Source organism: Micromonospora sp. NBC_01699, assembly GCF_036250065.1.
Classification (GTDB): Bacteria; Actinomycetota; Actinomycetes; order Mycobacteriales; family Micromonosporaceae; genus Micromonospora_G.
The window spans coordinates 3621405-3734262 of the sequence record NZ_CP109199.1 but is presented as its reverse complement, the minus strand read 5'-3'; the positions used below and the strand labels follow the sequence as shown (position 1 = coordinate 3734262).

The following is a 112858-nucleotide window of genomic DNA, read 5'->3' as shown; positions in this document are numbered from 1 at the left end:
CTCCGCCGCCTCCACCTTCGGCTCCACCCGCCGACCCGTCGCCCCACGCGGCGGAATACTCAGATCAGTGGGGGAGAACGGCAACTCGTCACGACCGAACCGCACCACCACCCACTCGTCCGACGTCGCCGGGTCGGTCAACTCCACCACCTGACCGATCTGCCCGGCGATCTGCCCCGCCGCCTCGGTGAACATCACCTTCGGCTTACGACCACCGGCCAACGTGTCCCGGATGCTCTGCAACTCCTCGGTGGACAACCCTCGGACAGCGGTATGCGCGGCAGCCATCAGATCCTTCTTCCGTACACCTGTTTGATTTCCTGCCTTCCTACCAGCCCGATCCGACAACGTCGAACCGACCCCACCCCCGAACCCCTCACCGGTCCACCACCGACGCCAACACCCGCAGCGCCCGATCCGCGTGCCCGGTCATGTCCAACTCACCCCGGATCACCTCGACCACCCGGCGATCCGCACCGATCACAAACGTCAACCGCCGCGTCGCCAACGCCGCCGGCGCCAACCGCCGACGCACCCCGAACCGCTCCGCCACCAACCCGTCGACATCCGACAACAACGGAAAATCGAACCCGTTGACCTGCACGAACTCCCGCTGCCGGGCCACCACGTCGCGACTGATCCCCACCCGATGCGCGCCCAGCCGCCCGAACTCCGCAGCCAGATCACGGAAATGACAACCCTGCGCCGTGCAACCCCGACTCAACGCCGCCGGATAGAAGAACAACACCACCGGACCCGTGGCCAGGAAATCCGTCAACCGCCGAGGCACACCGACCTCGTCCGGCAACACGAAATCCTCCACCAGGTCACCCACCCGCAGACCCCCGGCCACCCGCCCACCTCCCGACAGCACCACACCGCCCGACAGTGCGCGAAGCGTACGCCGTGCCCCACCTCACCCCGATCACCGCCGCACCGACACACCCACCACCGGTAACCTCACCCGCGAACAAGCAGGGGAGGGGGGCCGATGAGCCCGGTAACCGTGGTCACCGGCGGCAGCCGCGGCATCGGCGCCGCCACCGTACGACAACTCGCCCGCGCCGGTCACCACATCGCGCTCTGCTACCGCACCGACGCCGACGCCGCGGCCACCGTCCTGCGCGACCTCCACCAAACCGGCGTACGCGCCATCGCCGTCCAGGCCGACACCACCGAACCCGAACAGGTCACCCACCTCTTCGACGCCGCCGCCGAACTCGGCCAACTCACCGGCCTGGTCAACAACGCCGGAGTCACCAGCCCGGTCGGCCCGTTCACCGACCTCACCCTGCCCGACCTGCGCCGGGTCGTCGACGTCAACCTGATCGGCTACATCCTCTGCGCCCAGCAGGCCGCCCGCCGGATGACCGCCGGCGCCGCGATCGTCAACGTCTCCTCCGCTGCGGCCACCCTCGGCAGCCCCGGCGAATACATCCACTACGCCGCGGTGAAAGCCGCCACCGACACCCTCACCATCGGACTGGCCAAGGAACTCGGGCCCCGCCAGATCCGGGTCAACACCGTCTCACCCGGCACCATCTGGACCGACCTGCACACCATCTCCGGCGTACCCGACCGACCCGCCCGGGTAGCCGAACGGGTTCCCCTCGGCCGCGCCGGCCAAGCCGACGAGATCGCCGCCGCCATCGTCTGGCTGCTCAGCGACGCCGCCTCCTACACCACCGGCGCCAACCTCAGGGTCGCCGGCGGCCTCTGAACCACCACCATGATCGCCACCACCCTGTGGATGGCCCGCCGGTAGCCTCGGCTGAGCTGCCCGGACGGCAGGTAGCATGTGTCGATGCTTCACCGGCCTGTGGGCGATCCCCGAAGCTCCCGAGCTGTCTATCCCGGAACGTTCGACCCCTTCACTGACGGTCATCGAGATCTCGTCGATCGGGCGCGGCGCCTGTTCGAACACGTAACGGTGCTGGTCGCGGTCAACGATGAGAAGCGGCCCACCAAGTCCGGTGCGGAACGCGCGCTGGACCTACGTGGCGCACTCCCGGCGGACTGGGAGAACGTGACAGTCGCGGCCTGGAGCGGGCTGACCGTGGCCTACTGTCAGCAACACGGAGCCGGAGTGATCATCCGTGGGTTGCGAAACGCCGTCGACGCGGTGCGCGAGAATCAGCTGGCAGCGATGAACGAGACGCTGGGTATCGCGACCCTGTTCATGCCGGCTCGACCCGAACTTGCCACGATTTCCTCGACCGTGGTCCGCGCCGCCGCGACCTGGCCGCACTGACCGTCAGCGGCGGCCGGCGCAGCGCGGATGGCTCACCTTCACTGAGAAGGACAGCTTCACGTCGGCAACGGGCCCGGATCTCGAAGTTCGATAATGTACATTATGTCAACCCGCACTGGTCCGGGCGATGTTCGGAGCGGAAGTGGGCTGCGATCTCGGACGCTGCGATGGGCACGGCACCCCGGCCGGCATGATGTATCGATGGCGACCGACGATCTGACAAACCTGCGCGAGAAACTCGTCGAACAGCTGCGCGCGAACCCGAGCGCTGTCGTCGCAGCCGGCAGTGATGGCGTTGATGCCCGACCAGCTCGGGCTGACGCCGGGCCAGCGGGTGCTGGAGATAGGCGCGGGAACCGGATACAACGCCGCATTGATCTCCCACCTGGTATCGCCCGGCGGCGAAGTGGTGAGCATCGACATCGACATCCCTGACGGTGGGGTCCTGAATCCTGACGCTGTGCTGACAGCTCTGGACGCGCCACCCACGGTGCGATCGACCCACGCTGTCATCAGTCCCAAACAGGTAGTTACCGATCTCGGCCTGTGGCTGGCGCTCCACGAACCGGTCAACCGGGCTGCACGTCGGAACAGCAGATGGTGGTGCATGGCCACGGCCCGGCGGCCGCAGGGCTTGCCGACCAGTTCGCGGCGCACGTGGCTGCCTGGGATCACGCGGGAAGATCCGGTGAGGGCCTGCGTATCCACGCATATGCGGGGCGCAGCTCGGCCAGTGAGGCGACCACGGGCGGCGTCGTGGTGCAGAAGGAGCACCATCGGTTCCATCTGTGGTGGCCGACAATCACCCCAGGACCTTCACATAGAAAAGTCGCCACGCCCGGCGTAACGAGGCCCTGGGGCGCTCACCAGAATGGCAAGACGGCCCATTTTGATGAGGCCGTCGAACGCGTACGACGCACCGGGGCTTCCCCGGCCCGTACCGACGGTGTCCGAGGTGGACATTTCAAGATCGGTGGCTCGTACCCCTTTCCGGCGTACCGGCGAAACCTGCATAATATTCCTTATGCAGGACAAAGGTGACATACCGCTACTTGAGTTGGTCGAGGAGTTCCTGACCGCACGGGGCACCCGCAAGCCGTCCCCGCACACCCTCCAGGCATACCGGCGGGACCTGCTCGCCATCGGTCGGCTGATCGCCGACAACAGCACCCCTCCCCTCCCCCTGGCCGAGCTGCCGTTGTCCGCGCTCACCGCCCGCACCCTCCGGGCGGCGTTCGCCCGGTTCGCCGCTCCCCGGGCCGTCGCCTCCATCTACCGCGCCTGGTCGACCTGGAACAGTTTCTTCACCTTCCTCGTCACCGACCAGGTGGTGGCCGGCAACCCGATGCCGGCGGTCGACAAACCCGCGGCACCACTCCCCCTGCCCAAGCCCCTGCGCGGCGAGGACACCCCGGAGCAGTTGCTGCGGGCGGTGGCGTGGGAGGACCAGCGGCAGCGTCACCCGTGGCCGGAGCGGGACCTGGTCGTGCTCGCCCTGGCGCTCTGCGCGGGGCTGCGTCTGTCCGAGCTGCTCGCGTTGCGGGTCGGTTCGATGGCCGGGCGGCCCGGTGAGCGGCGGGTCGAGGTGAGTGGCAAGGGTGGCCGGCCCCGGGTGGTTCCGATCGAGCCGGAGCTCGACGCGGTGGTGGCGGGCTATCTGGACAGCCGGCGGCGGCGGTTCGGGACCCGTACGGTGCGGCGGGAGTCGGTGCTGCTGGTGGATCGGCACGGTGAGCCGTTGCGTCGGGGTGGGTTGCAGTACCTGGTCGAGTCGTGTTACCGGCGTGCGGGCATCACCGATCGGGTGCCCCGTGGCGCGCAGTTGCACGCGTTGCGGCACACGTTCGCGACCCGGTTGGCCGAGGACGGTGCCACCGCCTCGGAGATCATGTGGTTGTTGGGGCACGCGAGTTTGACGACGAGTCAGAACTACATCGACGTGACGGCGGGTCAGCAGCGGGCGGCGGTGCGGGCCAACCGTACGAATCGGGCGTTGACCGGGTTGGCGGGTGAGCGTACGTCAGAGCCTTCGGGGGGTGTGGGTCACTTGGCTGGTTGAGCGAGGTCGGTGATCTTGAAGGTGAGGGCGCGTCGGTCGGCGGTGAGGACGGCGACGAGGTCCTTGTGGATGGTCACGTGTTCGGGTGGTTCGGGGCCGACGTCGGCGCCGCTGGTGGTGCGCCCGCTGGTGATCTCCTGGACGGCGACCTGCCACTGTTCGGTGGTGCCGTTGTAGCTCTGGAGCACCATGTTGGTGCCGTCGGTGGCGGTGACGTTGGTGAACTGCGGGAGCTGGCGGAGTTGTTTGCCGTCGTTCTGGCCGAGCACGCGGGCTTCGGAGATGCGGTCGAAGGTGCCGTCGCCGCAGACGAGCATGGTGGCGGTGGTGTACCAGTTCTCGTCGCCGGCTGATTCGGTCGGCGTGGACCAGGTTTGTTTGCCGGTACGGGTGTCCAGGGCGATGACGCGGTTGTTGCGGGTTTCGTTGATGGCGGCGCAGATGAGTTGCGGGCCGCAGGGTTTGACGTTTTCGATGTCGACGCCGGCGGGGAGTTCGAGTTTCCATTTCTGTTTGAGGTCGGCGACGTTGTACGCGGCGAGTACGTCGCGGGCGGGTGAGGCCTCGTCGCTGAGTTTGCCGATGACGAGGTTGTCGTAGGCGACCCAGCGGTCCTCGTCGAGCGGTAGGTTTCCGCTGCTCTTGAGTTTGCCGGTGGTGGCGTCGAGGGCGAAGCCCTTGCCGGTGCTGGTGTTGAGTTCGATCACGGTCGGGCTGGTGGTGATGGTGTCGCGCAGTGCGCCCTTCACGGCGGGCAGGGTGCCGGCGGTGGGGTCGACGGTGGCGGCGGGCCATTGGCGCAGGGCTTCGATGCGGTGGCTGTCGATGATGAGCAGGTCGGAGTTGCCGGGCCGGTTCCAGCGTTGTTTGCCGGTGCGTAGGTCGATGCTGGTCACGGCGTTGCCGTCAATGGAGCCGCGGGTTTCGATGATGGCGTTGGTGCCGTAGTGGGCGACGTCGTAGCGGTTGGTCCAGGTGGCTTTCCAGAGGAGTTTGCCGCTGGTGGCGTTGAGGACGGCGCGTACGGGTTTGCCGGCGTCGGTGGCGGAGTCTTTTCCGTCGACGATGACGAGGTCGTCGCCGGGTGCGGGGGTGTCGATGGTGGTGAGGGTGAGGTCGGCGGGTTCGATCGGTATCGCGACGGTCCAGGTTGCGGCTCCCCCGTTGCCGGGTAGGGCGCTGACCTCGGTTTTGCCGGCGGTGACGGTGGCGGAGATGACGGCGGTGTCGGCGGTGTCGGCGATGGTGACGGCGGCGGCGCCGGTGGCTGCCGGCCGGGTTTGGCCGGGTTTGAGGTTGCCGTCGGTGGGTGGTTGGTTGTTCGTTATGCCGGGGATGCGGTTGGCCTGGTTGAGGGCGCCGCTGATGCGGTCGGCGAGCCAGGTGCCGCTGGTGATGGTGGTGCCGACGCAGGCGGCGACGGCCACGAGTGCGGTTGTGGTGATGACGGCGCGTCGGGTGCGGCGGCGTGCGGGGGGTGTGGTCGGGGTGGGTGGTTGGGGGCGGGGTGGTGGTACGGGTCCGGGGTGGGCTGCCGGCGGTCGCGGTGGTGGTGGGGGTTGGGTGGGGCGGTGGTGGAGGGCGCCGTAGGCGACGGGGAGTTCGGGTTGTTCGGGTACGGCGGGGGCGATGCCGAGGCGGGCGTGCAGGCGGCTGGCGACCAGGGGCATGCGGCTGGATCCGCCGACGAGCAGGAGTGCGGCGAGGGTGGTGGGTTCGGTGCCGGCGCGTTGGAGGACGCGGCGGGTTTCGTCGACGGCTCGGGCGACGAGTGGGGCGGCGATGCGGTCGAGTTCTTCGCGGGTGAGGTGCAGGGGTTCGGTGCGGCCGGGGACGGTGACGGGTGCGGTGGCGGTGCGGGAGAGCATTTCCTTGGCGGCGCGTACCTCGGTCCAGAGGGTTTGGCGGTCGCGGCGGTCGACTGCGGTGGTGGGGTGGTGGAGTCGTCGCCAGAGGTCGGGGTCGCGTAGGGCGATGAGTTGGCCGAGGTGGGCGACGAGGGCGTCGTCGATGTCGATGCCGCCGAGGTCGTCGAGTCCGCCGGTGGCGAGCACTCGTGGGCCGGTGGGTTCGCGGCGGATGACGGTGACGTCGAGGGTGCCGCCGCCGAAGTCGAAGATGGCGAGGGTGGCGCCGGGTGGGAGTTGGGGGCCGAGGAGGTCGAGGCAGTAGTGGGCGGCGGCGACGGGTTCGTCGATGAGGTCGACGGTGCCGAGGCCGGCGAGGTGTGCGGCGGCGCGCAGGAGGTTGCGGCGGGGTTGGCCCCAGTCGGCGGGGCAGGTGAGGACGGTGGTGTCGGTGGGGTTGGTGCCGGTGAGGCGGGCTTCGTCGGCGACTCGGCGGAGGCCGGCGGCGAGGAGTTGTTCGATGGGGATGTCGTTGTCGCCGAGGAGGATGGTGCCGTCGTCGATGCGGCGTTTGGGGTGTGGTTCGAAGCGGTCGGGTTGGTTGCCGGCGAGTCGGTGTGCGTCGCGGCCGGTGTGGGTGGTGCCGGTGGGGTCGACGTAGACGCCGCTGGGTAGCAGTGGGGTGCCGTCGAACAGGAGTGGTCGGGGTGGTTGGCCGGGTCGGTGGATGACCGCGACGGTGTGGGTGGTGCCGAGGTCGACGGCGAGCCGGGCCGTTGTGTTCACCGTTGTCCGCCTTCCGGCGGTCGTGGGGGCGCCGCCGGGGGGCGATGTTACTGCTTGGGTACGACGGGTGGGGTGGGGTGGGTGGTTCGGTCCCGGCTGTCGGTTTCGGGGTGGGGTGGGGGTCAGCCGAGGTCGACGACGAGGGGGCGGTGGTCGGAGATGGTGGCGGCGGGGGTGGTGACGGCGGTGACGGCGGGGAGGCGTTGGCGGCCTCGGGGGTCGGCGAGGATGTGGTCGAGTTGGACTCGGGGTGCGATGGCGGGGTAGGTGGGTTGGCAGCCGAGGGGTTGCCAGCGGGAGATGAGGGTGGCGAGTCGGGCGGGGAGGTTGAGGTCGCCGAGGAGGAGTCGTGGGGCGGGCAGGGTGCGTAGGGCGCGGACGACCTGGCGGAGTTGGCGGAGGTTCCAGCCGGGGACGAAGGTGAGGTGGGTGGCGGCGGCGGTGAGGGGGCCGTGGGGGGTGTCGAGGACGGCGGCGAGCAGGACTCGGGGTTCGTCGTGGAGGAGGGTGAGTCCGCCGCCGGGGCCGGGGACGTAGATGGGTGTGCGTAGCGGTGCGGGGGTGAGTCGGGTGACTTGCCAGGAGCGGGCCGGGTAGCGGCTGATGAGGCCGACGCCGTAGAGGGGTTCGCCGTGGCCGTCGTCGTCGTGGTTGAGGGGGCGGAATCCTTCGCCGGGGGTGCCGACGACGGCGGCGGCGAAGCGGTGGGTGGGTGCGTCGAGGGCGTGGGCGGCGATGGCGGTGAGGTCGAGGTTGCCGCTGCGGCTTTGGTCTCGGTCGACTTCCTGGAGGGCGAGGATGTCGGCGTCGAGTGCGGTGACGGTGTCGTGCAGTCGGGTCTGGTCCACCATGCCGTCGTGCAGGGATCGGCCGTGGAGCAGGTTGAAGGTGACCAGTCGCACCTCTGCACCTTACGGGGTGGTGTGGGAGAGTTTCTGGGTGATCTTCAAGGTGTTGCTCTGTTCGGTGTTGGTCTTTGTCCTGTTGGGGGCGTTGGGGATTGGGCTGCGTCGGCGGCGGGGTCGTTGATCGGGGGTGGGTGAGGCTGGCCACAGGGTTGTTCGGGGGTGGTGGTGGCGGCGGGATAATGCCGCGTCGTGGATCTCGGTGGGTTGGTGGGTTTGTTGGTGGCTGCGGGGGCGGCCGGGTGGGTTGATGCCGTGGTGGGTGGTGGTGGATTGTTGTTGTTGCCGGCGTTGTTGATCGCTGCGCCGGGGTTGCCGTTGCCGGTGGCGTTGGGGACGAACAAGTTCGCGGCGATCGCGGGTACGGCTACGGCGGCGGTGACGTACGCCCGGCGTACGAAGATCGATTGGCGGTTGGCGGGTCCGGCGGCGGGGTTGGCGGTGGTGACGGCCGGGGTGGGTGCGGCGTTGGCGGGTGTGGTGCCGGCGGCGGCGTATCGGCCGGTGGTGTTGGCGGTGTTGGTGGCGGTGGCGTTGTTCGTGACGTTGCGTCCGCGGTTGGGGGTGGTGGCGGAGCCGGGGCGGCGGACCCGGGTTCGGGTGGTGGTGGCGGTCGCGTTGGCCGGTGGGGTGATCGCCTTGTACGACGGTTTGATCGGTCCGGGTACGGGCACGTTTTTGGTGTTGACGTTCACGGCGGTGGTCGGTGCGGATTTTGTGCATGGGTCGGCGATGGCGAAGTTGGTCAACGCGGGGACGAATCTGGGTGCGTTGGTGGTGTTCGCTTCGGCGGGTGATGTGTGGTGGTCGTTGGGTGCGGGGATGGCGGCGTGCAACGTGGTGGGTGCGGCGTTGGGTGCGCGGATGGCGTTGCGCCGGGGTTCGGGTTTTGTTCGGGTGGTGTTGCTGGTGGTGGTGTTGGCGCTGGTGGCGAAGCTTGGTTTCGATCAGTGGGTGGGTTGAGCCGCCGGGGTCAGGTGGTGCGGCCGGGGGCGGCGTATCGGCCGTCGCGGATTTCGCGCAGGGCCCGGCGGCGGGTGTCGCCGCGCAGGGTGTCGACGTAGAGGCGGCCGTTGAGGTGGTCGGTTTCGTGTTGGAGGGCGCGGGCGAGGAATCCGCTGCCGGTGATGGTGGTGGGTTCGCCGTACTGGTCGACGCCGTGGGCGGTGGCGTGCATGGCGCGGGGGGTCGGGAAGTACAGCTCGGGGATGGACAGGCAGCCTTCGTCGTCGTCCTGGAGCTCGGTGGAGAGTTCGAGGGTGGGGTTGATGAGGTGGCCTCGGTGTCCGTCGGCGTCGTAGACGAAGACGCGGGCGCTGACGCCGATCTGGGGTGCGGCGACGCCGGCTCGGCCGGGGGCGCCGAGGAGGGTGTCCATCAGGTCGGTGACCAGGACGCGTAGTTCGGCGTCGAAGGTGGTGACCGGTTCGGTGGGGGTGCGTAGTACGGCGTCGCCGATGATCCTGATGGGCCGCATCGTCATGGGGTGAGGTTATCGCCCGGCTGGTGTGCGGTGGTGTGGTGGTTGCCGGTTCCGGGTGTCGACCGCTCGCCGGGTCGGTCGGCGGGTGACCGTACCCGGCTGAGCACCCCGGTGACCAGCGGACCGGGCATGATCGGCACATGGACGACGGAGGCAGCATGACGGAGTACCGCCTCTTCGGCACCACCGGCGTACGGGTCAGCCCGCTGACGTTGGGTGCGATGAACTTCGGTCAGCGGGGCAACCCCGACCACGACGAGTTCGTTGCGGGCGGAGCGCCTGCCCGCGCGGTTCGATCCGACGTTGCCGGCGAACGCCGCGAAACTCGTCGCCGTGGAGCAGCTCGCCGACCTCGCCGAGCAGGCCGGGTTGTCGCTGATCCATCTCGCGATCGGGTTCGTGTTGCGGCATCCGGCGGTGACCTCGGCCATCATCGGTCCGCGGACGATGGAGCACCTCGACAGCCAGCTCGGCGCGGCGAGCGGGTACGACCCTGAACCCGGCGGATGCCGGCTACCAGCCGCCGGAGTTGATCGATCCGGGCCTGCGTCGTCGTCTGGTCGCCCACTGACGGCGGTCGTCGCCGGCCATGAGGGGGTGACCGGCGGCGGACGGGCCGACCGGTGGTTGTTGCCCAACACTCGCGGTTACCGCGTTGTCGCATACCCGTGACGGCGCATATCCTGCCGACCGGCGAGCACCGTCGTGACCCGCCGGCCGGGAGGAAACGATGAGCCACGACCAGACACACGACCAGACACACGACCAGACACACGACCACGGTCACGGGCATGGTCACGGGCACACCCACGGCCGCCGGGCGGGGCGGCTGCGGCGGGTCCGGCATCTGCTGACCCCGCACTCGCACGACACCGCCGACAAGGTCGACCCGGCGTTGGCCACCTCCCGAGACGGCATCCGCGCACTGTGGATCTCCCTGGTGGTCCTCGGGGTCACCGCCGCCGGGCAGGCCGTGGTGGTGTTCTGGTCGGGGTCGGTGGCGCTGCTCGGCGACACCCTGCACAACGTCGCCGACGCGCTCACCGCCGTACCGCTCGGGGTGGCGTTCCTGCTCGGCCGGCGGGCGGCGAACCGCCGCTACACCTACGGTTACGGTCGGGCCGAGGACCTCGCCGGGATCGCCATCGTCGCCACCATCGCCGCGTCCGCGGTGTTCGCCGGGCACCAGGCCGTGACGCGTCTGCTCGACCCGCGTGAGATCGACCATCTGCCGTACGTGGCCGCCGCCGGGCTGATCGGGTTCGCCGGTAACGAACTCGTGGCCCGGTACCGGATCCGGGTCGGGCGGCGGATCGGTTCCGCCGCGCTGGTCGCCGACGGGCTGCACGCCCGTACCGATGGGTTCACGTCGCTGGCGGTGTTGCTCGGCGCCGGTGGGGTGGCGCTGGGCTGGTGGTGGGCGGACCCGGCGGTGGGGTTGCTGATCACCGCGGCGATCCTGGTCGTGCTCGTCGACGCCGGCCGCGCGGTGTACCGGCGGCTGATGGACGCCGTTGACCCGGCTCTGGTCGACACCGCCGAGGCGGCCCTGCTCGCCACGCCGGGCGTCACCGACGTCGGTGCGCTGCGGCTGCGGTGGATCGGGCACCACCTGCACGCCGAGTGCGCGATCGTCATCGACGGGGACCTCAGTGTCGCGCAGGGGCATGTGATCGCGGTGGCGGCCGAGCATCGGCTGATCCACGCCGTGCCGCGGCTGCGGGCGGCGCTGGTGCACGCCGACCCGGACCACCGGGGTTCCGGTGACCCGCACGCGCCCCTGGCCCATCACGGCTGACCACCGCCCCGAAGGAATGGAAACCGTTCGGGCTCGTTGACGGTTGCCGGGTCGGTGTGGGCGCGTTTAGGATCGGTGCCATGACTGCCGGGTCGGCCATGGGCCACAATCGAGTGAGGCGCCCGGCCGAGGCGTGATCGCCGGCTGGCCGAGAGGCCCGCCCCTCTTTTCCGCACATTCCGCGCCGCCGCGCGACTTTCTCCTGCGTACGCCTGCCGTCAGTGGCCGCCGTCGCGGGTATCTTCCGTTTCCCGACCCCGCCGGTGAGCGCACCGGACAACGGGTTGTCCGGGCAGTTCCCATCCCGGTGCGGGGTCGCACCGTGCTCATTTTCACCCGTCCACCGGGCGGGTGTTTCGCCATGCCCGTGAACGGTTCGCGGAACCATTCGAACAGCAGAGGAAAACAGCGTATGGGAAATGATTTCAACCAGCAGGTCATCGACGAGTTCCGGGCCAACAGCGGCCGGGTCGGCGGCTGGTTCGAGGGTGCCCGGTTGATCCTGTTGACCACCACCGGTGCTCGGTCCGGGGCCGCGCACACGACGCCGCTGGGCTACCTGCCCGACGGCGGTGACCGGATCCTGGTGATCGGGTCGGCCGGTGGTGCCCCGACCCACCCCGACTGGTTCCGGAACCTGGTGGCCGATCCCCGGGCGACGGTCGAGGACGGTGTTTTCGTCTACGACGCCACCGCCGCGGTGTTGACCGGTGCGGAGCGGGACCGGGTCTTCGCCCGCGCGGTCGAGGCCGATCCCGGTTGGGGTGATTACCAGGCCCGGACCAGCCGGGTCCTGCCGGTGGTCGCCCTGCGGCAGGACCCGGGCCCGCCCCGGTTCGCCGAGGCGGCGCGGCCGGCGTCGTGGGTACGGCGCTGAAGCTGGTCCACGACGCGTTCCGGCGGGAACTCGCCCTGGTGCGGCAGGAGGTCGCCGGGGCGGGCACCGCGCTCGGCGCCCAGTTGCGGATGAACTGCCTGACGGTGTGTCGGGGGCTGGCGGTGCACCACACCGGTGAGGACACCGGCGTGTTCCCCGCCCTGGTCGAACGGCATCCCGCGTTGGCGCCGACGGTGGCGCGGCTGCGGCGGGAGCACGAGACGATCGCCGCCCTGGTCGAGGACCTGCGGGCGGTTGTCGTCGCCGACCGGGCCGAGCCGGTGTCGGTGTTGGCGGAGGTCGACCGGCTGGTCGCCGAGTTGGAACGGCACCTGACGTACGAGGAGGAGCGGTTGATCCCGGTCCTGGACGCCCCGCCGGTGGACCGGGGCTGATCGGCGGACGGCGGCGGGTGGGCGACACAACGGGGGTCCGCCCGCCGCCGACGGACGGCGGGGATGGCGGTCGAGCCGGGTCAGCGGCCGGGTGGCTGTGGGCGGTTGCCGGCGAGGGCGGCGCGGACCGGGCCGGCCTTGGCGGCGGCCTCGGCGACCTCGGCGTCCGGGTCGCTGTCCCAGGTGATCCCGCCGCCGGCCCAGACGTGCAGCCGTTCGCCGTCGGCGGCGGCGGTTCGGATGGTCAGCCCGAGGTCGATGTGGTCGGGCCCGACCCAGCCGAGCGCGCCCATGCCGGCGCCCCGGCCGACCGGTTCGAGGGCGGCGATCCGGGCCAGCGCGGAGACCTTCGGGGCGCCGGTGACCGAACCGCCGGGGCAGACCGCGCGCAGCAGGTCGGCCAGCCGGAGGCCGTCGGCGGCGTGGGCGGAGATCGTCGACTCGGCCTGCCACAGGTCGCACCACCTGCGGATGGCGTAGAGCTCGTCGACCCGGACCGAGCCGGTGGCCGCGACCCGGGCCAGGTCGTTGCGTTCCAGGTCGACGATCATGATGTGTTCGGCCCGTTCCTTGGCCGAGGCGAGCAGTTCGGCGCGACCGGTGGCGGTCGCCGGGCGGGTGCCCTTGATCGGGCGGGTGACCAGGCGTCCGCCGGTCACCTCGACCAGGGTCTCCGGGGAGGCGCAGCCGATCGCCCAGCCGTTGCCGGTGAGGACTCCGCCGTAGCGGGCGCCGGGCAGCCGGCCGAGCCGGGCCAGGGCGGGGATCGGGTCGCCGGTGTACCGGGCGCTGGCGTGGCCGACGACGTTGACCTGGTAGATGTCGCCCCGGCCGATGGCGTCGCGGGCCCGGGTGACGGCGGTGGCGTGCGCGGCCGGGGTCCAGCTCGGCTGCCACGGCCCGAGCCACCATCCGGTCGCCGGTGGTGGTGCCGGGGCGACCGGGTGGCCGGTGGTGCGGGTGTAGACGACCGCGACGACGTCGGGTACGCCGGCGGCCGGGTTCGGTGCCCCGGTCGGGGCGCCGATCATGGCCGCGCCGGCGGCGGCGGAGACGAACAGCGCGGCCCCGACGGGTGCGTTCGGGTCGGATCCGGGACCGGGGCGCGTCGTTCGAGATAACGCGTTCGTGCCCAGTTGGTACTGGGTCAGGAATCGGTCGATCGACTCGGCCGGGTCGCCGGGCTGGCCGACGTACCATTCGAATCGGTCGAGTTCAGTCAAGGAATCGAGGTATGCCGATGGCATTGCCGGGGTTGTCCCGACCCCGTATGGGAGCGTTTCCACGACGAGTGGCCCAATCTCCATCATCCGTTGGGTGGATTCTCCCCGGTTGGTGCCGATCCCTGCTCGATGTAGCACCGTTCCGCTTGGTACCGTGCGTCACTGGTCATGTGAACCATGACACAGCACCCCCACAGTCCGGAGAACCCGATGTGCCAGCACCAACCCACCTGCCCCTCCGCCGAGGCAACCGACCGGGACGCCGCCCGGGTCATCGCCTGCTTCCGTGAGCAGGGCTGGAGCCTGCTCTGCAACGGTGTGATCGTCTTCGAGGACACCGGCGAGCTGCTGCCCGACGGCAGCATGATCGAACCGCACCGCGGACCCGCCCGTCACGTACTCGTCGCCTGACCAGACGACCCCCGCCTTGACCATCCCGGTGGGCAGCGCGGCCCGCCGATCAAGGCTATCCCCGCCGATCAACGACCACCCCGCCCCGGTCACCCGGAGCGGGATGTCTCGTCCTTGATCGACGCGGACTTCCTTGATCGACCCGAACCCGGTCCGGCCCTCAGGCGGGTCGGACCGGGTTCGCTCAGTCCTCGAACGCCTCCGGCGGCGGACAGGCACAGACCAAATTCCGGTCACCGTACGCACCGTCGATGCGACGCACCGGCGGCCAGTACTTCGCCGCCCGGCCCACCCCGGCCGGGTACGCCGCCACCGACCGCGGGTACGGGTGCGGCCACTCGTCACCGGTGACCATCGCCGCCGTGTGCGGCGCGTTCGACAGCGGATTGTCGCCCGCCGGCCACCGCCCCGACCCGACCAGGTCGATCTCCTCCCGGATCGCGATCATCGCCGCGCAGAACCGGTCGAGTTCCGCCAGGTCCTCACTCTCGGTCGGCTCCACCATCAGCGTGCCGGCCACCGGGAACGACATCGTCGGCGCGTGGAACCCGTAGTCGATCAACCGCTTCGCCACGTCGTCGACGCTCACCCCGGTCGCCTTTGTCAACGGCCGCAGGTCCAGGATGCACTCGTGCGCCACCAGGCCCTTGTTGCCGCTGTACAACACCGGGTAGTGCGCCCGCAGCCGGGCCGCGACGTAGTTCGCCGCCAACACCGCCGTCCCGGTCGCCCGGCGCAGCCCGTCGGCCCCCATCATCCGCAGGTACGCCCACGGAATCGGCAGGATCCCCGCCGACCCGTGCCCGGCCGCCGAGATCACCGGCCGGCCGGTGACCGACCCGCCGAGCGGGTCACCGGGCAGGAACGGCGCCAGATGCGACCGTACGGCCACCGGCCCGACACCGGGACCACCGCCACCGTGCGGAATGCAGAACGTCTTGTGCAGGTTCAGATGCGACACGTCCGCACCGAACCCGCCCGGCCGGGCGAACCCGACCAACGCGTTGAGGTTCGCCCCGTCGACGTACACCTGCCCACCGGCGTCGTGGACCTTCGCGCACAACGACGCGATCCCGGTCTCGTACACCCCGTGCGTCGACGGGTACGTCACCATGATCGCCGCGAGCGCGTCCCGGTGCGCGTCGATCTTCCGGTCGAGGTCGACCAGGTCCACGTCACCGTTGTCGTCGCAGGCCACCACCACGACCCGCATCCCGGCCATCACCGCACTGGCCGCGTTCGTCCCGTGCGCCGACGACGGAATCAGACACACGTCCCGATGCGCCTCACCACGCTCCCGGTGATAACCCCGGATGGCCAGCAGCCCGGCGAGTTCCCCCTGCGAACCCGCGTTCGGCTGCACACTGACCGCGTCGTAACCGGTGACCTCGGCCAACCACCCCTGTAGCGAGGTGACCAGCTCCCGGTAGCCGGCGGTCTGCGACGCCGGCGCGAACGGGTGCATGTTCGCGAACTCCGGCCAGCTCACCGGCTCCATCTCGGTGGTCGCGTTCAGCTTCATCGTGCACGAACCGAGCGGGATCATGCCCCGGTCCAGGGCGTAGTCCGAATCCGACAACCGGCGCAGGTAACGCAGCATCGCCGTCTCCGACCGGTGCCGGTGGAACACCGGGTGGGTCAGGAAGTCACCGTCACGCAGCAACGCCACCGGCAGCGCCTCGGCGACCTCACCGGTGAACTCCGGCACCCCGAACGCCGCCCACACCGCGCTCAGGTGCGCCGGCACCGTCGTCTCGTCACACGCCACCGCGACCCGGTCGGCGTCGACCAGCCGCAGGTTCACCCCGGCCGCCTCGGCGGCGGCGACCACCCGCGCCGCCCGACCCGGCACCACCGCGGTCACCGTGTCGAAGAACGCCGGCCCCTGCGTCGACACCCCACCGGCGCGCAACCCGGCCGCGAGCCGGGCCGCGAACCGGTGCGTCCGCGACGCGATCTCCCGCAACCCGTCCGGCCCGTGGTAGACGGCGTACATGCTGGCCATGACGGCGAGCAGCACCTGCGCCGTACAGATGTTGCTGGTCGCCTTCTCCCGCCGGATGTGCTGCTCACGGGTTTGCAACGCCAACCGGTACGCCGGGTCGCCGTCGACGTCGCGGGACACCCCGACCAACCGGCCGGGCAGCATCCGCTCCAGACCGCCGCGGACGGCCAGGTAACCGGCGTGCGGCCCACCGAAACCCATCGGTACGCCGAACCGCTGCGTCGTCCCGGCGGCGATGTCGGCACCGATGCGTCCCGGCGGCCGCAGCAACGTCAGCGCGAGCAGATCCGCGGCGACCGCGACCAGCGCCCCGACCCCGTGCGCCGCCGCCACCAGCGCCGCCTGGTCCCGAACCAGCCCGGACGCCCCCGGGTACTGGAGATGCAGACCGAAGAACTCCGCCGGCAACTCCTCGACGTCGAGATCGACCACCCGCACGTCGATACCGAGCGGCTCGGCCCGGGTCACGATCACCGCCAGCGTCTGCGGCAGGGTGTCGGCGTCGACGACGTACACCGGGCTCTTGCTCTTCGACGCCCGGCGGGCCAGGGTCATCGCCTCCGCCGCCGCGGTCCCCTCGTCGAGCATGGAGGCGTTCGCGGTCGCCAACCCGGTCAGGTCGGTGACCATCGTCTGGAAGTTCAGCAGCGCCTCCAACCGGCCCTGACTGATCTCCGGCTGGTACGGCGTGTACGCGGTGTACCAGGCCGGGCTCTCCAGCACGTTGCGGCGGACCACCGCCGGGGTGTGGGTGCCGTGGTAGCCGAGCCCGATCATCGACACCGCGACGGTGTTACGGGCCGCTATCGCCCGCAGCTCGGCGATCACCTCGGCCTCGGTCGCCGGGGCCGGCAGGTCGAGCGTGCCGTGCCAGCGGATCACCTCGGGAATCGCGGCATCCATCAGCTCGTCGATCGACTCGTAACCGACGGTCTCCAACATCCGGCGCTCACCATCGGCATCCGGGCCGATGTGACGTACGGCGAACTGGTCTGCGGTCATGGCGGCTCCCGGGGCGAGGTCGACGATGCGGCCTCCCCCTCTGTCGCACCCACGCGTGGCGGGAGTGCTCCACAGTCGCCTGCCCACGAGGTCCTTTTGCCTGAGAGGTTCCGGGGAGGATTTGCCCCTTCGGCGCCGCCCGGCAAGCCGGGCGGTCTCTCCCACGCGGGTGTTACCGGCGTGGTCAACGCTACCAGCGGGTCTGTTTCGGGCGGGTATCGGGCAACAGTCGACGTACCCCCGGGCCCCGTCTCCCCCGCCCGGCTGAATCCGTCGAAAACGCCCGAGCGGGTGACGACCGGACCCCGGCACCCGGCCCGGATCGGCCCTCGGAGCGACGAACGTGCCGGCCGGGATACTGTTCGTGACAGCGGCCATGTCCTGTTACCTGCACCACGCCGTGACCATGGGCGCCGCAAAACGGAGGACGTCTCATGGCACCCGGACCCCACCACGGGTCGGCAACACCCGCCCCGACCCGGGACGACTGCACCGTCCGGCACGTCCTGGACCGGGTCGGCGGCAAATGGAGCATCGGGATCATCGTCGCCGCCACCCACGGCCCGGTCCGGTTCACCGAACTCGAACGCCGCATCGAGGGCATCAGCCGCCGCATGCTCACCCTGACCCTGCGCAACCTCGAACGCGACGGCCTGCTCATCCGCACCGTCCACGCCACCGTGCCACCCAGGGTCGAATACACCGCCACCGACATGGCCCGCGAACTACACGACACCCTGCTCGCCCTCACCCGGTGGGCCGAACGCCACCGGGCCACCATCGCCGCCGCCCGAACCGACTACGACCGGACACACCACCCGGCCGGCACACCCGACGACCCGACCCGCTGCTGACCCAGCAAACCCCACCGCCCCCGGACGGCCACCGGTCAATAGGCTGGGACCGTGACCGTCACCTACACCGCAGCCCCCGGCCGCTACGACTCGACAACCTACAACCGCGCCGGCGCGAGCGGCCTGCGTCTGCCCCCGATCTCCCTGGGCCTGTGGCACAACTTCGGCCACGAACGCCCCTGGCAGCGGCAACGCGACATCGTCCGCCGCGCCTTCGACCTCGGCGTCACCCACTTCGACCTGGCCAACAACTACGGCCCGCCGCCCGGCTCCGCCGAGGAGAACTTCGGCCGCGTCCTGGCCACCGACTTCGCCCCCTACCGCGACGAACTCGTCATCTCCACCAAGGCCGGATACAACATGTGGCCCGGCCCGTACGGCGAATGGGGCTCCCGCAAGTACCTCGTCGCGTCCCTGGACCAGTCACTGCGCCGCCTCGGCCTGGACTACGTCGACATCTTCTACAGCCACCGGCCCGACCCCGACACCCCGCTGGAGGAGACGATGGGCGCCCTCGACGCCGTCGTCCGCGCCGGCAAGGCCCAGTACGTCGGCATCTCCAACTACACCGCCGAGCAGACCGCGAAAGCCGCCGCGATCCTGCGTGACCTCGGCACCCCACTGGTGCTGCACCAGCCGTCGTACTCGATGGTCAACCGGTGGATCGAACGCGACAAACTGCTCGACACCCTCGAACAGGTCGGCGCCGGGTGCATCGCCTTCAGCCCGCTCGCCCAGGGCCTGTTGACCGACCGCTACCTACACGGAGTCCCCGCCGACTCCCGCGTCGCGACCAGCGTCTTCCTCAACGAGAGCAACCTCGACGAGGCCACCATGACCAAGGTCCGGGCCCTCAACGACATCGCCGTCCGGCGCGGTCAGACCCTCGCCCAACTCGCCCTCGTCTGGGCGCTGCGCGACCCCCGGATGACCAGCCTCATCATCGGCGCCAGCAGCGTCACCCAGCTTGAGGACAACATCGCCGCCCTCGACAACGTCGACCTCAGCGACGAGGAACTCACCGAAATCGAGCAGTACGCCACGGAGTGACCAACCCCGTCGGTGTCGCACCCCCCGGGCGGGGGTGCGACACCGACGGCACCGGGGCGTCAACCACGCAACGCGTCGTCCACACTCGACTCACGTGGACCGAGGAACACCGGATCCCGACGACTCACCACGTCGTACACCGCCTTCACCGCCGCGAACCGCTCCCGGAAACTCCCCCACCGCCAGGCCCGCCCGAACCGGCTCACCGAATCGTCCCCGACCCCGACCGCGTCCAACCCCACCTGCCGGCACACCGCCACCGCCCGCTCGACATGGAAACCCTGCGTCACCACGATCACCTGCCGCACCCCGAACACCCGCGACGCCCGCAGACACGAGTCGTAGGTGTCGAACCCCGCGTGATCCTGCACCACCCGCGACGCCGGCACACCCCGGTCCACCAACCACCGCCGCATCGCCCCCGGCTCGTCGTACTCGTACCGCCGGTGATCCCCCGACACCAACACCACCCGGGCCTTACCGGCGTCGTACAACTCCTTCGCCAACTGCAACCTGGCTGCCAGGAACGGGGCCGGCGTCCCGTCGGCGGCCACCTGCGCCCCGAGCACCAGCACCACCGGAGCAGCCGGCACCCCGGCCAGGTCGAACACGTGCGCCCGCGACGACCGATCCACCCAGATCGCGCTACCGACCACCGACGACAACCCCAGCAGCACCACCGCGACAGCGGCCACCAACAACCGGCGCCACCACCGACGCAGCAACACCACCACGGACACCGGACGAAGAACCCAACGGGACCGACCCTCGACAGGCGACATCAGCACATTGTCGCCGCCGGCACCGACAACCGGTCAGCCGGCCCGTCGCCGAGCCCGCCGGGCAGCCAACTCATCCCCGGACCCGGCCGGCTCCGCTGGCACACCGATCGGCTGCACACCCCCGGCCGGCTCCGCCGGCAGATGCGACAACGACCCCTGGATCTCCTTGAACGCACCACCGATGGCGATCCCGAACACGCCCTGGCCGCCCTGCAACAGGTCGACGACCTCCTCGGGGGACCGGCACTCGTACACCGTCGTACCATCCGAGATCAACGTGATGCCGGCGAGATCCCCGACCCCGCGCGACCGCAACGCCTCGATCGCCTTCCGGATGTTCTGCAACGACACCCCGGCGTCAAGCAACCGCTTGACCACCTTGAGCACCACCAGATCCCGGAACGAATAAAGCCGCTGCGTACCCGAACCCGACGCGTCCCGGATACTCGGCACCACCAACGTCGTACGCGCCCAGTAGTCCAACTGCCGGTAACTGATACCCACCGCGGAACAGGCCGTCACCCCGCGGTACCCGACCGCACCGTCGCCCTCCACGAAGGGATCAACCGGCCCGCCGCCGTCAGTGTGGCGATGATCTGATGTCCCCGGATCAGGGTCCTGTGGCTCGTGCATCCGGACAACCTCCCCGCCAGTGCGGTGACACGTCGTTTCCGGGACGTGCACCCCTCGACAAGGCAACCCTATAGCGACACCGAACCGAAAAGCCGCAGCAACCAGCGCGACACGCCGCACACACGGCACCACACGCCGCACCGGGGCACGTCAACGCACAACCGGAACCCCGGCGCGGGGCCCCGCACGATCAACCCGCGAAATCCTCCGGCTGAACCTGCTCCAGAAACTCCCGGAACTTCTCGACCTCGTCCTCCTGCTCATCAGGAATAACGATCCCGGCCTCGCTCAGCACCTGCTCCGCGCACCTGATCGGCGCACCCACCCGCAACGCCAACGCGATCGAGTCACTCGGCCGCGCCGAAACCCGCAGCCCATCCCCGATCAACAGGTCGGCGTAGTAGACGTTCTCCTTCAACTCGGTGATCTCCACCGCCCGCAACGGCGCCTCCAGCGCCGCCAGGATGTCCCGCAACAGATCATGGGTCAACGGCCGCGCCGGCTTGACCCCCTGCTGCTCGTACGCGATCGCGGTCGCCTCCACCGCACCGATCCAGATCGGCAGGTAACGGTCACCCTCGACCTCCCTGAGCAGGACGATCGGCTGGTTGCTGGGCAGCTCCACCCGAACCCCGACCACGCTCAGCTCGCGCACCGCCGCCTCCGTGTCGTTGTGTCTTCCCCAGCACCGTGACCCGGCGACCAAACCACTGCGCCACCGCGACCGGCCCCTTCACCTGCACGGTACACGGGCCGCGAGACAGCCGTCCCACGCGCGCCGCCGCACCGTCGCACGCCCCACAGGGGTTACCCCGCGAAGCCTACGGCACGCCCGCGACCGCAGATCTTTCCCACCGCACCGACGCCGGATCAACGACCCAACATCGTCCGCAACCCCACCCGCACCAGAGCCGCGTGCAACTGCTGCGACAACCCGACCAACTCCCGCGCGGCCTCCGCCGCCCGAGCCCGCGCCGCCGGATCATTCTGCCGAGCCAACGGCGCGATCAGCTGCTCGAACAAACCCACCTCACGATCCGCCGCCGACCGGAACGCCCGCAGATGACGAGGCTCCAACCCGTAGGCCGCCAACCCCGCCACCGCCTGCGCGATCGCCAACGCATCCGAGTCGTACCACCCCGGCGGCCGGGACACGATCAACCCCAACCGCTCCAACTCCGTCAACGTCACATCGTCGATCCCCGTACGCGCCACCAGATCCGACCGGGTCACCCGCGTATCCGCCGACTCCACCGGACCCGAAACAGCACCGTCCCGACCCGGAACCTCACCCGCCGGACCAACCGCCACCAACGCCGGCCGCTGCCGCCCCGGAACCTCCGGCTCCTGCTCCAGACCCTCCAACTGCTGCCGAATCACCCGCAACGGCAGATACTGATCCCGCTGCGCGGTCAACACGAACCGCAGCCGCGCCACGTCCTCCCAGCTGTACTTCCGGTAGCCGGCCGGCGTCCGCTGCGGCTCGACCAGACCCTCGGCCTCCAAGAACCGCAGCTTCGAAATCGTCGTGTCGGGAAACTCCACCCGCAGTTGAGCCAGCACCTCACCGATGCTCATCAGCGGCTGGGCCCGGCCGGCCGAAGCCGTGGGCGCAGCCGCTGCCGCACGCTCATTCACCCCCGGCCGGCCTCCTCCTCCGGGCGCGGACCGGCGATAAAGACCAACCGGAACTTGCCGATCTGCACCTCGTCGCCATTGCTCAAGGTAGCCGCCTCGACCCGCTCCCGATTGACGTACGTGCCGTTCAAACTCCCCACATCGCGGACGGTGAACGTACCCCCGTCCCGGTGGAACTCGGCATGCCGCCGCGACACCGTCACGTCGTCGAGGAAGATGTCACTGTCAGGATGCCGACCACTGGTCGTCACGTCGTGGTCCAACAGGAACCGGGCCCCGGCATTCGGACCACGCCGAACGACGAGCAACGCCATGCCCGGAGGCAACGACCCCGACATCCGGCTCGGCACAACATCGGCATCCGGTCCCTCCAGCACTTCGTCCAGTGCACCGAGGTTGAGCGTCGATGTGACGTCGAGTGGGGGGAACTCGTCGTCTGGGCGCGTCATGGGACCACCTCACGGATCTGTTCGGTCGGCGTCGGGGGTGGCGGGTCTGGCCGCCGGGCTCTAAAGCCCAGCGGCTGGCTCACCCGTGCCAGGGAAGGCAATTCCACAACGCGCAACTATTGGATTCTCGGTCGACTGAGCGAGCCTAGCCAGCGCCGAAATACAGGGCAACCAGACGCGCGGACACAACCCGGCCCGAGCGCGCCCACACTCAGCTTTCGGTCAATTCCCGGTACGCCGCCGCGGTCAGCAGACCATCGACCGCCGCCGGCCCACCCGGAGCGATCTCCAGCAACCAACCCGCACCGTACGGGTCACTGTTGATCAACTCCGGCGTATCGCCGAGATCGGCGTTACGCGCCACCACAGTGCCACTCACCGGGGCGTAGATCTCCGAAACACTCTTCGTCGACTCGATCTCACCCAACGACTCACCCGCCTCGACCGTGGCACCCTCGTCCGGAAGCTGCACGTAGACGATGTCACCCAGCGCATCCTGCGCGAAGTGGGTAATGCCCACCCGCACCGATCCACTACCGTCGCCCGCCACCCACTCGTGCTCGGCCGTGTAACGCAGGTCCTCAGGAATCACCAGCCGCGTCCTTCGTCGTCGCTCTGATCGGTAACCGCACCCCACAAGGTACGGCCGCGCCCGGTCAGGAGACCGGGCGCGCGTGCTTCAGGTCCAACGGAGCGCTCAGGGTCGACACGTCGACCACCTCCCGCTCTTGGACGGTCACGTTACCGCCGTCCCCACTGACCGACGCCACCACCCCGCCCGGAATGTTCAACGCGGTCCGCATCGTCGATGGATCACCGATCACCGTGATCGTGTACGGACCAACCAACTTCCGCCCACTCACCGTGATACCCCCATCCCCATCCAGGAAGAAAGTGCTGGCCACGATGCGTACCACCGCACCCCCACCGGCGATCTGCATCGCCTCCGCACCCGCCCCACGCAACTCCTGTACCGCGTCGAGCACCGTCGCCGCCTCGATCGACTTCGACCCCGCCGAGAACCGCACCGTCAACCCCGGACCCCGCGCCGGCAACGTACCCGCCAAAATACCCAGCTCGTCAGCCCGCCGCGTCGCCTCGTCCAACGCCGCCTGCCGCCCCAGCGCACCCGAGGCAAGCTGCCGCTGACTCTCCTCCAGACCCGCCACGTCCTGACGCAGCCGCTCCTCCTGCGACTCCAGATCCGACAGAATCCGCACCAGATCCTCCTGCCGCGTCGCCGCCAGCTCCGGATCCGCCGAATTCGTCTTCAACTGCACCACCAGCGTGAACCCGAGCAGAGCCAGCAGCACCGCGATGATCACACTCGCACCACTCCAACGCGACCGAAACGACAAACCCCGCACCGCACCACCGGCCGCCGCGACCGGCTCCTCCCGCGGATCGTCGTCGACCACCCCGGCATCCACCACCGGACGCTCCCCGCCGCCCACCGACCGACGCACCGCCGCCAGGTCGACCGTCGGCCCGTCGCCGACCCCGTCGACCCCCGGCACCGCCGCCGACTCCGGCCCACCCCGCGTACCCTCGGCCGAGGCCCGCTCCGCCGGACCCGCCGACGACCGATCCACCGGACCCGACCCACCGGGTACGGACGCGTCCGGGTCGGACCCCGACTGTCGCTGCTCGTCGCTCATCGTCAGAAACCTACGCCCGGAACAGGTGCCGACGGATCGCCGCCACATTGCCGAAGATCCGGACACCGAGCACGACCACCACACCGGTGGACAACTGACCACCCACACCGAGCTGGTCACCCAGATACACGATCACACCCGCCACCAGCACATTCGAAATGAACGAGATCACGAACTGCTTGTCGTCGAAGATCCCGTCGAGCTTCGCCCGCACCCCACCGAACACCGCGTCCAGCGCCGCGACCACCGCGATCGGCAGATACGGCTGCAACGCCGCCGGCACCGTCGGGTCCAGCACCACGCCGAGCACCACGCCGGCGAGCAACGCGAGTACGGGGATCATCGGCCGCCTCCGGACGGGCTGAGGGATGACCCGGCGCCAGGCGACGCCGGACTGTTCGAACGCGCCGCCCCGGAAGGCGACGCAGACGGCGACACGGAGGGAACCGCGTACCGCAGTTGAGGTTCACTCGCCGCCGGCAACAACAGGTCGTCGACCTCCCGCACCCCGAACGACATACCGTGCTCGGCCGCGACCTGACGCAACACGTTCGCCGCGTCACTGGCCCGGAACCGACGCTCCAACTGACCCGGCCCGATCGCCGACACCTCGTACGGCCCGGTCACCGGCCGGAAATCCACCAGGATCGCACCACCGGCGGCCCGGATCGTCGACGTCGCCGTCAGCCGCTGACCATTGATCGAAATCGCCTCCGCGCCCGCACTCCACAGGGCGTTCGCGATGTCCTGTAGATCCCGGTCGAGCACCCTACCGAGATTCGTACCACCGGCACCCGTCACCGCGTCCGCCTCCGACGGCCCGTCGGCGACCCGGACCACCACACCGTCACCCCGTACCCGACCCAGACCGGTCACCGCCTCCAGATCACGCAACCGCGCCGCGTCACTGCCCGACAACGCCGCGTCCCGCTGCCGGTTCACGTCCGCGCGCAACTCGTCGGCCCGCCGGGTCAACTGATCGGTCTCGCTCTCCCGCTGCTTGATCTGCGCCACCAACCCGGCCCGCGCCTGACTGCGCCCCGGCTCCCCCTCGATCGTCTGCCGGTACGCGATGGCCAGCAGGAAACCGAGCGCGGCCAGGGTGATCACGGTCACCACCCGGATGGTGGACCGCCGCCACCCGGTCGGCCCCCGACCCGCACGTCGGCTCTCCGCCGCATCCGAGTAACCGGGATCGAGCGGATTGCGGAACAGTTCCGTGAGGAAGTCCGGCGCGTACGTGCGCTCCGGACCGGGTCCGGCGGTGCTCATCCGGCCTCCCGACGGAAGGTACGGATCAGCCGCGCGGCCTGGATCAGGTAGAACACCCCGGCGGCCCAGTAGAGAACCAGCCCCCACCAGGCCAGCCCCCAACCGATCGCGCCGGCAGCGGTCGCGGCGCCCGGCACCGCGTCGGCAAGCAGCAGCGTCGGGAACGCGGCGAGCAGAACGAACGTGGCGGTCTTACCGAGATAGTGCACCGGCGGCGGACCGTACCCGTAGCGGCGCAGGACCACCAGGGAAACCAGCAGCACCAGCTCGCGGGCGAGCAGCGCGGCGGTGAATTCCCACGGCACGATCTCACGGATGGTGAACCCCACCAGCGTGGCCAGGATGTAGAGCCGGTCGGCGGTCGGGTCGAGCAACTCCCCCAGCCGGCTGACCTGACGCAGCCGGCGGGCGACGTAACCATCGACCCAGTCGGTGGTCCCGCCGACCGCGAGGACCACCAGGGCCGCGACGTCCGCGTGCGGCCCCAACAGCAGATAGAGAAAAAGAGGTACGCCGAGCAGCCGGGCGAAGCTGATCAGGTTGGGAATGGTGAGCACCCGGGTCGCCGCGTCCTGGGACTGGGCGGCGGTGCCCCCGGTTGGCTGGGCGTCGTCTGCCCGCGCCGGCCGACGCGACACCGAACCTCCCTCTGCGGCTGGTCCGGCGCCCGCTGACACGGGTCGTCCCGGGACCTGCACGCTCCGGCCGGTGTTCCCGAGGCCCCTGCGTGACCTCGTGATCGTGCCGGCTCCCTGACGCAGTCGCCGTGGCCCGCGTATGGCGGACATCCGGGGCTGCTGATTTGCGGTGTCACTATATCCGTCCCCTGCTGGCGATCCGTCCCCTGCTGGCGGCCCACGGGCGCCGAGGCGGGTCGTTGTCACGTGACGAGCGGCACAACCCGTAGTTCGTCCTAGGATGCTAGTTAGATAGCGACTCGATCCGGTGGGCAAAGACGCAGGTACCGGGGCGGCCGTTCGGAGCGGCCGGCTCTCAGGCGGGATGCGCTCGACCTCGATGGCGAGGGCGCCGAGGGCTTCCTCCTCGGGCCCGTAGAGCGTCGGATGTTGGCGAGTTGCTGGTGGCGGGGGCTGTCGGGGTTGACCTTGGCGGGGCCTTCGGTGTCGAGCATCTACTCGAACGACTCGTACCGGGTCACTCTTCACGGCGCGACGATCTTGCACTTGTGGTGGCGAACAAATCCGGATGAGGACCCTAATCCGGGCACCACAAGTGCAAGATCGCCGGCGAAACGGTGGAAACGGTGGAGTGGGCGCGACGGTGGAGTGGGGATCGGCGGGAGGTAGGGGTTACTCGACTGGACGATCTTCGCCCGGTGGTCTCGCCTCTTCCCTGCGCCGCCACCCCCGGTGGTACCCACCGGGGGTGGCGGCCACCGGTGGGTTCAGCTCGGCGAGCTGGTCGCCGGCTCGGGGGCGGCGAACGGCACCGCGGCCGCTACCGGCTCCGGGTCCCCCACCGGGTGCCGCCACAGACCGCGCTGACGCAGGATCGGCAGCACACCCTCACCGAACCAGTACGCCTCCTCCACGTGCGGATGCCCGGAGAGGATGAACTCGGTGATGCCCAGGGCGTGGTACTCCGCAATCCGGTCGGCGATCTCGGTGTGGCTGCCGACCAGCGCCGTACCGGCTCCGCCGCGGACCAGGCCCACGCCGGCCCAGAGGTTGGGCGCGATCTCCAACCCGTCCCGCGAGCCACCGTGCAGCGCGATCATCCGACGCTGACCCTCGGACTCGCTGCGCGCCAACCCGGCCTGGACCGCCTTGATGTCCGCCTCCGGGATGCCGTCGAGCAGCCGCTGGGCCTGGGCCCACGCCTGCTCCGAGGTGTCCCGGGCGATCACGTGCAACCGGATGCCGAAGCGGAGTTCCCGACCGGCCTCGGCGGCGAGGCCCCGGATCCAGGCCAGCTTCTCGGCCACCTGCGCGGGCGGCTCACCCCAGGTCAGGTAGACGTCGGAGTGGGCGACCGCGACCGGGCCGGCCGCCTTCGACGACCCACCGAAGTAGATCGGCGGGACCGGGTCGGGCAGCCGGCCCAGCTTCGCCTGCTCGACGCGTACGTGTGGGCCGTCGTGGGTCACCGTCTCACCGCGCCACAGCGCCCGCACCACGTGCAGGAACTCGTCCGTACGGGCGTACCGGGCGTCCTTGTCGAGAAAGTCGCCGTACGCCCGCTGTTCGTGGCTCTCGCCACCGGTCACGACGTTGAGCAGCAGCCGGCCGTTGGACAGCCGCTGGAAGGTGGAGGCCATCTGGGCGGCGAGCGTCGGTGAGAGCATGCCGGGGCGGAACGCGACCAGGAACTTCAGCCGCTCGGTGACCTCCGACAGCATGGCGGTGGCCAGCCAGGCGTCCTCGCACCAGGCGCCGGTCGGGGTGAGCGCGCCCTCGAAGCCGAGTTGTTCCGCGGTACGGGCGATCTGGCCGAGGTAGGCGACCGTCGCCGGTCGGGCGCCGCCCGCCGTACCGGCGGCCAGCCCGTGCCCGCCGCCGACGATGTCGCGGCTGTCGCCGTAGGTGGGTAGGAACCAGTGGAAGGTCAGTGCCATGGTGCTCTCTTTTCGATCCGGGTGGGGCCTGCGGTACGGAGGGTCGGTCGGGGTTCAGGCCGCGATCGGCAGCCCGCGGGGAACCAGGGCCGCGGCGAAGGTGTCCAGCACCGCGTGCAGCGCCGGGGCGACGGTCGCCTCGACCTCGGTGGCGCCGTCGGCTCCGGTCAGGATCAGCTGGTCGAGCAGGAAGTAGCCGGGCACGATGTGCGCCGCGCCCATCGCGTTGAGCACCGGGCGCATCGCGTAGTCGATCGCCAGTACGTGGGCCAGCGTCCCGCCGGTGGCCAGTGGCAGCACCACCTTGCCGGCGAGCGCGTACTGCGGCAGCAGGTCGAGCAGTGCCTTCAGGGCGCCGCTGTAGGACGCCTTGTAGACCGGTGTCGCGACGAGCAGGCCGTCGGCGGCGGCGAGTGCGTCCGCCACCGCGGTGATCGCCGGGTGGTCCGGGTCGGCGCCGAGCAACGCGTCCGGCGGCAGGTCCCGGATCGACAGCGAGCTGACCCGGTGCCCGCCGTCGGTGAGCCGTCCGGCGAGCAGCTCGACCAGCCGCGCGGTACGCGAGGTGGCCGACGGCGAGCCGGAGATGGCGAGGATGGTGGACATGCGCTCTCCTCGGGTCGTGACGGCACGCCGGGCGGGGACGGGGGACGCCGCTGGATGGATCTTCCCGCAGCTTATCTATAATTCCTATCGGTTGAGTAGACCTCTCGGCCAACTTGATCAAGTCTGGTCGGGTGATGCGCGGCACCGGGCTCCGGCTCGCCCCCGGATCGACCCGGGGTTCGAATACCGATTTTTTCTATCGGTGGAATAGGACAAGCCGCCCGAGCGGTGCCCGGCCCACTCCTTGCCGGGCACATATTTCGGCAGCTCATGACGGGTCTGATGGGGTCACGCGGCGGGTGACGGATTGCCGGCCGACGAGCCACCGGAGCACGCAGTGACGTGTGTCACAGGACATTGACGGGGTCGGGCGGCCGCCCAAAGCATGGTCGCCGGCAGCCACCGCCACGCTTCCACCACTGTGGAGCGCCCACCACCCTCGACGCTCCGGGAGTTCACTCATGTCGATCGCCGCGCCTACCGGCAGCCGAAGCTGGCGACGGATACTGGCCGTCGCCCTCAGCGTGGGCCTGCTCGCCACCGTCGGCGTGGTCGCCGGCTGCGGCGACGCCGACGAGGCCTCGAACGCGGAGTCACCACTGCGGGTGGGCTACCAGCGGTTCGGCGGCCTGAGTCTGGTCAAGGCGCGGGACGCGGCCGCCGGCACCAGCTGGTCGCTGTTCGAAAGCGGCCCGGCACTGACCGAGGCGTTCAAGGCCGACGCGATCGACATCGGCCAGGTCGGCGAGGCGCCACCGATCTTCGCCGCCGCCGGCAAGATCCCGTTCAAGATCATCGGCACCTCGGCCGAGATCCCCGAGGGCGAGGCCGTGCTGGTCAAGGAGGGCAGCGGAATCAACAGCTTCGCCGACCTCAGGGGCCGTACGGTCGCGCTGAACAAGGGCTCGAACGTGCACTGGCTGCTGGTGCGGCTGCTTGAGGCGAACAACATGACCCTCGCCGACATCCAGGTCAAGTATCTCAAGCCGGCCGAGGGTCGACCGGCGTTCGACGCCGGGCAGGTCGACGCGTGGATCATCTGGGACCCGTACTTCGCGCTCGCCGAACAGCCGGGGGTGAAGATCCTGGCCAACGCGACCGGGCTGGCCGGCAACCGGGAGTACCTGCTGGTCTCCCCCGAGGCGCTGAAGAACAAGCCCGAGCAGATCCGGGCGTTCCTCCAGACCTACCGCGAGGTCACCGACTGGGGCATCGCCAACCCGGTCGACCGGGCGAAGATCCTGGCTCCCGAACTGAAGATCCCGGAGGATGTCACCACCCGCGCGCTGGCCCGCAGCGCCCGCCCGCTGGCCCCGGTCACCCCGGCGATCGGCGACGAACTCCAGGCCATCGCGGACGGCTTCACCAAGCTCGAACTCATCCCCACCTCGATCGACATGCGCGACCGGGTCGACGGCCGGTTCGCCGAGGTACTCGGATGACCCGTCCCGCGCCGGCGCCGACCACCACCGTCCCGGACGGTTCGGCCGCCGCGCCCGTACCGGCACCGTCGGGGCGCAGGCGCCGACGCCGTACGGGTGCGCGGTGGCGACGGGTGATCAGCCCGTTGGTGCTCGTACTCGGTTGGGAACTGGCCTCGCGGGCCGGGCTGCTGGCACCGGAGAAGCTCTCCGCGCCCAGCGAGGTGCTGCGGACCGGCTGGCGACTGGCCGTCGACGGGATCCTCTGGACCCACCTGACCGACTCGCTCACCCGGGCGGCGATCGGGCTGGCCATCGGCGGCACCCTCGGGGTGCTGCTCGGCGCCGTGGCGGGGCTGCTCCGGATCGGCGACGACCTGGTCGACCCACCGGTGCAGATGGCCCGGATGCTGCCCCACCTCGGCCTGGTCCCGCTGCTCATCATCTGGGTCGGCATCGGCGAGTCGCTGAAGATCACCCTGGTCTGCCTGGGCGCCTTCTTCCCGATCTACTTCAACATGTACGCCGGCATCCGCGACATCGACGTACGCCTGGTCGAGGCGGCCCGCACCTGCGGTCTGAACGCGATCCAGCGGATCCGGCACGTGATCCTGCCCGGCGCGCTGCCGGCCCTCTTTCTCGGCCTGCGGCTGGCCATCGGAGCCGCCTGGCTGAGCCTGGTGGTCGGCGAACAGGTCAACGCCCAGACCGGCATCGGCTTCCTGATGATGGAGGCCCGGGAGTTCAGCCAGACCGACGTGGTGGTGCTCGGGCTGCTCATCTACGCGCTGCTCGGGCTGCTCTCCGACGTGGCGCTGCGGATGCTGGAGAGGAGGGCGTTGACATGGCGGACCGGCGTGCACGTGCAGGCGAGTTGAGCCCGGCCGGTGACCGGGCGCCGGTGGTGGTCGCGACCGGGGTCCGGCGGGACTTCGACGGCACCGTGGTACTCGACGGGGTGGACCTGAGCATCCGGCCGGGCGAGGTGGTGGCGCTGCTCGGCGGCTCCGGCTCCGGCAAGAGCACCCTGCTGCGGGCACTGGCCGGGCTCGACCCCGAGGCCGGCGGCACCATCGAGGTACGGGGTCGGCCGGCGGTCGTGTTCCAGGAGCACCGGCTGCTGCCGTGGAAACGCGTCGGCGACAACGTCGGGCTCGGCCTGACCGGTCCGGACGTACGCGACCGGGTCCGGGCGGCGCTGACCGAGGTCGGCCTCGCCGACCGGGACCGGGCCTGGCCGGCGCAGCTCTCCGGCGGCCAGGCGCAGCGGGTGGCGGTCGCCCGCGCCCTGGTCCGGGAACCCGAGGTGCTGCTGCTGGACGAGCCGTTCGGGGCGCTCGACGCGCTGACCCGGCTGCGGATGCAGGGCCTGCTCGGTCGGCTGCGGGCCGAGCACGGCTTCGCCGCCCTGCTGGTCACCCACGACGTCGACGAGGCGCTGCTGCTCGCCGACCGGACGCTGGTGCTCGAACACGGCCGGATCGTCGAGGACGCGCCCGTACCGCTGCCCCACCCGCGGGCCCACGACGATCCCGGCTTCGGCGGTCTGCGCCGGCACCTGCTGGACCGGCTCGGCGTTCCGGTGGCCTGACGCCGGGGTCAGGTGGGGTGGTTGGCCCCGGCGGCCCAGGTGGCGAACATCCGCGCGTAGGGGCCGTCGTGGGCGAGCAACTCCCGGTGGGAGCCGGACTCGGCGATGCCGTGGTCGTCGATCACGATGATCCGGTCGGCCCGCGCGGCGGTGGAGAGCCGGTGCGCGACCAGGATCGCGGTACGCCCGTCGAGCAGTACGTCCAGCGCCGCCTCGACCCGCAGCTCCGACTGGAGGTCCAGGTTGGCGGTCGCCTCGTCCAGCAGCACCACCCGGGGCTGGGCCAGGAAGGCACGGGCCAGCGCGAGCAGTTGCCGCTCCCCGGAGGAGACCGACTGGCCGCGTTCGTGCAGCGGCGTCGCCAGGCCCAGCGGTGACCGTTCGACCAGGTCCCGCAGGCCGACCGCGTCCACCGCGGCCCACACCTCGTCGTCGGTCGCCTCCGGGCGGGCGAACGCCACGTTGTCCCGGATCGAGCCGGCGAACAGGAACGGCTCCTGCGGCACCACGCCGATCTGCCGGCGCAACGAGGCGAGGGTGACCCCGCGCAGGTCGTGGCCGTCGATCAGGACCCGGCCGGCGTCCGGGTCGTAGAGCCGGGTGACCAGTTTCGCCAGGGTCGACTTGCCCGCGCCGGTCGGCCCCACGCAGGCGACGGTCTCGCCGGCCGCGATCCGCAGGCTGATCCCGCGCAGCACCGGCCGGGCCGGGTCGTAGCCGAAGGTCACCCGGTCGAACTCGATCTCCCCGTCGACCGGGGGCAGCGCGACCGCGTCCGGCGCCTCGGCCACGCTCGGCTGGGTCTGTAGCAGTTCGCGCAGTTTGCTCACGGCCGCCCGACCCTGCTGGTAGCTGGTGTAGAGCGCGACGAGCTGCTGCACCGGCTGGAAGAAGGCGTTGAGGTAGAGCACGAACGCGGTCAGCTCACCGATGCTCAGCTCGCCGCGCAACACCATCCGGCCGCCGATCAGCAGCAGCGCGGCCAGCCCGAGCAGGCCGATCGCCGAGCTGCCCGGCCCGTAGATGGCGCTGATGTGCCCGGTGAAGTCGTTGGCGTCCCGGTAGCGGCCGACCACCTCCCGGTGGGCCAACACGTTGCGATCCTGCCGGTTGTGCGCGGTCACCACGCGTACGCCGTGCAGGCCCTCGGCGAGGTCGGAGAACATCGCGGCCACGGCGTCGCGCTGCCGCCGGTAGCCACGGTCGGAGGCGACCCGGAACCAGATCGAGGCGGCGGCCAGCGGCGGCAGGACCAGCACCAGCATGATCAGCGCGAGTTCCGGGTCGTAACCGACCAGCACCCCGACGATGACCAGCATGGTCAGCGCGTGGCCGGCGAACTGGGCCAGGCCGTCCTGGAGGAGCTGTTGCAGTGACTCGATGTCCGAGGTCATCCGGGTCATGGTGACCCCGGCCTTCTCCCGGGTGAAGTAGTCCATGGACAGTCGCTGGAGCTGGGCGAAGACGCGTACGCGCAGGTCACGCATGGCGTACGCGGCCAGCCGGCCGGTCTGCCGGGTGCGCGCCGCCGCGGCCAGCCCACCGGCCAGCACGGTGGCGGCGAACGCGCCGGTGGCCAGCAGCAGCACCGACGGGTCCCTGGCCACGATGCCGTGGTCGATGCCGACCTGCACCAGGTACGGGCCGGCCTGCAACAGCAGCGTCTCCAGCACCACCAGCAGGCAGGCGCCCAGCAGGGTGCCCCGGTAGCGGGCGACGATGGTGGACAGGGTCAGCGGTGGCTCGGCGGGCGGTCGGGCGGTGTACGTGTTCCGCCGCGGTTCGGGGTCGGGTTCGGTCGCCTGTAGCCGGGCCACCCCGGCGAGCAGCTCCTCCGGGATCCCGGCGAACGGCAGCCCGTTGCCGTGGTTGCCCGACTTCCCGCTGCCCCGGCCGGCGCCGATGCCGCCGAGCCCGCCCATCGGGCCGCCGGTCGAACCGCCGCCGGGGCCGCCGAACCCGCCGCCGAACATGCTCATCGGAACACCTCGACCGCCGGCCCGAGACCCTGCCGGGGTGGGCTGCCGGACTCGTCGGTCGGCTCGTCGGGGCCGGTCGGGTTCCGCTCGGCGAGGACCGCCCGGTAGCGGGGTTCGGTGGCGAGCAGGTGGGCGTGGCTGCCCTCGGCCACCACCCGACCCGCCTCCATCAGCACCACCCGGTCGGCGAGCCCGATGGTGGAGAGCCGGTGCGCGACGATCACGGTGGTCCGGCCGCGCATGAGGTCGCGCAGGGCGGCGTGGATCCGGTGTTCGACGGTCACGTCGATGGCACTGGTCGCGTCGTCGAGGACCAGCACCGGCGGGTTGACCAGCAGCGCGCGGGCGATGGCGAGGCGCTGGCGCTGCCCGCCGGACAGGGTGTAACCGCGTTCGCCGACGACCGTGTGGTAGCCGTCCGGCAGGGCCCGGACGAAACCGTCCGCGCCGGCCGCGACCGCCGCCGCGATCACCTCGTCCAGGGTGGCGTCCGGTCGGCCGTAGGCGATGTTGTCCCGGATCGACACCGAGAACAGGAACGGCTCGTCCGGCACGATGCCGACCTGCTCGCGCAGCCCGGCCAGGTCCAGGTCGCGTACGTCGTGCCCGTCGATGCTGACGGTGCCGCTGTCGGCGTCGTAGTAGCGGGCCAGCAGCCGGCCGAGGGTGGACTTGCCCGAGCCGGTGCGGCCGACCACCGCCACCGTCTCACCGGCGCGGACCCGCAGGTCCAGGCCGTCGAGGGCGACGGTGCCGTTCGGGTACGTGAACCGCACGTGTCGCAATTCGAGGTCACCACGGAGGTCGGCGGGCACCGGGTGCGGGGGCGACACCACGTCGGAGCGGGTGTCCAGGATCTCGTAGATCCGTTGGGCGGAGGCCGCCGCCCGCTGCCCCATCATGATCATCATGCCGAGCATCCGGAACGGCGGCTGGAGCATCAGCACATAGGTGTTGAACGCGACGATGGTGCCGACCGTGGTCCGCCCGTCGAGCACCAGCCAGCCGCCGGCCAGCAGCACCAGCGCCAACCCCAACCGGGGCAGGTTCTCGATCAACGGCGACCAGCGGGACCGGATCCGCGCGTCGGTCAGGTACGCCCACCGCACCCGGTCCGCCGCCACGGCGAGGGTGTCGAGCTGACGCCCCTCGGCGGCGAACGCCTTCACGATCCGTACCCCGTTGATGTTCTCGTCGACGACCGTGGCGAGCCCGGCCAGCCGGGCCTGGATCAGCCAGGAGATCGGGAAGATCGCCTTGCGCATGGCCACCCCGAGCAGGCCGATGATCGGCATGGTCACCATCGCGACCAGGGCCAGCGGCACGTTGATCGTGAGCATCAGCACGAACGCGATCCCGGCGATCGTGCACTGCACCAGGATCGACGGCCCGAAGGCGAGGTACATCTGCACCGCCCGGATGTCCGAGCTCGACCGCGACATCAGCTCACCGGTCTGCACCCGGTCGTAGAAGCCGAACGGCATCCGGATCAGGTGGGCGAACATGATGTTGCGCAGGTCGTACTCGATCTCGTACGCGGTGCGCAGCAGGTAGCGCCGGGCCAGGTAGGCGAGGATCGTCTGGGCCAGCGCCAGGACCGCCACCCACCAGACGTACCGGCCCAGGTCACCGCCGCGCGCGATGATCGCGTGGTCGATGCCGAGCCGCATCACGTTGGGGATCTGCACCTGCACGACCAGGCCGGCGAAGGACAGCACCAGCGAGGTCAGCAGCAGCCGCCGGTGCGCCGCCACCAGCGGCAACGCCCGACGCAGCCAGGACTTGGCCGGGTCCGGGTCGATTGCCGCCCGTGGCGCGCGGTAGGTCACGCCCGGCTGCCCGCCGGGGTCAGCCGGAACGGGTCCGCCGGTACCGACAACTGCGCCGGGTCCCGGTAGCGGGCGCCCGGGTGGACGTCGTACAGCCGGGCCTGGCCGGCCCCGAACAGCCGCTCGCGCAGGGTCTCGCCGTCGTCGTACGACTCGCGGTAGCGCCCCCGGCGCCGCAGCTCCGGTACGACCAGCTCGATGAAGTCCTCGGCGGTACCCGGGGTGAGGAACTGGCGCAGGTTGATCCCGTCGATGCCGCCGGTGTCGACCCAGCGCTCCAACTCGTCGGCGACCACCTTCGGGGTGCCGGCGACGAAGAACGGGCCCCGGTTGAACGAGCCGATCTGGTCGAGCACCTCGCCGACGGTCTGCTCCGGCCGGTAGCGGCGGCCGAGCCGCTGGTAGCCGGGGTCCTGCCGGGCGATGATGTCGCCGATCCGCTCGGTAACCGGGTAGCGGGTCCAGTCCAGGCCGGCCCCGGCGTGCGCGAGGTGCCCGTCGACGCTGCGCAGCCGCCGGAACTCGGCCACCTTCCGGTCCACCTCGGCGTCGGTACGCCCGACGATCACCGCCGCCCCGGCGAGGAACTTGATCTGCTCCGGCTCGCGCCCGTACGCCCTGGCCCGGCTGCGGGTGTCGTCGATGTTCGCCCGTACCTCGTCCAGGGTGCTGCCGCCGGTGAACACCGCCTCGGCGTGCCGGGCGGCGAACTCCCTACCGGCGTCGGAGGCGCCCGCCTGGTAGATCACCGGGGTGCGCTGCCGGGACGGCTCGGACAGGTGCGGGCCGGCGACCCGGTAGTGCTCGCCGACGTGGTTGACGTAGCGGACCTTCGCCGGGTCGGTGTACACCCGGTCGGCGCGGTCCTTGATCACCGCGTCATCGTCCCACGACCCCTCCCAGAGCTTGTACAGCACGTCGAGGTACTCGTCGGCGATCGCGTACCGGCGGTCGTGCTCCACCTCGTCGGGCAGGCCGAAGTTGCGGGCCGCGTTGGGCAGGTACGAGGTGACCACGTTCCATGCCACCCTTCCCTTCGTCAGGTGGTCCAGGGTGCTCATCCGGCGCGCGAACGCGAACGGCGGTTCGTAGGTGGTGGAGAAGGTCGCCGCGAACCCGAGGTTACGCGTCACGGCCGCCATAGCGGGGATGACCAGCAGCGGGTCGTTGTTCGGAATCTGCACCGCCTCGCGCAACGCCGTCTCCGGGCCGGACCGGAACCCGTCGTACGCGCCGACCACGTCGGCCAGGAAGACCGCGTCGAAGGTGCCGTACTCAAGCAGCTCGGCCAGCTCGGTCCAGAAATCGATGTCGTTGAAGCGGTGCCGGTTGTTGTCCTCGTGCACCCAGAGGCCGTGCGAGATGTGCCCGACGCAGTTCATCTCGAACAGGTTGACGTGGATCTTCTTCTTGGCCGGGTCAGTGGTCATGTCGGTGTCCTTCGTGAGGTGTGGCGCACCCCTCGCCCCGTAGTTCATCCTAGGAGGCTAGGTGATGAGCTAGCTGGGCTTGCTCGGGTTCAACCGGGGCACCGCGGCGAGCAGGGCACGGGTGTACGCATGCTGCGGGCGCTCGAAGATCTGTGCGGTGTCACCGGCCTCGACCACCGAGCCGTCCTTCATCACCAGCACCCGGTCGCTGACGTGCTGGATCACGCCCAGGTCGTGCGAGATGAACAGGTAGGACACCCCGAGTCGCTGTTGCAGGTCGGCGAGCAGGTCGAGCACCTGCGCCTGGACCGAGACGTCCAGCGCGGAGACCGGCTCGTCACAGACGATCACCTCGGGCTCGGGGGCCAGCGCCCGCGCGATGGCCACCCGCTGCCGTTGCCCGCCGGACATCTCCAGCGGTCGCCGGCCGAGGTGGCCGGCGTCGAGGCCGACCTGTTCGAGCAACTCGACCGTCCGGTCCCGGCGGCCGGCGCCGCGCCGGTGGCCGATCACCCCGAGTGCCTCGCCGATCACCCGCTCGACCGTGTAGCGCGGGTCGAACGAGCTGAGCGGATCCTGGTAGATCACCTGTAGCCGGCGCCGTTCCCGACGCCGCTCGGTCTGGCTCAGGCCGGCCCAGTCTCGGCCGTGCAGCCGTACCTCGCCGGCGTCGGGACGTTCCACGCCGAGCACCATCCGGGCGGTGGTGGTCTTGCCGGAGCCGGACTCGCCGACGATGCCGAGGGTCCGGCCCGCCCCGAGGGTGAAGGAGACGTCGGAGACCACCGTGCGCCGGACCCCGTCCGGACCGAGAAACGACTTGGTCAGCCCACGCACGTCGACCACGTCCCCGCCGGCCACCGGCCCAGCCGCCGAGGTCCCGCCGACGGCCGGTCCGGCCGAGGTCGCGGCGGCGAAGCGGGTCGCGGTTCGGGCACCGGTCGGGACCGGTACGCCGGAGAGCCGGGTGCCCTTCGGCCGGGTGCCGGGCACGGCGGCCAGCAGCGCCCGGGTGTATTCGTGCCGGGGGTCGCCGAGCACCCGCTCGGTCGGGCCCTGCTCGACGATCACGCCGTCGCGCATGACCGCTATCCGGTCGGCCAGCCGGGCCACCACCGCGAGGTCGTGGCTGACCACCAGCATGCCGCCGTCGCTGGTCTTCAGCGTCTCCAGCAGGGCCAGCACCTGGGCCTGCACGGTGGCGTCCAGGGCGGTGGTCGGCTCGTCGGCGATCAGCAGGCGCGGCGCGCAGGCGATAGCGGAGGCGATCAGCGCCCGCTGCCGCAACCCACCGGAGAGCTGGTACGGATACTGCCGGGCCCGCACCTCCGGCTCCGGTACGCCGACCGACTCCAGCAGCTCGACCACCCGACGCTGCCGCTGGGTACGGGTCAGCCGGGTGTGCAGGGACAGCGGCTCGGCGACCTCCCGGCCGACCGGACGCAGCCCGTCCAGCGAGGAGAGCGCGTCCTGGAGCACGAACCCGATCCGCGCGCCCCGGATCCGGCGCCACCGCCGCTGCGACAGCCGGGTCAGGTCCTCGCCCTCGAAGTCGAGCCGGTCGACCCGTACCCGGGCGCCGGTGCCGGTGAGGCCGACCAGGCTGCGCGAGGTGACGCTCTTGCCGGAGCCGGACTCCCCCACCAGGGCCAGGCACTCGCCCCGGCCGATGGTGAACGAGATCCCGTCGACCACGGTCACGCCGTCGAAGTCGACCCGCAGGTTCTCCACCGCCAACAGTGGCTCGGCCATCAGGACGCCCTCCCCTCGGAGCGGCGCCGCAGGTCCCGGCCGACCACGGTCACCGCGAGCACGGTCAGGGTGATCGCCAGGCCGGGTACGGCGAGCATGAACCAGTCGTTGGAGATGTACTGGATGCCGGTGGAGAGCATGCTGCCCCACTCGGCGGCCGGTGGCGGGGTGCCGAGGCCGAGGAAGCTCAGCGACGCCCCGTTGGCGATCGCGTCGCCGACCCGGATCGTGGCCAGCACCACCAGCGGCTTGAGCGCGTTCGGCAGCACGTGCCGGGCGATCACCGCCGACCGGCGGAGGCCGAGGGTGGTGGCCGCCTCGACGTACGTGGCGCGGCGGACCACGTGCACCTGGGCGCGGACGATCCGGGCGTAGTACGGGACGCTGGCGAACGCCACCGCGAACAGCACGTTGGTCGTGCCGGTACCGACCAGGGTGATCACGACCAGGGCGAGCAGCAGGTCCGGCACGGCGAGGGCGACGTCGACCAGCCGCATCAGCGTCCCCTCGACGAACCGACCGCCGATGCCGGCGAGCAGGCCGAGCAGGGTGCCGCCGGTGACCGCGAGCGCGGTCGCGCCGAGGCCCAGGATCAGCGTGGGGCGGGCCCCGTGAATGATCCGGCTGAGCACGTCCCGACCGGTCTGGTCGGTGCCGAGCAGGTGCCCCGGGCCGGGCGGCAGGAACGCGCCGTCCGGGCTGAGCGCCAGCGGGTCCTGCGGGGCCAGCCAGTCCGGCACCAGCGCCGCGACCACCAGCAGGCCGAGGAACACCGCCGCGAGAGCGACACCGGGCCGGACCGTCCGGCGCCGGGTCCGCCGCCGCGCGGTGGTCGGGGTGGTCGCCGACGGCAGCGCCGCCACGGGTACGTCGAGCGCCGTCACGCCGTCACCACCCTCGGGTCGACCAGGCCGTAGACGATGTCGACGACCAGGTTCACCACCACGTACACGGCGGCGGCGAAGAGGACCACGCCGAGCACCAGCGGAATGTCCTTGGTCGTGACGGCGGTCAGCATGAGCTGCCCGACGCCCCGGCGGACAAACAGCGTCTCGGTGATCACCGCACCGCCGAGCAGGGTACCGATCATGTAGCCGGACATGGTGACGATCTGGATCAGGGCGTGCCGCAGCGCGTGCCGGAGGCGTACCGCCGTGTCGCGCATGCCCCGGGTGCGGGCGGTGAGGATGAACGGCTGCTCCAGCACGTCCTCCAGTTCGGCGCGCAGCACCTGGGCGAGCACCGCGGCGATCGGCAGGGCCAGGGTGACCGCGGGCAGGACCAGGGCGGCGAAGCCGTCGTTGCCGGAGACCGGGAACCAACCGGTACGGAACGAGAAGACGATCAGGAGCAGCAGGCCGAGCACGAACGTCGGGAACGAGGCCAGTACGACCTCGGCCCCCGAGGCGGTCGACCGTACCCAGCGCCGCCGGCCGGCGGTGAACACGGCGACGGTGACCGCCAGCACCAGGGCCAGCAGTGCGGCGCTGAGCGCCAGGGCGACGGTGGGGCCGAGTTGCTCCCCGATCGCCCTGGTCACCGAGATCCGCTGCTGGTACGACTCGCCGAGGTCACCGGTGAGCAGGTTGCCGAGGTAGTTCAGGTACTGCCGGTGCAGCGGCAGGTCGAGACCGTAGTCCTGGCGTACCCGTTCCAGGACGGCCTGGGTGGGATTGGCGCCGTCACCGGCGACGGTCGCCAGCGCGGCGTCGCCGGCGGTCGCGTGCAGGGCGAGGAAGGACAGCGTCGCGGCCCCCCAGAGCACCCCGACCCCGGCGAGCACCCGGCCGCCGATCCGGCCGACCTGCGCGCGGGCCGCCACTACTTTTCCAGCCAGGCGTAGGTGAACAGCGGCGTGCCGTGCGAGGTGTCGACCGAGACGTTGTGCAGTTTCCGGCTGAACGCCCACAGCACCGAGTTGTCGTAGACCGGGATGCCGGGTACGAGTTCGGCGAGCCGGGCCTGCACCTGCCCGTAGAGCTTCTGCTGGGTGGCCTGGTCGGTGGTCTGCCGGGCCTGGTCGAGCCACTGGTCGACCTGCGGGTCGGACAGGTGCGAGGTGTTCTGGCCGAGGCGCTTGGCGTTCGGGATGCTGAAGCTGGCGTACTTGATGTAGAGCACGTCCGGGGTGTTGGTGTGCCAGACGCCGTAGGTGAGGTCGTAGTCGCCGGCGTAGCGCAGGGTGGTGACCTGGGTCGACGGCAGCAGTTGGATGTTGACCCGGATGCCGACCGACTTCACCTGGGCCTGGATCAGGTCGAAGATCGGGCTGACCGTACCGGCCTGGCTGACCGGCCACTGCACGGCGAGTTCCTTCCCGCCCTTGGTGCGGTAGCCGTCGCCGTTGCGGGAGGTCCACCCGGCCTGGTCGAGGAGCTGGTTGGCGAGCTTCGGGTCGAAGCCGGGCAGCTTCACCGCCGGGTCGTAGTACTTGGTCACCCGGTCGACGTAACTGGTCGACTGCTGCCGTTCGCCGAAGCCGAGGGTCGCCACGATCGCCGGTACGTTGACCGCCGCCGCGAACGCCCGGCGTACGTCGAGGTTGTCGAACGGGGCGCGGGAGGTGTTGAACTCCACCGTGTACGGCAGCCCGATCCGGTTGACGTTGGCGTACACGAATTCGGGGTTGTTCTTCAGGGCGGCGGCGTTCTGTGCCGGGACGTAGCCGGTGGCCTGGTACTGCCCACCGGTGAGGGAGTTGAACCGGACCGCGTCCTGGCCGACCCAGGACACCTCGATGCCGTCGAGCTTCGCCTCGCCGGTCTGCTTGAGCTGCGGCGGCGCCCAGTCGTAGCCGGGCCGCTTGGCGAACGTGACGCCCTGGTTCTTGGTGTAGCCGGTGAGCACGAACGGGCCGGAGCCGATCGGTTTCTCGCAGAGCTGCGCCGGGGTGGTCTCGTTGATCGCCTTCGGCGAGAGCAGGCCGAGCCAGCCCTGGGCCAGCACGTCCAGGAACGGGCTGTACGCAACGCTCAGGTGCACCTCGATGGTGTGCGCATCGATGATCTTACTGTCCCGGTACGGGGCGATGTACGGTCCGGCCAGCGGTGACCGGGTGGTCGGGTCGAGCATGTGCTCGAAGTTGACCCGGACCGCCTCGGCGTCGAACGGGGTGCCGTCGCTGAACGTCACCCCCTGGCGGAGCTTGAAGGTGTAGGTCCGGCCGTCCGGCGAGATCTGCCACGACTCGGCCAGGTACGGGCCGGGCTGGCCCTGCTCGTCGAGGTAGACCAGGTTGTCGGTGAGGATGTGGCCAAAGATCTGCTCCACGTCGGAGGAGATGGCGTGCGGGTCGAGGCAGAGCGGGTCGGTGTTCATCGACAGGCGCAGGATGCCGCCGGAGACCGGGGTCCCCTCGGCGTTGAGCGCCGCTCCCCGGGCCGGCTCGTTCGCCGATCCGGGGCCGGTGGCGGCACCACCACCGGCGCCGCACCCGGCGAGCAGGGCTAGTGCGGCCAGACCGGCCAGGCTTCGCAACTTGTGTCGTACGCGCACGGGGGCTCCTTGGCTGTTCGTCGGGGGGATTTGCGCGGTCAGGAGTACGCCGTCGGCGTGACGACGGTGTCGTTGAGGAAGAAGTCCCCCAGCTCGCGCTGCTTGTAGGCGACCGGGTCGTGCAGGGTGTGCGTACGCACGTCGCGCCAGAACCGGTCCAGTCCGACCAGCCGGGCGGTGGACCGGGCGCCGGTGAGGTCGAAGACCCGCGCGGTGGCGTCCAGCGCCACCCGGGTCGAGACGATCTTGCCGGCGGAGATCAGGGCGGCCACCTCGCCGCGTTCCCTCGCGGTCAGGTCCCCGCCCCGCTGGTGCGCCCACTCGATCGCCGCCACCGCCTGGTGCACCAGCGCCGAGGCGGCCTGCAACCGGGCCACCAGTTCGCCGTAGGTGGCCAGCACGTACGGGTCCTCGGTGGCACTGTCCAGGCCGCTGTTGGTCCAGGCCCGACTCCGGGTACGGGTGTAGTCCCGCGCGGCCAGCAGGGCGCCCTCGGCCACCCCGAGGTAGAGGTTCTGGAACAGCACCTGGTTGGACGGAATGGTCAGGGTCTGGTGCGGGGCCAGGTCGGCGCCCTTCGGTGGCAGGGTGCCGACCACGTCCCGGGCGGTGACCGGTACGTCCCGGAACTCGATGCTGCCGCTGGCCGAGAGCCGCTGTCCGAGGCTGTCCCAGTCGTCCGGCCGCAGCACCCCGGGCCATCGTGGATCCACCACTATCCGCAGCCGCTCACCGGATTCCGCGTTCGTGGCGAAGGCGGCGATCCGGTCCGCCACCCGGGCGCCGGTGGCGAAGGTCTTGCGGCCGTTGAGCCAGTAGCCGGCCCCGTCCGGGCGGACCTCCAGGTCGGCGTCGAGTGGGGTGCCGGTGCCGCCCCAGAACCAGCCGTGGGTGACCGTCTCCCGCTCCAGCCGTTCGGCCACGGCGGGATCGTCGGCCAGCGGGCGCCGGCCGAACTTCCAGTAGTGGTAACCGAGGAGCTGGGCGATCGAGCCGTCGGCGCGGGCCAGTTCCCGGACGACCGCGTACGCCGTCGGCCAGCCCTGCCCGCCGCCGCCCCGGTCGGTCGCGATCAACAGGGTCAGCAGTCCGGCCTCGCGCAGCAGCTTGACCTCGGCGAACGGCGGCTGGTTGGCCTGGTCTCGGGCGACGGCGTCGGTGCCGAGTTCGGTGGCGACGCGGCGGGTGATCCGGAGCCAGTGCCGCGCCGGGTCGTCGTCGGCGGGACGGCGGCCGGTGAGCGGACCGGCGCCGGTGGTCGGGGTGGTGGACAGCAGACTTGGCACGGTCGGTCCTTCCGAGGATCGATCGCGGCGGGCGGTACGGGCTTCCGCGCGGGCGGCAACCGCCGGTCGCGGGCCGGCGGCTCGGTGGGGATTCCGGACACGGTGGACGCGTCGTCGCGGCACACCGGATGCGGCGGTCGGGCAGCGTGTGCGCGACGTTGCGGCACACCTGCACGGCCGGGCGTGGTGGGGGGAAGGTCGGGAGTGACCGTGGCACCGTCCGAACGGGACGGTCGGCCGGGTCGGTCAACCGGGATGTGACGCGGGCCGGGATGTCGGCCCCGTCGCCAGCGGCGTCAACAGCTGCTGCTGCAAACCCGTTGGTAGTCGACGAAGCGGCGCCGGACCAGGCGGGTGCTTCGGTTCATGGCGCCGAAGGTAGCCGCCGGACGAGCACAGGGTCTAGATCAATGTGACCTGGCTCACCTATTTTCCCGGTATGCTCTACCTGCTTAGTGGGAATTGCCCGCGACCCGAGCAGAGTGCCATCCGACCAGGGAGCAGCTCGTGACCCGATGGACCCCGGACCCGACCTTCTACGCCTCGCCCCGCGACGCGGTCAACGCACCGCCGGAGAAGCTCGCCTACGTCGCGGCCTTCGACCGCACCGCCCAGCGGCCGGACGCCATCGCGGTGGTCGACGTCGACCCGGACTCGGACCGCTACGGCAGCGTGGTCGGCTGGACCGAGCTACCGCACACCGGCGACGAGCTGCACCACTTCGGCTGGAACGCGTGCAGCAGCGCGCTCTGCCCGACCAACCCGCACCCGCACGTCGAACGGCGCTACCTGATCGTGCCCGGTCTGCGCTCGTCCCGGATCTACGTGCTCGACACCGGGCCGGACCCGACCCGGCCGAAGATCGTCAAGGAACTCGGCCCCGAGCAACTGGCCGACCGGGCCGGCTACTCCCGACCGCACACCGTGCACTGTGGACCGGACGGCATCTACCTCTCCGCACTCGGCGGGGCGAACGGCGAGGAGGGGCCCGGCGGGCTGGCCGTACTCGACCACGACACGTTCGAGGTACGCGGCGCGTGGGAGGCCGACCGCGGACCGCAGTACCTCGCGTACGACGCCTGGTGGCACCTCAACCATGACGTGCTGGTCACCTCGGAGTGGGGCACCCCGTCGATGATCGAGGACGGCATCGTCGGTGAGCTGCTGCTCGGCCGCAGGTACGGGCACGCGCTGCACTTCTGGGACCTGCGCCGACGTACCCACGTGCAGACCGTCGACCTGGGCGACCAGTACCAGATGCCGCTGGAACTGCGTCCCGCGCACGACCCGACCCGGACGTACGGCTTCGTCGGTGTGGTGATCAGCGTCGAGGACCTGTCCGCCTCGATCTGGCTGTGGCACCGCGACGGCGACCGCTGGGCGGCCACCCGCGTGATCGACATCCCGGCCGAGCCGGCCGACCCGGAACTCCTGCCCGACCTGCTCAAACCGTTCGGGGCGGTGCCGCCACTGGTCACCGACATCGACCTCTCCGTCGACGACAGGTTCCTGTACGTCTCCTGCTGGGGCACCGGCGAACTCAGGCAGTACGACGTCGGCGACCCCTTCCACCCGGTGCAGACCGGCTCGGTCCGGCTCGGCGGGATCGTCGGTCGTGACCCGCACCCGGCCCGGCCGGAACTGGCGCTCTCCGGCGGTCCGCAGATGGTCGAGGTCAGCCGGGACGGCCGCCGGGTGTACGTGACCAACTCGCTCTACGGTGCCTGGGACGACCAGTTCTACCCCGACGGGGTCGGCGCCTGGCAGGCGAAACTCGACGTCGACATCGAGGCCGGCGGGCTGGCCGTGGACGAGCGCTTCTTCCCGCACGGCGACGACTTCCGGGGGCTGCGGGTACACCAGACCCGGCTACAGGGCGGCGACGCCTCGTCCGACTCGTACTGCTTCCCGTGACCTGGGCGCAGTGGGGCGCGTTGGCCGCGCTCGGCGCGTTCCACGGTCTCAACCCGGCCATGGGCTGGCTCTTCGCGGTCGCCAGGGGAATGCAGGAACGGCGCCGCGCCGCCCTGTTCTCCGCCCTGCCGGCAATCGCCGCCGGGCACCTCGCCTCGGTGGCGATCGTGGCCAGCCTGGTCAGCGCCACCCGTTCGGTGGTCACCGGCACGGTCGTGCCGGTGAGCGTGGGGCTGGCGCTGGTCGGATTCGGGCTGTGGCGGATCCTGTCCCGGCGGCACTTCCGCTGGGCCGGCATGCGGCTCACGCTGCCGCAGCTCGCCGGCTGGTCGTTCCTCATGTCGTCCGCGCACGGCGCCGGGCTGATGCTGCTGCCGGTCCTGCTCGCCGGGCCGGTGCCGGCCGGACATGGCGGACACGGTACGGCGCTGGCCGCCGCACCCGTCCGTGCGCTCAGCGGCCTGGCCGCCGCCGGCCTGCACACCGTCGCCATGTTCACCACGGCCGCGGCGCTGTCCGTGCTGGTGTACGAGGTGGTCGGGCTCGGCGTGCTGCGTCGGGCCTGGTTCAACGTGGATCGGCTCTGGGCCGGTGTACTGGTCGCCGCCGGCCTGGTCACCCTGGTCACCGCCGGCTGAGTCGCCGGGCGCCGGGGTGGGTCTCGCGGCGGGTGCCGATCCGTTCCGCCGGCGGCCGGGAGGTCACCCGGTCAGCGCAGCGCGACACCGCCGTGGAAGGCGTCCGGCACCTCGGCCGGCGGGCCGTCGGGGCGCCAACGCGCCACCGGGAGGATGCCCTCGGCGGTCAGCCGCCAGTTTCCGAGCAGGTCCGGGAAGGCGGCCGGGTCGCGCATGTGGAAGCCCTCCCCCATCATCGCCAGCGCCTCCGGGTGGCCGGTCAGCTCCTCGCCGTCGAAGTCGAAGGCCAACATGCTGCCCGGTGGGACGGCCCGGTGGAGCTGGTCGAGCGTACGGGCCAGGGTCGGATCGTCGAGGAAGGCGGCCAGACCGAGGAAGACCACCCCGATCGGCTCCCGCCCCCAGCCCGGCAGGAACCTCGCCAGCGCCTCCGGGTCGATCGTCGCCGGGTCGGTCGCGTCGCCGAAGGCGTACCCGGCGCGGTCGTTGCCGGCCAGCACCTCATGCCCCAGCGCGATGGTCACCGGGTCGATGTCGGTGTAGAGCACGTGCGCGTCCGGGGCCACCTCGTGCACGTTGCCGCAGGTCGGCACGCCCGCACCGAAGACCAGGAAGTGGTCGGTCCCGTGCTCGGCCAGGTACGCCACCGAGCGGCCGAGGAAGGCACGCAGCGACCGGAAGATCTCCGCACAGGGCCCGTACGCGCCCTCGAACGCGCCGGCCGCGGCCACGTCGACCGGGTAGTGGTGCCGGCCGCCGAGCCAATAGTCGATCATGCGGGCGGTGCTCGGGGCAACGGGTGTCTCGGTCATCGACGGAGTCCTCTGCTACGGCGTTCGGTGCTACGGCGTACGGCTGCTGCCGCGCTCGGTCGGTCGGCCCGGTCAGCGTACAGAGTGGACCCGTCGGCCGGGCGGTTGTCGTACCGGTGTGGTGGACTCCGAGCGGAACGGAACGTCGGAATGGTTGAGGAGCGAGGGTGCTGTTACGGAACGTGCAGCCGGGCGATGTCGAGGCGTACGTGCGGATGCGCTGCGACCCGGTGATGATGGCGGACCTCGGCGGCCCGCTGCCGCGTACGGGGATCGAGGCGAAGGTCGCCCGGGACGCCGAGCGGGCGGCGGCGGACACCGACTGGATCATGATGATCGTGCCCGACGGGAACCGCCCCGAGCTGGTCGCCGGCACGGTGGCGCTGTGGTCGCACGACAACGACGGCGAGGTCGTGTCCGAGATCGGGTGGATGGTCCTGCCGGAGTTCCAGGGGCGCGGGCTCGCCAAACGGTCCGCCCTCGCGCTGCTCGAACGGGCCCGCGACGAACGGCGCTGGGGACCGGTGCACGCCTACCCCGCGAGCACCAACGGCCCGTCGAACGGCATCTGCCGCTCGCTGGGCTTCACCCTGGTCGGCGAGCAGGAGGTCACCTTCGCCGACCGGCTGCTCCGGTCCCACCACTGGGTCATCGACCCGGCCACCGACCTGCCCGGAGCCGCCGTACCCGGCGCGTAGACCTCACCTGACCCGGCCGTCGAGCACCCTGCCCTCCTCGGAGCTGACCAGTTCGTCGATCAGTTCGAAGAACGCCCGGATGTAGGGCAGGTTCCCGCCCTTGGCCCGGGAGGCGGCAAGATCCTCCGGCGACCGCCAGAACACGATGTCGACCCACTCGTCATCGGGCAACTGGACCAACCGGGCATCGAGGAAGCCCTCCCGGTCGGCCTCGAAGTCGCGCAACATGGCCGGTCGCGCGGCGAGCATTTCCTCGGCCCGCTGCGATGCCACCCGGAACCGGGTGAGTTCTACGGTAACCATCGTCGCCCCCATGGTGATCGCGCTGGTCGGGTCGCGAACAAAGGCAGATTATCGGCAGCACCACGACCGAACCGGCTTTCGGCCTACGACCTGGTCGACTCTGGCCCCGGCGGCCACCGCACCCGCCCATACTGGGGGTGACCCCCGCCCCCATCGCCAGCGGGAGGAGGGCCAGCCGTGGACGTACCGAGCGGAGCGCCGGTGGTGGTCGGCGTCGACGGGTCGCCGACCGGGCTGGCCGCGGTCCGGTTGGCGGTGGACGAGGCGCTGCGCCGGTCCCGCCCGCTGCGGGTCGTACACGCCTTCGTCTGGCCGAAGCTGAAGGTGTCCGGCAAGCCGTCACCCGCCGGCCCGCCCGAGGGCGGGCTGCGTCAGCAGGCCGAACAGGTGCTGGCCGAGGCGGTCGCCGAGGCACGGGCGGCGGCACCGGGCCTTTCCGTCACCGGCGAAGTGGTGACCGGGTTCGCCACCGCCGTACTGGTCGGGGAGTCCACCAACGCCGCCCTGGTGGTGATCGGCGACCACGGCCTGGGCGGCCTCACCAGCCTGCTGATCGGATCGGTGGCGGTCCAGGTGACCTCCCACGCGACCAGCCCCGTCCTGGTCGCCCGGGGACGACCCGACCCGACCGGGCCGGTGGTGGTCGGCATCGACGGCTCGCCGCGCTCGACCCGGGCGATCGCCTTCGCCGTCGACGAGGCGGCGTTGCGCGGCACCCACGTGGTGGCGGTGCACGCCTACCGGCACCCCGTCTCGACCCAGGCCGGGGACGTGCTGCCGACCGTGCACGACAAACAGGCACTGCGCGAGGACGAGGACCGGGTGCTGGCCGAATCGGTCGCCGGCTGGCGGGAGCGCTACCCACAGGTGGAGATCAACCGCCAGCTCATCCCCGGCCGCGCGGCACCGGCCCTGGTCGAACTCTCCCGGTACGCCCAACTCGTCGTCGTCGGCGGACACGGCCGGGGCGCCCTCGGCGCGCTACTGCTCGGCTCGGTGAGCCAGCACGTCCTGCACCATGCGGAAAGTCCGGTGGCGGTCGTGCACCACACGGCGCAGGTGCAACCGGAACCGCGTACCCGGACGGTGGCCGACGCCGGGCGCGAGGCCGACCTCCAGCCGCGCGACGCGAATGGCCCCCACCTGGGCGGGTAGACACCCCGGGTACACCGTCGGACACAAACGGAACGGGGACAAGCGAATGCCAGGACCACGACCGGGCAGCAACGCGTACGACGTCGAACGGGCGCGGCTGCGCAAGCTCATCGAGGACTCCGGGCGCGCCGTGGACAAGGGCGCCAACACCGTGGCGAACCAGGTCCTACAGGACGACCGGGGCCAGCGGGGTGTGTTGCGCAGCGAGCGCGGGCGCGGCCCCAAGGGTGAACGCGGACGCGACGAGCGGAGATGACGATGCGGGCGTACGGCAACTCGGGCGTGGACCGGCGCGCCGCCGCCGTGGACGGCGCCATCGCCGGCACGGTCGGCACTTTGGCGCTGAACGCGGTCACGTACCTGGACATGCTGGTCCGGGCCCGGCCGGCGAGCAGTACGCCGGAGCAGACCGCCGGACGGTTCGCCCGGACCGTACACCTGGATCTGGGGCCCGGGGAACGGGCGGCGAACCGCCGCTCGGGCCTCGGGCCCCTGCTCGGCTACGGCACCGGGGTCGGCGCCGCGGTTCTGGTGACGGTGCTGGCCGCCGGACGCAGGTGGCCGCTGCCGGTGGTCGGGATCGTCCTGGGCGCCGGTGCGATGTTCGCCTCGGACGCTGCCATGACCGGTCTCGGCGTCACCGATCCGCGCCGGTGGAGCCGGTCGGACTGGCTGTCCGACGCCGTGCCCCACCTGGCGTACGGCTTCGCGGCGGCGGCCACCTGGTACCGGCTGGGTCGGTCGGGCCGGTCCCGATGACCGTGCCCGCCGACGTCTCGGCCGCCGGTGTTACTCGGAGCGGCGCTCGGGCTCGGCGGCCCGCGCCACCGGCCGGGCCGACGGCCCGTACGGGGAGACCTGTTCCGGTGGGACAGGTCGGGCGGCGCCACCGGAGGACTGGCGCCGGTCGCCCGGCCGCGGACCCTTGCTGTCCTGCACGGTCGGGTTGTTCTCGTTGCGTCGCATCTCGGGTTGCTGCACGTTCGTCATCGCTGTCTCCTTCCGCGCTCGGTGCCGGCGCTCGACGCACCGACCCGCACCGGCTCGATTACCCGGCCCCCGGTCGGCCATGCCGGTGCTCCGGCCGGGCTAGCGGCGGCGTCAGCGGGTAGGCAGAGGTCATGAACGATCGTGAGGTGGTCAGGGCCCTGCTCGACCGGTACGGGCAGACGTACGCCCAGCAGGCCGGGATCGAGCTGGCCGACCGACCGGTGCCGCTGTACCAGTTGCTGGTGCTCACCACGCTGCTCAGCACCAGGATCCGGGCGAGCGTGGCGATCGCCGCCGCCAGGGAACTGTTCGCCGCCGGATTCCGGTCGCCGCAGCAGATGGCGGCGGCGAACCGGCGGAGTCTGCTGGCCGCGCTCGGTCGCGGCCACTACCGGCGGTACGACGAACGGACCGCGACCATGCTCGTCGCGGGCGCCCGGCTCTGCCTGGACCGCTGGCACGGCGACCTGCGCAAACTGCACGCCGAGGCGGGCGACGACCCACCGGCGCTGCGCCGGCTGATCACCGAGTTTCCCGGTATCGGCCCGACCGGGTCGGAGATATTCCTGCGCGAGGTCCAGGCGGTCTGGCCGGAACTGCGCCCGTACACCGACCGGCGGGTGGGTACCGGTGCGCAGCGGCTCGGGCTGCCCGCGTCGGCGGACAAGCTCGGCGACCTGACCGGCGGCGCGGACTTCGCCCGGCTGGCCTCGGCCCTGGTCCGGGTGTCGCTCGGTGAGCAGCCGATCGACGACCGCGAACTCACCGGCGACCTGGCCCGCGCCGTGGCGGCCCGCTGACCGACCGGCGGGGTACGCGCTGCCGGATCGGCGGGTGCGGTCAGCTTGTCGAGGGGTTTCCGGGCTTGGTGAGGTGCCAGACGATCAGGCCCGCCACCAGCGCCAGCACCAGGATGGCGGTGGTCAGGTCCTGACCCTCGCTGGTGCCGAAGAAGATCACCGCCAGCCCTGCCAGGACCGACAGGAAAGTCCGTAATCCATTATTTTTCACGCAATTAACGTAATAACGCGGGTGAGCGGCGTCCCCCGCTCGGGCGGACCGTGCCCGTACGGGTCGGCGGGTCGCGACCGACCCGCCGGACCCGTACCGACCGACCCGGTCACCGGCGGTCGTCGGACCCCTGGTCCGGTTCACCCTGGCCGTGCTCGGCGCCGGTACGCAGCCGTACCGCCCGGATGGCGTGCCCGGCGACCTCGACCACCTGCGCGGTCAGTCCGGGCAGCCGCAGGGTCTCGCCGGGGCCGGTGGGTAGGTGCCCCAATCCGGCCAGCAGCAGACCAGCGACGGTGGTGTACTCCCCGGTCAGCGGGACCCGCAGGGTGATCCCGAGATCGGGCAGGTCGTGCAGCGGAAAGCTGCCCGGCACCAGCAACGCCCCGTCCGGCTCCCGGACCACCGACTCGACGTCCCGGTCGGTCTCGTCGTACAACTCGCCGACCACCTCGGCCAGCAGGTCCTCCATCGTGATCAGCCCGTCAGTGGCACCCCGTTCGTCCACCACGAGCGCGAGCTGGTGACGGTGCTGGCGCAGTTGCCGCATCGCGTCGGCCACCCGGAGCATCTCGGGCAGGAACACCGCCGGCCGGGCCCGCTCGCCGACCCGGCACCCGCCGCCGACCAGGTCGCGGATGTGCACCACCCCGACCACGTCGTCCAGCCCGGTCGGCCCGGTCACCGGCGCTCGGGACCGACCGGCCTCGGCCAACCGGAGCAGTGCCTGCTCGATCGCCATCGTCGCGGGCAGGCTGGTGACCTCTCGGCGTGGCACCAGGATCTCCCGCAGGGTACGGTCGGCGATCTCGAACGCCCCGGTGAGGATCTCCCGCTGCTGCGGCGACACCCCACGCTGGCTGACCACCAGCTCACGCAGTTCCTCCGGGTTGATGTCCTCGCGGGTGGCGTGCGGGTCGGCGCCGAAGACCCGGACCACCAGGTTCGTGGCGGCGCTGAGCAGCCAGACGACCGGCCGCACCAGGGTCGCGAACAGGTCCAGCGGCCGGGCGACCAGCAGCCCCCACCGCTCGGCCCGCTGCATGGCTACCCGTTTCGGCGCCAGCTCGCCGAGCACCAGCGTGACGAAGGTCAGGATCGCGGTCACCACCACCACCGCTGCCGGTCGGGCGGCCCCGCCGAGGAAACCCAGCGGGCCGATCAGCGGCTCGGCCAGCGACACCGCCGCCGCGGCCGAGGCGAGGAACCCGGCCAGTGTGATGCCGATCTGGGTGGTGGCCAGGAACCGGTTCGGGTCGCGGGCCAGCCGGGCCAGGACCCGCCCGTTACGCGACCCGCGCGCCAGGCCGCGCATCTGGCCCTCACGCAGCGAGACCAGCGCCATCTCACTGCCGGCGAAGGCCGCGTTGATCAGGACCAGCAGCAGCACCAGCCCCAACTCCGTGCCGTGTCCTCCCACGACCCCCGTCGCCCCCCATCCACCCCTGAGGCCACCTAACCCCAGCCGCGTGGGCCGGCGGGGCGGTTTGCCCGGACAAGTGGGTCGGTACAGTCACGCGGTGACCGATATCCGGACAGAGGTTGACCTGCGCCACCCCGTGGACCGGGTCTGGCGTGCGCTCACCGACCAACAGCTGCTTGAGAAGTGGCTCGGCGCCACCGACCTGGTACCCGAGGACGGCGCGCCGTTCGAGCTGCGCCCGATCGGCCTGCCCGCACTCGACGGTGCGGTCAACGGCGCGGTGGTCGAGGTCGACGAGCCCCGGCGGCTGGTCCTGCGGTGGCGGGAGAGCGGCGTACGGGTGCTGGTCGCGTTCGAGCTCACCGACACCGAGGACGGCTGCCGGCTGACCCTGCGGCAGTCCGGCACCGACGGGCACTGGACGGCCGAGCAGGACGAGCAGCGCCAGCACGACCTCGACCAACTGCTCGCCGGACCGCTGCCGGCCGTACTGGACTGGCTCGCGTTCCGCGAGCTCGACTTCACCTCGGAGACGCCCACCACCGACGCGGCGGCCGACCCGACCGTCGACGGCGCCACCCCCGGCGGTACGTGGGCCGACGGCGCACCGGCCGACGGCGGCCCGGAGCGGCACCGGCGGCGGCTGGCGGTCGGGCTGATCGCCGCCGCGATCGTGCTCGGCGGCACCATGGTGGTGATCGCGGTCATCCGCCCGCTCGGCCCGACCACCACCGCCGCCCCCCGGGTCTCGGCCACCCCCTCCGGTGTTGCCGGCAGCGGGCCGGCGGGCCCGGCGGCGGGCGCCGTACCGTCAGCGGCCGGTGCGCCAGCGGTGACCGCGACCGGCTCGGCACCGGTCAGCCCGTCCGTGACACCGACCGCCGCGACGCCCCCGGCGTCGCCCACGGCCGGCGGGCCGCCCGCCGGCAACGCCCCGCTGCCCGGCCGCCCGAACCTCGACGCCCGGTACGCCCGCGCCTCCAACGAACTGCTCGGCTACACCGGGGAGATCGTGCTGACCAACTCGGGCACCGCCGAGGCGACCGGCTGGTCGGTCACCGTCGTCCTGCACGGCGGGGCCACGGTGACGGGCTCACCCGGGGCGGACCACGACCAGAAGGGGCGGACGGTCACGTTCACCGGAGCGGCCGTACCCGCGGGTGGCTCGGCCCGGTTCACGTTCCAGGTGAACGCGGCGCTGAGCGAGCGCCAGCCGGAGAGCTGCCGGGTGGGTGACCGCGCCTGCGCCGGGGTGTGACACCGATCGGAACGCGACCGACGGCGGTCACATCTCTTCGAGGTCGTCGAGTTCGAGCCCCTGGATCATCAGCCAGCGGGCCAGGCCGGCGAGGCCGAACAGCCACAGCGGTGCCGACTCGGTGGTGCCGTTGGTCGCGTACACGGCGAACCTGAGGTCCGGTGCGCGGATCGCCTCGATCCGCCAACGGTGGTTACGGTCCCGCCAGGTCGTCACCGGGTCCATCGGCCGTCACACCCCGAAGCCGCCCACTCGGCGCACGCTGCCCTCGGCCAGCCGGTACGACAGACCGACGACCCCGCACCTGCCGTCGGCCAACCGCTCGGCGATCACCGCCGAGCGGTGCGCCAGCATGTCGACGGTGTACTTGACGTGCTCCTCCACGGCGATGTCGGGATCCGTCGCGGCCTGCTCACGTACGGGGAGCACGCTCAGCATGACCCGCTCGACCACGTCCCGCATGAAGCCGGCCGGGGTGACGTCGTGTTCGATCGCGGCCAGGGTGGCGGCGATGGCACCGCAGGAGTCGTGTCCGAGCACCGCGATCAACGGCGTGTCCAGTACGGCGACGGCGTACTCGATGCTGCCCAGCACCTCCGGCCCGACCACGTGCCCGGCGGTCCGCACGACGAACAGGTCACCCAGGCCGCGGTCGAAGATGATCTCGGCGGCCAGCCGCGAGTCGGAGCACCCGAACAGCACCGCGAACGGCCGCTGCGCCGGGGCGAGCGCGGTCCTGCGGTCGGCATCCTGGTGCGGGTGCTGGCGGTCGCCGCTGATGAACCGCCGGTTGCCCTCCAGCAGCAACTCGAATGCCGCCGCCGGAGTAGCCGGCCACTTCAGACCCGTCTCCAACATCGTCACTCCCCACCGCCGAACCGGGTTACCGGTCGTCCCGCCGGGCGCGGATGACCGGCCGGATTCGTCCCGCACACCGTACTCGGCGGGAGCGTCGAAGCGGTGTAGGCGAACGCTCATGGTGGTGGGCGCAACACGACCCGCGTGTCGTCGGGCAGCCGCCGGGTCGCTCCCCGCGCGTCGAGCAGTTCGAGCAGCGGCACCGCCACCCGGCGGGTGGTGTCCAGGGCCTGTCGGGCCCCGCTGAGGGTGAACGGCTGCGGTAGCCGGGCGAGCACCCGGACCGCCTCGTCGACGGCGTCGGGCAGCAGGACGACGGCGCCGCCGAGGCGCAGCAGCGCCCCGGCCCGTACCGCCGCCGCCAGTTCCCGATGATTGAGGCCGATCTCGGCCAACCGGGTCGCCTCCGGGGCCCGGAAGGGGGCTCCGGCGAGGTCGGCGCCGACCCGGTCGACCGCCCGGCTCACCGCCGGGGGCAGCGCACCGGTTGCCGTACCGATCGTGATCCGACCCTCCCGGACCACCAGCGGCGGGCCGACCAGGGCCTCGACCAGCGCCCGGTCGGGCAGGTCGAGGCGGTGCCACAGCGCCGCCGGCGGGACGCCCGGCTCAAGCGGACGATCGGCGAGGTAGCGGCGCACCTCGTCGGCGAGGCGACCGGTCAGGTCACGCCAGTGGTCCGGGTCGGCGTGCCAGTCGCCGACCACCGGCCGACCGGTCACGATCAGGCCCATCCGTTCCAACCCGGACCGCCGGACCAGTCCCCGGCGGCGCAACTCGGCCCGCTCGTCGGGCCGGCCGTCCATGCCCGCCAGGTCCGCCGCCCGGCTCGCCGCCGCACCCCGGCGCCGCAACGGCGGCGGTACGACGTCCAGCACCGTCACCCCGCCGAGCACCCGCCGCTGTCCCGGATCCCGCAGCAGTCCCCGGTCACCGAGCCGCAGCGGCAGCGGGCGGGCCAGCCGGAGCCGGGCGGTGTCGACGCCGAGCGGCCGGACCCGGACCTGCACCGCGGCCGAGCCGAGGTGCAGCACGACCGTGGCCGGCAGCCGCGCCACCGGGTCGCCGTGCAGGCGCACGTCGACGACGTCGGTCGGCTGGAACCGGCCGGGGGTGAGCAGCGCGTCGCCGCGCCCGACCCGGTCCCGTGGGACTCCGCGCAGGTTCACCGCGACCCGGGCCACCCCGGCGAGCCGATCACGGGCCACGCCGTGCGACTGGAGCCCGCGTACGCGTACCCGCCGGCCGGTGACCCCGAGTTCCAGCTCGTCGCCGGTGCGCAGCTCGCCCCCGCCGAGGGTGCCGGTGACCACGGTCCCGCTGCCGTGCACGGTGAACGACCGGTCCACCCAGAACCGGACCGGCGCGTCCGCCGCCGGCACCGGCATCCGCCCGACCAACCGGTCCAGCGCCGTACGGAGTTCGGGCAGGCCGGCACCGGTCAGCGCGCTCACCGCGACCGCGTCGACCGGGCCGAGGCAGGTCGCCCCGATCCGGTCGAGGGCCTGCGCCGTGGCCGGACCGGGATCGGCCAGGTCGGTACGGGTGACCGCGAGCAGCCCGTACCGGACGCCGAGGGCGTGCAGCGCGGCGAGGTGCTCGGCGGACTGCGGCATCCAGCCCTCGTCGGCGGCGACCACCATCAGGGCGGCCGGCACCGGGCCGACACCGGCGAGCATGTTCGGCACGAACCGCTCGTGTCCGGGTACGTCGACGAAGGCGACCCCGGCACCGGACGGCAGGCTGGTCCAGGCGAAGCCGAGGTCGATCGTCATGCCCCGGCGGCGTTCCTCCGCCCACCGGTCGGGCTCCATCCCGGTGAGCGCCCGGACCAGGCTCGACTTGCCGTGGTCGACGTGTCCGGCGGTCGCGATGACCTGCACCGTCAGTCGCCGGGCCGGGGTCCGCGCCCGGCCGCCCGGTGCACCGCGACGCGCAGCGCCGGATCCAGTTCGGGCGGCACGCAGCGCAGGTCGAGCAGGAGTTGTCCCCGTTCCACCCGGCCGAGCACCGCCGGGTCACCGTGGCGCAGCGCGGCGGCGTACCCGGCGGGCAGGGCGACGGCCCACGACGGCAGTTCCACGCCGGGGGCGCCGCCGCCGCCGACGACCGCGGCGCAGCCGACGACCCCGGCCGGTACGCCGTCGGCGGTGAGTGCCGCGCGCAGCCACTCGGCCCGTACCCGCAACCCGTCCGGGTCGGCCCGCAGCGCCTGCCAGGTGGGTGTTCCGGACCCGCGCAGGGTGGCCTCCAGGGCGGCCAGGGTGAGCTTGTCGACGCGTACGGCACGGGCCAGCGGGTGCCGGCGGAGCCGTTCGACCAGTTCGGTCCGGCCGAGCAGCAGCCCGGCCTGCGGCCCGCCGAGCAGCTTGTCGCCGCTGGCGGTGACCAGTGCCGCGCCGCAGCGCAGCGCGGTGGCGGCGTCGGGTTCGTCCGGCAGCAGCGCCTCCGGCGCCAGCAGACCCGAACCGATGTCGACCACCACGGGTACGCCCAGCCCGGCGAGGTCGGCGACCGGTACGGCGGCGGTGAAGCCGCGTACGACGAAGTTGGACGGATGCACCTTGAGCAGGAACCCGGTGTGCGGTCCGAGCGCCGCCGCGTAGTCGGCGCGGGTGGTGCGGTTGGTGGTGCCGACCTCGCGCAGCCGGGCCCCGGTCGAGGCGAGCAGGTCGGGCAGGCGGAAGCCGTCGCCGATCTCGACGAGCTCCCCGCGGCTGACCACTATCTCCCGGCCGGCGGCGAGGACCGTGGCGGCGAGCAGCAGTGCCGCCGCGCCGTTGTTGACCACGTGCACCGCCTCGGCGTCCGGGACGGCCGCCGCGAGCGCGGCGAGCGCACCCCGGCCGCGCCGGGCCCGCCGGCCGGTGCCGAGGTCGAGTTCGACGTCGGTGTGGCCGGCGGCCACGACCAGCGCGGCGACCGCCGTCGGCGACAGTCGGGCCCGGCCGAGGTTGGTGTGCAGCACGACGCCGGTGGCGTTGACCACCGGCCGGGGGCCGGCGACGGCCCCGGAGAGGGTGGCGGCGACGACGGTCGGAACGTCCTCGGGCCCGATCTCGCCGCGCCTGGCGCGCTCCTGGGCGTGGCCGATCGAGACCTTGACCCTGGCCCGGCCGAGGGTCGCGACCGCGCCCGCCAACCGGGGATCGGCCAGCACCAGGTCCGTCCGGGGCACCCGCCGGCGCGGATCGACCGGCGCGCCGGTGGGTGGACGGGTACATCCACCGGGCAGCAGGTCCATCCGCGAACTACAGCACAAACCAGGCCGGACCAGGGCCGAATCGGGGCGAATCAGTCGGCGGTGGGATCGCCGGCGGTGCGTCGTTCCCGCCGCTCGCGCTGCGGCACCACGGTGTAGCGCGGGTCGCGGGCGGAGACGAGCCCGGCCTGGAACACACCGAACCGGATCAGGGCCGACGAGGCGAGGCAGGCGGCACCGGCGACGACGGAAACCGCGCGGCTGCGCCGCCCCAGCAGGCTGCCGGCCACCCCGATCGCGAGCATCACCCGACCGCCCCGGATCAGCCGGCCGGCGAGCCCGTGCCGGTACGGTTCGCCGGTGAGCCCCATCCGGACCAGTTTCCGGACGGCGGTCAGCTCGGTCGCGGCCGCCGCGAACACCAGCCGACGGGCCGGCGGATGTTCACCGGGCGGCGCCGCCAGCAGGGTGATGCCGGCGGCGCTGGCCAACGCGCCGGCGGCGAAGACAAACGGCAACTGCGGATGCGCGTCGTGCCAGGCCGGTACGGCGGTGTCCGCGAGCAGCACGCCGGTGTAGGTGGCCAGCGCCGGGGCCAGCGCACCGGCGGCCAGTCCGGCGGCGTCCCCGACCACCGGCAGCGCCCGGCCGACCCACCCGAGCGGGCCCCGACGGGGCAGCAGCGGGGCGAGTTCGGCGGCGGCGGCGATCCCGGCCGCCGGCCCGAACGCGGCCAGAATCCAGGTGCCCATCGACATCGGCGAGGTCGGTTTCGCCACCCGCAGCATGTGGTGGAACCGTTCCGGCCGCCCCAGGTCGTGGATCAGGAAGTAGGTGCTGGCGCCGATCGCGCCCAGCGCACTGGCCCTGGACACCACCCGCAGCCGGGGGCGGTCGGTCAACTGGCTGGCCGCGGCGACCAGGGCGGTGCCGGCGGCCAGCCCACCGGTGAACAGGTACGCCGGGATGTCCCACTTCCACACCGGCGCCTTGATGATCGGCCGGCCGTAGTACGACGTGAACCGTTCCCGGTGGTCGGGCATGCCGGCCCGATCGGGATCACCGGGCCCGACCCGGCGGTCGAACCGGGCGGCACCGGCCGGGGCGGTCATCGCCGGTGCCCGACGAACGCGACGACGACCGCGGCGATCATGGTCAGTCCGGCGACGGCGGCGTGCCGCCACATCAGGGGCAGGTCACGGGTGGTGACCACCGGGTCGGGCGGGAGGCCGTACACCTCGGGTTCGTCGAGGAGCAGGAAGAAGGCGCCGTCACCGCCGACGCCGTCGGCCGGGTCGTGCCCGTACAGCCGGGCTTCCGGGGTGCCGGCGAGGTGCAGCCGCTCGACCCGGGACCGGGCCCGTTGGCGCAGTTCGTCGAGCGGGCCGTACTGGATGGACTCGGTCGGGCAGGCCTGGGCGCAGGCCGGGGTGAGGTTGGCGCCGATCCGGTCGTAGCAGAGGGTGCACTTCCACGCCCGACCGTCGTCGCGCCGCTGGTCGATCACCCCGTACGGGCAGGCCGGGATGCAGTAGCCGCAGCCGTTGCAGATGTCCTGCTGCACCACGACCGTGCCGAACTCGGTCCGGAACAGCGACCCGGTCGGACAGACGTCCAGGCAGGCGGCGTGGGTGCAGTGCTTGCACACGTCGGACAGCATCAACCAGCGCAGGTCGGACCGGTCGCCGCCGCGCTGGCGCCCCGGTGGCACGGAACCGGGCATGCCGAGGAACTCCGGCTCGCCCAGCGCCATCCGGGCAGCGGCGGACGGTTCCGGAGCCGGCGGCGTACCCGGTCGGGTTCCGGTGTCGACCGGGCTGCGGGCGGCGATCGCCGCGGAGGTGGGGCTTGCCGGCGGTCCGGCCGGGGTGCCGGCGAGGGCGGGTTGGTGTCCCCCGGCCGGGCGGGCCTGCTCGATGAAGGCGACGTGCCGCCACGAGTTGGCGCTCAGCGCGCCGGTGTTGTCGTAGGACATGCCGAGCAGGTCCAGGCCCTGCTGCGGTACGGCGTTCCACTCCTTGCAGGCGACCTCGCAGGCCTTGCAGCCGATGCAGACGCTGGTGTCGGTGAAGAAGCCCATCCGGGGCGGTGCGTCGGGGTAGCCGGCGTCCGGGGCGGGGTCGACGGCGGCGGACCAGTGGGCGGCGTCGGGCATGTTCAGACCCTTCCGTTGTCCAGGCCGGCCCGGCCCCGGTACTCGGCGACGAGCGCGAGCAGCCGCCTACCGTGGGGGCGCCGACCGGGCCGTACGTCGCAGGTGCCGACCTTGCTCTCCTGGATCAGGACGTTCGGGTCCAGGACGATGCCGACCAGGTCGTTGGCCGAGTCGCCGCGCACGATGCCCTCGCCGCCCCAGTGGTACGGCAGTCCGACCTGGTGCAGCGTCCGGCCGTCGACGCGCAGCGGGGTGAGCCGGTCGGTGACCAGCACCCGTGCCTCGATCGCCGCCCGGCTGGTGATCAGGTGCGCCCAGCCCAGGTGGGTCAGGCCGCGCTCCCTGGCCAGTTCCGGGGAGACCTCGACGAACATCTCGGGCTGTAGCTCGCTGAGGTAGCCGACGTTACGGCTCATCCCGCCGGCGGTGTGGTGCTCGGTGAGCCGGTTGACCGTGAACACGTACGGGTAGACGCCGGTGTGCGGGTCCGGCGGGCTCGGGTTGATCGGGTTGTCCGGCCGTGGGTAGAGCTTGCGGACCGGGTTGGCCTGCTGGTCGTAGAGCGGGTTGCGGATCGGCGACTCGCCGGGTTCGTAGTGTGTCGGCAGCGGCCCGTCGAGGGCACCGGCGGGCGCGTACAGCCAGCCCTTTCCGTCGCCCTGCATGATGAACGGGTCGTCGCCGGCGAGCGCCGCGATCCCGACCGCCCCCTCCGGCGGCCGGTACGACGGTGGTTTGGTCTTCTCGAAGTCCGGCACGTCGGGCCCGGTCCAGGCGCCCGCGTCGGCGTCCCACCGGATGTACGCCTTGCGTTCGCTCCACGGCTGGCCCTGCGGGTCGGCCGAGGCCCGGTTGTAGAGGATCCGCCGGTTCGCCGGCCAGGCCCAGCCCCACTCCGGCGCGACCCAGGTCTGCTCGGTCCAGGGGCGGCGGCGGGCGGCCTGGTTGACCCCGTCGGCGTACACCCCGGAGTAGATCCAGCAGCCGCAGGCGGTACTGCCGTCGTCCTTCAGCTCGGTGTACGAGGCCAGCGGGCGGCCGGTGGTGATGTCGTACCCGCTGATCTCGCGCAGCACCGCCTCGGCGCTGGGCTCGTGGTGCGGGCCGGAGGTCGGGTAGTTCCAGGCGAGGTCGAGCAGGGCCCGGTCGCGGGGCAGGGTGGAGGCGGCCAGCTTCTGCCGCAGGATCCGCCCCAGGTGGTAGAAGAACCACAGCTCGGAGCGGCAGTCGCCGTCCGGTTCGACGGCCTTCTCCCGCCACTGGAGCAGCCGCTGGGTCTGGGTGAAGGTGCCCTCCTTCTCCACGTGTGACGCCGCCGGCAGGAAGAAGACCTCGGTCCGGCACTCCTGCGGCGGCATCTCGCCGGTGGCGACCTCGGGGCCGTTGCGCCAGAAGGTCGCACTCTCGACCATGAACAGGTCCCGGACCACCAGCCAGTCGAGGTTCGCCATGCCGAGACGCTGGGCCCGGCCGTGCGCGGAGCCGACGGCGGGGTTCTGGCCGAGCAGGAAGTAACCCTTGATCCTGCCGTCGATCATGTCGAGTGCCTGCTGGTAGGTGCCGTGGTCGCCGGTCATCCGGGGCAGGTGGTCGTAACAGAAGTCGTTGTCCGGGGTGGCCGCGTCCCCCCAGTACGCCTTGAGCAGGCTCGCCCCGTACGCGCGGGCGCTGCCCCAGAACCCCTTCTGACCGGGGTGCTGGATGCTGTCGATCCACTCGTCGAAGGTGGGGTGCTGGGCGTGGTGCGGCATCGGCAGGTAACCGGGCAGCAGGTTGAACAGGGTGGGGATGTCGGTGGAGCCCTGGATGCTGGCGTGCCCGCGCAGCGCGATCACCCCGCCGCCGGGTCGGCCGACGTTGCCGAGCAGCAGTTGGATGATCGCCCCGGTACGGATGTACTGCACGCCGACGCTGTGCTGGGTCCAGCCGACCGAGTAGACCAGCGCGCTGGTGCGTTCCCGACCGGAGTTCGCGGTCCACGCCCGCGCCACCCGGTCGAACTTCTCCCGGGGGATGCCGCAGACCCGTTCGACCATCTCCGGGGTGTAGCGGGCGTAGTGCCGTTTGAGGATCTGGTAGACGCAGCGCGGGTTGCGCAGCGTCTCGTCCCGGTCGGTCGCCCCGCCGACCGGTACGCCGTGCGACTCGTGCCGCAGTCCGCTGGCGGTGTCCCGCTCGATGGCGGTGTTGCCGCCCTCCTGTTCCTGCTCCTGTCCCCGGTACTGCCAGCTCGTCGGGTCGTAGGTGTTGCTCTCCGGGTCGTAGCCGGAGAAGAGGCCGTCGAGTTCCTCGGTGTCCTGGTAGTCGTCGCTGACGATGGTGGCCGCGTTGGTGTACGCCAGCACGTACTCCCGGAAGTCGAGTTCGTTGTCCAGGATGTACCGGATGATGCCGCCGAGGAACGCGATGTCGGTGCCGGCGCGGATGGGCACGTAGGTGTCGGCCATGGCGCTGGTCCGGGTGAACCTCGGGTCAACGTGGATCACGGTGGCGCCGCGCTCCTTGGCCGCCATCACCCACTGGAACCCGACCGGGTGACACTCGGCCATGTTCGAGCCCTGGATGATGATGCAGTCCGAGTTGGCCAGGTCCTGCTGGAACCCGGTGGCGCCGCCGCGCCCGAAGCTGATCCCCAGACCGGGGACGGTGGAGGAGTGTCAAATCCGGGCCTGGTTCTCGATCTGCAACGCGCCGGCGGCGGTGAACAGCTTCTTGATCAGGTAGTTCTCCTCGTTGTCGAGGGTCGCCCCACCGAGGCTGGCGAAGCCGAGGGTCCGGTGCAGCGGTCGCCCCGCGTCGTCGACGTCCTCCCAGGTGGCGTCGCGGGCGGCGAGGAGCCGATCGGCGATCATGTCCATCGCGGTGTCGAGGTCGAGGTCCTCCCACTCGGTGCCGTACGGCCGCCGGTAGCGCACCCGGTGTTGGCGCCGCTCGCTGGTGACCAGGCTCCTGCTGGCCGCGCCCTTGGGGCAGAGCCGCCCGCGCGAGATCGGGCTGTCCGGGTCGCCCTCGATCTGGGTGACCTTCCCGTCCCGGACGTACACCCGCTGCCCGCAGCCGACGGCGCAGTAGGGACAGATCGACCGGGCCACCGTGTCGGCGGTCTCGGTCCTGGGACTGAGCGCGGCGGAGAGCGACGACTGCACCGCGGCGCCCCGGCCGAGTGGGTCGATGCCGGTGAGCTGGCGGTAGACCGGCCAGCCCTCGATCCAGGTTCGGACGCCCACCGCGGCACCACTCCCCTGACCGGTCGGGAAAGCCTGACAATTCCGACGATAGGGCAGGGCGTGTGGCGGTGCCGGCACAACGACTCAGACGCCGGACGCGACGGCCTGCCGGGGCGGCGTTTAAACCTCCGCACAATGGCTAACTGCGGCTCGACCCATGCAGCGCGAGGAGTGAGTGGTCGTGACCGAATCACCACGGGTGGACTACCGAGCGCGTACGTCTGGCACCTCCGAGTCCGTACGCGGCAGCCTGCGGGCGGCCCGTGACCTGGCCCGGGTGCCGGCGTGAGCCCGGCGCGACCGGTGCTGCTGGTGCTGGCCAGGGCGCCGGTCGCCGGGGTGGTGAAGACCCGGCTCTCGCCGCCGGCCAGTCCCGCGCAGGCGGCCGACATCGCCGCCGCGGGCCTGCTCGACACGCTCGACGCGGTGGCGGCCACCCCGGCGGTGACGCCGGTCGTCGCCCTGGCCGGCGACCTGGCCGAGGCCAGCCGGGGCGAGCAGATCCGGCGGGCACTGTCCGGTTGGACGGTGCTCGACCAGCACGGGTCGACGTTCGGCGACCGGCTGTGCAACGCCCACCTGGACGTCGCCGCCCGGTTTCCCGGCCAGCCGGTGTTGCAGATCGGGATGGACACCCCGCACCTGCACTGGACCCTGCTCGACGCCGCCGCCCGCCGGCTCGACGGCGGCGCGCAGGCGCTGCTCGGCGCCGCCCTGGACGGCGGCTGGTGGGCGCTCGGACTGCACGACCCGACCGACGCGCGGGCACTGCGTACGGTGCCGACCTCGCGTCCGGACACCGGGGCGCGTACGCGCGAGGCGCTGAGCGACCTGGGTCTGTTGGTCGAGGCGCTGCCGTCGATGTCGGACGTCGACACCATGGCCGACGCGGTCACGGTCGCCGCCACGGTGCCCGGTGGGCGGTTCGCCGCCGCCGTGTTCGACCTGCGCGACTCCTGGCTGGTGCCGGTCCGGAAGCAGCCGTGACCAGGGTCGCGGCCGGATCCACGCCGGTCGGCTGCGCCGCGGTCGCCGGTCGGCCCGGCCGGCGGTTGGGGCGATGAACGTCCGCAGCCGGCTCTACCGCGACGGGGAGCTGATCGCGCAGGACTTCCCGGCGACCGAGGTCGCCAGTCGACTCAACGAGATCGAGAGGTCCTACGCCTGGCTCGACCTGTGCCGCCCGACGGCTGCGCAGATCGCGCTGCTGACCGAGGACTTCGGCATGCATCCGCTCGCCGTCGAGGACGCCGTCCAGCAGGCGCAGCGGGCCAAGCTGGACCGGTATGACTCGCACCTGTTCCTGAACACGTACATGGCGCAGCTGACTCCGGACGGCGGGCTGAACACCGCCGAGGTGGCCGCCTTCATCAACCAGCGGGTACTGGTCACCGTCCGGTACGACGATCGGCTCAACATCGACCAGTTGCTCGTCCGCTGGGACGAGAACGTCGAGATGGCCAAATACGGAATCGCGTTCCTGCTCTACGGCCTGGTGGACGCGCTGGTGGACGGGCACTTCGAGGCGGTGCAGCAACTCGACCAGGCGCTGGTGGAGTTGCAGAACACGATGTTCCGCCCGCACCGGGAGTCGTACGCGCAGTTGCAGGAGCGGACCTTCCTGGCCCGCCGCAACCTGGTCCGGCTGCGCCAGGTCGCGTTGCCGATGCGGGAGGTGGTCAACTCGATGATGCGCCCGACGATGCACCTGGTCGGCGCCCCGATGCTGCCCTACTTTCAGGACGTCTACGACCATGTGCTGCGGGTGATCGAGTGGACCGAGTCGCTGCGCGATCTGAACAACGCGATGCTCGAAACGAACCTGATGTTGCAGAACAACACGATGAACCAGGTCGTCAAGAAGGTGACGAGCTGGGCCGCGATCATCGCCGTACCGACCGCGATCACCGGGTTCTTCGGCCAGAATGTGGCGTTCCCGTGGGAGCACACGATGACCGAGTTCGTGGTGACGACGATCGTGACCATCGGCATCGCGGTCGGGCTGTTCGCCGTATTCAAACGCCGCGGGTGGATCTGACCCGGCCGTCCGGCCTGATCGAGAAGACGTGACCCGGTCGAGGGGACCGCACGGCCCTGGTCGAGGACACCGTATGACGCTAATCGTATGCAGGATTGTCGATGCGTTCGGCGTACCCTGACGGCATGTCGCGCAGACTTGCCACCCCGGTCGCGATCCTGCTGGCGACCATGATCGCCACCGGATCCCCCACCCCGGCCGGCGCCGGGACCACGACGCCGGATCACACCGGCACGCCCACCGCCGGCACGACCGTGGACGCCACGGACATGCTGACCGCGTTGCGGCGCGACCTCGGACTCACCCCCGACCAGGCCGACGCACGGCTGGCCACGGCGACCGCCGCCGCCCGCGCCGAACGCGACCTGCGCGCCACTCTCGGCGCCGAGTTCGCGGGTAGCTGGCTCGACGGGCGAGGCGACCGGGTGGTCGCGGTGACCACCCCGGCCGCGCTGGACACCGCCCGACAATCCGGTACGCGGGTGCGGCTGGTGCCGTACGCCGAGGCCACCCTCGTCGCGGCGGCGGCCCGACTCGACCGCGCGGCCGGTCACGCGCCCGGTGCGGTCTCGGGCTGGTACGTCGACGTCGTGGGCAACGCCGTCGTCGTGCAGACCGCACCGGGCGGGGTGGCCGCCGCCACGGCGTTCGCCGGCACAGCCGGGGTGTCGCCCGGGATCGTCCGGGTGGTCGAGAGCGCCGAACGCCCCCGGACCCTGGCCGACGTACGCGGCGGTGACCCGTTCCTGACCGCCCAGAGCATGCGCTGCTCGGTCGGCTTCACGGTCCGCGGCGGGTTCCTCACCGCCGGCCACTGCGGCCAGGCGGGAGATCCCGCGTACGCGCCGAACGGGCAGGTCATGGGGGTGTTCGCGAGTTCGTCGTTTCCGGGCAACGACTACGCCTGGGTACGCCTGAATCCGGGCTGGACACCGCGCGGCGAAATCCGGACCGGCGGGTCGACGGCGGCACCGATCCGGGGTTCGGTCGAGGCTCCGATCGGCGCCTCGGTCTGCCGGTACGGCTCCACCACGGGCTGGCGGTGCGGCATCGTCCAGGCGCGCAACCAGACCCTGAACTTCGCCTCGGGGCAGGTCGTCTCCGGCCTCACCCGGACCACCGTCTGTGCCGAGCCGGGTGACTCCGCCGGCCCGTTCGTCTCCGGTGACCAGGCGCAGGGCCTGCTCGTGGCCGGTACGGGCAACTGCACCGCCGGTGGCAGCACCTTCTTCCAGCCGGTGAACGAACCGCTCGCCGCGCTCGGCCTCACCCTGCTCACCTCCCCCTGACCCCAGCGACGCCACCGGCCGGGTCCCCCCTTGCGGGACCCGGCCGGTGCGTTGCCGTTGTTCGGTGCCGACCTACCTGTTGCTCCAGAGGTCCTGCACGATGTGCGCGGCCTGGTTCTCCCACTGCGCGTACGCGAACGGGAAGGCCGAGACCTGCACGGTCTGCGCCGCGTCGGTCAGTGGCAGGCGCTGCCAGCCGTCCACCCGCTTGAGCCCGTTGAAGAAGGCCGAGGCGGCGTAGTCGGGGTCGGTGACCTGGGCGGGCGTTCCCCAGCCCGACGACGGACGCTGCTGGAACAGGCCCAGCGAATCGTGGTCGTTGAGGTAGCCGAGGTGACCGTAGTTGTTGAGCTTCGACTCCTGTAGCGAGGTTGCCACTCCGATCACCGCGCCGCGCTCGCCGACACCCTCCCGCTTGGCGGTCTGCACGATCGCCTTGGCGTTGCTCCACTGGTCACCGGAGAGCGGCGTGGAAACCTGCTGCCCCTGGGTGCCGAACGGAATCAGGTCGGACAGGCGCGGCTTGTCGTCGGACTTCCGCTCCGCCAGTTTGGGGGACGGCTGGTCCGTGGGCCGGTCGACGGCCTGCGACGGCGCCGAGGTGGGTGCCTGCGCCGGTGCCGGGCCGGTCTGCCCGTCGGGGCTGGCCGGCTGACCGACGAGCGGCTTCGCGTCGGTCTTGCTCGCCTGCACGGCCTGGCGCAGTTGCGCCGCGGCGGCGGGGTTCACGTTCGGCGAGGTCGAGTCGTCGGCGGCCAGTGCGGGACCGGCGGCCAGTCCGCCCACGACCGCGACACCGGCGAGGGTGAGTACGGCCTTGCGGCGGTTGCCCTCCGCCAGCCGACCCAGGTCGAGCCGCTGGATCTGGTAGCGGGTCAGACCGCGCAGGTCGGCTCGGAGCGCCTTGGTCTGCTCAAGCCGTCGGCCGAGGTCGGCGCGCTCGATCCTGGTCTGGGCGTATCGACGGAGGTCGTTCTGCGCGATGGCCGGGAGCCATCGAGTGAAGCGGTCCTTCACGATGGGAGCCCTTCCGTTGGGGGTGACGCTCCGGCGGGAGCATCCCGAGGGGATGACGCACTCCGGGAGGAGCAGTCCGGGATAAAACAACACGCCCGGCAGGTGCTGCTCGGGCGTACGCAAGGTGTAACGAGCCCGGCCCATCCGACATTCCGGAAATGCCGGGCTGGTGGCAGTGGGTCGGGTCGGACGGCAAAATCGCGCTCGGGCTGTGCTCACCGGGTCGTCCGCCGGGCCGTCGATTGGCGCATAACGGACAGGAAGGACATGCCTGGGTCGGATCACGCCGGCCACGGGCTACGCTCTCCCCATGCTCGGCACCCAGACAACCGCGGCCGGCGGCACCTTCCTGGCCCGTCCGGGACGCCCCGCCGTGGTGACCCGCACGGTCACCGAGCTGACCGGGCCGGTCGGCGGCGTGGTGGAGCTGCCGTTGCGACTGATGTGGTGCCCCGACCGCACCTTCGACCTGGCCGATCCCGACCAACTGCTCTGGATGTACGAGAACGTCCTGCGCGAGGCCACCCGTACCGACGATCTGCGCCGCCTGGTCAACGGGACCCTGCTGCGGCGGACTTGGCCGGACCTGAACCTGCCGCACGGTGTGCGGCGGGCATGGGAGGCCCGGCACCGGACGCTGCGTCGGGCCGGGTGAGCACCGCCCATCTGGGCGACTTCTACCGGGAGGTGGCCCGGGTCGCACTCTCGGTCGCCGACCGATACGGTTTCGTCCTCGGCGGCGGAGTGGCGTGGGCCGCACATGGCCTGGTCAACCGGCCAACCGAGGATCTCGACCTGTTCGCGGACGTCGACGGCGCGGCCGGGGCGGCGGCCACCGAGGTACGCAACGTCCTTCAGGCGGCCGGATTCGACGTACGCGACGAAGACCCCGCCGGTGAACTGGCCAGCCTCTTCGACGGGTTCGACCAGGACATGAAGGACTTCGTCGTCAGCCGAGGGGGCCGGCAGCTCCGGTTGACCCTGGGGCGACTCGACCGGCACCGAAGCCCGGTGGTGATGGACCTGGGACCGGTCATGCACGTGCAGGACCTGGTCGCCAGCAAGACCGTCGCCCTGATCACCCGCCGCGAGGTACGCGACTACATCGACATCGCCGCCGCCCTGGACGTCTACCGCCTGGACGAGTTGCTGACGCTGGCCCACAGCTACGACCCGGCGCTCGACCCGGAGGACGTCCGGGCAGCCGGTCACTACCTGGACCGGCTACCCGACCGACGGTTCGCGCGCTACGGCCTCACCCCGGACGAGGTACGGATCGTCCACCAGCGCCTGGCGGACTGGCCGCGCTGACCGGGTACGCCGTCGGCCGGGTCCCCGTGGTGTGGGAACCCGGCCGGTGGCTGTTCGTATTACTTACTTGGTCCAGACGTCCTGCACGATGTGTGCGGCCTGGTTCTCCCACTGCGCGTACGCATCCGGGAACGCCGACACCTGAACCTTCTGCGCCGCATCCGTCAACGGCATATCCTGCCAACCATCAACCTGCTTCAGGTTCTTCAGGAACGCGGTCGTAGCGTAGGCCGGATCCGTGATCTGCTCAGGCGTACCCCAACCCGACGACGGCCGCTGCTGGAACAACCCCAGCGAGTCGTGGTCGTTCATGTCACCCAGATGACCCAGGTTCTCCAACTTCGACTCCTGCATCGAAGTAGCAACCGCGATCACCGCACCACGCTCACCCATACCCAGCTTCTTCGCCGTGTCCGTGATGGCCTTGGCGTTGTCGGTCTGCTCCTTGCTCAGGCTGATGTTCGACTGCGCACCCTGCGTACCGTGCGGCACGAGCTTGTCCATGCCCGGCTTCTCCGAGGTCACCTGCGCAACCGTGGTCATCGCCGGGGCGGCACGCTCCGCCGGGGACGTGAACGCGTGGCCCACCGGCCCCGCAACAGCGCCACCGATAAAGGCCAGGCCGGCAACACCCAGAGCGGTCTTACGAACAAACGAAGTCTCAGCAAAAGTGGTGAAAGTCGTCTTCACGATGGTTCACCTTCCAATCGGGGGTACCCGACGCGCGCCACAAGGGGAAAGGCGCCTGCGCTCAGGTGAGAAGTACGAGGCCACAGCACACACGAGGCGGGGGGATCATGCCCCGGCGCTGCTCCGGTCGTACGCGATGTATAACCGACCCGACCCCGCCAACATTCCGCCAACCGACCCCCGACCCGAGTCGATCAACCCCAAAAACCTCGCACGGACGACACATGTCACCGGCCCAACCCCGAGTGCCGGATATGCGAGACGTTCGGCGGCCGGATGGCCGGTTTCATGGGCCAGACACGTTTCAGGGCACACCGACGGCCGTCGCGAGGATCGTCGCAGTCGAAACGGTTACGTCGGGAAATCCCTCACCATGGCGATCCTGCCCTCAATCCCGTCAGGCGCTCGGTGTCCCGAGATAGGCGCCGAGCGCGGCGGCGGCCGTCAGCATCGCCAGGCCCCGTGCGGTGAGCCGGTCGCGCCACTCCCGCAGCGTCGCCTGCAACGGCTCCGGTCCGCCCGCCGACCGCACCTGCTCCAACACCTGCGCAATCTGCTCCAGCCCGTGCCCGCCCCGGCGCAACTGGTGAGCCAGCAGCACATCGCGTACGTCGACGGGGGTGTAGACGCGATAGCCGGTACGCGGATCGCGCCGGGGCACGACCAGCCCCGCCCGCTGCCATTTGCGCAGCGTCGCCGGCCGGATGCCGAGCCTGCGCGCCAACGGCCCGATGAACGTCACACCCGGCTCCAGCTCGGGCGGCGGTGCCAGCGCCAGGTCGTGCAGCGCCCGCTCCACGGCCTCCAGGGTGCGCCGGTCGCCGGCCAACTGCGCGTGGCCCTCGTCGATCAGCCGCAGCGCCTCCTCGACCGCACCGCCGTTCACGGCCCGCATGATCGCGCCCGCGGTGCCGTGGCCGTGCGCGGGGATCAACGCCAGGAACGTCCGCAACGCCGCCGCGTGCCTCAGGGTGTAGGCGCGGTAGCCGTGCGGCGAGCGCTCGGCCGGCGGCAGGATCCCCGCCTCCTCGTAGTTGCGGATCGCCTGCGTGGACAGGCCGTGCTCACGCGCGAGGTCGATGGGCCGTAACCGCATTTTGAAGGTTTGTCCCTGTCCGAGGCTAGAAATCGCGGCAAAGTTTACACCGAAGGTTCAACGATAGAGTTACAGGGCATGACGAACCTGATCGAGGACGCCGCCCGGCCCTTCAGCGGCGAAGCCCTCACCGCGCTCCTGTCCCCCGCCACCCGCCTGCTCGGCCTCGGCGAGCCCACCCACGGCGTCGAAGCCTTCCCCGAGCTGCGCAACGAACTCTTCCGCCACCTCGTGGAACACGAGGGCTACCGCTCGATCACCCTTGAGAGCGACTGCCTGTCGGGCCTGGTCGCCGACGCGTACGTCAACGACGGCATCGGAACCCTCGACGACGTGATGGGCCGGGGCTTCAGCCACGGCTTCGGCGACTCGCCCGCCAACCGCGAGCTCCTGCGCTGGATGCGTGCCCACAACGAGCAGCGGTCACCGCACGAGCGACTCCGCTTCTACGGCTTCGACGGCCCGCTGGAGATAACCGGCGCCGCCAGCCCCCGCCCGGCGCTGACCGCACTGCACGATTACCTCGCCGCCCACCTCGACCCGGCCTGGAGCCGCGAGGCCCTCGATGAGCTACTCGGCCCCGAGCAGCGGTGGACCGACCCGGCCGCCATGATGGATCCCACCCGGTCCGTCGGCCGTACTTCCGAGGCCGGAGAACTGCGCCTGCTCGCCGACGACCTCTACGCGCTGCTCGGCGCGTACGCCCCCCACCTGACGGCGGTGACCTCCGCCGACGACTGGTGGCGGGCCGATCTGTACGGACGCACCGCCGCCGGGCTACTGCGTTACCACGCCGGTATGGCCGACACCGCGCCCACCCGCGTCGGCTCGCTCATGCGCCTGCGCGACGCGATGATGGCCGACAACCTCGACGCCATCGTCCGCCGCGAGGCCCGTCGCGGCCCCACCCTCGCCTTCGCCCACAACCGCCACCTGCAACGCGACGAGAGTGAGATCCGGTTCGGCGGGCACCCGGTCCAGTGGTGGAGCGCGGGGGCCATCATCGGCACCCACCTGGGCGACCGGTACGCCTTCGCCGCCACCACCTTCGGCAGCCGCGGCTCCGACATCCCCCAACCCGACACCCTCGAAGGGCTCCTGTCGACTCTCCCCCACGCCCGTGCCGTCGTCGACCCCGGCCGCCTCGCCACCGCCCTCGACCGGAAGCTGACGCCCCGAATCCCGGTCGACCACACGTACTTCTCCCTCGACCCGGCCACCATCGACCAGGTCGACGCCATCTTCTTCGTCAGGGACATCTGAGCGCCCGACCCCTCGCGGGTCCTCGGGATGCCACTGACGCAGCCCGGTGCGAGGATGCAAGCCATGTACCTCATCCGTGAGCGCCTTTTCGACATCGGCGACGACTTCGACATCACCGACGACTCCGGCCGGAAGGTCTTCCACGTCGACGGCAAGGTGCTGACCCTGCGCGACAAGCTTGTCATCGAGGACGCGGCCGGCGAGGAGGTCGCCTCGGTGCACCGGCAACTCGTCGCGCTGCGTCGCACCTACACGATCAAGATCGGTGGCGAGAAGGCCGCCGAGGTACGCAAGAAGCTCTTCACACCGTTCCGCGACAAGTACACGATCGACATACCCGGGCCGCACGACCTGGAGATGCGTGGTGACCTGCTCGACCACGAGTACACGGTCGAGCAGGACGGTCATGAGGTCGCATCGGTGTCGAAGAAGTGGTTCACATTTCGTGACACGTACGCGGTGAAGATCGCCGGGGACGAGAATCACCTGCTCATCCTGGCCGGCGTCCTCGCTCTGGATCTCGCGCAGTCGCGCGCGGAGAAGGAGCGCGAAGAGAAGGCGAAGAAGAAGGACGACTGAACACGTCGCGGGCCCGAGCCGTCAGCCGGGGCCCCGGGACGAGACACGAAAAGGCCCTGTCCGGGTCCCGTTGCGGGGACCCGGACAGGGCCGAGCTTCTCCAGCCTGTCGCTTACTTGGTCCAGACGTCCTGCACGATGTGCGCGGCCTGGTTCTCCCACTGCGCGTACGCATCCGGGAACGCCGACACCTGAACCTTCTGCGCCGCATCCGTCAACGGCATATCCTGCCAACCATCAACCTGCTTCAGATTCTTCAGGAACGCGGTCGAAGCGTAAGCCGGATCGGTGATCTGCTCAGGAGTTCCCCAACCCGAACTCGGCCGCTGCTGGAACAGGCCCAGCGAGTCGTGGTCGTTCATGTCACCGAGGTGACCCAGGTTCTCCAGCTTGGACTCCTGCATCGAGGTAGCGACCGCGATCACCGCGCCACGCTCACCCATACCCAACTTCTTCGCCGTGTCCGTGATCGCCTTGGCGTTGTCGGTCTGCTCCTTGCTCAGGCTGATGTTCGACTGCGCACCCTGCGTACCGTGCGGCACGAGCTTGTCCATGCCCGGCTTCTCCGAGGTCACCTGCGCGACCGTGGTCATCGCCGGGGCGGCACGCTCCGCCGGGGACGTGAACGCGTGGCTCACCGGCCCCGCAACAGCGCCACCAATAAAGGCCAGGCCGGCAACACCCAGAGCGGTCTTACGAACAAACGAAGTCTCAGCAAAAGTGGTGAAAGTCGTCTTCACGATGGTTCACCTTCCAATCGGGGGTTCCGAGCACACGCACGTAAGGGGGAAAGCGCGCCGCACTCGGGAAGAAATACGAGGCCACAGCCTGCACGGGGCGGGGGAAAACAACCCCGGCGCTGCTCCGGTCGTACGCGATGTATAACCGACCCGACCCCGCCAACATTCCGCCAACCGACCCCCGACCCGAGTCGATCAACCCCAAAAACCTCGCATGCACGACACATGTACCACCGGGTGGCAGGCGCGAATGAGCGGCGATCCCGGGCGGGAAAGCCGCTCATTCCTTTTAGATCGCAGGTGTCTCGCGACGGCAGATCGTGGGCATCAGGTCAGATTGACGGTATGAACATCACTGGGTATGTAGACCTCGCGAAGTCCGACGATACGAGCCCCGGTCTGACCAATGTTCTGGCAGAGGTTGAAAGCGTTCTGGGGGACGTAGATCGGACCGTACTGGCCGGCCCACACCGCCCCGTTGGCGGCCTCGGCATAGAAGTACGCGTACCGGTTGTTCGTGTTCAGAACGTAGGCCTGGCCACCGTAGTCGATGGTCCACCAACCACGCGTCGCCCACGGGGAACCGTACGCGGAGCAGCCCGGGTCGTAGTACATGATCGAGACCCAGATGCGCGGGCCATAGTTGTTGCGGAAGTGTAGTTGCATCGCGATCAGCCCTTCACGGTCCAGGGTGCGCCCGAGGTGCGGCGGGCCAGCGGGGTGCTGTCGATGGTGGTGGCGCTGGGGCTGAGGCGTACGCCGGCGGCCGAGATCGGTTCGGGTCCAGCGACCACCCCCGACTCCGCAACCACACTGCTCTGTACGGGTCCGCCAGCTCGTCGGCGCTGGCGTCGCAGCGCTTCGGCCGCGGGTGGGTTGCCGAAGGCACCCGTGGTGTCCTCGGCGTCGGCCGGAACGGCGGCTCCGGCATCGGCACCGGTCGCGGCGGACAGCGTGGCTCCCGTTGCCGCCAGGCCCAGTGCTCCGCCCACGCGCAGTAGCCAGCGCCTGGTGTACGACCGGGGGTCGGGGTTGCCAGCCTGGTGAGGATCGGTCATGAGACGTGCCTTCCCTGGGATGAGTAGGCGGACAGGTGGGTTCCACGATCGCGCCCTGACCTGCTCGCGAACCTTGCGGAAACCTTGCGGCCGAGCGGAAACGCCGCCGGCCGGGTCCCCGGTTCGGGGACCCGGCCAGCGGGCTTACTCGTTCAGCTTTTGCTTACTTGGTCCAGACGTCCTGCACGATGTGCGCGGCCTGGTTCTCCCACTGCGCGTACGCATCCGGGAACGCCGACACCTGAACCTTCTGCGCCGCATCCGTCAACGGCATATCCCGCCAACCATCAACCTGCTTCAGATTCTTCAGGAACGCGGTCGAAGCGTAAGCCGGATCGGTGATCTGCTCAGGAGTTCCCCAACCCGAACTCGGCCGCTGCTGGAACAGGCCCAGCGAGTCGTGGTCGTTCATGTCACCGAGGTGACCCAGGTTCTCCAGCTTGGACTCCTGCATCGAGGTAGCGACCGCGATCACCGCGCCACGCTCACCCATACCCAACTTCTTCGCCGTGTCCGTGATGGCCTTGGCGTTGTCGGTCTGCTCCTTGCTCAGGCTGATGTTCGACTGCGCACCCTGCGTACCGTGCGGGACGAGCTTGTCCATGCCCGGCTTCTCCGAGGTCACCTGCGCGACCGTGGTCATCGCCGGGGCGGCATGCTCGGCCGGGGACGTGAACGCGTGGCTCACCGGCCCCGCAACAGCGCCGCCAATAAAGGCCAGGCCGGCAACACCCAGAGCGGTCTTACGAACAAACGAAGTCTCAGCAAAAGTGGTGAAAGTCGTCTTCACGATGGTTCACCTTCCAATCGGGGGTTCCGAGCACACGCACGTAAGGGGGAAAGCGCGCCGCACTCGGGAAGAAATACGAGGCCACAGCCTGCACGGGGCGGGGAAAAACAACCCCGGCGCTGCTCCGGTCGTACGCGATGTATAACCGACCCGACCCCGCCAACATTCCGCCAACCGACCCCCGACCCGAGTCGATCAACCCCAAAAACCTCGCACCCCCGACACCGATCGCGTGGATACCGATACCGATGCCGGGCTCGGCGTCATTCTGACCGGTCGGACGGGCGCGGACGGGCACGGAGCCCCCGCATCAGGGAGATTGCGGTCGCGGCACCGAGCAGCCCCGACACGACGAGCACGGTCCGGCGGTCCAGGTGCTCGTGCGCGACGATGTCCGACACCCCGAACAGCAGCAGCGCCCAGATCCACCACCGTTTGCGCGCCCGCGACCGGATCGCCGGCAGGCTCGGTCGCCGGGGCCGGACAGGTCTGCCGAACGTGATGGTTGCCGCGAGTATCGCGGTCAGGACGAGAGCGATGACATCCGGCACGATCGCAAGATAGGCCAACGCGTCAACGGGCACGTCCCCCGCACCGATCGGCTCGCCGGTTTCGGCGGGGTATGCGGTGGGTGGCCGGAACATGTCCACTCCGGGGTGCGGTGGCGCGGTCGGGAGCGGATGGTTATCGTGCCGACGACGCCCACGAGGCTCCACCCACCGTCATTGGAAGGCGTGTAATGACCTCTCCCTCCGGCCCGTCCCGCCGCCAGCTCCTGGTTGCCGCGGCGACCGCCGCGGCGGCGGCACCGCTGGTCGCCGCCACTCCGGCGCAGGCACACCGGCCCACGAAGCCGAGGAGCTGGGACCTCACCGTCCTGGGCACTTCGGACACTCACGGTAACGTCTACAACTGGGACTACTACCGGGACGCGGAGTACGACGACAGCGCCCACAACGATATCGGCGTAGCCAAGCTGACCACCCTGGTCAACCAGATCCGCCGAGAGCGCCGGGGCAAGGCGACCCTGGTGCTGGACGCCGGGGACACGATCCAGGGCACCTCGTTGGCGACGTACTACGCCAAGCAGGAACCGATCACGTCGACCCGTGAGAAGCACCCGATGGCGCGGGCGATGAACATCCTCGACTACGACGCCGTGACCCTGGGCAACCACGAGTTCAACTACGGTCTCCCCCTGCTCGACCTCTGGATCCGGCAGCTCGGGTTCCCGGCACTGGCCGCCAACGCGGTCAACGCGCGTACCGGGAAGCCAGCCTTCACCCCGTACGTCATCAAGAAGGTCGACCTCGGCGGCGGCGCACCGGCGCTGCGGGTCGGCATCCTCGGTCTGACCAACCCCGGCACGGCCATCTGGGACAAGGGCAACGTCGAGGGCAAGCTCCGGTTCGAGGACATGATCGCGACCGCCGCGAAGTGGGTGCCGGTGATGCGCCAGCGCGGCGCCGACATCGTGCTGATCTCCGCGCACGGTGGCGACAACGGTACGTCGAGCTACGGTCCGGAACTGCCGAACGAGAACCCGGTCGCGCTGATCGCCCAGCAGGTCCCCGGCATCGACGCGATCCTGTTCGGCCACGCCCACAGCGAGGTAGTGGAGCGGTTCGTCACCAACACCGCCACCGGTGTGCAGGTGCTGACGTCGGAGCCGTCGCGGTGGGGCCAGCGGCTGACCCGGATGGACTTCACGCTCACCCGGGAGCGCAACCACTGGAAGATCACCAGCAAGCGCGCCAGCATGTTGAACTCCAACACGGTGGTCGAGGACCCGAAGGTGCTGGCGGCGGTACGCGCGCAGCACAACAAGACGGTCGCGTACGTGAACCAGGTGGTGGCCACCTCCGCGGTCGAACTGCCGGCGACGGAGTCCCGCTACCGGGACACCCCGATCCTCGACTACATCAACAAGGTGCAGACCGACGTGGTGACCGCGGCCCTGGCCGGCGGCACGTACGGGAGCCTGCCGGTGCTGTCGATCGCCGCCCCGTTCAGCCGTACCGCGGTGTTCCCGGCCGGCGACGTGAAGATCAAGGACGTGGCCGGGCTCTACATCTACGACAACACCCTCGAAGCCGTCGTGATCAGCGGCGCGGAGGTGAAGGCGTACCTGGAGTTCTCCGCGAAGTACTTCCGGACGCTGGGTCCGGGCGCCCCGGTGGACCCGGCGACGCTCAACGACCCGTCGGTGCCGGACTACAACTACGACACCATCTCCGGCGTCGACTACGACATCGACATCAGCCGTCCGGTCGGCCAGCGGATCACCCGCCTGGTCCACCCCGGTACGGGCACCCCGGTCGCCGACGGTGACCAGTTCGTGATCGCGGTGAACAACTACCGGCGCAGCGGCGGCGGCAACTTCCCCGGCATCGTGAAGACCCAGATCTACAACCAGCAGCAGGAGATCCGCCAACTGCTGATCGACTGGGCGCAGGCGAAGGGGACGATCGACCCGGCCGACTTCTTCGTGCCGAACTGGCGCCTGGTGCGCGAGGGCGTGCCGGTGGAGTTCCCGAGCTGACCAACCCCGGCGTCCGCCGAACGGGCGTGCCGGTCGGTGGGGCGGCAGGTGTCGGACGTCGCCGCCCCACCGGACGTCGCCCGTACCGCGAAGGGTCACGTCGGGCGGTGCCGATCCCCGCCGGGGTTCAGCCGGCGGACGAACGGACCCTCACAGCCGGTCGGCGGAGTCGAAAACGCAACCCGGCACGGGCGGTACGCGGACGTCGTCTCCCGCTAGGGTGCACTGGTGCCAGGGGGAGGAAACGGAAGGTGCGCGGGGTGAGCGGGGACACCGATCCGGAATTCGGACGGCTGTGGGCCGAGGCCGACGACCTCGCCCGTCGGGTGGGCGCGGCGGGTGATCCGACGGCCCGGTACCGGGGCAGTGACCAGGCCGACGCGGTGACCGTGGAGCTGGACGGCGACGGCCGGGTGCGACACGTTCGGGTGGACCGGGACTGGCGCCGGGTCGGTGGCGCCGTCGGGCTCGGCGACGCCGTACTGGCCGCGGTCGAGGCGGCGGCGCTGGACCGGTTGCGCGGACTGGACGCGCGACTCGCCGAGGGGCTCGCGACGCGGGACCGCAGCGAACCGTCACCGACTGCGCCGCCGGCCGGGCCGGGAACGGCTGACCGGTCGGTCGACGAGCTGGTGGCGTCGTTGTCGGCGCAACCGGACCAGGAGGCGACCATCGAGGCGATGCGGCAGATGGTACGGATGGTCCAGGACCTCGACGCCGATCTCGACGTACTGTCGCGACGGGTCGCCGACCAACAGAACCGGTCGTACGACGGGCAGGACGCGGGCCGGCAGGTGACCGTACGGGTCACCGGTGCCGGCGCCCCGGTCGGCGTCGAGTACGACGCACGGTGGCTGCACGCCACCCACGAGGTCAACATCGGCCGGGCGACGGTGGCGGCGTTCGAGGCCGCGTACCTGGTCGCCGGTCGGGGCGGTGTGCGGCGGCTGGTCGCCGACAGCCGGATCGGGGCGTTGGGCCGGCTGGCCGGGGACCCGCTCGAACTCGCCCGCCAACTGGGACTGCACCGCCGGTCGTGACCGACGCCCGCCCCGGCGTCGCGCTCGTTGACAACCCTCGCGGGCGGCCGGATCAGCCGGCCCGGCAACGATTGTGAGGAAGAACCGTGCCACCAAGCAAGGAGCAGATCGAGGCGTCGATCGCCGCCCTGTACGACGGTGCCCAGTCCTGGGGTCGGCACGCCGACACGATGGACGCCGCGTCGAAGTCGGCCTCGGCACAGAGCCTGGGCCCGTTCGAGCTGTCCGGCATGGCGTCGCTCACCGGTCTGGTGGAGACGTACGACGAGTTGCAGGAGAAGTTGGCCCGGCTGCTGCGGGAGGGCGCCGCGAACTTCGACGCGATCGGCTCGGCACTGCGCATCGCGGCCGACGGGTACACCGCCGACGAGCGGGACGCGGTGCACCGGATGCGCGGCATCTACTGAGGACCCGAACCATGACCCAGCAGCAGACAAGGACGGTGTGCGGTGGCGCCGAGCCCCGGTGAGCAGGAGTTCCGCGAACTGGTCGAGGAGTTCGAGGCCGCGCTGAGGCGCGTACGGCGCAAGACCGAGGAGATCGTCGACAACGTCAACCGGGTGCTGTCGAAGGTGCCCGGTTTTGTCGGTGACGGGATCCGCGAGTCCACCGAGCGGTTCGTCTCGCTGATCAGCAAGATCTACGCCGAGTTGGACAGGTACGTCGGCAAGCCGGGCTGGCCGCCGGCGCTGCTGCGGGTCGGCAACGCCTGGGCGGACGACGTGGGTTCACCGGTCAGCGCGCTCGCCGGGGCCGCAGATCCGGACAAGTCGGCGATCCTGGACGACTGGAAGGGGCCGGCGGCGGACGCGTACAAGCGGATGCTGGGTGCGCAGCTCAAGGCGATCACCTCGATCAAGAAGGACTTCACCGACGCCGTGCACGGTGCGCTGACCGCGACCGCGGCGGCGATCGTGGTCTGGTGGGGTTCGCTCCTGGTGGCGATCACCGCGCTGGTCGGCGGTCTGGTCGGCGCCGCCGCGTCGACCGCGACGGTGTTCGGCGCACCGGCCGGGCCGTTCATCGCGATCGCGGCCTGCCTGGCGTTCCTGACCGCGCTGGCCGCCGGGACCGGCACCCTGCTCGGCGTGACGGCCGTCCAGGAGGGCAACCTCCGGGACCGGATCAACGACTGGCTGGCGTTCGACGGGCACCACTGGCCGGTGTCGGCGGCCGGTCGGATCTCCGACGGCACGCTGCGGGACCCGGCTCCGGCGGTCGCGGACGGCACGGACTGGCGCCTGGAGCCATGACCGGTCCGATCGAGGGCGACCGGCCGAGGCGCGCCGCCCGGCTGCGGGCCGTCGCCGCCGGCGCGCTGCTCATCGCGTACGCGGTGCTGCTGGGCCTGGTCGGGTACCTGCTCGCGATCGAGTCGGCGGCGGTACTGGTCCCGGTCGCGGTGGCGCTCGGCGTCGGTGTGCTCGGCTGCGTGCCGGTGGTGGTCGCGAACCTCCGCCCGGCGACGGGGGCGCCCCACGGCACGGTGTGGCTGCTGCGGTGCACGTTCTGGTTGACCGGGCTCGCGGTCGCCGGGCTGTTGGTGGTGGGTGTGTTCGAACTGTTTCGGGGCGATGCGGTGGTCGGGGCGATCGCGTGCGGCTCGATCGTGCTGGTGCTCGGTCCGCTGGTCCCGGCGGCGTCGTCGTTCGCGGCGGCGTCGTCGTTCGCGGCGAACGGCCCGCCGGCTGCCGGCCGGGGCCGACGATGAGTCCGGCCGAGTCCGACGGACTGTGGGTGGGCCTGCTCGGGCTCGGCTGCTTGGCCGTGGTCGCGTTACTGGCCCTGCTGGTCGTCCTCGTCGGGCTGGCCCGGCAGCGGGGACGGCGGCGCCGCGACACGCTGCGGCGGTGGGCGGCCCGCAACAATTGGGTGTACGTGCCGCCGCCGGCCGTCGACTGGGCGGCGAGGTTGCCCGGTGGCAACCGGACCGGTGTCACCGTTGCCGTGTCCGGGGTGGTCGCCGGTCAGCGGGTGAGCGTCGCCGAGTACCACCACACCGAGACCCACACCGGCACCGGTTCCGACGGCATGGGTGGGACCACCAGCACGACGTCCAGCCACAGTCACCCGTACGTGGTCGTGGTGGTGCACCTGGAACACCCGTACCCGTCGGTCGAGGTGTCGCCGCGCGGCCCGGCGGCGAAGGTCGGGCGGGCGTTGCTCGGCGGCGGTTCGGTGGTGACCGGCGACCCGGACTTCGACCGGGCGTTCCGGGTCGACGGCGATCCGATGGCGGTGCGCTGGGTGCTCACCCCCGCCCTCGTCGCCGCGCACGTGGCCGGGTCGGTGCCGCCGTGGAGCCTGCACGGAAGCGAGCTGATCACCCACCTGCCGGGCCGGCTGGACCCGGTGGACCGGATCCCGGCGCTGGCCGAGCCGCTGACCCGGGTGGCGGCGATGCTGCCCCGGCTGGACTAGTCACGACTCGGGTCGTGGTCAGGAGCGGAGCAGGGCCAGCGCCGCGCGGACCGGCAGCCGGGTCAGGGTGCGCTGGAACGACGCCTCGCCCTGGCAGAACCGGGCGAACATCCGCCAGCCGGGTCGGGTGGCGACCGTGGCGTGGAAGAAGCCGGGGTGTCGACTGAACGCGCCCAGCAGCCGGCGACCGGCGGCCATCGGCGGCCCGAGCTGCTCGTGTACGGCGGTGACGTACCCGTCGAGGTCACCGCTGGCCGCGGCGGCACCGGCCAGCGCGCCGGAACGCAGGGCGAAGCTGATCCCCTCGCGGGTCCACGGCTCCAGCAGGCCGGCGGCGTCACCGGCGACCAGCACCCGGTCCCGCCGCAGCGGCGAGGACTCGGTACGGCAGCGGGTGAGGTGCCCGGAGTCGTGGATCGGTTCGATTCCGGCGAGCCCGAGCCGGTCGACGAAGTCACGCAGGTAACGCCGGGTCGCCTCGCCCTGCCCGCGTTCGGCGATGACGCCGACGGTGAGTACGTCGCCCTTCGGGAAGACCCACGCGTACGAGCCGGGGATCGGGCCCCAGTCGAGCAGGAGCCGGCCCCGCCAGTGGTCCCGGATCGGTGCCGGGACCGGCAGTTCCACCTCAAGTCCGAGGTCCACCTGGTCGTACTCGACGCCGACGTGTCGGGCGGTGATCCCGGAGGATCCGTCCGCTCCGACCACGACCGCTGCGGTGACCTCGCCGCCGTCGGCGAGGCGGATCCGTACACCGGTGGGGTGCTGGTCGATCGCGCGGACCGTGACCCGCTCGCGGATCTCGGCGCCCGCGTCGGCGGCGGCCCGGCGCAGCCGGTTGTCGAACTCGGGGCGGCGCACCATCAGTACCAGCGGTGACCCGTGGTCGCGGCTGAACTCGCGTCGGCCGTCGTGGGTGAACGTCACGCTGTGCACCCGGTCGTCGGCGGGGACCTCGATCCGTCCGTCCAGGGCGGCGAGCGAGGTGCCGATCAACCCGCCCCCGCAGGTTTTGTAACGGGGATGTTCGGCCCGCTCCAGCACGATCGTGCGGGCTCCGGCCGAAGCGGCGGCGTAGGCGGCGGAGAGGCCGGCCGGCCCGGCGCCGACGACGGCGACGTCACATGCGGTCACGGGAGCAGCCTAGAGGAACGGCCGACGGCGGCCCGATGGTGCTTACCGTCAGTTCCGGTGGCCGCCGGTGGGCGGCTCGGCTTCGGGCCTATCCGGTCGGCTCCGGACGGCGACGAACATCGGACGGAGGCACATTTTTGTTTCATCGTGATTGCCGGTGGCATTTGTTGGCGCCGATCCCTGTTTCGGATCCAGCGCCCGATCTGTCACGACAATGCATTTACCTACCTCGAAACGTGAGGCATTATGCTCGTCCACTCAGGTTCCTCCTGCCAGGACAGAGAGGTGCCCTGGCCTCGACAGGAAGTGTGCGCACGGCAGACCGCCACCGCCGGAACAGCACAGAATACGCGACCTGGCAAACAAATCATACATCTCTACATTTCAATGAATCCCCCCTAGCATTTCCCCCAATCAGTTACCCGGAACCATCGATCGGTGGACCACGAGTCCACCGGCCGAACATCTGAAGGGGAGCACGAGGGATGACAACCTCAGGGTCACCCGGGCGCCGCTGGCGCATCGGAGCAGCCGTCACCGCCGCCGCGACCGCCGCGGTCGCCTTCGCCGGCCCAGTCGCCGCCGCACCCGCCGAGGGGCAGATTCAGCGGGCCGGTGGCGCCACCGCGGTCGCCGGCTCGTACGTGGTGGTGTTCAAGGACGCCTCGGTCGCCCAGACCAGCGTCGCCGACACCGCGCAGAGCCTGGCCAAGCGGCACGGCGGCAGCGTCGCCCGCACCTACGAACACGCCCTGCGCGGCTTCGAGGTACGGCTGTCCGAGGCCGCCGCCAAGCGGCTCGCCGCCGACCCGTCGGTGAAGTACGTCCAGCAGAACCACACCGTACGCATCGCCGCCACCCAGACCCCGACCCCCTCCTGGGGCCTGGACCGGATCGACCAGGTCAACCTGCCGCTGAACAACTCCTACACCTACCCGAACACCGGTGCGGGGGTGCGGGCGTACATCATCGACACCGGCATCCGGTTCTCCCACAGTGACTTCGGCGGGCGCGCGGTCACCGGCTTCGACGCGGTCGACGGCGGTTCCGCCGACGACGGCAACGGGCACGGCACGCACGTCGCCGGCACCGTCGGCGGAAACGCGTACGGCGTGGCCAAGGGCGTGACCCTGGTCGGCGTACGGGTGCTCGACAACGGTGGCAGCGGCACGTACGCGGGCGTCATCGCGGGCATCGACTGGGTGACCGCCGACCACGACCCGGGTGAGCGGGCGGTCGCCAACATGAGCCTCGGCGGCGGTTTCGACCAGGGCGTGAACGACGCGGTGACCCGGTCGATCGCGGACGGCGTGGTCTACGGTCTCGCGGCCGGCAACGAGTACAACTCCAACGCCTGCAACGTCTCCCCCGCCAGCACCCCGAACGGGATCACGGTCGGGGCGACGGAGTCGAACGACGCCAAGGCGGGCTACTCCAACATCGGCACCTGCCTGGACATCTTCGCCCCGGGTAGCGCCATCACCTCGGCCTGGAACACCAGCGACAGCGCGACCAACACCATCAGCGGCACCTCGATGGCCACCCCGCACGTGGTCGGCGCCGCCGCCCTGGTGCTCTCGGCCAGCCCCACCTACACCCCGCAGCAGGTACGCGACAAGCTGGTCAACGACGCCACCAACGGCGTGGTGACCAGCCCGGGTGCCGGTTCGCCGAACAAGCTGCTCTACATCGGCAACGTGGTTCCGCCGACCCAGGACTTCTCGATCGCGGTGGCGCCGGGCGCCGGCACGATCAACCCGGGCCAGTCGGTGACCGCCACGGTCAGCACCGCCACCACCGTCGGCAGCGCGCAGTCGGTGGCGCTGAGCGCGAGCGGCCTGCCCAGCGGGGCGACCGCGAGCTTCAGCCCGGCGACGGTCACCTCGGGCGGCTCGTCCACCCTGACCATCGCCACCACCGCCGCCACCCCGTCGGGCACCTACACGGTGACCGTCACCGGCACCGGTCCGGTCACCACCCAGGCGACGTCGTACTCGTTGACGATCAACGGGGCGCCGGGTTGCACCCAGACCAACGGCAACGACGTGGCGATCCCGGACAACACCACGGTGGAGAGCACGATCACCGTCTCCGGCTGTGCGCGTAACGGCCGGACCAACGCCACCGTCGCGGTGAACATCGTCCACACGTACCAGGGTGACCTGGTCGTCTCGCTGATCGCTCCGGACAACAGCGCCTACGTGCTGCACAACCGGACCGGCGGCAGCACCGACAACATCAACACGACCTACACCGTCAACCTCTCCAGCGAGCCGGCCAACGGCACCTGGCGGCTCCGGGTGCAGGACGCGGCCACCATCGACACCGGTTACATCAACAGCTGGACCCTGGCGCTCTGACGCCCTCGTCCAGTCGGATCGCACGATCCACCGGAGCCCCGGCACCATGCCGGGGCTCCGGCCCGTCCGGGTCCGGGCCGCCGCCGACCCGCCGGGCCGCGTGTGGGCAAACCTCCGGTGTACGCCCCGCCGGTCGGGAATCATCGACTGAAGGCGGGGTATCCGCCCGGCCGTGAGGTGCCCGACAGTGTGGTCGAGCGGAGGGGCTTTCCATGCGACAAGTACAACTTTCGGACGTCGAGGAGCGGGTGTACGCGGCGGTGACCGCCCTTGAGGCGAAGGGGCAGGTGCCCTATCCGGCCGCGATCGCCGACGAGTCCGGGCTGGCCGAGGAGCAGCTGACCGCGCCGCTGCACAACCTCTCGGTCAAGAACCTGCTGCACCGGGAGGACTCCCCGCTGGCCGGCCTCGACTTCGGCCCCCGGTGGTGCGCGCATCAGGCCGCATAGCGGTCGGGGCGGGACGAACCGTCAGCGCAATCTCGCGCTGACGGTGGGTCTGATCGCGTCGTTCATGACGCTGCTGGACGTGAGCATCGTCAACGTCGCGGTGCCGTCGATCGAACGGGCGCTGAAGGCGTCACCGAGCGAACTGCAATGGGTCCTCTCCGGCTACGCGCTCACCTTCGGCCTGGTCCTCGTCGCCGCCGGCCGGTTCGGCGACATCCACGGCCGGCGCAACGTCTTCATCGCCGGGCTGGCCCTGTTCACCGTATCCAGCGCGGCCGCCGGCCTGGCCACCTCACCGGAGTGGCTGATCATCGCCCGACTGATCCAGGGCGCCGCCGCCGGTGTGGTGAACCCGCAGGTCGTCGGCATGATCCAGCAGATGTTCCAGGGGTCGGAACGGGGCCGCCCGTTCGGGCTGCTCGGCTCGGTGATCGGCATCTCGACCGCTATCGGGCCCCTGCTCGGCGGGCTGCTGATCGCGCTGGACGGTACGCACGAGGGCTGGCGGCTGGTCTTCTTCGTGAACGTACCGGTCGGCATCGCCACCATCATCTTCGGCTGGCGGGTGCTGCCACCGCACCGCCCCGGCCCGGAGAAGAGCTTCGACCCGGTCGCGGTGCTGCTGCTCGGGTTCGGCGTGACGCTGCTGCTGCTGCCGCTGATCGAGGAGCGGCAGTGGCAGGGCTTCCTGAAGTGGCTGCTGATACCGGCCGCGGGGCTGGTGCTGACCGGTTTTGTCTACTGGGAGCGCCACTACCGCCGGCGCGGCGAGCCGCTGTTCGACCTCGCCCTGTTCCGGCACCGCTCGTACAGCCTGGGCAGCCTGATCGCGCTGCTCTACTTCGCCGGCTTCACCGCGCTGTTCTTCGTGTTCACACTGTTCCTACAGAACGGGCTGCGCTACAGCGCGCTGGCCGCCGGACTGGCGGTGACACCGTTCGCCCTGGGCTCCGCCGGTTCGGCGATCCTCGGCGGCCGGCTGGTCATCCGGTTCGGCCGGCCACTGGTGGCGATCGGGTTGACCCTGGTCGCGCTCGGGTTGATCGGCACCATGGTGGCGCTGCACTTCGTGCCCGGTCACGGCGCCCCGTACGCCACCGCCGCCCCACTGCTGCTCGCCGGCCTGGGCAGCGGACTGGTGATCACGCCGAACCAGACCCTGACCCTGGCCGAGGTGCCGGTGGAACGGGGCGGGGCGGCGGCGGGAATGTTGCAGACCGGGCAGCGGATCGGCTCGGCGGCCGGGATCGCGGGCGTCGGCACGGTGTTCTTCGACGCCCTCGCCTCCACCCACAACGGTTGGGCGAGGGCGTTCCGGGACGCGCTGCTCATCGCGCTCGGTTTTGTCCTGGTCGCGCTCGTCGCCGCGGTGGTGGACATCCTGGCCGGTCGGCGCGCGGCGGGTCGGCCGGGCGCGGCGACGGCGAGCGGGAGCGCGACCGGCGGTCCGGGATGACGGACGCACCGGGCCTGGTCACGGGTAAACCCGCCGGAACCCGGAAGAGACTGTGATCTGGCTCACCCAATTGTCGGAGGCAATCGGGTTCGGATCGGCGCCATCGGTGTATGCAACGGGCGAACCGTGCGTCCGCCACCGGGGAGGTAACCAATGTCCCGCCAGCAGTTCGGTTTCGTGATCGGCTTCCTCATCGCGGCGGTCTGGGCCGTCGCCGGCTTCGGGGCGGCGGCCGGTGCGGTCCTTGCCGGCCTGGTCGGCTGGCTCGCCGTACGGGTGATCGACGGCGACCTCTCGGTGGCCGGACTCACCGACCGGGCCAGCGCCAACCGGCGGCGCTCCCCCACGCCCTAGGGCACCACCGCGACCCGTGGTCGACGGTGGACCCGACCGTGGCATGGCACCCGGATGTCGGGCCACGCCCGGACCGGACCAGGAACGAGTTCAGGAGGCAGCAGATGGCTGACACCGACACCCGGACCGACGGCCGGGAGAAGATCAAATCCCCGAGCCAGCTCATCCAGCCCGGCACCGGACAACCCGCCCGCGCCCAACTCACCACGGACTCCGGCAAGACCCGGATCGCCGAGGGTGTGGTCGCGAAGATCGCCGGCTTCGCCGCGCGGGAGATCCCCGGTGTGCACTCGATGGGCTCCGGCGTGGCCCGCCGGGTCGGCCAGCTGCGCAATCTCGTACCGGGCGGGTCGGAGGCGTCGACCCAGGGCGTCTCGGTCGACGTCGGCGAGCGCGAGGCCGCCGTGGACCTGGACATCGTCACCTGGTACGGCCAGAGCATCGTCGACGTCTCCGACGCGGTACGCCGCAATGTGATCGAGCGGGTACAGGCGATGACCGGCCTGAACGTGATCGAGGTGAACATCAACGTGGACGACGTGTTCGTCGACGGCGAACAGAGCGGTGGCGGCTCCGCCGGCAACGCCTCGGGTACCCGGGCCCAATGACCGAGCAACGGACCCGCGCCGACCGGGTCGCCCTCGCCACCGCCGTACGCGACGCCGTGCTCGGGGTGGACGGGGTGGCCGGGCTGAGCACCGGCGGGCCGGTGGAGGTGGCCACCCTGTACGCCGGCGGCAAGGTCTCCGGGGTCCGGTTGGCCGACGACCTGGTCGAGGTGCACGTCACCGTCGACGCGGTACCGATCGAACCGCTCGGTGAACGGATCCGGGCCGCGGTCCGGTCCGTACTGGAACGGGCCGGCGCGGACCGGCCGGTGGAGGTCGTCGTCGACGACGTCGACCTGGCGGCGCTCACCGCCGAAACCCGGAGGTGATCCATGCGGGTGGTCAACCGATTGGCATCACTGCTGCTGGCCGTCATCCTGCTCGGCGGCGGTCTGCTGCTCGCGGCCGAGGCGGCGGCGGTCGCCCTGGACCTGCCGTCGCTGCTGATCGACCGGACGGGCTGGTTCGACACGCTGACCAGCACCACCGTCGACGACCCGGTGATCTTCGCGGTCTCGATCGCGGTCGGCGTACTGGGTCTGCTGATCCTGCTCGGCCAGCTGCGCCGGTGGACCCCCAACCGGCTCGCCGTACCGCTCGCCGACGGGTGGCACCTGCACCGCAGGTCGGTCGAGCACCGTCTCGCCGACGCCGCCGACCGGGTCCCCGGCGTACGGGACGCGCGGGCCCGGGTACGCCGGCACGGCGACTCGTGGTCGTCCCGGATCCGCGCCGTCGGCGACCCGTCCACCCGGCCGCAGGTCGAGAACGCGGTCCGGCAGGAACTCGACCGGCTGGCCGCACCGCCGGCCGACCGGCTCGACATCGAGCTGGCCCGGGAACGGAGGACGACATGAGCCACGCCGGCAACCGGCTGCTCTGGACGGTGATCGGCCTGCTGCTGGTCGCGCTCGGCGCGGCGGCGGCGGCGGCGAACCTGGGCCACCTGCCGGGGATCGACCAACGGGCACCACTGATCTGGTCGGCGTTCCGAGGGGTGTTCCGGGACATCTCGCCGTGGGGCCCGATCGTCGCCATCGCCCTGGGACTGCTGCTGGCCTACCTCGGCTGGACGCTGCTGCGCCGGCAACTGCGTCCGGCCGGCGACCCGGCGATGGACGAGTACGACCTGCGATCGGTCACCGGCGACCGGGCGGCGTACGACGGCAGCGGGCCGGGCGTCACCATCGTCCAGGGCTCGTCCCTGGCCGACGGTCTCGAACGCGACCTCGTCCGCGAGCCGCAGATCCGCCGGGCCTCGGTCTGGCTGACCGGGGACCCACCCACCCCGGAGATCAGGATCAAGCTCTACGTGACCCCACAGGCCCCGCTGGCCACGCTGCGCGAATCGGTGCAGGCGGCGGTGGACCGGTTCGCCACCACCTCCGGCTTGCGGCCGAGGCACCTGGACATCACCGCGCGGGTGGATGCCGGCGGTGCCGCGCGGGTGCACTGATCCGGTGCATCCCGGCGCGGTCTACTCGGGCTGGAACCGGTAACCCATGCCCGGTTCGGTCAGCAGGTGGCGCGGTCGGGCCGGGTCGTCCTCAAGCTTGCGGCGCAACTGGGCCATGTACTGGCGCAGGTAGTTCGTCTCGGACTGGTACTGCGGACCCCACACGTCGTGCAGCAACTGGCGCTGGCTGACCAACCGGCCCGGATTGCGGATCAGGATCTCCAGCAGGTGCCACTCGGTCGGGGTGAGCCGCACCTCCCGCCCGTCGTCCGACCGGACCGTACGGGCCGCCAGGTCGACCGTGTAGCGGCCGACGGTGACGGTGGCGACCGCCTCCCCGGCACCGGTCGTACGCCGGGTCACGGCCCGGACCCGGGCCAGGAGTTCGTCCACGCCGAACGGCTTGGTGACGTAGTCGTCCGCACCGGCGTCGAGGGCGAGGACCTTGTCCTGGCTACCGGCCCGGCCGGAGAGCACGATGATCGGGATGTTCGTCCAGCCCCGCAGGCCCCGGATCACGTCCACCCCGTCCATGTCCGGCAGCCCCAGGTCCAGCACCACCAGGTCCGGATGCTGGCTGGCGGCCAGCCGCAACGCGTCCGCCCCGTCCGCCGCGACGGCCACCTCGTAGCGCCGGGCCCGCAGGTTGATCCGCAGGGCGCGCAGGATCTGCGGCTCGTCGTCGACCACCAGCACCCTGGTCACGCCGGTCCCCCGGCTGGTCCGCTCATCGGTTGTCTCCTTCGGCCGCCGGCAGGCTGAGCACCATGGTCAGCCCTCCGCCGGGGGTGTCCTCGGGAACCAGTGTGCCGCCCATCGCCTCGGCGAGGCCACGCGACAGCGCCAACCCGAGTCCGACCCCGGCGTGGTTGTCCCGGTCGCCGTGCCGTTGGAACGGTAGGAACGCCTGCTCCCACTGGTCGTGCGGCAGGCCGGGCCCGTGGTCGGTCACCCGCAGCTCGACCAGCCCGCCGTGCTCGCTGGCCGAGACCGACGGCGGCCGGTCGCTCGGACTGAACCGCAGCGCGTTGGCGACCAGGTTCACCAGCACCCGTTCCAGCAGGCCGGGGTCGGCCAGCACCGCCCGCAGGTGGGCGGGCAGGCTCACCCGTACCCGACGGGCCGGCTCCCCCATCTCGTCCAACACCGGCGGGACCGCGTCCTCCAGCCCGATCGGGGCCAGCGACAACCCGAGTACGCCGGCCTGCAACCGGCTCATGTCCAGCAGGTTCGTCACCAGCCGGGTCAGCCGATCGAGCGACTCGTCAGCGGTGGCGAGCAGTTCCTCCCGGTCGGACTCGTCGAACTCGACCTCGTGGCTGCGCAGGCTGGTCACCGCCGCCTTGGCCGACGCCAGCGGCGTACGCAGGTCGTGGCTGACCGCGGCGAGCAGCGCCGTACGCATCCGGTCGGCCTCGGCCAGTGGCCGGGCGGTCGCCGCCTCCTGCGCCAGCCGCTCCTGGCGCAGGGCGAGCGCGGCCTGGGCGGCGAACGCCTCCACCACCTGCCGGTCGGCGGCGGCGAGCACCCGCCCGCAGAGCACCAGGGACAGGTTCTCGGCGGCGCGCACCGAGACGTCCCCACCGGCGGGGGTGAGGCACGGTGCGGGGCCGACGCTGCCGGCCACCCGCCAGGCCCTGGGGTCGCGCTGCCGGTCCGGTCCGCCCGCCACCTCCGGGGCCCGTTCCAACAGGGTGACCGAGGTGAGCCCGAAGGTCTCCCGAAGCTGTTCCAGCAGGGCGGTCAGCGGTCGGGTGCCGCGCAGCACGCTACCGGCGACCATCGCCAGCGTCTGGGCGTCGGCGCTGGCCCGCGCCGCCTCCCGGGTACGCCGCGCGGCCAGGTCGACGACCGCGCTGACCGCTGCGGCGACCAGCAGGAACACGACCAGGGCGAGCAGGTTCTCCCGCTGCGCGATGGTGAACGCGTGCAGGGGTGCGGTGAAGAAGTAATTGATCACCAGGGAGGCGACCACCGCGGCCAGCAGCGCCGGCCAGAGCCCACCGACCAGCGCCACCGCGATCACCATGCCGAGGAAGAGCAGGATGTCGCTGGCCAGCGAGAGGTCGTCGGCCAGCAGCCGGAGCAGCACCGTCAGCAGCGGGATGCCGAGCGCGGCCAAGCCGAAGCCGGTCAACCGGCGGCGCCGGGACAACGCGCTGGTCACCGACGGCGGGCGGCGGCCGTGCCCGATCTGCTCGTGGGTCACCAGGTGGACGTCGATCGCCCCGGACAGCGCCACCGTGGTCACCCCGACACCACGGGAGAGGATCTGGGCCAACCGACCGCGCCGGCTGGCGCCGAGCACGATCTGACTGGCGTTCACACCCAGGGCGAAGTCGAGCAGCGCGGTCGCGATGTCGCCGCCGACCACCTGGTGGTACGTGCCGCCGAGGCTCTCCACCAGCACCCGTTGCCGGGCCAGTTGGGTCGGGTCCACGCCGGTCAGCCCGTCGCTGCGGTTCACGTGTACGGCGAGCAGGTCGGCACCGGTCGGCGTACGGGCCGCGACCCGGGCCGCCCGGCGGATCAGGGTCTCGCCCTCGGGTCCACCGGTCAGCGCCACCACCACCCGTTCGCGCGCCTCCCACCTGGCGCCGATGTTGTGCTCGGCCCGGTAGCGGTCGAGCTGGTCGTCGACCTTGTCGGCGAGCCAGAGCAGGGCGAGTTCGCGCAGGGCGGTGAGGTTGCCGACCCGGAAGTAGTTGCCGAGCGCGGCGTCGATCCGGTCGGCCCGGTAGATGTTGCCGTGCGCCATCCGGCGGCGCAGCGCCTCCGGCGTCATGTCGACCAGTTCGACCTGCTCGGCCTGGCGGACCACGTCGTCGGGCAGGGTCTCCCGCTGGACGATGCCGGTGATCTGCTCGACCACGTCGTTGAGCGACTCCAGGTGCTGGATGTTCACCGTGGAGAGCACGTCGATCCCGGCGTCGAGCAGCTCCTGCACGTCCTGCCAGCGTTTGGCGTTGCGCGAGCCGGGCACGTTGGTGTGGGCGAGTTCGTCCACCACCGCGATCTCGGGCCGCCGGGCGAGCACCGCGTCGAGGTCCATCTCGGTGAACTCGGCGCCCCGGTGGGTCATCGTCGCGCGCGGCACGATCTCCAGGTCGCCGAGCATCGCCGCGGTGTGCTTGCGGCCGTGGGTCTCGGCGAATCCGACCACCACGTCGGTGCCCCGCTCGGCCCGGCGGTGCGCCTCCTCCAACATCGCGTACGTCTTGCCGACGCCGGGGGCGGCGCCGAGATGGATGCGCAGTTGTCCACGTGCCACCAGTTGATCCTGCCGCATCTGCACTCGGAGCCGCCCCGGGTAGGGCTCAGCTGTTGCCGGGGAACTGTCGGTCCAGGGCGAGGTTGAGCTCCAGTACGTTCACCGCGGGCTCGCCCATGAAGCCCAGTGCCCGGTCGGTGGTGTACTTCTCGACCAGCGCCCGTACGGTCGCCACGTCGGTGCCCCGTTCCCGCGCCACCCTCGGCGCCTGTAGTCGGGCGTACGCCGGGCTGATGTTGGGATCGAGGCCGCTGCCGCTGGCGGTGACCGCGTCGGCGGGCACCGCCGGCTCGGACGGTGCGGTGCCCCGGACCGGGGTGACGATCCCGTGGCTGTAGTCCCGGCCGATCTCGGCGCACTCCACGGTCACCCCCTGGTAGGTGGTGACGAACGGGGTGGCCGGGCAGAGCTGGTTGATGCTGACCGCCCGGGTCACCGGCCCGGTCAGGCCGTCGCGGTAAAACACCGACAGCACCGCGCCGATCCCGTCGGAGGTGCAGTACGGCCGGGCGCCGCTGACCCCCTCCAGTTCACCGATCGCCCGGCTGCGCTCGCAGACCTGGGTGAGCAGGCTCGGCGAGGCGTCGTCCGGGTTGGCGGCGAGGGTGTCCACCACGCTCTCCGGGCCGAGGTTGCTGGCGCTGGTCGAGGTGGGGTCGTAGCCGTCACCGGCGGCCGACGGGCGGCTCTGGAAGTAGCGCGGTACGGCGTTTCCGTCGGCGTCGGTGAAGAGCTGGCCGATCAGCCGGCTGCCGACCGGGTGACCGTCGGCGGTCCGCACCAGGGAGCCCTCGGCCCGGCTGTTCAGGCCGGGAAGCTGCCCGACCGCGACCATGGCCAGTGGGTAGGCCAGGCCGAGCAGGGCGGTGAAGACCAGCACCGCACGGAACGCGGCGAGGTGCTGGGCGAGCCAGGAAGGTAGACGCATCACGAGATCCCCGGGATGAACTGGATGATGAGGTCGATGATCTTGATACCGACGAACGGGGCCACGATCCCACCGAGGCCGTACAGCCACAGGTTGCGGGCGAGCAGGGCCGAGGCGCTGCTCGGCCGGTACCCCACGCCGCGCAGGGCCAGCGGCACCAGGGCGATGATGACGATCGCGTTGAAGATGACCGCGGACAGGATCGCCGAGGTCGGGCTGGACAGCCGCATGATGTTGAGGGTGTCCAGGCTGGGGTAGATGCCGGCGAACATGGCCGGGATGATCGCGAAGTACTTCGCGATGTCGTTGGCGATGGAGAACGTGGTCAGGGCGCCCCGGGTGATCAGCAACTGCTTGCCGATCTCGACGATCTCGATCAGCTTGGTCGGGTCCGAGTCGAGGTCGACCATGTTGCCGGCCTCCTTCGCGGCCGACGTACCGGTGTTCATCGCCACGCCGACGTCGGCCTGGGCCAGCGCCGGGGCGTCGTTGGTGCCGTCACCGGTCATCGCGACCAGCCGGCCACCCTCCTGCTCCTTCCTGATCAGCGCGAGCTTGTCCTCCGGCGTCGCCTCGGCCAGGAAGTCGTCCACCCCGGCCTCGTCCGCGATCGCCTTCGCCGTACGCGGGTTGTCGCCGGTGATCATCACCGTACGGATGCCCATCCGGCGCATCTCGTCGAAGCGCTCCCGCATCCCGCTCTTGACCACGTCCTTGAGGTGGATCACCCCGAGGGCGCGGGCCGGTTGACCGTCGACGCGCTCGGCGACGACCAGTGGCGTACCGCCACTGCCGCTGATCCCGTCGACGATGTCGCCGACCTGCTCGGTCGGGTGGCCGCCGTTGTCGCGTACCCATTTCATGACGGCCGCGGCCGCGCCCTTGCGGATCTGCCGAACCGGACCGCCCTCGCTCCCGACCGCGGGGCTCGCAAGCTCACTCCGCGCGCTCGCTTCCCTGTCGGCGCCGCCCTCGGCACCGAGGTCGACGCCGCTCATCCGGGTCTGCGCGGTGAACGGCACGAAGGTGGCGTGCGGTACGACACCGGGCTCCCGCTCCCGCAGGCCGTACTCGTTCTTGGCCAGGACGACCACCGAGCGCCCCTCCGGGGTCTCGTCGGCCAGACTGGACAACTGTGCGGCGTCGGCGACCTCGGCCGGCGACACCCCGTCGACGGGCAGGAACTCGGACGCCTGCCGGTTGCCGAGGGTGATGGTGCCGGTCTTGTCGAGCAGCAGCGTGTCGACGTCGCCGGCCGCCTCGACCGCACGGCCGCTCATCGCCAGCACGTTGCGCTGGACGAGTCGGTCCATGCCGGCGATGCCGATCGCCGACAGCAGGGCGCCGATGGTGGTCGGGATGAGGCAGACCAGCAGCGACACCAGCACGATGCCGGTGACCCCGTGGGCGTCGACCGCGGCGGTGTCCGGTGCGGCGGCCTGGAACGCCTTGGAGAAGATCGCCAACGGTTGCAGGGTGACCACCGAGAGCAGGAAGATCACGGTGAGCGCGGCGAGCAGGATGTTGAGCGCGATCTCGTTCGGCGTCTTCTGCCGGTTCGCGCCCTCGACCAGGGCGATCATCCGGTCGATGAAGCTCTGCCCCGGCTTCTGGGTGATCCTCACGATGATCCGGTCGGAGAGCACCCTGGTACCGCCGGTGACCGCGCTGCGGTCCCCGCCGGACTCGCGGATCACCGGCGCGGACTCACCGGTGATGGCCGACTCGTCGACGCTGGCGATCCCCTCGACCACGTCGCCGTCACCGGGGATGATCTGACCGGCGTCGACCAGGACGACGTCATCCAGGCGCAGTTCGGTGGCGGCGACCGCCTCCTCCCGGTAGCGACTGGCCGGGGTGTTCGGCGACCAGCCGGTCAGCCGGGTCGCGATCGTGTCCTTCTTGGCCTGCCGCAGGGTGGCCGCCTGCGCCTTGCCCCGTCCCTCGGCGACCGCCTCGGCCAGGTTGGCGAAGAGCACGGTCAGCCAGAGCCACACGGTGATCAGCCAGGCGAAGACGGTCGGGTCGGCGATCGCGAGCACAGTGGTGAACACGGCGCCGACCTCGACGATCAGCATCACCGGGTTGCGCCAGAGGGTGCGTGGGTCGAGCTTGCGGGCCGCGTCCGGCAGGGATCGGATCATCTGTACGGGGTCCAGCAGGCCACCGCCGATCCGACTGCTCGGATCGCCGGACCCGCCCGACGGGGGGCGACCACCCGACGGGGCGGGGGCCAGCGGAGTGGTAGTCATCTTCTCTTTCCTCAGCATGTCGGTCACAGGCCCTCGGCCAGCGGGCCGAGCGCGAGCGCGGGCAGGAAGGTCAACGCCACGAGGATCACCGTCACGCCGACGACCATGCCGACGAAGAGCGGGCGGTGGGTCGGCAGCGTGCCCTCCGACGCGGGTACGGGTTTCTGCCGGGCCAGCGACCCGGCCAGGCCGAGCACGAAGATGATCGGCAGGAAGCGGCCGAGCAGCATCGCCAACCCCAGCGTGGTGTCCCACCAGCCGGTGTTGACGGTGATCCCGCCGAACGCCGACCCGTTGTTGTTGCTCGCCGAGGTGAAGGCGTACAGGACCTCGGAGAGGCCGTGCGGGCCGACGTTGAGCGCGGTGGAGTTGTTGCCGGTGCCGAACGCCAGCGCCGTACCGACCAGCACCAGGGTCGGTGTGATCAGGAAGTAGAGCGAGGCGAACTTGATCTCCCGGGCGCCGATCTTCTTACCCAGGTACTCCGGGGTCCGCCCGACCATCAGCCCGGCCACGAACACCGTGATCACGGCGAGGATCAGCAGGCCGTAGAGGCCCGCGCCGACACCACCGGGGGCAACCTCGCCGAGCATCATGTTGACCATCGGCATCATGCCGCCCAGCGGGGTGAACGAGTCGTGGAACGAGTTCACCGCCCCGGTCGAGGTGAGCGTGGTCGCCGCCGCGAAGGTGGCCGAGTTCGACACCCCGAAGCGGACGTCCTTGCCCTCCATCGCGGCCCCGACCGCGTGCGGCACCGTGCCGCCCGCGCTCAGCTCGAACGCGTTGGTCAGCACGATGCTGGCGACGGCCAGGATCGCCATCACCGCCACGATCGCGTAGCCCTGCCGGTTCTGCCCGACCAGCCGGCCGAAGACGCGGGGCAGGCTGAACGGGATCAGGAAGATCAGGAAGAGCTGGAGCCAGTTGGTCCAGGTGGTCGGGTTCTCGAACGGGTGGGCGCTGTTGACGTTGTAGAAGCCGCCGCCGTTGGTGCCGAGTTCCTTGATCACCTCCTGGCTGGCCACCGGGCCGCCGGTGATCGTCTGCGTTCCGCCGGTCAGGGTGGTCACGTCGGTGCCGCCGTGCAGGTTCTGCACCATGCCGGCCGCGATGAACACGACCGTGCCGACCACCGCGATCGGGAGCAGGATCCGCAGGGTGATCCGGGTCAGGTCGACCCAGAAGTTGCCCAGCCGGTCGGTCCGGCTCCTGGCGAGGCCACGGACCAGCGCGACCGCCACGGCGATGCCGACGGAGGCGGAGACGAAGTTCTGCACCGCGAGGCCGGCCATCTGCACCAGGTGACCCATGGTCGACTCACCCGAGTACGCCTGCCAGTTGGTGTTGGTGACGAACGAGACCGCGGTGTTCCACGCGACGTGGTTGGTCACCGGGTCGAGGCCGAGGGAGAGCCAGAGCCTGTCCTGAAGGCGCAGGAAGGCGTACAGGAACAGGATCGAGATCAGCGAGAAGGCGAGCACGCTGCGGGCGTACACGCCCCAGGACTGCTCGCCCCGCCGGTCGACCCCGATCAGCCGGTAGATGCCCCGCTCCACCCGCGAGTGCCGGGTCCCGGCGACCACGTTGTACATGTAGTCGCCGAACGGGCGGTACGCCGCGACCAGCGCGGCGGCGAGCACGACAATGAAGATCACGCCCGCGGTTGTCGTACTCATCTAGAAACGCTCCGGGAAAAGGAGGGCAATCACCAGGAAGACAGCCAGCGCGGCCGATACGATCAGACCGACGAGGTTGACCACGTTCACAGCCGCTCCACCGCCCGGACCACCAGGGCAAGGGCCGCGAACAGTCCCACTGTCAGCAGCACGAACACGACGTCGATCACCGAACGTCTCCTCAATCGGGGGTTCATCGCGGCCGTGACCGGCCGCACCGAACCATGGAAACGCGCCCCACCGGGCGGGGTCACCGGTCCTGACGATCCCGCTACGCCGGGCCGACCCTTCTTGACGATCCCTTGACGTCGGTGGCGGATCAGGGCACCCGCGCGGCGATCCGGGGCAGCGCGACCAGCGACACGCCGGGTCGAATCAGACGGCGTGGTGGAGGCGGACGACGGGTCGGACGGTGGCGTTCAGGTGCACGCGGATGTCGACCCGAGGTCGGCCGGTCGCCCCGGACGGGAGAGTTCGGCCCCGGTGGGGCCGGCGGTCGTCGGGTGGGGGTCAGCCGGCGCGGCGGGCCCGGATCCTCACGGTGAGCACTACCGCACCGGCGAGGACGGCCGCACCCAGTAGCCCGAGCACGAGCAGCAGCGGGCGGGATGTGCCGTCGGCGTCACTGGCCTGCGCCGCGGGCGGTGGCGTGCCGATGTTCGGGGTGGTGGTACCGGCGGCCGGGTCGGTGCCGGGGGTCGTGGTCACCGGCGCGGTGCCGGCCGGCGCGGGAGCCGGTGCGTTCGTCGTCGCTCCGGCCGGGGGCGGCGGGACGGTACCGGCGGGCGCGGTCCCGGCCTCGGTGACGGTGAAGCTGAAGGTGCCGACGGCGGGCGGGCCGGTGACCGGCGACATCTCGTAACGGACGGTGTAGCGGCCGGCGGCGCCGGGCCGGACCGGTTGGCGTACGCCGACGCCCCTGATGTTCGGCGGCGAGGACACCACGTCCACCCCGTCCGGGCCGGTGACCATGATCTTCACCGAGGACGGCGACTCATCGAAGACCAGCGTGATCACCTCGGGCAGCCGCGCGACGGTCTGGTCCGCAGCCGGGTCGCTCTGTCGCAGGGACGCCTGCGCGGCTCCGGCGGGCGGTGCCCACAGCAACGGCAGGGTGAGCCCGAACAGGATCACGGCGAGGGCGGCGAGAACTCGGCCGGCGGTGCTACGCATGCGCCACACCATAGTCATCCGCCGATGCCGGGGCCAGCGCTGGCGTACCGCCGCAGCCGCCGACGAATCGATCTCGACCGGCCGACCGGCCGTGCGGTGTTTTACGGCGTGTCGGCCGGGTAGCCCGGCGGGGAGCGACAGGGGGTACGCGATGTCGGATTCGTGGGTCCGCGAGGGCACGGCGATCGCGGAGGGCGGACAGTTGCGTACCGGCGACGGGCGGTTTTCGACCGCGCTCGCCTCCCCGCTCGCACCGCACTGCAACGGGCTGGCGCCGGAGGAACTGCTCGCCGCGGCGTTTGCCGCCTGCCTGCACCACGCCGCCGTCGAGGCGGCGACGTCGGTCACCGACGAGGCACACACGGTCCAGGTACGGGCGCAGGCGCGACTCGGCCGCGACCCCGACGGCTGCTACCACGCCGACGTACGGGCGAGCATCGCCGCGGTGGGACTCACCCGACAGCAGTTGGCCAGGTTGGCCGACTCCGCCGATCGGCTCTGGCCCTTCTCCAGCAACGGTGGCGGCCGGCACACGCTCACCGTCAGCCCGGCGACATCCGCCGACCGCTGATCCCCCGTCCCTCGCTCGCCAGCGAAAACGACGTTCCGCCGAAAGCCGGCCGTCAGCCCGAAAGCCGGCCGTCAGCCCGAAAGCCGGCCGTCAGCCCGAAAGCCGGCGCGGGCAGTGCAAACGGCCGGCGCGGTCAGCGGAAGCCGGCGGTCACCGCACGGTGGTCGCTGGCCGGGGTGCGGACCACGCCCGCCGAGGCGGCGGTGAGGCCGCGGTAGAGGACGTGGTCGGGTCGGGTGACCGGCAGCGCCGCCGGCCAGGTGAAGCCCAGCCCCCGTCCCGCGTCGGCCTGGGCGTCGGCGAGCAGGTCGGTCAGCGGCGAGATGGCCCGGTCGGTGCTGGCCGTGTTGAAGTCGCCGAGCACGATCAGTCGTTGGGCGGGGTCCTGCCGCAACGCGGTGGCCAGCATGCCGACCGTGTGGTCACGGGTCGCGGTGTCCCCGGCGCGGGCCGACCCGAGGTGGACGACGTAGACGACGACCTCGCCGTGCGGTGTCTCCACCACCGCCCGCAGCGCCCGGTTCCAGCCCATCCCGGTGTCGACGCCCACGTCGTCGCGGATCGGGAACCGACTCCAGAGCGCGACGGTGGATTCGGCGGCCCGGTACGGGTACCGCTCCCGCAGCGCCCCGGCGGCCGGGCCCTGGATGTTGCCGGCCACCTCCTGAAGGCCGATCAGGTCGGGTTCGGTGCCGGCCAGCGCGGTGACGGTCGCGACCGGATCCGGGTTGCCGACGCGGAGGTTCTGGCTGGCCACCCGCAGCGCGACCGCCCCACCGGCACCGGCGGGCAGCCAGGCGGTGCCGAACATGAGGGTCCAGACCAGGATCGGCAGCAGCAGTGTCAGCAGGGCGAGGCGGGACCGGCGCAGCAGGGCGACGAGGGCGAGCACCGGGATGCCGAGGCCGAGGAAGGGAAGGCCGCTGTCGACCAGGCTGCCGAAGCCGCCGATGTTCGGGATCAGCCGGTGACCGGCGATCACCGCGGCCAGAAGGACGGCTGCCACCGCGACGAACAGGCCGCGTCGCCGTCGCGGCGGCTGGGGCTCGCCCAGTTCGGCGGGGTTCGTCTCGCTCGCGGTCACCACCCGCATCGTATCGGAGGGCACGGTCCGACATCCGATGCCCGGCGGTAGTCGGCCAGCATCGTCAACCGGTGGTTGACGATGAGGTCCGCGTCAACCTATGGTTGACCAATGAGCGAACCGCCCGCGCGACTCGACGAACTGATCGCGTACGTGGTCAGCCGGCGCCCCGACGCGCCCGCGCTCGGCCACCTGTCCGACGCCACCGTGGTGGCCGAGTACCTCGACGAGGTCGCCGACCACCTGATCGGCCACTTCGTGGACGAAGCGCGCCGGTCCGGGGCGTCCTGGACCGAGATCGGCCGGCGGATGGGGGTGAGCAAGCAGGCGGCACAGAAGCGGTTCGTGGTCGGGCGGGCCGATGGCGGGGAACTCCTGCCGCCCGGTGTCTTCGCCCGGTTCACCGACCGGGCGCAGCACGTCGTACGGCAGGCGGAGGCGGAAGCCCAGCGCGCCGGTCACGAGGAGATCACCGGCGCGCACCTGCTGCTCGGCCTGCTGCACGAACCGGACGGCCTGGCCGTACGGGCGCTGGTGGGGCTGGGTCTGCCGGCGGGGACCGTCGGGGCGGCGACCCGGGCAACCCTCGGTCCGCCCACCGACGGCCGCCACGTCCCGCCGGTGCTGTCCCCCGGCGCACGGCGGGTACGGGACCTGACCTTCCAGGAGGCGCTGCGCCTGGGACACAACTACGTCGGCACCGAACACCTGCTGCTCGGGCTGCTCCGGGACCCGGACGAGCCGGGTGCACGGGTCCTCGTCGACCTCGGTGTCACCCGCGACCGGGTGGAGCACTGGGTGGTCGAGGCGTACGCGCGGGAGCGGGCACCGGGGTCCGACGGGTGAGCGCCGTCGTGCCGGAGCGGGACCGGCCGCTGTGGCACGACCGGAACTTCACCATCTTCTGGCTGGTACAGACCCTCTCCGTGGGCGGGCACTCGTTCTCGTTCGTCGCCATCCCGCTGTTGGTGCTCGACGCCACCGGCTCGGTCACCCGGATGGGGCTGCTCACCGGGATGGCCGGGGCGGCGTCGATCGTCGCCGGGATCGGCGCCGGCGTGCTGGTCGACCGGGTCGACCGCCGTACGTTGCTGATCTGGTGCGACGCCGTACGCGCGCTGCTCTACGCGCTGATCCCACTGGTGTGGGTGTTCTCCCCGCAACCCTGGCTGCTGTACGCGGTGATGCCGCTGGGCAGCGCGGTGGCAATGGTCTTCCAGGTCGGGTACGTCAGCGCGGTGCCGAGCCTGGTGCCGCCGGCCCGGATCACCCGGGCCAACGGCCGGCTGTTCGCCAGCTACGCCGCCGCCGGGGTGGTCGGCCCGATGCTCGCCGGCGGGCTGTCCGCCCTGCTCGGGCCGACCGCCGCGATCGGGGTGAACGCCGCCACATTCGCCGTGTCCGCCCTCGGCCTCTGCCTGGTCCGCCTCCACCGGGCCGGAAACGACCCGGTGGGTGTCCGGAGCCGGCCGGGGCCGGACGAGCTGCTGGTCGGCGCCCGGTTCCTCCGGCGGCAGCCGGTGCTGCGGGCGCTGACCGGACGGTTGGCACTGCTCACCTTCCTGACCTTCGGCCTGACCGACCTGTACATCTACCACCTCAAGCACGACCTCGGCCGGTCCGACCGGACGGTCGGCTACGTGCTCGCCACCGCCGCGCTCGGGACGATCGCCGCCGCACTCCTGGTCGCCCCGGCCCGCCGCCGGCTCGGCTTCGGCGTCTGCTGGATCGGCTCGTACGCGCTCGCCGCCCTCGGCGTCGCCGGTCTGGGCGTCGCGGCGCTCGGGAGATCCGGTGACGCCCGTACGGTGGCGGTCCTCGTCAGCGTGGTGGTGTTCGGCACGAGCGTGGCGGGCATCTGCTCACTGTCGCTGCGGCAGGAGGTCACCCCGGATCCCCTGCTCGGCCGGGTCACCTCGGCGTTCTGGACGATCCACACGGCTCCCGGCCCGATCGGGGCGGCGCTACTCACCACAGCGACGGCACGCTGGGGCACGGCATGGGTCCTCCTGGTCACCGGCGGCGCCTGTCTGGCGGTGGTCGCGAGCGCGCTGCGTACGCCGATCCGCCGCGCCCATCCCGAACGCCCGCCGGCCGACGGGCTCCCCGGTCGGCTCGTCGGCGGCCGAGTCCGTCAGCGCGTACGGCTTCGCTAGCGACGGCGAGCGGGACGGTCGCGGGCGCATCGGTTGACCGGACGACGGCGCGACCGTCCCGCCGGCGCGGGTGACCCGATCACCCTTCCGGGGAGGTAGAACAGGTCCGAACGACCCGGTGCAGCTCATCCGATCATGGGATCCGGTTACCCCGGCTCGGTGCGTCCCACGGGTGGCCGGCGACTGCGTCCGGTCGCACCACCAGATCAGACACGACGGATATGCCGGTCTTGCGGCATTCGCGACCGGCCGCCCCCGGCTGCCGCCCGATGACCGGCTGACCAGGCAAAACTGTGGCGCACGCCACGGCATCGAGCGGCCCACGGGCGGGCGGCATTGCCTAGCCTCGGCGGGTGCATCCCAACGACGAGGTGAAGAGTGAGTCGACCAGCAACCCCGGGCCCATCCGTTCGGCTGAGCCGCCATCGGACAACCGGAGAACGGGTGCGCACCGGTCCCCCGCCCGGCGGAACCCGCTGCGGCGGTCCACCGCCCGGACCCCGACGGCGTCCCCGTCCCGGATCCGGACCGTGCTCACCTCGACCCCGCTGCGGCTGACCCTGGTCACCGGAGTGACCTGCTGCCTCGGGTTCGTCGCGTTCACCGAGTCACGCGCGGCCACCACACCGACGCGACCACTGCACGCGGCACTGGTCGACACCACCGCACTGGCCGACCGCGCGGCGATAGCCGAGAAGCAGGCGGCCAGCCGGGCCGAGCGGGCTCCCCTGCCGCCGACCCCCACCCCGACCACGCCGACACCCAGCGCCGTCGCCAAGAGCAAGGCACCGACCAAGCCGCCGACCCGCAAGCCGACCAAACCGGCCAAGCCGAAGCCGGTCGCCGGGCTCGACCAGGCCCAGATGGACAACGCCGCCACCATCGTCAAGGTCGGGACCAAGCTCGGCATCCCCCGCCAGGGCCTGATCGTCGCCATCGCCACCGCGATGCAGGAGAGCAACCTGTACAACCTGGCCAACCCGGCGCTGCCGGAGTCGCTGGACTACCCCAACCAGGGCACCGGGTACGACTACGACTCGGTGGGCCTGTTCCAGCAGCGCACCAGCAGCGGCTGGGGTGCCGTCGCCGACCTGATGAAACCGGCGTACGCGGCGCAGGCGTTCTTCGAGGCGCTGTTGCAGATCCCCGGTTGGCAGCAGATGAGCGTCAGCGGGGCGGCCCAGGCGGTTCAGGTCTCCGCGTTTCCCGACGCGTACGCCCAGCACGAGGACCGGGCGACCACGATCGTCGGCGCGCTCGTCTGAACACCGGCGCCGCTGCGTCCCGCCCCGCGCGCCGGCTCACACCTGGGCCCGGTTCAGACTCTCGGCCGGTGGCACGGTGTCCGGCCGATCGTCCGCCGCGACCTCCTCCGCCATCGCCCTGGTCGCCGGTACGGCGGTGGCGGGCGGCGCCGCCTCCTGGCCATCCGTCGGAGCGTCGACCACGGTCACGTCCCGCAGGATGTGGTCCACCTGCTGCTCGCGCAGGCGCCGGGCGTGCAACGCCGCCTCGAACTCGCGGCGGGCCTGCACCGCCTCCGCGTACACCTGGTCGCGCAGCTGACGGGCCTCCTCCTGCGCCGCGGTCAACTCGCCCCGGGCCCGCGCCAGGAGCTGCGCCGCTTCCTGCTCGGCCACGGCGAGCAGCTCCCGCATCCGCGCCGGGCCACGATCGCCCGCCGATCCCCCGGTCAGCATTCCGTGCAGCCGGGCCGCCTCCTGGCGTACGCGGATCAGCTCGTCGCCGGGTCCGGCGGCGACGTCGGCCGGCGCGGCCAGCCGGGCCAACCGCTCACTCAGATCGGCCAGGCACGAGTCAACCTGATCCTGGTCATAGCCCATCTTCGCGATGGAAAAATCCATGCTTTGCCCCCCAGGCAGCGTGTCTTCCTTCCACCTGAATCCTCGCCAGCCGGGCAGCTCATCGGGGCAAAACCGCAAAATTATTCATCATTCGACCGGCGTCGCCGGCAAGACTCCATCACCGGCGCCCGGACCACCCCGACCTGACACAATGCCCACCCCACGGGGGGGTGGGCGCGAAGGAGCGCAACGGTGACCGCAGCCGTACGGTTCGGCGGCACCCGTCTGCGGAATGGCGAACGAAACGGGTCAGTGCCGGCGGGGCAGGACCGCCACCCGCCCGAAGAACTGGTCGATTCGGCGCACCGCGTCGTTGAACTCGTCCAGGTCGATCGGCTTGGCCACGTACGCGTTCGCCTGCAAGGTGTAGCTGCCGATGATGTCGGTGTCCGCGTTCGAGGTGGTCAACACCACCACCGGGATCGTCCGCAGGTCGGCGTCACCCTTGACCGCGCTGAGCACCTGACGGCCGTCCATCCGGGGCATGTTCAGGTCCAACAGGATCACGTCGGGGCGTACCGCCGTGACGTGCCGACCCTGCCGGCGCAGGAACTCCATCGCCTCCTGGCCGTCGCTGACCACGTCGATCGCCTTGTGCACATCGGAATCACCGAGTGCCTCTTCGATCATGAGAACGTCGCCGGGATCGTCGTCGACAACGAGGATGCGAACGGGAGCCGATGTGTCGGCGTGCATACGTGCCTGCCTCGGGTTGGGCGGGGAGGGGGACCTGACAGGGTACGAATGCGTCACCGGTGAAGCACCGGACGAATACCTTGCCCACAGGATACGCGCCGAACGGACGAATGCCGCTGTCCCCCGTACCGTTTTGGCCCCCGATGCGCGTGAACCCCCCACGAGTGGCAGATCCGACCCCAATCCCAAAAACCTCCCTCTCCTCCCCCCTCACCCCTGACGCCGCCGATCTAGGGCAAATACGTGTGGTTGGAGATCAACTCACACGTATTTGCCCTAGATCACGGGGAGAGGGGGGTGAGGGGAGGGAGGGAGGGGAGGGAGGGGAGGGAGGGGAGGGAGGGGAGGGAGGGAGGGAGGGAGTTAGGGGGTGGGGTGGAGGAGGGGGGTGGGGACGCCGCTGCCGGAGGTGGTGCGGGGGTGGTCGGCGTCGTCGGGTTGGCCGGTGTCGGGGGGTTGGAAGAGGTATCGGACGAAGTCGGCACCGGGTTCGTTGTCGTCCGCGCCCGGCCACTGCCCCACCGAGTCGACACCGATCACCTCTCGGCTCGCCCCGTCGGCATCCTCCACCAGGGCCCAGACCGTGACCGGATAGGAACGTGTGGCATCCGGGGTGAGACGCCAGCGCGAATACCATCCCGGACGGGCGGGGACGATCTCGATGATCCGCTTCATGACGACCTTCCTTCCGCGAGCATTCGGAAGTCTGCCGGTCCAACTAGATCGTGGGACCGGGGTGGGTGAACTCCCCTCACCCCGGTGGCATGACCCCGACCCGGCCGACGACCGGCCCGTCCGTACCCGCCGTTTCGGCCGTGCGTACGACGGGAAGGCGTGGGCCATGAGCGGAAAGCAGATGGAGGGCGACAACCAGCGGCGGCGCGCGCTCGCCCGACAGGCGCGCCAGCGCGGGCAGCGGCCGAGTGGCGCCGGTTTCACGCTCGGCTCGTCCAAGCAGCTGGAGAGCCTCGACCAGACCCGCCGCGACGGTCCGCCCGAGGCCGGCCCGCGCAAGCCGGCCGCGGACCGGGCCGGCCTCGAACCCGCCTCGGTGCCGGCGAGCGCCCCGCCGGCCTGGCCACTCCCGGATTCGGACAGTCCGACCGGGGCGCCCGAGGTTGCGGTGATCCAGTACCGAGACCTGGTGACCGACGTGGGACGTCGGGCCGGGGTCGACTTCGACCAGGCCCGCGGCGCGGCGGAGGCGACCGTGCTGGCACTGGCGGAGGCGCTGGGCGACGCCGACCGGGAACGGTTGCTGGCCGCGGTGCCGAACGAGCTGCACAACGGCGCGTCGGGCACCGCCGCCCGGCGACGGGACATCGGTGGCTTCCTGGCCGAGGTGGCCCGGATCAGCCGGCGCACCCCGGAGCAGGCGCGCTACCAGGCCCAGGCGACGCTGAGCGCGTTGGCCGAGCGTGACCGCGAGCTGGTCGAGTCGCTGGACCTGCCGATCGACCTGCGGGACCTGCTCGGCCCACCGCCGGCCGGCGGTGGTGTGGTCAGCCCGGACGGCGGGACCGCCCCGCTCACCGACGACGAGCTGCGCGCCGCCCTCGCCGACCTGCCCTACTGGTCCGGGGACCGGCGGTCGCTGACCCGGACCATCGAACTTCCGCCGGACAATCTCGAACGGGTGCTGGGCCGGCTGGCGGCGTTGCGCCCGCAGAACGGTCGGGGGCCGCGCATCGGCCGGGAGAGCCCCTCCACCGCGGTGATCGTGGTCCGTACCTCTCGGGTGGGGGCGGTGACGGCGCTCGACATCGACCTCGCCCGACAGGTGGACGACGCGATCGACGAGGCCGGCGCCGGCCTGAGCTGACCCGGCCCGAGCTGACCGGGGTTCGAGCGGACCAGTGCCGGTCGGCGGGCGGGACGACCCGCCGACCGGCAGGACCGGTCAGCTACCGCCGGTGAGGGTCACCGTGTCGACGTCGAACAGCGATCCCGAGCCGCCGGTGAAGCGCAGGAACAGCGGCCCGGTCGCCGACGCGGTCAGGGTGGTGGTGACCGTACGGAAGGTCTCCCAGCCGCCGGTGTTCGGCACCGCCACCGAGCCGAGCAGGGTGCCGGTGGCCGAACCGGAACGAACCTCGATCGTGCCGCCGGCACCGGCGGAGGAGACCCGGGCCGAGAAGCCGGTACGCCCGGCGGTGCTCACCGAGGCGTACCCGGTCCAGTCGGCGTTCTCGATGTAGCCGACGGTCGCGCCGCCGCTGGCCGTGCCCTTGCCGACCCGCTGGACGCCGGACTGCGAGGTGAACGCCTCGGCCTCCACGGTGACCGAGCCGCCGCCACCGCCGCCACCGGGCGTGCAGGCGGCCGGGGCCCAGCCCGCCGCGTACCGGATGCCGCCGAGCAGGTGTGCGCGGAACGCGGCGTCGGCGTACGAGGCCTGGGTGTGGCCGAAGCCGGTGTAGAACGCCCGTCCGGTCGCCTGCGGGTGGCACCAGGCGATCGGGTGGTCGCCCATGCTGCCGCCGGAGTAGCTGGACTCGGTCAGGCTGGCCAGCACCTTCACCTGGGCACGCGGGTTGGTGCGGTAGTTGTACCACTCGTCGGTGCGGGTCCAGGTCGCCGGCAGGTGTGCGGTGGCGGCGTGGGTACGGTCCTCCACGTTGACGTTCGCCTGCTGGATGGCCGGGTGGGAGGCGAACCAGGCGCCGACGAGTTGGCCGTAGTACGGCCAGTCGTACTCGGTGTCGGCGGCCGAGTGCACGCCGACGAACCCGCCGCCGCCGTTGACGTACGACTCGAAGGCGGTCTGCTGGGTGGCGTTCAGCACGTCGCCGGTGGTGTTGAGGAAGACCACGGTACGGAACCGGGCCAGGCTGGTCGTGGTGAACTGGGCGGCGTCCTCGGTGGCGGTGACGGTGAAGTTGTTCGCCGCGCCGAGGTCACGGATCGCCTGGATGCCGACGGGGATGGCGTCGTGCCGGAATCCGGCCGTCTTGGAGAAGACGAGGACCTGGTACGCGGGGTCGGCGGCCTGGGCCGGGCCGGCGGTGGCGGCGACGGCCGTGCCGGCGAGCAGCACGCCGGATGCGGCGACCGCCAGCGCGCGACGGATCGGGAGTTTCATGATCGGCCTTTCTGGTCAGGACGTGGGTGAAACGGGTGGGGTGCGACCGGGCGGGGCGCGCGCCGCCGCGCTGACCGCCTGGTCGCGGGTGGTGGGGGTCGGGCCGGTCGGCTGCCGATGGCCGCCGGCGGTGGTCGATGACTGGTGGTGGGGTCGGTGGGTCGGGTGGTGGGGGGCGGGTGGAACGTCGGTGCGGACTAGGGGGTTCGGGCGGGTGCGGCCCGAGCCACGGCGGTACGGGGGTTACCCACCGAGGTGGGGTCGGCAATCACCCGGTCGACGACAACACCGGCCGCGCCGCGCGCGGCGGCGGTGAAGCCGAGGTCGGAGGCGACGAACCGGCAGGGTGCGGCCGGGCCGGCCACGGCGAGGCGGTCGAGTTCGGCCCGTGCGGCCGGGATCAGCCAGTCGGCCAGCGTGGCGAAGTACCCGCCGAGCACGAGCACCCGTGGGTTGACCAGGTTGACCAGGATCGCCCCGCCGAGACCGAGCCAGCGGCCGACCTCGGCGGCGGCGGCCAGCGCGACCGGGTCGCCGGCGGCCAGCCGGCGGTGCAGTTCGGCGACCCGCTCCTCGGGTACCCGCAGCGGTCCCGGGTCCAGGCCGTACGCCCGGTCGGGGGTGATCGCGCGGACGAGTTCGGCGAGTCCGACCTTCGTCTCCCAGCAGCCGGTCCGGCCGCAGCCGCAGCGGCGCCCGGCCGGGTCCACCGGCAGGTGTCCGACCTCCCCGGAGAAGCCGTCGTTGCCGCGCAGCAGCCGGCCGTCGGAGATCACCCCACCGCCCACGCCCACCTCGCCGGTCAGGTAGACCAGGTCGCGGCTGCCGGCCGCCACCCCGTAGGTGTGTTCGGCGAGCGCGGCGAGGTTGGCGTCGTTGTCTACGACCACCCGAAGACCGGCCGGGAGGGCAGCGGTCAGCCGGGTGGCGAGCGGTAGGTCGTGCCAGTCGAGGTTGGGCGCGAGTACGACCGTGCCGCGGGCGACGTCGACCAGCCCCGGCACCGCCACGGTGACGCCGACCGGGGTGGCTCCGAGTCGTTCGAGGTCGTCCAGCGCGTCCCGGATGACCTCGGTGAGCGCGGGTACGCAGCGGTCCTGGCCGCCCCGGGTGGCGTCGAACGGGATCCGGCGTTCGACCAGCGCCCGCCCGGCCAGGTCGGTGCCGTGTACGCCGAGGTAGTCCACGTTGATCGCGACTCCGAGGGCGCCGACGCCGGCCCCGTCGAGGGCGACCGCGCGTCCGGGCCGACCGGCGGTGCCGGAGTACTCCAGCCCGGTCTCCCGGACCAGTCGCCGGGCCAGCAGTTCGTCGACCAGGCTGGACACGGTCGCCTTGTGCAGACCGGTGCCGGCCGCGATGGCAGCGCGCGAGCGGGGGCCGTGGACCCGCAGGTGTCCGAGGGTCCGGGACAGGTTGGCGCGGCGCAGCGACAGTTGGTCGCTGGGCGCGCGGACCGGTCGGACCTGACCGGAGCGCGGGGCAGTGGACATCGCGACCCCTGATTCGTCTGTTGGTCCGACTAACCAACCATGCGACATGCATCGATATCAAGGGGTGACCGTCATGGATTCCTAACTATTTCGAAACCTGCCGATAACCCACCGTCCGGGGGAACGGTCGACGTCGCCGGTGAGGGGCGGTCCGGCGGCGGTTAGCGTGGCGCGGTGACGACCGAACCTCGGACGGCGGCCGGGGACCGGGCCGCGACGACGGAACTCCTGGTCGACCGGGTCCGGCCGAACGGCCGCATCCTGCTCGTGGACGGCGTACCCCAGTCGTACGTGGACCTGGTCGACCCGACGTACCTGCACTTCGACTACGTACGGCGGATGGCCTCGGTGGTTGACGCGGCGGCGACCGGCGGCGCGGCGCTGCGGGTGCTGCACCTCGGTGGCGGCGGGCTCACCCTGCCGCGTTACGTCGCGGCGACCCGGCCCGGCTCGGTCCAGGTGGTGGTGGAACGCGACGCCGCCCTGGTCGACCTGGTCCGGCGGGAGCTGCCGCCGCCGGCCGGTGACCTGACCGTACGGGTCGCCGACGCGCGTGCCGCCCTGGAGAGCGAGCCGGACGGTGGGTTCGACCTGGTGCTCGCCGATGTCTACCAGGCGGCGCGGATGCCCGCACACGTGGCCAGCGTCGAGTTCGCGGCGCAGGCCGCCCGGGTGCTCCGGCCGGACGGGATCTACCTGGTCAACCTGACCGACCTGCCGCTACTGGCGTTCTCCCGGGTCCAGGCGGCGACCCTGCGGGCACGGTTCGCCGACGTCGCGGTGATCGCCAGCCGGGCGATGCTGCGCGGCCGGCGCTACGGCAACCTGGTGCTGGCCGCCGCCCGCGAGCCGGACCGGCTGCCGGTGTCCCGGCTGGTGAACCGGGCCGCGCGGGACCCGGTGCCGGGCGGGGTGCTGCACGGCCCGGCGCTGGACCGGTTCGTCGCCGGCAGCCGCCCGGCCACCGACGCCGACCGGGGCGCCGACCCGGTCTGACCCGCGACGGCGGTCGGGGTCAGCGGCTCCCGATCCGGGTCGGGAGTTCGGGCGAGGCGCTCTCCAGCGGTACGGCGTTGGCGGGGACCAGGCCCAGTTGCACCGCCGGCCGGGACAGGACCGCGTCGAGCAGCCAGTCCACCGCCACCCGAGCCCGGTTGCTCGGCAGCGCGAGCAGGTGGTAGCCCCTGGTGACCGCCTTGGCCGCCAACCCGGACAGCGGCACCTGCAACGGGTTCGCGGCCGCGTCCCGGCCACCGAGGTCCACCACGAAGCCCAGGTCATGGTGCCGGTACGCCCGCCGTCGGCCCCGCCCGTACGAGGCGGCGATGTTGTGCGCCACCAGTTTGCCCTGTCGTTCGGCGTGCTGGGCGGTCATCGGGGTGACCTGGCCGGGGCGGGTCAGGTCGGGCACCGCGGCCGCGTCGCCGCACGCGTACACCTCGGGAAAGCCGGGTACGCCGAGGAACTCGTCCACCGTCAGCCGGCCCCGTTCGGTGCCGAGCCCGAGGTCGGCGACCAGCGGATCCGGGCGTACCCCGACGCACCAGATGAGCGAGCGGGTCGGTACGTACTCGCCGTCGCTGAGCCGGACCCCGTCCGCCGTCGCCTCCTTGACCGAGGTGCCCATCCGTACGTCGATCCCCCGGTTGTCGAGCACCCGCTGCGCGGTCGCCGACATCCGCTCGTCCAGTTCGGGCAGCACCCGGTCGGCGACGTCGAGCAGCATCCACCGGGGGCGGACGTCGAATCCGGGCCGCTGGGCGGTGAGCCGGTCGGTGAACAGCTGCCCGTGCGCGGCCACCTCGGTCCCGGTGTAGCCGGCGCCGACCACCACGAACGTGCTCCGGGCGACCCGCTCGGCCGCGTCGTCGGTGGCGTCGGCCAACTCGATCTGACGAACCACGTGGTCGTGCAGGAAGACCGCCTCCGGCATGCCCCGGAACCCGTGCGCGTGCTCGGTCACGCCGGGCAGGGGCAGCAGCTTGTTGACGCTGCCGACGGAGAGTACGAGCCGGTCGTAGCCCAGCTCCCGGTGGTCGCCCTCGGGCGGGGTGAACCCGATCCGACGGCTGCGCAGGTCGACCCGGTCCACCTCGCCGACGACCACCCGTACGCCGGGCAGGGTGCCGGTCAGCGGGACGGTGATCCGGGTCGGTTCCAGTACGCCCGCCGCGACCTCGGGCAGCAGGGGCAGGTAGAGGAAGTAGTCGGTCGAGTTGATCAGGGTGATGTCGGCCCGGCCACGGGACAGGCGGGACAGCCGTTTCGCCGCGTGGTACCCGGCGAAACCGGCTCCGACGATCACGACACGCGGTGTGGTCATAGCCGGTGCCGTTCCCTGGCACAAGCGGGACAAACCTCGGCCCGTGGGCCGGTTCGGACGGGCCGACGGGTGTCGATCACGGGCATTGACACTCATCACGTCGATTGATGACGATGATCTCATGGCATCTGACGAGTCCCCCGGCCCACAGCCCACGAAGCCGACCCGCCGTACGTTCCTCTCCGCCGCCACCGTGACGGCCGCCGCGGCGGCGACCGTGCCGCTGCTCGCCGAGCCGGCCGTCGCCGGCGGTCACGGCGGGGACGACGGCCCCGGCCGACCGACCCGCCCGCAGTCCCCCGACCGGGAGTTGCGCCGGCTGCTGGACGAGGTCGACCAGCGTCGGATCGAGGCGATCGTACGGCGGCTGGCCGCCTTCGGCACCCGGCACACGCTGTCCAGCCAGGATGACCCGCAGCGGGGCATCGGGGCCGCCCGGGACTGGATCCACCAGCAGTTGCAGGGCTACGTGGCCGGCTCCGGTGGACGGCTGACGGTCGAGTTGCAGTCGTACATCCAGCAGTCCGCGTCCCGGATCCCGGTGCCGACCCGGATCACCAACGTGGTCGCCACCCTGCGCGGCACCACCTCCCCGAACCGGGTGTACGTCATCACCGGCCACTACGACTCGCGGTGCACCGACGTCATGGACTTCAGCAGCGACGCCCCCGGCGCGGACGACGACGCCTCCGGGGTGGCGGTGCTGATGGAACTGGCCCGGGTGATGTCGACCCGGCCGATCGAGGCGACCGTCGTCTTCGCCGCCGTGGCCGGCGAGGAGCAGAACCTGTACGGCTCGACCTACCTGGCCCAGCAGTACAAGGCCGCCGGCACCGATATCCAGGGCATGTTCAGCAACGACATCGTCGGCAGCAGCCGGGCCGACGACGGCACCCGCGACCCGAAGTCGGTGCGGCTGTTCGCCGAGGGGGTGCCGACCTCGGAGACACCGGGGCAGGCCAGCACCCGGCAGTCGGTCGGCGGGGAGAACGACTCGCCGTCGCGGCAGCTCGCCCGGTTCGTCAGCGACGTCGCCGACAACAGCGCCACCGGGATGAACGTACGGGTGATCTACCGGCGGGACCGCTACCTGCGCGGCAGCGACCACATAGCGTTCCTGCGGGAGGGCTGGCCGGCGGGCCGGTTCACCGAGCCGAACGAGGACTTCGCCCACCAGCACCAGGACGTCCGGGTGGTGGACGGCAAGCAGTTCGGCGACCTGCCGGAGTTCTGCGACTACGGCTACATCACCCGGGTGGCCCGGGTGAACGCCGCCGTGCTGTGGTCCCTGGCCCAGGGACCCGGTACGCCGAAGCGGGCGACCATCGTGACCACCAACCTGACCAACGACACCGAGCTGCGCTGGGAGCGCGGCACCGAGCCGGACCTGGCCGGCTACGAGGTGCTCTGGCGGGAGACGACCGAACCGGAGTGGACCCACGCGATCGAGGTCGGCGACGTCACCACGGTGACCATCGACCTGTCGAAGGACAACGTCTTCTTCGGCATCCGGGCGGTGGACCGGGACGGTCACCGCAGCCCGGTCGCCTTCCCGCAGCCCGGTAGCTGACACCGGCCGGTAGCCGAGATCCCCACCGCACTTCCCCAC

At 71.4% G+C, this 112858-nt stretch carries 112 protein-coding genes, 1 pseudogene and 1 riboswitch (1 of these 114 running past the window's edge); of the genes and pseudogenes, 51 read left to right on the top strand and 62 right to left on the bottom strand.

The features are described from left to right. Both OG792_RS16305 and OG792_RS16300 read right to left on the bottom strand, forming a co-directional pair. Positions 1–288 carry the beginning of a hypothetical protein gene (locus OG792_RS16305; protein WP_329110547.1) on the bottom strand. The gene continues 438 nt to the left of window position 1, outside the view, so the window shows 288 of its 726 coding nt (coding positions 1–288); it begins with the start codon at positions 286–288; its stop codon lies beyond the left edge, outside the window. An 88-nt stretch (positions 289–376) separates the two neighbouring features. Next, on the bottom strand, positions 377–853 hold the full coding sequence (locus tag OG792_RS16300) for a peroxiredoxin (RefSeq protein ID WP_329110546.1): 477 nt from the start codon (positions 851–853) through the stop codon (positions 377–379). Positions 854–991: 138 nt separating this feature from the next. On the opposite strand from OG792_RS16300, the gene OG792_RS16295 reads away from it, so the two are divergent. From OG792_RS16295 to OG792_RS16280, 4 genes are all read left to right on the top strand, one after another. Continuing rightward, entirely contained in the window at positions 992–1720 is a 729-nt protein-coding gene (locus tag OG792_RS16295) for an SDR family oxidoreductase (RefSeq protein WP_329110544.1), read from the top strand. A gap of 84 nt (positions 1721–1804) precedes the next feature. Next, on the top strand, positions 1805–2251 hold the full coding sequence (coaD, locus tag OG792_RS16290; RefSeq protein WP_329110543.1) for a pantetheine-phosphate adenylyltransferase: 447 nt from the start codon (positions 1805–1807) through the stop codon (positions 2249–2251). A gap of 298 nt (positions 2252–2549) precedes the next feature. After that, positions 2550–3098, top strand: a complete 549-nt coding sequence (locus OG792_RS34715; RefSeq protein ID WP_442932426.1) for a hypothetical protein — start codon at positions 2550–2552, stop codon at positions 3096–3098. Between the two features lie 177 nt (positions 3099–3275). Next, the gene (locus tag OG792_RS16280; protein ID WP_329110542.1) at positions 3276–4310 is read left to right on the top strand and encodes a tyrosine-type recombinase/integrase; all 1035 of its coding nucleotides are present in this window, start codon (positions 3276–3278) and stop codon (positions 4308–4310) included. Here the strand turns inward: OG792_RS16280 and OG792_RS16275 are convergent. Both OG792_RS16275 and OG792_RS16270 read right to left on the bottom strand, forming a co-directional pair. After that, a complete protein-coding gene (locus OG792_RS16275) occupies positions 4295–6943 on the bottom strand; it encodes an Hsp70 family protein (protein ID WP_329110541.1) in 2649 nt (882 codons plus the stop codon). The two genes, OG792_RS16280 and OG792_RS16275, sit on opposite strands and share 16 nt — an antisense overlap. Positions 6944–7065: 122 nt before the next feature. Beyond that, entirely contained in the window at positions 7066–7845 is a 780-nt protein-coding gene (locus OG792_RS16270) for an endonuclease/exonuclease/phosphatase family protein (RefSeq protein ID WP_329110540.1), read from the bottom strand. Positions 7846–8040: 195 nt separating this feature from the next. Between OG792_RS16270 and OG792_RS16265 the strand changes: the two genes are divergently transcribed. Beyond that, a complete protein-coding gene (locus OG792_RS16265) occupies positions 8041–8811 on the top strand; it encodes a sulfite exporter TauE/SafE family protein (RefSeq protein WP_329110538.1) in 771 nt (256 codons plus the stop codon). Positions 8812–8821: 10 nt separating this feature from the next. On the opposite strand, the gene def is transcribed toward OG792_RS16265, so the two are convergent. Then, on the bottom strand, positions 8822–9331 hold the full coding sequence (def, locus tag OG792_RS16260; RefSeq protein WP_329110537.1) for a peptide deformylase: 510 nt from the start codon (positions 9329–9331) through the stop codon (positions 8822–8824). A gap of 264 nt (positions 9332–9595) precedes the next feature. Here def and OG792_RS16255 point away from each other — a divergent pair, with 264 nt between their 5' ends. The 4 genes from OG792_RS16255 (at position 9596) to OG792_RS16240 (ending at position 12401) form a co-directional block, all read left to right on the top strand. After that, positions 9596–10003 carry an aldo/keto reductase gene (locus OG792_RS16255; RefSeq protein WP_442932425.1) on the top strand — a complete coding sequence of 136 codons (408 nt, stop codon included), beginning with the start codon at positions 9596–9598 and terminating at the stop codon, positions 10001–10003. 58 nt (positions 10004–10061) lie between these two features. Then, positions 10062–11129 carry a cation diffusion facilitator family transporter gene (locus OG792_RS16250; RefSeq protein ID WP_329110535.1) on the top strand — a complete coding sequence of 356 codons (1068 nt, stop codon included), beginning with the start codon at positions 10062–10064 and terminating at the stop codon, positions 11127–11129. 412 nt (positions 11130–11541) lie between these two features. After that, the gene (locus tag OG792_RS16245; RefSeq protein ID WP_329110534.1) at positions 11542–12006 is read left to right on the top strand and encodes a nitroreductase family deazaflavin-dependent oxidoreductase; all 465 of its coding nucleotides are present in this window, start codon (positions 11542–11544) and stop codon (positions 12004–12006) included. Then, complete coding sequence (locus tag OG792_RS16240; RefSeq protein ID WP_329110533.1) at positions 11991–12401, top strand: hemerythrin domain-containing protein; 411 nt, start codon at positions 11991–11993, stop codon at positions 12399–12401. The genes OG792_RS16245 and OG792_RS16240 overlap by 16 nt, the downstream gene beginning before the upstream one ends. A gap of 80 nt (positions 12402–12481) precedes the next feature. Here the strand turns inward: OG792_RS16240 and OG792_RS16235 are convergent, their stop codons facing one another. Beyond that, positions 12482–13711, bottom strand: coding sequence for a chorismate-binding protein (locus OG792_RS16235; RefSeq protein WP_329110531.1), 1230 nt, complete (start codon positions 13709–13711; stop codon positions 12482–12484). A gap of 123 nt (positions 13712–13834) precedes the next feature. Here OG792_RS16235 and OG792_RS16230 point away from each other — a divergent pair, with 123 nt between their 5' ends. Then, positions 13835–14035 (top strand): DUF5999 family protein, encoded by a 201-nt coding sequence (locus OG792_RS16230; protein ID WP_329111290.1) that lies wholly within the window; start codon positions 13835–13837, stop codon positions 14033–14035. A 184-nt stretch (positions 14036–14219) separates the two neighbouring features. Here OG792_RS16230 and gcvP read toward each other — a convergent pair whose 3' ends face one another. Continuing rightward, complete coding sequence (gene gcvP, locus OG792_RS16225) at positions 14220–17042, bottom strand: aminomethyl-transferring glycine dehydrogenase (RefSeq protein ID WP_329110530.1); 2823 nt, start codon at positions 17040–17042, stop codon at positions 14220–14222. 78 nt (positions 17043–17120) lie between these two features. Further along, a riboswitch (glycine riboswitch) is annotated at positions 17121–17216 on the bottom strand. 260 nt (positions 17217–17476) lie between these two features. Here gcvP and OG792_RS16220 point away from each other — a divergent pair. Both OG792_RS16220 and mgrA read left to right on the top strand, forming a co-directional pair. Next, a complete protein-coding gene (locus OG792_RS16220; RefSeq protein WP_329110528.1) occupies positions 17477–17896 on the top strand; it encodes a winged helix-turn-helix transcriptional regulator in 420 nt (139 codons plus the stop codon). A gap of 51 nt (positions 17897–17947) precedes the next feature. Further along, positions 17948–18946: an L-glyceraldehyde 3-phosphate reductase gene (gene mgrA / locus OG792_RS16215; RefSeq protein ID WP_329110527.1), complete on the top strand. Its 999-nt coding sequence runs from the start codon at positions 17948–17950 to the stop codon at positions 18944–18946. A gap of 59 nt (positions 18947–19005) precedes the next feature. Here the strand turns inward: mgrA and OG792_RS16210 are convergent, their stop codons facing one another. The 12 genes from OG792_RS16210 to ssuE form a co-directional block, all read right to left on the bottom strand. Beyond that, positions 19006–19728: a SanA/YdcF family protein gene (locus OG792_RS16210; RefSeq protein WP_329110526.1), complete on the bottom strand. Its 723-nt coding sequence runs from the start codon at positions 19726–19728 to the stop codon at positions 19006–19008. 33 nt (positions 19729–19761) lie between these two features. Further along, complete coding sequence (locus OG792_RS16205) at positions 19762–20361, bottom strand: MerR family transcriptional regulator (protein ID WP_329110525.1); 600 nt, start codon at positions 20359–20361, stop codon at positions 19762–19764. 190 nt (positions 20362–20551) lie between these two features. Continuing rightward, the gene (locus OG792_RS16200) at positions 20552–21016 is read right to left on the bottom strand and encodes a bifunctional nuclease family protein (RefSeq protein ID WP_329110524.1); all 465 of its coding nucleotides are present in this window, start codon (positions 21014–21016) and stop codon (positions 20552–20554) included. A 215-nt stretch (positions 21017–21231) separates the two neighbouring features. Beyond that, positions 21232–21939, bottom strand: coding sequence for a transcriptional regulator FtsR (gene ftsR / locus OG792_RS16195; RefSeq protein ID WP_329111289.1), 708 nt, complete (start codon positions 21937–21939; stop codon positions 21232–21234). Positions 21940–21995: 56 nt separating this feature from the next. Further along, positions 21996–22448 carry an oxoglutarate dehydrogenase inhibitor Odhl gene (odhI, locus tag OG792_RS16190; RefSeq protein ID WP_121161321.1) on the bottom strand — a complete coding sequence of 151 codons (453 nt, stop codon included), beginning with the start codon at positions 22446–22448 and terminating at the stop codon, positions 21996–21998. Between the two features lie 211 nt (positions 22449–22659). Beyond that, positions 22660–23040 carry a glycine cleavage system protein GcvH gene (gene gcvH, locus OG792_RS16185; RefSeq protein ID WP_329110520.1) on the bottom strand — a complete coding sequence of 127 codons (381 nt, stop codon included), beginning with the start codon at positions 23038–23040 and terminating at the stop codon, positions 22660–22662. A gap of 64 nt (positions 23041–23104) precedes the next feature. Beyond that, positions 23105–24106: a DUF881 domain-containing protein gene (locus OG792_RS16180; protein WP_329110518.1), complete on the bottom strand. Its 1002-nt coding sequence runs from the start codon at positions 24104–24106 to the stop codon at positions 23105–23107. Positions 24107–24116: 10 nt separating this feature from the next. After that, positions 24117–24449 (bottom strand): small basic family protein, encoded by a 333-nt coding sequence (locus OG792_RS16175; RefSeq protein ID WP_329110516.1) that lies wholly within the window; start codon positions 24447–24449, stop codon positions 24117–24119. Then, on the bottom strand, positions 24446–25378 hold the full coding sequence (locus tag OG792_RS16170; protein ID WP_329110513.1) for a DUF881 domain-containing protein: 933 nt from the start codon (positions 25376–25378) through the stop codon (positions 24446–24448). Before OG792_RS16170 ends, OG792_RS16175 begins: the two co-directional genes overlap by 4 nt. Next, a complete protein-coding gene (locus OG792_RS16165) occupies positions 25375–26016 on the bottom strand; it encodes a CDP-alcohol phosphatidyltransferase family protein (protein WP_442932424.1) in 642 nt (213 codons plus the stop codon). Before OG792_RS16165 ends, OG792_RS16170 begins: the two co-directional genes overlap by 4 nt. 767 nt (positions 26017–26783) lie before the next feature. After that, positions 26784–27953, bottom strand: coding sequence for an LLM class flavin-dependent oxidoreductase (locus OG792_RS16160; RefSeq protein ID WP_329110512.1), 1170 nt, complete (start codon positions 27951–27953; stop codon positions 26784–26786). 54 nt (positions 27954–28007) lie between these two features. Then, a complete protein-coding gene (ssuE, locus tag OG792_RS16155; protein WP_329110511.1) occupies positions 28008–28559 on the bottom strand; it encodes an NADPH-dependent FMN reductase in 552 nt (183 codons plus the stop codon). Positions 28560–29020: 461 nt separating this feature from the next. Here ssuE and OG792_RS16150 point away from each other — a divergent pair, with 461 nt between their 5' ends. The 3 genes from OG792_RS16150 to OG792_RS16140 are packed head-to-tail and all read left to right on the top strand — an operon-like array spanning position 29021 to position 31571. Continuing rightward, complete coding sequence (locus OG792_RS16150; RefSeq protein WP_329110510.1) at positions 29021–30001, top strand: aliphatic sulfonate ABC transporter substrate-binding protein; 981 nt, start codon at positions 29021–29023, stop codon at positions 29999–30001. Continuing rightward, positions 29998–30858 (top strand): ABC transporter permease subunit, encoded by an 861-nt coding sequence (locus OG792_RS16145; protein WP_329110509.1) that lies wholly within the window; start codon positions 29998–30000, stop codon positions 30856–30858. The genes OG792_RS16150 and OG792_RS16145 overlap by 4 nt, the downstream gene beginning before the upstream one ends. Beyond that, a complete protein-coding gene (locus OG792_RS16140) occupies positions 30825–31571 on the top strand; it encodes an ABC transporter ATP-binding protein (RefSeq protein WP_329110507.1) in 747 nt (248 codons plus the stop codon). Before OG792_RS16145 ends, OG792_RS16140 begins: the two co-directional genes overlap by 34 nt. A gap of 8 nt (positions 31572–31579) precedes the next feature. Here the strand turns inward: OG792_RS16140 and OG792_RS16135 are convergent, their stop codons facing one another. From OG792_RS16135 to OG792_RS16100, 8 genes are all read right to left on the bottom strand, one after another. Continuing rightward, complete coding sequence (locus OG792_RS16135; protein WP_329110506.1) at positions 31580–33550, bottom strand: ABC transporter ATP-binding protein; 1971 nt, start codon at positions 33548–33550, stop codon at positions 31580–31582. Next, positions 33547–35379 (bottom strand): ABC transporter ATP-binding protein, encoded by a 1833-nt coding sequence (locus OG792_RS16130; protein WP_329110505.1) that lies wholly within the window; start codon positions 35377–35379, stop codon positions 33547–33549. Before OG792_RS16130 ends, OG792_RS16135 begins: the two co-directional genes overlap by 4 nt. Next, positions 35376–36809 (bottom strand): LLM class flavin-dependent oxidoreductase, encoded by a 1434-nt coding sequence (locus OG792_RS16125; protein WP_329110503.1) that lies wholly within the window; start codon positions 36807–36809, stop codon positions 35376–35378. The genes OG792_RS16130 and OG792_RS16125 overlap by 4 nt, the downstream gene beginning before the upstream one ends. A gap of 69 nt (positions 36810–36878) precedes the next feature. Beyond that, positions 36879–38561, bottom strand: a complete 1683-nt coding sequence (locus OG792_RS16120; protein ID WP_329110502.1) for an ABC transporter ATP-binding protein — start codon at positions 38559–38561, stop codon at positions 36879–36881. Further along, positions 38561–39445, bottom strand: coding sequence for an ABC transporter permease (locus tag OG792_RS16115; RefSeq protein ID WP_329110501.1), 885 nt, complete (start codon positions 39443–39445; stop codon positions 38561–38563). Before OG792_RS16115 ends, OG792_RS16120 begins: the two co-directional genes overlap by 1 nt. Continuing rightward, a complete protein-coding gene (locus OG792_RS16110; RefSeq protein ID WP_329110500.1) occupies positions 39442–40383 on the bottom strand; it encodes an ABC transporter permease in 942 nt (313 codons plus the stop codon). The genes OG792_RS16115 and OG792_RS16110 overlap by 4 nt, the downstream gene beginning before the upstream one ends. Further along, positions 40383–42056 (bottom strand): ABC transporter substrate-binding protein, encoded by a 1674-nt coding sequence (locus tag OG792_RS16105; RefSeq protein WP_329110499.1) that lies wholly within the window; start codon positions 42054–42056, stop codon positions 40383–40385. Before OG792_RS16105 ends, OG792_RS16110 begins: the two co-directional genes overlap by 1 nt. A 38-nt stretch (positions 42057–42094) precedes the next feature. After that, positions 42095–43342 carry an acyl-CoA dehydrogenase family protein gene (locus OG792_RS16100; protein WP_329110498.1) on the bottom strand — a complete coding sequence of 416 codons (1248 nt, stop codon included), beginning with the start codon at positions 43340–43342 and terminating at the stop codon, positions 42095–42097. Positions 43343–43849: 507 nt separating this feature from the next. Here OG792_RS16100 and OG792_RS16095 point away from each other — a divergent pair. Beyond that, a complete protein-coding gene (locus OG792_RS16095) occupies positions 43850–45256 on the top strand; it encodes a selenium-binding family protein (RefSeq protein ID WP_329110496.1) in 1407 nt (468 codons plus the stop codon). Then, entirely contained in the window at positions 45253–45894 is a 642-nt protein-coding gene (locus OG792_RS16090; RefSeq protein WP_329110493.1) for a hypothetical protein, read from the top strand. Before OG792_RS16095 ends, OG792_RS16090 begins: the two co-directional genes overlap by 4 nt. A gap of 71 nt (positions 45895–45965) precedes the next feature. Here the strand turns inward: OG792_RS16090 and OG792_RS16085 are convergent, their stop codons facing one another. Continuing rightward, complete coding sequence (locus OG792_RS16085) at positions 45966–46706, bottom strand: SAM-dependent methyltransferase (protein ID WP_329110491.1); 741 nt, start codon at positions 46704–46706, stop codon at positions 45966–45968. Between the two features lie 167 nt (positions 46707–46873). On the opposite strand from OG792_RS16085, the gene OG792_RS16080 reads away from it, so the two are divergent. Continuing rightward, positions 46874–47404, top strand: a complete 531-nt coding sequence (locus OG792_RS16080) for a GNAT family N-acetyltransferase (protein WP_329110490.1) — start codon at positions 46874–46876, stop codon at positions 47402–47404. Positions 47405–47407: 3 nt separating this feature from the next. Here OG792_RS16080 and OG792_RS16075 read toward each other — a convergent pair whose 3' ends face one another. Further along, a complete protein-coding gene (locus tag OG792_RS16075) occupies positions 47408–47707 on the bottom strand; it encodes an antibiotic biosynthesis monooxygenase (RefSeq protein ID WP_329110489.1) in 300 nt (99 codons plus the stop codon). Between the two features lie 177 nt (positions 47708–47884). Here OG792_RS16075 and OG792_RS16070 point away from each other — a divergent pair. The 3 genes and pseudogenes from OG792_RS16070 to OG792_RS16060 form a co-directional block, all read left to right on the top strand. Further along, positions 47885–48751, top strand: a pseudogene (locus OG792_RS16070) (universal stress protein); the annotation flags it as partial. Positions 48752–48908: 157 nt separating this feature from the next. Then, entirely contained in the window at positions 48909–49118 is a 210-nt protein-coding gene (locus OG792_RS16065) for a phosphatidylethanolamine-binding protein (RefSeq protein WP_329110485.1), read from the top strand. Then, positions 49115–49621 carry a hypothetical protein gene (locus OG792_RS16060; RefSeq protein WP_329110484.1) on the top strand — a complete coding sequence of 169 codons (507 nt, stop codon included), beginning with the start codon at positions 49115–49117 and terminating at the stop codon, positions 49619–49621. Before OG792_RS16065 ends, OG792_RS16060 begins: the two co-directional genes overlap by 4 nt. Before the next feature lie 30 nt (positions 49622–49651). Here the strand turns inward: OG792_RS16060 and OG792_RS16055 are convergent, their stop codons facing one another. Next, positions 49652–49852, bottom strand: a complete 201-nt coding sequence (locus OG792_RS16055) for a hypothetical protein (RefSeq protein WP_329110483.1) — start codon at positions 49850–49852, stop codon at positions 49652–49654. A gap of 131 nt (positions 49853–49983) precedes the next feature. Here OG792_RS16055 and OG792_RS16050 point away from each other — a divergent pair, with 131 nt between their 5' ends. Further along, on the top strand, positions 49984–50652 hold the full coding sequence (locus tag OG792_RS16050) for a hypothetical protein (RefSeq protein WP_329110482.1): 669 nt from the start codon (positions 49984–49986) through the stop codon (positions 50650–50652). Between the two features lie 40 nt (positions 50653–50692). Here OG792_RS16050 and OG792_RS16045 read toward each other — a convergent pair whose 3' ends face one another. Together OG792_RS16045 and OG792_RS16040 are read right to left on the bottom strand one after the other, a co-directional pair. Next, a complete protein-coding gene (locus OG792_RS16045; RefSeq protein ID WP_442932423.1) occupies positions 50693–50863 on the bottom strand; it encodes a hypothetical protein in 171 nt (56 codons plus the stop codon). A 109-nt stretch (positions 50864–50972) separates the two neighbouring features. After that, a complete protein-coding gene (locus tag OG792_RS16040; RefSeq protein ID WP_329110480.1) occupies positions 50973–52283 on the bottom strand; it encodes a hemolysin family protein in 1311 nt (436 codons plus the stop codon). 100 nt (positions 52284–52383) lie between these two features. On the opposite strand from OG792_RS16040, the gene OG792_RS16035 reads away from it, so the two are divergent. Further along, positions 52384–53544 carry an SRPBCC domain-containing protein gene (locus OG792_RS16035; protein WP_329110477.1) on the top strand — a complete coding sequence of 387 codons (1161 nt, stop codon included), beginning with the start codon at positions 52384–52386 and terminating at the stop codon, positions 53542–53544. Between the two features lie 27 nt (positions 53545–53571). Here the strand turns inward: OG792_RS16035 and OG792_RS16030 are convergent, their stop codons facing one another. The 7 genes from OG792_RS16030 to fdh all read right to left on the bottom strand — a co-directional run bounded on the left by OG792_RS16030 (position 53572) and on the right by fdh (position 62986). Beyond that, positions 53572–53769, bottom strand: a complete 198-nt coding sequence (locus OG792_RS16030; protein ID WP_329110475.1) for a hypothetical protein — start codon at positions 53767–53769, stop codon at positions 53572–53574. A 6-nt stretch (positions 53770–53775) separates the two neighbouring features. Next, a complete protein-coding gene (locus OG792_RS16025) occupies positions 53776–54402 on the bottom strand; it encodes a carbonic anhydrase (protein ID WP_329110473.1) in 627 nt (208 codons plus the stop codon). Positions 54403–54518: 116 nt separating this feature from the next. Next, positions 54519–56285, bottom strand: coding sequence for a selenocysteine-specific translation elongation factor (selB, locus tag OG792_RS16020; protein ID WP_329110472.1), 1767 nt, complete (start codon positions 56283–56285; stop codon positions 54519–54521). 2 nt (positions 56286–56287) lie between these two features. Next, on the bottom strand, positions 56288–57646 hold the full coding sequence (selA, locus tag OG792_RS16015; protein WP_329110470.1) for an L-seryl-tRNA(Sec) selenium transferase: 1359 nt from the start codon (positions 57644–57646) through the stop codon (positions 56288–56290). Positions 57647–57696: 50 nt separating this feature from the next. Beyond that, positions 57697–58716, bottom strand: coding sequence for an NrfD/PsrC family molybdoenzyme membrane anchor subunit (gene nrfD / locus OG792_RS16010; RefSeq protein ID WP_329110469.1), 1020 nt, complete (start codon positions 58714–58716; stop codon positions 57697–57699). Then, entirely contained in the window at positions 58713–59759 is a 1047-nt protein-coding gene (locus OG792_RS16005; protein ID WP_329110468.1) for a 4Fe-4S dicluster domain-containing protein, read from the bottom strand. The genes nrfD and OG792_RS16005 overlap by 4 nt, the downstream gene beginning before the upstream one ends. Positions 59760–59761: 2 nt before the next feature. Beyond that, on the bottom strand, positions 59762–62986 hold the full coding sequence (gene fdh, locus OG792_RS16000; protein WP_329110466.1) for a formate dehydrogenase: 3225 nt from the start codon (positions 62984–62986) through the stop codon (positions 59762–59764). 285 nt (positions 62987–63271) lie between these two features. Here fdh and OG792_RS15995 point away from each other — a divergent pair, with 285 nt between their 5' ends. The 3 genes from OG792_RS15995 (at position 63272) to OG792_RS15985 (ending at position 66313) form a co-directional block, all read left to right on the top strand. Continuing rightward, positions 63272–63973, top strand: a complete 702-nt coding sequence (locus OG792_RS15995; protein ID WP_329110465.1) for a TIGR04282 family arsenosugar biosynthesis glycosyltransferase — start codon at positions 63272–63274, stop codon at positions 63971–63973. A 73-nt stretch (positions 63974–64046) separates the two neighbouring features. Then, the gene (locus tag OG792_RS15990; protein ID WP_329110463.1) at positions 64047–65024 is read left to right on the top strand and encodes a magnesium transporter CorA family protein; all 978 of its coding nucleotides are present in this window, start codon (positions 64047–64049) and stop codon (positions 65022–65024) included. Positions 65025–65149: 125 nt separating this feature from the next. After that, a complete protein-coding gene (locus OG792_RS15985; protein ID WP_329110461.1) occupies positions 65150–66313 on the top strand; it encodes a S1 family peptidase in 1164 nt (387 codons plus the stop codon). Between the two features lie 72 nt (positions 66314–66385). Here OG792_RS15985 and OG792_RS15980 read toward each other — a convergent pair whose 3' ends face one another. Next, positions 66386–67330 carry a hypothetical protein gene (locus tag OG792_RS15980; RefSeq protein WP_329110459.1) on the bottom strand — a complete coding sequence of 315 codons (945 nt, stop codon included), beginning with the start codon at positions 67328–67330 and terminating at the stop codon, positions 66386–66388. A 310-nt stretch (positions 67331–67640) separates the two neighbouring features. Between OG792_RS15980 and OG792_RS15975 the strand changes: the two genes are divergently transcribed. Together OG792_RS15975 and OG792_RS15970 are read left to right on the top strand one after the other, a co-directional pair. Further along, a complete protein-coding gene (locus OG792_RS15975) occupies positions 67641–67985 on the top strand; it encodes a hypothetical protein (RefSeq protein ID WP_329110458.1) in 345 nt (114 codons plus the stop codon). Continuing rightward, a complete protein-coding gene (locus OG792_RS15970) occupies positions 67982–68641 on the top strand; it encodes a nucleotidyl transferase AbiEii/AbiGii toxin family protein (RefSeq protein WP_329110456.1) in 660 nt (219 codons plus the stop codon). The genes OG792_RS15975 and OG792_RS15970 overlap by 4 nt, the downstream gene beginning before the upstream one ends. Positions 68642–68704: 63 nt before the next feature. Here the strand turns inward: OG792_RS15970 and OG792_RS15965 are convergent, their stop codons facing one another. Continuing rightward, positions 68705–69331 (bottom strand): hypothetical protein, encoded by a 627-nt coding sequence (locus OG792_RS15965; RefSeq protein WP_329110454.1) that lies wholly within the window; start codon positions 69329–69331, stop codon positions 68705–68707. 397 nt (positions 69332–69728) lie between these two features. Beyond that, positions 69729–70427, bottom strand: coding sequence for a MerR family transcriptional regulator (locus OG792_RS15960; RefSeq protein WP_329110452.1), 699 nt, complete (start codon positions 70425–70427; stop codon positions 69729–69731). A 78-nt stretch (positions 70428–70505) separates the two neighbouring features. Here OG792_RS15960 and OG792_RS15955 point away from each other — a divergent pair, with 78 nt between their 5' ends. Both OG792_RS15955 and OG792_RS15950 read left to right on the top strand, forming a co-directional pair. Beyond that, complete coding sequence (locus OG792_RS15955) at positions 70506–71690, top strand: erythromycin esterase family protein (protein WP_329110451.1); 1185 nt, start codon at positions 70506–70508, stop codon at positions 71688–71690. 63 nt (positions 71691–71753) lie between these two features. Next, a complete protein-coding gene (locus OG792_RS15950; RefSeq protein ID WP_329110449.1) occupies positions 71754–72269 on the top strand; it encodes an LURP-one-related/scramblase family protein in 516 nt (171 codons plus the stop codon). A 112-nt stretch (positions 72270–72381) separates the two neighbouring features. Here the strand turns inward: OG792_RS15950 and OG792_RS15945 are convergent, their stop codons facing one another. The 5 genes from OG792_RS15945 to OG792_RS15925 all read right to left on the bottom strand — a co-directional run bounded on the left by OG792_RS15945 (position 72382) and on the right by OG792_RS15925 (position 75500). Continuing rightward, positions 72382–73008: a hypothetical protein gene (locus OG792_RS15945; protein WP_329110446.1), complete on the bottom strand. Its 627-nt coding sequence runs from the start codon at positions 73006–73008 to the stop codon at positions 72382–72384. A 327-nt stretch (positions 73009–73335) separates the two neighbouring features. After that, complete coding sequence (locus OG792_RS15940; RefSeq protein WP_329110445.1) at positions 73336–73674, bottom strand: DUF1036 domain-containing protein; 339 nt, start codon at positions 73672–73674, stop codon at positions 73336–73338. Between the two features lie 5 nt (positions 73675–73679). Then, positions 73680–74066: a hypothetical protein gene (locus tag OG792_RS15935; protein ID WP_329110443.1), complete on the bottom strand. Its 387-nt coding sequence runs from the start codon at positions 74064–74066 to the stop codon at positions 73680–73682. A 163-nt stretch (positions 74067–74229) separates the two neighbouring features. Continuing rightward, positions 74230–74856: a hypothetical protein gene (locus OG792_RS15930; RefSeq protein WP_329110442.1), complete on the bottom strand. Its 627-nt coding sequence runs from the start codon at positions 74854–74856 to the stop codon at positions 74230–74232. Between the two features lie 263 nt (positions 74857–75119). Then, positions 75120–75500 (bottom strand): hypothetical protein, encoded by a 381-nt coding sequence (locus OG792_RS15925; RefSeq protein ID WP_329110441.1) that lies wholly within the window; start codon positions 75498–75500, stop codon positions 75120–75122. Positions 75501–75595: 95 nt separating this feature from the next. On the opposite strand from OG792_RS15925, the gene OG792_RS15920 reads away from it, so the two are divergent. The 6 genes from OG792_RS15920 (at position 75596) to OG792_RS15895 (ending at position 80859) form a co-directional block, all read left to right on the top strand. Beyond that, entirely contained in the window at positions 75596–77398 is a 1803-nt protein-coding gene (locus OG792_RS15920) for a bifunctional metallophosphatase/5'-nucleotidase (RefSeq protein ID WP_329110439.1), read from the top strand. Positions 77399–77658: 260 nt separating this feature from the next. Continuing rightward, positions 77659–78438, top strand: a complete 780-nt coding sequence (locus tag OG792_RS15915; protein ID WP_329110437.1) for a hypothetical protein — start codon at positions 77659–77661, stop codon at positions 78436–78438. 86 nt (positions 78439–78524) lie between these two features. Continuing rightward, complete coding sequence (locus OG792_RS15910; RefSeq protein WP_329110435.1) at positions 78525–78845, top strand: hypothetical protein; 321 nt, start codon at positions 78525–78527, stop codon at positions 78843–78845. Between the two features lie 42 nt (positions 78846–78887). After that, positions 78888–79691: a hypothetical protein gene (locus OG792_RS15905; protein WP_329110434.1), complete on the top strand. Its 804-nt coding sequence runs from the start codon at positions 78888–78890 to the stop codon at positions 79689–79691. Next, positions 79688–80149: a hypothetical protein gene (locus tag OG792_RS15900; protein ID WP_329110433.1), complete on the top strand. Its 462-nt coding sequence runs from the start codon at positions 79688–79690 to the stop codon at positions 80147–80149. The genes OG792_RS15905 and OG792_RS15900 overlap by 4 nt, the downstream gene beginning before the upstream one ends. After that, positions 80146–80859: a hypothetical protein gene (locus OG792_RS15895; protein WP_329110432.1), complete on the top strand. Its 714-nt coding sequence runs from the start codon at positions 80146–80148 to the stop codon at positions 80857–80859. Before OG792_RS15900 ends, OG792_RS15895 begins: the two co-directional genes overlap by 4 nt. A gap of 18 nt (positions 80860–80877) precedes the next feature. Here the strand turns inward: OG792_RS15895 and OG792_RS15890 are convergent, their stop codons facing one another. Then, positions 80878–81993, bottom strand: a complete 1116-nt coding sequence (locus OG792_RS15890) for a geranylgeranyl reductase family protein (protein ID WP_329110431.1) — start codon at positions 81991–81993, stop codon at positions 80878–80880. A gap of 485 nt (positions 81994–82478) precedes the next feature. On the opposite strand from OG792_RS15890, the gene OG792_RS15885 reads away from it, so the two are divergent. The 8 genes from OG792_RS15885 to OG792_RS15850 all read left to right on the top strand — a co-directional run bounded on the left by OG792_RS15885 (position 82479) and on the right by OG792_RS15850 (position 88676). Continuing rightward, positions 82479–84353 carry a S8 family peptidase gene (locus tag OG792_RS15885; protein WP_329110429.1) on the top strand — a complete coding sequence of 625 codons (1875 nt, stop codon included), beginning with the start codon at positions 82479–82481 and terminating at the stop codon, positions 84351–84353. Positions 84354–84565: 212 nt separating this feature from the next. Continuing rightward, complete coding sequence (locus OG792_RS15880; protein WP_329110428.1) at positions 84566–84802, top strand: hypothetical protein; 237 nt, start codon at positions 84566–84568, stop codon at positions 84800–84802. After that, the gene (locus tag OG792_RS15875) at positions 84789–86258 is read left to right on the top strand and encodes an MFS transporter (RefSeq protein WP_329111284.1); all 1470 of its coding nucleotides are present in this window, start codon (positions 84789–84791) and stop codon (positions 86256–86258) included. The genes OG792_RS15880 and OG792_RS15875 overlap by 14 nt, the downstream gene beginning before the upstream one ends. Positions 86259–86411: 153 nt before the next feature. Then, positions 86412–86612, top strand: a complete 201-nt coding sequence (locus tag OG792_RS15870) for a hypothetical protein (protein ID WP_329110427.1) — start codon at positions 86412–86414, stop codon at positions 86610–86612. A 104-nt stretch (positions 86613–86716) separates the two neighbouring features. Further along, positions 86717–87220: an Asp23/Gls24 family envelope stress response protein gene (locus tag OG792_RS15865; protein ID WP_329110426.1), complete on the top strand. Its 504-nt coding sequence runs from the start codon at positions 86717–86719 to the stop codon at positions 87218–87220. Beyond that, positions 87217–87549 carry a hypothetical protein gene (locus tag OG792_RS15860; protein WP_329110425.1) on the top strand — a complete coding sequence of 111 codons (333 nt, stop codon included), beginning with the start codon at positions 87217–87219 and terminating at the stop codon, positions 87547–87549. Before OG792_RS15865 ends, OG792_RS15860 begins: the two co-directional genes overlap by 4 nt. 9 nt (positions 87550–87558) lie before the next feature. Further along, positions 87559–88077 (top strand): hypothetical protein, encoded by a 519-nt coding sequence (locus OG792_RS15855; protein WP_329110423.1) that lies wholly within the window; start codon positions 87559–87561, stop codon positions 88075–88077. Further along, entirely contained in the window at positions 88074–88676 is a 603-nt protein-coding gene (locus OG792_RS15850) for a hypothetical protein (RefSeq protein ID WP_329110421.1), read from the top strand. Before OG792_RS15855 ends, OG792_RS15850 begins: the two co-directional genes overlap by 4 nt. A gap of 21 nt (positions 88677–88697) precedes the next feature. On the opposite strand, the gene OG792_RS15845 is transcribed toward OG792_RS15850, so the two are convergent. From OG792_RS15845 to OG792_RS15815, 7 genes are all read right to left on the bottom strand, one after another. Then, a complete protein-coding gene (locus OG792_RS15845; RefSeq protein WP_329110419.1) occupies positions 88698–89381 on the bottom strand; it encodes a response regulator in 684 nt (227 codons plus the stop codon). 22 nt (positions 89382–89403) lie between these two features. Continuing rightward, positions 89404–91947, bottom strand: coding sequence for a sensor histidine kinase (locus OG792_RS15840; protein ID WP_329110418.1), 2544 nt, complete (start codon positions 91945–91947; stop codon positions 89404–89406). Between the two features lie 46 nt (positions 91948–91993). Then, a complete protein-coding gene (locus tag OG792_RS15835; protein ID WP_329110417.1) occupies positions 91994–92875 on the bottom strand; it encodes a potassium-transporting ATPase subunit C in 882 nt (293 codons plus the stop codon). After that, the gene (gene kdpB, locus OG792_RS15830) at positions 92875–95019 is read right to left on the bottom strand and encodes a potassium-transporting ATPase subunit KdpB (protein WP_442932476.1); all 2145 of its coding nucleotides are present in this window, start codon (positions 95017–95019) and stop codon (positions 92875–92877) included. The genes OG792_RS15835 and kdpB overlap by 1 nt, the downstream gene beginning before the upstream one ends. A 131-nt stretch (positions 95020–95150) precedes the next feature. Continuing rightward, positions 95151–96806: a potassium-transporting ATPase subunit KdpA gene (kdpA, locus tag OG792_RS15825; RefSeq protein WP_329110414.1), complete on the bottom strand. Its 1656-nt coding sequence runs from the start codon at positions 96804–96806 to the stop codon at positions 95151–95153. Further along, the gene (gene kdpF / locus OG792_RS15820) at positions 96807–96896 is read right to left on the bottom strand and encodes a K(+)-transporting ATPase subunit F (protein ID WP_329110413.1); all 90 of its coding nucleotides are present in this window, start codon (positions 96894–96896) and stop codon (positions 96807–96809) included. Between the two features lie 420 nt (positions 96897–97316). Beyond that, entirely contained in the window at positions 97317–97979 is a 663-nt protein-coding gene (locus OG792_RS15815; RefSeq protein WP_329110412.1) for a copper resistance CopC family protein, read from the bottom strand. 151 nt (positions 97980–98130) lie between these two features. On the opposite strand from OG792_RS15815, the gene OG792_RS15810 reads away from it, so the two are divergent. Continuing rightward, positions 98131–98550, top strand: a complete 420-nt coding sequence (locus OG792_RS15810; protein ID WP_329110411.1) for an OsmC family protein — start codon at positions 98131–98133, stop codon at positions 98548–98550. Between the two features lie 133 nt (positions 98551–98683). Here OG792_RS15810 and OG792_RS15805 read toward each other — a convergent pair whose 3' ends face one another. Beyond that, the gene (locus tag OG792_RS15805) at positions 98684–99634 is read right to left on the bottom strand and encodes an endonuclease/exonuclease/phosphatase family protein (protein WP_329110410.1); all 951 of its coding nucleotides are present in this window, start codon (positions 99632–99634) and stop codon (positions 98684–98686) included. A 111-nt stretch (positions 99635–99745) separates the two neighbouring features. Between OG792_RS15805 and OG792_RS15800 the strand changes: the two genes are divergently transcribed. From OG792_RS15800 to OG792_RS15790, 3 genes are all read left to right on the top strand, one after another. Continuing rightward, positions 99746–100480 (top strand): Clp protease N-terminal domain-containing protein, encoded by a 735-nt coding sequence (locus OG792_RS15800; protein WP_329110408.1) that lies wholly within the window; start codon positions 99746–99748, stop codon positions 100478–100480. Further along, on the top strand, positions 100477–101790 hold the full coding sequence (locus OG792_RS15795; RefSeq protein WP_329110406.1) for an MFS transporter: 1314 nt from the start codon (positions 100477–100479) through the stop codon (positions 101788–101790). The genes OG792_RS15800 and OG792_RS15795 overlap by 4 nt, the downstream gene beginning before the upstream one ends. A gap of 353 nt (positions 101791–102143) precedes the next feature. Further along, positions 102144–103055, top strand: a complete 912-nt coding sequence (locus OG792_RS15790) for a hypothetical protein (RefSeq protein WP_442932422.1) — start codon at positions 102144–102146, stop codon at positions 103053–103055. Positions 103056–103091: 36 nt separating this feature from the next. On the opposite strand, the gene OG792_RS15785 is transcribed toward OG792_RS15790, so the two are convergent. From OG792_RS15785 to OG792_RS15775, 3 genes are all read right to left on the bottom strand, one after another. Continuing rightward, a complete protein-coding gene (locus OG792_RS15785; protein ID WP_329110405.1) occupies positions 103092–103655 on the bottom strand; it encodes an ATPase in 564 nt (187 codons plus the stop codon). Between the two features lie 249 nt (positions 103656–103904). Beyond that, entirely contained in the window at positions 103905–104351 is a 447-nt protein-coding gene (locus OG792_RS15780) for a response regulator (RefSeq protein WP_329110403.1), read from the bottom strand. A gap of 363 nt (positions 104352–104714) precedes the next feature. Further along, positions 104715–105026, bottom strand: coding sequence for a hypothetical protein (locus OG792_RS15775; protein ID WP_329110402.1), 312 nt, complete (start codon positions 105024–105026; stop codon positions 104715–104717). Between the two features lie 166 nt (positions 105027–105192). Here OG792_RS15775 and OG792_RS15770 point away from each other — a divergent pair, with 166 nt between their 5' ends. Next, on the top strand, positions 105193–106173 hold the full coding sequence (locus OG792_RS15770) for a DUF2267 domain-containing protein (RefSeq protein WP_329110400.1): 981 nt from the start codon (positions 105193–105195) through the stop codon (positions 106171–106173). 78 nt (positions 106174–106251) lie between these two features. Here the strand turns inward: OG792_RS15770 and OG792_RS15765 are convergent, their stop codons facing one another. After that, the gene (locus tag OG792_RS15765; RefSeq protein ID WP_329110399.1) at positions 106252–107433 is read right to left on the bottom strand and encodes a ThuA domain-containing protein; all 1182 of its coding nucleotides are present in this window, start codon (positions 107431–107433) and stop codon (positions 106252–106254) included. 197 nt (positions 107434–107630) lie between these two features. Next, positions 107631–108926, bottom strand: a complete 1296-nt coding sequence (locus tag OG792_RS15760) for an ROK family transcriptional regulator (protein WP_329110398.1) — start codon at positions 108924–108926, stop codon at positions 107631–107633. A gap of 174 nt (positions 108927–109100) precedes the next feature. On the opposite strand from OG792_RS15760, the gene OG792_RS15755 reads away from it, so the two are divergent. Beyond that, positions 109101–109922: a spermidine synthase gene (locus tag OG792_RS15755; protein WP_329110397.1), complete on the top strand. Its 822-nt coding sequence runs from the start codon at positions 109101–109103 to the stop codon at positions 109920–109922. 19 nt (positions 109923–109941) lie between these two features. Here the strand turns inward: OG792_RS15755 and OG792_RS15750 are convergent, their stop codons facing one another. Beyond that, a complete protein-coding gene (locus OG792_RS15750) occupies positions 109942–111249 on the bottom strand; it encodes an NAD(P)/FAD-dependent oxidoreductase (RefSeq protein WP_329110395.1) in 1308 nt (435 codons plus the stop codon). A 121-nt stretch (positions 111250–111370) separates the two neighbouring features. Here OG792_RS15750 and OG792_RS15745 point away from each other — a divergent pair, with 121 nt between their 5' ends. Then, positions 111371–112819 (top strand): M20/M25/M40 family metallo-hydrolase, encoded by a 1449-nt coding sequence (locus OG792_RS15745; RefSeq protein ID WP_329110394.1) that lies wholly within the window; start codon positions 111371–111373, stop codon positions 112817–112819. Positions 112820–112858: the final 39 nt, after the last annotated feature.

What these genes read in the sequence shown, in the direction of transcription:
- OG792_RS15960 (WP_329110452.1), bottom strand. Translation starts at nt 70,427, where the DNA reads ATGCGGTTACGGCCCATCGACCTCGCGCGTGAGCACGGCCTGTCCACG.
- OG792_RS15800 (WP_329110408.1), top strand. Translation starts at nt 99,746, where the DNA reads ATGAGCGAACCGCCCGCGCGACTCGACGAACTGATCGCGTACGTGGTC.
- ftsR (WP_329111289.1), bottom strand. Translation starts at nt 21,939, where the DNA reads ATGAGCATCGGTGAGGTGCTGGCTCAACTGCGGGTGGAGTTTCCCGAC.
- kdpB (WP_442932476.1), bottom strand. Translation starts at nt 95,019, where the DNA reads ATGATCCGATCCCTGCCGGACGCGGCCCGCAAGCTCGACCCACGCACC.
- OG792_RS15860 (WP_329110425.1), top strand. Translation starts at nt 87,217, where the DNA reads ATGACCGAGCAACGGACCCGCGCCGACCGGGTCGCCCTCGCCACCGCC.
- OG792_RS16025 (WP_329110473.1), bottom strand. Translation starts at nt 54,402, where the DNA reads ATGTTGGAGACGGGTCTGAAGTGGCCGGCTACTCCGGCGGCGGCATTC.
- OG792_RS15900 (WP_329110433.1), top strand. Translation starts at nt 79,688, where the DNA reads ATGACCGGTCCGATCGAGGGCGACCGGCCGAGGCGCGCCGCCCGGCTG.
- OG792_RS16230 (WP_329111290.1), top strand. Translation starts at nt 13,835, where the DNA reads ATGTGCCAGCACCAACCCACCTGCCCCTCCGCCGAGGCAACCGACCGG.
- OG792_RS15770 (WP_329110400.1), top strand. Translation starts at nt 105,193, where the DNA reads ATGAGCGGAAAGCAGATGGAGGGCGACAACCAGCGGCGGCGCGCGCTC.
- OG792_RS34715 (WP_442932426.1), top strand. Translation starts at nt 2,550, where the DNA reads ATGCCCGACCAGCTCGGGCTGACGCCGGGCCAGCGGGTGCTGGAGATA.
- kdpA (WP_329110414.1), bottom strand. Translation starts at nt 96,806, where the DNA reads ATGAGTACGACAACCGCGGGCGTGATCTTCATTGTCGTGCTCGCCGCC.
- OG792_RS15920 (WP_329110439.1), top strand. Translation starts at nt 75,596, where the DNA reads ATGACCTCTCCCTCCGGCCCGTCCCGCCGCCAGCTCCTGGTTGCCGCG.
- OG792_RS15975 (WP_329110458.1), top strand. Translation starts at nt 67,641, where the DNA reads ATGCTCGGCACCCAGACAACCGCGGCCGGCGGCACCTTCCTGGCCCGT.
- OG792_RS16235 (WP_329110531.1), bottom strand. Translation starts at nt 13,711, where the DNA reads ATGATGGAGATTGGGCCACTCGTCGTGGAAACGCTCCCATACGGGGTC.
- OG792_RS16245 (WP_329110534.1), top strand. Translation starts at nt 11,542, where the DNA reads ATGGGAAATGATTTCAACCAGCAGGTCATCGACGAGTTCCGGGCCAAC.
- OG792_RS16050 (WP_329110482.1), top strand. Translation starts at nt 49,984, where the DNA reads ATGAACGATCGTGAGGTGGTCAGGGCCCTGCTCGACCGGTACGGGCAG.
- OG792_RS16250 (WP_329110535.1), top strand. Translation starts at nt 10,062, where the DNA reads ATGAGCCACGACCAGACACACGACCAGACACACGACCAGACACACGAC.
- OG792_RS15880 (WP_329110428.1), top strand. Translation starts at nt 84,566, where the DNA reads ATGCGACAAGTACAACTTTCGGACGTCGAGGAGCGGGTGTACGCGGCG.
- OG792_RS15870 (WP_329110427.1), top strand. Translation starts at nt 86,412, where the DNA reads ATGTCCCGCCAGCAGTTCGGTTTCGTGATCGGCTTCCTCATCGCGGCG.
- OG792_RS16085 (WP_329110491.1), bottom strand. Translation starts at nt 46,706, where the DNA reads ATGACCGAGACACCCGTTGCCCCGAGCACCGCCCGCATGATCGACTAT.
- OG792_RS15750 (WP_329110395.1), bottom strand. Translation starts at nt 111,249, where the DNA reads ATGACCACACCGCGTGTCGTGATCGTCGGAGCCGGTTTCGCCGGGTAC.
- OG792_RS16060 (WP_329110484.1), top strand. Translation starts at nt 49,115, where the DNA reads ATGACGATGCGGGCGTACGGCAACTCGGGCGTGGACCGGCGCGCCGCC.
- OG792_RS16160 (WP_329110512.1), bottom strand. Translation starts at nt 27,953, where the DNA reads ATGGCACTGACCTTCCACTGGTTCCTACCCACCTACGGCGACAGCCGC.
- OG792_RS15940 (WP_329110445.1), bottom strand. Translation starts at nt 73,674, where the DNA reads ATGCAACTACACTTCCGCAACAACTATGGCCCGCGCATCTGGGTCTCG.
- OG792_RS16145 (WP_329110509.1), top strand. Translation starts at nt 29,998, where the DNA reads ATGACCCGTCCCGCGCCGGCGCCGACCACCACCGTCCCGGACGGTTCG.
- OG792_RS15850 (WP_329110421.1), top strand. Translation starts at nt 88,074, where the DNA reads ATGAGCCACGCCGGCAACCGGCTGCTCTGGACGGTGATCGGCCTGCTG.
- OG792_RS16170 (WP_329110513.1), bottom strand. Translation starts at nt 25,378, where the DNA reads ATGAGCACCGCCGGACCCGGTCCGGAGCGCACGTACGCGCCGGACTTC.
- OG792_RS15780 (WP_329110403.1), bottom strand. Translation starts at nt 104,351, where the DNA reads ATGCACGCCGACACATCGGCTCCCGTTCGCATCCTCGTTGTCGACGAC.
- OG792_RS16125 (WP_329110503.1), bottom strand. Translation starts at nt 36,809, where the DNA reads ATGACCACTGACCCGGCCAAGAAGAAGATCCACGTCAACCTGTTCGAG.
- coaD (WP_329110543.1), top strand. Translation starts at nt 1,805, where the DNA reads ATGCTTCACCGGCCTGTGGGCGATCCCCGAAGCTCCCGAGCTGTCTAT.
- OG792_RS15955 (WP_329110451.1), top strand. Translation starts at nt 70,506, where the DNA reads ATGACGAACCTGATCGAGGACGCCGCCCGGCCCTTCAGCGGCGAAGCC.
- OG792_RS15775 (WP_329110402.1), bottom strand. Translation starts at nt 105,026, where the DNA reads ATGAAGCGGATCATCGAGATCGTCCCCGCCCGTCCGGGATGGTATTCG.
- OG792_RS15885 (WP_329110429.1), top strand. Translation starts at nt 82,479, where the DNA reads ATGACAACCTCAGGGTCACCCGGGCGCCGCTGGCGCATCGGAGCAGCC.
- OG792_RS16005 (WP_329110468.1), bottom strand. Translation starts at nt 59,759, where the DNA reads ATGCCCGACGCCGCCCACTGGTCCGCCGCCGTCGACCCCGCCCCGGAC.
- OG792_RS16135 (WP_329110506.1), bottom strand. Translation starts at nt 33,550, where the DNA reads ATGAGCATGTTCGGCGGCGGGTTCGGCGGCCCCGGCGGCGGTTCGACC.
- OG792_RS16065 (WP_329110485.1), top strand. Translation starts at nt 48,909, where the DNA reads ATGCCAGGACCACGACCGGGCAGCAACGCGTACGACGTCGAACGGGCG.
- OG792_RS15815 (WP_329110412.1), bottom strand. Translation starts at nt 97,979, where the DNA reads ATGCGTAGCACCGCCGGCCGAGTTCTCGCCGCCCTCGCCGTGATCCTG.
- OG792_RS15925 (WP_329110441.1), bottom strand. Translation starts at nt 75,500, where the DNA reads ATGTTCCGGCCACCCACCGCATACCCCGCCGAAACCGGCGAGCCGATC.
- OG792_RS16120 (WP_329110502.1), bottom strand. Translation starts at nt 38,561, where the DNA reads ATGGCCGAGCCACTGTTGGCGGTGGAGAACCTGCGGGTCGACTTCGAC.
- OG792_RS15745 (WP_329110394.1), top strand. Translation starts at nt 111,371, where the DNA reads ATGGCATCTGACGAGTCCCCCGGCCCACAGCCCACGAAGCCGACCCGC.
- OG792_RS15810 (WP_329110411.1), top strand. Translation starts at nt 98,131, where the DNA reads ATGTCGGATTCGTGGGTCCGCGAGGGCACGGCGATCGCGGAGGGCGGA.
- OG792_RS15835 (WP_329110417.1), bottom strand. Translation starts at nt 92,875, where the DNA reads ATGCGTCTACCTTCCTGGCTCGCCCAGCACCTCGCCGCGTTCCGTGCG.
- OG792_RS15765 (WP_329110399.1), bottom strand. Translation starts at nt 107,433, where the DNA reads ATGAAACTCCCGATCCGTCGCGCGCTGGCGGTCGCCGCATCCGGCGTG.
- OG792_RS16075 (WP_329110489.1), bottom strand. Translation starts at nt 47,707, where the DNA reads ATGGTTACCGTAGAACTCACCCGGTTCCGGGTGGCATCGCAGCGGGCC.
- OG792_RS15785 (WP_329110405.1), bottom strand. Translation starts at nt 103,655, where the DNA reads ATGGATTTTTCCATCGCGAAGATGGGCTATGACCAGGATCAGGTTGAC.
- nrfD (WP_329110469.1), bottom strand. Translation starts at nt 58,716, where the DNA reads ATGACCGCCCCGGCCGGTGCCGCCCGGTTCGACCGCCGGGTCGGGCCC.
- OG792_RS15865 (WP_329110426.1), top strand. Translation starts at nt 86,717, where the DNA reads ATGGCTGACACCGACACCCGGACCGACGGCCGGGAGAAGATCAAATCC.
- OG792_RS16220 (WP_329110528.1), top strand. Translation starts at nt 17,477, where the DNA reads ATGGCACCCGGACCCCACCACGGGTCGGCAACACCCGCCCCGACCCGG.
- OG792_RS16175 (WP_329110516.1), bottom strand. Translation starts at nt 24,449, where the DNA reads ATGATCCCCGTACTCGCGTTGCTCGCCGGCGTGGTGCTCGGCGTGGTG.
- OG792_RS16210 (WP_329110526.1), bottom strand. Translation starts at nt 19,728, where the DNA reads ATGTCGCCTGTCGAGGGTCGGTCCCGTTGGGTTCTTCGTCCGGTGTCC.
- OG792_RS15760 (WP_329110398.1), bottom strand. Translation starts at nt 108,926, where the DNA reads ATGTCCACTGCCCCGCGCTCCGGTCAGGTCCGACCGGTCCGCGCGCCC.
- OG792_RS15895 (WP_329110432.1), top strand. Translation starts at nt 80,146, where the DNA reads ATGAGTCCGGCCGAGTCCGACGGACTGTGGGTGGGCCTGCTCGGGCTC.
- OG792_RS16055 (WP_329110483.1), bottom strand. Translation starts at nt 49,852, where the DNA reads ATGACGAACGTGCAGCAACCCGAGATGCGACGCAACGAGAACAACCCG.
- OG792_RS16150 (WP_329110510.1), top strand. Translation starts at nt 29,021, where the DNA reads ATGTCGATCGCCGCGCCTACCGGCAGCCGAAGCTGGCGACGGATACTG.
- OG792_RS15990 (WP_329110463.1), top strand. Translation starts at nt 64,047, where the DNA reads ATGAACGTCCGCAGCCGGCTCTACCGCGACGGGGAGCTGATCGCGCAG.
- def (WP_329110537.1), bottom strand. Translation starts at nt 9,331, where the DNA reads ATGACGATGCGGCCCATCAGGATCATCGGCGACGCCGTACTACGCACC.
- OG792_RS15950 (WP_329110449.1), top strand. Translation starts at nt 71,754, where the DNA reads ATGTACCTCATCCGTGAGCGCCTTTTCGACATCGGCGACGACTTCGAC.
- gcvP (WP_329110530.1), bottom strand. Translation starts at nt 17,042, where the DNA reads ATGACCGCAGACCAGTTCGCCGTACGTCACATCGGCCCGGATGCCGAT.
- OG792_RS16030 (WP_329110475.1), bottom strand. Translation starts at nt 53,769, where the DNA reads ATGGACCCGGTGACGACCTGGCGGGACCGTAACCACCGTTGGCGGATC.
- OG792_RS15985 (WP_329110461.1), top strand. Translation starts at nt 65,150, where the DNA reads ATGTCGCGCAGACTTGCCACCCCGGTCGCGATCCTGCTGGCGACCATG.
- OG792_RS16180 (WP_329110518.1), bottom strand. Translation starts at nt 24,106, where the DNA reads ATGAGCGACGAGCAGCGACAGTCGGGGTCCGACCCGGACGCGTCCGTA.
- selA (WP_329110470.1), bottom strand. Translation starts at nt 57,646, where the DNA reads ATGGACCTGCTGCCCGGTGGATGTACCCGTCCACCCACCGGCGCGCCG.
- OG792_RS16205 (WP_329110525.1), bottom strand. Translation starts at nt 20,361, where the DNA reads ATGCACGAGCCACAGGACCCTGATCCGGGGACATCAGATCATCGCCAC.
- OG792_RS16280 (WP_329110542.1), top strand. Translation starts at nt 3,276, where the DNA reads ATGCAGGACAAAGGTGACATACCGCTACTTGAGTTGGTCGAGGAGTTC.
- OG792_RS15935 (WP_329110443.1), bottom strand. Translation starts at nt 74,066, where the DNA reads ATGACCGATCCTCACCAGGCTGGCAACCCCGACCCCCGGTCGTACACC.
- odhI (WP_121161321.1), bottom strand. Translation starts at nt 22,448, where the DNA reads ATGACGCGCCCAGACGACGAGTTCCCCCCACTCGACGTCACATCGACG.
- ssuE (WP_329110511.1), bottom strand. Translation starts at nt 28,559, where the DNA reads ATGTCCACCATCCTCGCCATCTCCGGCTCGCCGTCGGCCACCTCGCGT.
- OG792_RS16295 (WP_329110544.1), top strand. Translation starts at nt 992, where the DNA reads ATGAGCCCGGTAACCGTGGTCACCGGCGGCAGCCGCGGCATCGGCGCC.
- OG792_RS16140 (WP_329110507.1), top strand. Translation starts at nt 30,825, where the DNA reads ATGGCGGACCGGCGTGCACGTGCAGGCGAGTTGAGCCCGGCCGGTGAC.